The sequence below is a fragment of the Lactobacillus intestinalis genome (genome assembly GCF_024397795.1).
GTDB lineage: Bacteria > Bacillota > Bacilli > Lactobacillales > Lactobacillaceae > Lactobacillus > Lactobacillus intestinalis.
Genome location: NZ_CP072983.1, coordinates 692,058 through 807,400, shown reverse-complemented (window position 1 = coordinate 807,400; position 115,343 = coordinate 692,058). Strand labels below are relative to the sequence as shown.

General features: G+C 35.8%; 103 protein-coding genes, 1 tRNA gene, 3 pseudogenes and 2 other annotated features (2 of these 109 cut by a window edge). Of the genes and pseudogenes, 10 read left to right on the top strand and 97 right to left on the bottom strand.

The annotated features are described in order from the left end of the window. From KBW87_RS03685 to KBW87_RS03645, 9 genes are all read right to left on the bottom strand, one after another. On the bottom strand, positions 1-88 hold the 5' end (the start) of the coding sequence (locus tag KBW87_RS03685) for a MetQ/NlpA family ABC transporter substrate-binding protein (protein WP_057810980.1). Its footprint begins 767 nt before the window's first position; 88 of the gene's 855 nt are visible here — the first part of the coding sequence; its start codon is at positions 86-88; its stop codon lies beyond the left edge, outside the window. Between the two features lie 43 nt (positions 89-131). After that, positions 132-371 (bottom strand) — a binding site (T-box leader). A gap of 65 nt (positions 372-436) precedes the next feature. Continuing rightward, positions 437-2,839: a cation-translocating P-type ATPase gene (locus tag KBW87_RS03680; RefSeq protein ID WP_057810978.1), complete on the bottom strand. Its 2,403-nt coding sequence runs from the start codon at positions 2,837-2,839 to the stop codon at positions 437-439. An 83-nt stretch (positions 2,840-2,922) separates the two neighbouring features. Further along, the gene (locus KBW87_RS03675) at positions 2,923-3,429 is read right to left on the bottom strand and encodes a dihydrofolate reductase (protein ID WP_057810976.1); all 507 of its coding nucleotides are present in this window, start codon (positions 3,427-3,429) and stop codon (positions 2,923-2,925) included. 8 nt (positions 3,430-3,437) lie between these two features. Continuing rightward, the gene (locus KBW87_RS03670; protein ID WP_057810974.1) at positions 3,438-4,394 is read right to left on the bottom strand and encodes a thymidylate synthase; all 957 of its coding nucleotides are present in this window, start codon (positions 4,392-4,394) and stop codon (positions 3,438-3,440) included. Between the two features lie 69 nt (positions 4,395-4,463). Beyond that, positions 4,464-5,852 carry an amino acid permease gene (locus KBW87_RS03665; RefSeq protein ID WP_057810972.1) on the bottom strand — a complete coding sequence of 463 codons (1,389 nt, stop codon included), beginning with the start codon at positions 5,850-5,852 and terminating at the stop codon, positions 4,464-4,466. Between the two features lie 130 nt (positions 5,853-5,982). Next, on the bottom strand, positions 5,983-6,984 hold the full coding sequence (locus KBW87_RS03660) for a LacI family DNA-binding transcriptional regulator (RefSeq protein WP_057810970.1): 1,002 nt from the start codon (positions 6,982-6,984) through the stop codon (positions 5,983-5,985). 59 nt (positions 6,985-7,043) lie between these two features. Further along, positions 7,044-10,067: a beta-galactosidase, LacZ type gene (gene lacZ, locus KBW87_RS03655; protein ID WP_057810968.1), complete on the bottom strand. Its 3,024-nt coding sequence runs from the start codon at positions 10,065-10,067 to the stop codon at positions 7,044-7,046. Next, the gene (locus tag KBW87_RS03650) at positions 10,057-11,970 is read right to left on the bottom strand and encodes a glycoside-pentoside-hexuronide (GPH):cation symporter (RefSeq protein ID WP_420896558.1); all 1,914 of its coding nucleotides are present in this window, start codon (positions 11,968-11,970) and stop codon (positions 10,057-10,059) included. Before KBW87_RS03650 ends, lacZ begins: the two co-directional genes overlap by 11 nt. Before the next feature lie 173 nt (positions 11,971-12,143). Then, positions 12,144-12,232: transfer RNA gene (locus tag KBW87_RS03645), tRNA-Ser, on the bottom strand. A 128-nt stretch (positions 12,233-12,360) separates the two neighbouring features. Here KBW87_RS03645 and bsh point away from each other — a divergent pair. Further along, positions 12,361-13,341: a choloylglycine hydrolase gene (bsh, locus tag KBW87_RS03640; RefSeq protein WP_057810964.1), complete on the top strand. Its 981-nt coding sequence runs from the start codon at positions 12,361-12,363 to the stop codon at positions 13,339-13,341. Between the two features lie 144 nt (positions 13,342-13,485). After that, complete coding sequence (locus KBW87_RS03635; RefSeq protein ID WP_369907188.1) at positions 13,486-14,016, top strand: phosphatase PAP2 family protein; 531 nt, start codon at positions 13,486-13,488, stop codon at positions 14,014-14,016. Between the two features lie 31 nt (positions 14,017-14,047). Here the strand turns inward: KBW87_RS03635 and KBW87_RS03630 are convergent, their stop codons facing one another. Continuing rightward, on the bottom strand, positions 14,048-14,881 hold the full coding sequence (locus KBW87_RS03630) for a DegV family protein (protein WP_057810962.1): 834 nt from the start codon (positions 14,879-14,881) through the stop codon (positions 14,048-14,050). Positions 14,882-15,111: 230 nt separating this feature from the next. On the opposite strand from KBW87_RS03630, the gene eno reads away from it, so the two are divergent. Further along, positions 15,112-16,398, top strand: coding sequence for a phosphopyruvate hydratase (eno, locus tag KBW87_RS03625; protein ID WP_004045025.1), 1,287 nt, complete (start codon positions 15,112-15,114; stop codon positions 16,396-16,398). A gap of 65 nt (positions 16,399-16,463) precedes the next feature. Here the strand turns inward: eno and KBW87_RS03620 are convergent, their stop codons facing one another. Continuing rightward, positions 16,464-17,312, bottom strand: coding sequence for a LysR family transcriptional regulator (locus KBW87_RS03620; RefSeq protein WP_057810960.1), 849 nt, complete (start codon positions 17,310-17,312; stop codon positions 16,464-16,466). Between the two features lie 123 nt (positions 17,313-17,435). Between KBW87_RS03620 and KBW87_RS03615 the strand changes: the two genes are divergently transcribed. Next, positions 17,436-19,709 (top strand): HAD-IC family P-type ATPase, encoded by a 2,274-nt coding sequence (locus KBW87_RS03615; protein ID WP_057810958.1) that lies wholly within the window; start codon positions 17,436-17,438, stop codon positions 19,707-19,709. 87 nt (positions 19,710-19,796) lie between these two features. Beyond that, the gene (gene cls, locus KBW87_RS03610; protein WP_057810956.1) at positions 19,797-21,281 is read left to right on the top strand and encodes a cardiolipin synthase; all 1,485 of its coding nucleotides are present in this window, start codon (positions 19,797-19,799) and stop codon (positions 21,279-21,281) included. A gap of 40 nt (positions 21,282-21,321) precedes the next feature. On the opposite strand, the gene KBW87_RS03605 is transcribed toward cls, so the two are convergent. The 30 genes and pseudogenes from KBW87_RS03605 to KBW87_RS03460 all read right to left on the bottom strand — a co-directional run bounded on the left by KBW87_RS03605 (position 21,322) and on the right by KBW87_RS03460 (position 56,263). Continuing rightward, complete coding sequence (locus KBW87_RS03605) at positions 21,322-21,843, bottom strand: GNAT family N-acetyltransferase (RefSeq protein WP_004042894.1); 522 nt, start codon at positions 21,841-21,843, stop codon at positions 21,322-21,324. 84 nt (positions 21,844-21,927) lie between these two features. Continuing rightward, a complete protein-coding gene (locus tag KBW87_RS03600; RefSeq protein WP_057811294.1) occupies positions 21,928-22,752 on the bottom strand; it encodes a triphosphoribosyl-dephospho-CoA synthase in 825 nt (274 codons plus the stop codon). Positions 22,753-22,824: 72 nt separating this feature from the next. After that, a complete protein-coding gene (locus KBW87_RS03595) occupies positions 22,825-23,352 on the bottom strand; it encodes an adenine phosphoribosyltransferase (RefSeq protein WP_004045033.1) in 528 nt (175 codons plus the stop codon). A gap of 103 nt (positions 23,353-23,455) precedes the next feature. Further along, complete coding sequence (gene recJ, locus KBW87_RS03590) at positions 23,456-25,717, bottom strand: single-stranded-DNA-specific exonuclease RecJ (protein WP_057810954.1); 2,262 nt, start codon at positions 25,715-25,717, stop codon at positions 23,456-23,458. Further along, complete coding sequence (locus KBW87_RS03585; protein WP_057810952.1) at positions 25,717-26,406, bottom strand: class A sortase; 690 nt, start codon at positions 26,404-26,406, stop codon at positions 25,717-25,719. Before KBW87_RS03585 ends, recJ begins: the two co-directional genes overlap by 1 nt. Before the next feature lie 3 nt (positions 26,407-26,409). Then, the gene (gene lepA / locus KBW87_RS03580) at positions 26,410-28,248 is read right to left on the bottom strand and encodes a translation elongation factor 4 (RefSeq protein ID WP_004042905.1); all 1,839 of its coding nucleotides are present in this window, start codon (positions 28,246-28,248) and stop codon (positions 26,410-26,412) included. Between the two features lie 116 nt (positions 28,249-28,364). Then, entirely contained in the window at positions 28,365-29,516 is a 1,152-nt protein-coding gene (gene dnaJ / locus KBW87_RS03575) for a molecular chaperone DnaJ (RefSeq protein ID WP_057810950.1), read from the bottom strand. Between the two features lie 79 nt (positions 29,517-29,595). Continuing rightward, positions 29,596-31,446 (bottom strand): molecular chaperone DnaK, encoded by a 1,851-nt coding sequence (dnaK, locus tag KBW87_RS03570; RefSeq protein ID WP_057810948.1) that lies wholly within the window; start codon positions 31,444-31,446, stop codon positions 29,596-29,598. A gap of 16 nt (positions 31,447-31,462) precedes the next feature. Continuing rightward, the gene (gene grpE / locus KBW87_RS03565; protein WP_057810947.1) at positions 31,463-32,038 is read right to left on the bottom strand and encodes a nucleotide exchange factor GrpE; all 576 of its coding nucleotides are present in this window, start codon (positions 32,036-32,038) and stop codon (positions 31,463-31,465) included. Between the two features lie 12 nt (positions 32,039-32,050). Beyond that, positions 32,051-33,100 carry a heat-inducible transcriptional repressor HrcA gene (gene hrcA / locus KBW87_RS03560; protein ID WP_057810945.1) on the bottom strand — a complete coding sequence of 350 codons (1,050 nt, stop codon included), beginning with the start codon at positions 33,098-33,100 and terminating at the stop codon, positions 32,051-32,053. Between the two features lie 221 nt (positions 33,101-33,321). Further along, on the bottom strand, positions 33,322-34,677 hold the full coding sequence (locus tag KBW87_RS03555; protein WP_255807232.1) for an RNA-guided endonuclease TnpB family protein: 1,356 nt from the start codon (positions 34,675-34,677) through the stop codon (positions 33,322-33,324). Positions 34,678-34,826: 149 nt separating this feature from the next. Continuing rightward, positions 34,827-35,402 (bottom strand): annotated as a pseudogene (locus KBW87_RS03550) (ATP-binding cassette domain-containing protein); the annotation flags it as partial. 243 nt (positions 35,403-35,645) lie between these two features. Beyond that, complete coding sequence (ribF, locus tag KBW87_RS03545) at positions 35,646-36,590, bottom strand: riboflavin biosynthesis protein RibF (RefSeq protein ID WP_057810583.1); 945 nt, start codon at positions 36,588-36,590, stop codon at positions 35,646-35,648. A gap of 19 nt (positions 36,591-36,609) precedes the next feature. Next, complete coding sequence (gene truB, locus KBW87_RS03540) at positions 36,610-37,503, bottom strand: tRNA pseudouridine(55) synthase TruB (protein ID WP_057810582.1); 894 nt, start codon at positions 37,501-37,503, stop codon at positions 36,610-36,612. Between the two features lie 59 nt (positions 37,504-37,562). Further along, positions 37,563-37,928, bottom strand: a complete 366-nt coding sequence (locus KBW87_RS03535) for a ribosome-binding factor A (RefSeq protein WP_004042924.1) — start codon at positions 37,926-37,928, stop codon at positions 37,563-37,565. A 23-nt stretch (positions 37,929-37,951) separates the two neighbouring features. After that, on the bottom strand, positions 37,952-40,561 hold the full coding sequence (infB, locus tag KBW87_RS03530; RefSeq protein WP_057810574.1) for a translation initiation factor IF-2: 2,610 nt from the start codon (positions 40,559-40,561) through the stop codon (positions 37,952-37,954). Between the two features lie 4 nt (positions 40,562-40,565). Next, positions 40,566-40,877: a ribosomal L7Ae/L30e/S12e/Gadd45 family protein gene (locus KBW87_RS03525; protein ID WP_057810571.1), complete on the bottom strand. Its 312-nt coding sequence runs from the start codon at positions 40,875-40,877 to the stop codon at positions 40,566-40,568. A 2-nt stretch (positions 40,878-40,879) separates the two neighbouring features. Further along, entirely contained in the window at positions 40,880-41,176 is a 297-nt protein-coding gene (gene rnpM, locus KBW87_RS03520) for an RNase P modulator RnpM (protein WP_201779841.1), read from the bottom strand. 18 nt (positions 41,177-41,194) lie between these two features. Next, the gene (nusA, locus tag KBW87_RS03515) at positions 41,195-42,355 is read right to left on the bottom strand and encodes a transcription termination factor NusA (protein ID WP_057810568.1); all 1,161 of its coding nucleotides are present in this window, start codon (positions 42,353-42,355) and stop codon (positions 41,195-41,197) included. An 18-nt stretch (positions 42,356-42,373) separates the two neighbouring features. Next, positions 42,374-42,850 (bottom strand): ribosome maturation factor RimP, encoded by a 477-nt coding sequence (rimP, locus tag KBW87_RS03510; protein WP_057810566.1) that lies wholly within the window; start codon positions 42,848-42,850, stop codon positions 42,374-42,376. A 104-nt stretch (positions 42,851-42,954) separates the two neighbouring features. Beyond that, positions 42,955-47,271: a PolC-type DNA polymerase III gene (locus KBW87_RS03505; RefSeq protein WP_057810564.1), complete on the bottom strand. Its 4,317-nt coding sequence runs from the start codon at positions 47,269-47,271 to the stop codon at positions 42,955-42,957. 6 nt (positions 47,272-47,277) lie between these two features. After that, positions 47,278-48,975: a proline--tRNA ligase gene (locus KBW87_RS03500; RefSeq protein WP_057810562.1), complete on the bottom strand. Its 1,698-nt coding sequence runs from the start codon at positions 48,973-48,975 to the stop codon at positions 47,278-47,280. A gap of 30 nt (positions 48,976-49,005) precedes the next feature. After that, positions 49,006-50,262, bottom strand: coding sequence for an RIP metalloprotease RseP (gene rseP / locus KBW87_RS03495; RefSeq protein ID WP_057810561.1), 1,257 nt, complete (start codon positions 50,260-50,262; stop codon positions 49,006-49,008). 10 nt (positions 50,263-50,272) lie between these two features. Beyond that, positions 50,273-51,070 (bottom strand): phosphatidate cytidylyltransferase, encoded by a 798-nt coding sequence (locus tag KBW87_RS03490; protein ID WP_057810559.1) that lies wholly within the window; start codon positions 51,068-51,070, stop codon positions 50,273-50,275. Positions 51,071-51,081: 11 nt separating this feature from the next. Continuing rightward, positions 51,082-51,813 carry an undecaprenyl pyrophosphate synthase gene (gene uppS, locus KBW87_RS03485; RefSeq protein ID WP_057810557.1) on the bottom strand — a complete coding sequence of 244 codons (732 nt, stop codon included), beginning with the start codon at positions 51,811-51,813 and terminating at the stop codon, positions 51,082-51,084. Beyond that, on the bottom strand, positions 51,813-52,370 hold the full coding sequence (gene frr / locus KBW87_RS03480) for a ribosome recycling factor (protein ID WP_057810555.1): 558 nt from the start codon (positions 52,368-52,370) through the stop codon (positions 51,813-51,815). The genes uppS and frr overlap by 1 nt, the downstream gene beginning before the upstream one ends. Then, positions 52,363-53,094: a UMP kinase gene (gene pyrH / locus KBW87_RS03475; protein ID WP_057810553.1), complete on the bottom strand. Its 732-nt coding sequence runs from the start codon at positions 53,092-53,094 to the stop codon at positions 52,363-52,365. Before pyrH ends, frr begins: the two co-directional genes overlap by 8 nt. A 144-nt stretch (positions 53,095-53,238) precedes the next feature. Further along, a complete protein-coding gene (gene tsf, locus KBW87_RS03470) occupies positions 53,239-54,264 on the bottom strand; it encodes a translation elongation factor Ts (RefSeq protein WP_057810551.1) in 1,026 nt (341 codons plus the stop codon). 34 nt (positions 54,265-54,298) lie between these two features. Further along, a complete protein-coding gene (gene rpsB, locus KBW87_RS03465) occupies positions 54,299-55,072 on the bottom strand; it encodes a 30S ribosomal protein S2 (RefSeq protein WP_057810549.1) in 774 nt (257 codons plus the stop codon). 159 nt (positions 55,073-55,231) lie between these two features. Beyond that, positions 55,232-56,263, bottom strand: coding sequence for a GIY-YIG nuclease family protein (locus KBW87_RS03460; RefSeq protein ID WP_057810547.1), 1,032 nt, complete (start codon positions 56,261-56,263; stop codon positions 55,232-55,234). Positions 56,264-56,322: 59 nt separating this feature from the next. Here KBW87_RS03460 and KBW87_RS03455 point away from each other — a divergent pair, with 59 nt between their 5' ends. Further along, entirely contained in the window at positions 56,323-56,937 is a 615-nt protein-coding gene (locus KBW87_RS03455; RefSeq protein ID WP_057810546.1) for a lysophospholipid acyltransferase family protein, read from the top strand. A 26-nt stretch (positions 56,938-56,963) separates the two neighbouring features. On the opposite strand, the gene KBW87_RS03450 is transcribed toward KBW87_RS03455, so the two are convergent. Then, positions 56,964-57,791: a transporter substrate-binding domain-containing protein gene (locus KBW87_RS03450; RefSeq protein WP_004042957.1), complete on the bottom strand. Its 828-nt coding sequence runs from the start codon at positions 57,789-57,791 to the stop codon at positions 56,964-56,966. A 155-nt stretch (positions 57,792-57,946) separates the two neighbouring features. Here KBW87_RS03450 and KBW87_RS03445 point away from each other — a divergent pair, with 155 nt between their 5' ends. Next, positions 57,947-59,125: an SAM-dependent methyltransferase gene (locus tag KBW87_RS03445; RefSeq protein WP_057810544.1), complete on the top strand. Its 1,179-nt coding sequence runs from the start codon at positions 57,947-57,949 to the stop codon at positions 59,123-59,125. A gap of 56 nt (positions 59,126-59,181) precedes the next feature. On the opposite strand, the gene KBW87_RS03440 is transcribed toward KBW87_RS03445, so the two are convergent. The 5 genes from KBW87_RS03440 to KBW87_RS03420 form a co-directional block, all read right to left on the bottom strand. Beyond that, entirely contained in the window at positions 59,182-59,412 is a 231-nt protein-coding gene (locus tag KBW87_RS03440) for a hypothetical protein (protein ID WP_057810542.1), read from the bottom strand. Further along, a complete protein-coding gene (locus tag KBW87_RS03435) occupies positions 59,412-61,205 on the bottom strand; it encodes an ABC transporter ATP-binding protein (RefSeq protein ID WP_057810540.1) in 1,794 nt (597 codons plus the stop codon). Before KBW87_RS03435 ends, KBW87_RS03440 begins: the two co-directional genes overlap by 1 nt. Next, a complete protein-coding gene (locus KBW87_RS03430) occupies positions 61,198-62,961 on the bottom strand; it encodes an ABC transporter ATP-binding protein (protein ID WP_057810538.1) in 1,764 nt (587 codons plus the stop codon). Before KBW87_RS03430 ends, KBW87_RS03435 begins: the two co-directional genes overlap by 8 nt. Before the next feature lie 76 nt (positions 62,962-63,037). Then, the gene (locus KBW87_RS03425; protein ID WP_004042965.1) at positions 63,038-63,256 is read right to left on the bottom strand and encodes a YneF family protein; all 219 of its coding nucleotides are present in this window, start codon (positions 63,254-63,256) and stop codon (positions 63,038-63,040) included. Between the two features lie 68 nt (positions 63,257-63,324). Further along, complete coding sequence (locus KBW87_RS03420) at positions 63,325-63,573, bottom strand: DUF896 domain-containing protein (protein ID WP_004042967.1); 249 nt, start codon at positions 63,571-63,573, stop codon at positions 63,325-63,327. A gap of 149 nt (positions 63,574-63,722) precedes the next feature. Here KBW87_RS03420 and lexA point away from each other — a divergent pair, with 149 nt between their 5' ends. Further along, entirely contained in the window at positions 63,723-64,349 is a 627-nt protein-coding gene (gene lexA / locus KBW87_RS03415) for a transcriptional repressor LexA (RefSeq protein WP_057810536.1), read from the top strand. Positions 64,350-64,377: 28 nt separating this feature from the next. Here lexA and KBW87_RS03410 read toward each other — a convergent pair whose 3' ends face one another. The 9 genes from KBW87_RS03410 to ylxM form a co-directional block, all read right to left on the bottom strand. Continuing rightward, a complete protein-coding gene (locus tag KBW87_RS03410) occupies positions 64,378-65,148 on the bottom strand; it encodes an SGNH/GDSL hydrolase family protein (RefSeq protein ID WP_057810534.1) in 771 nt (256 codons plus the stop codon). Continuing rightward, positions 65,141-65,794 carry a uracil-DNA glycosylase gene (locus tag KBW87_RS03405; RefSeq protein ID WP_057810532.1) on the bottom strand — a complete coding sequence of 218 codons (654 nt, stop codon included), beginning with the start codon at positions 65,792-65,794 and terminating at the stop codon, positions 65,141-65,143. The genes KBW87_RS03410 and KBW87_RS03405 overlap by 8 nt, the downstream gene beginning before the upstream one ends. 45 nt (positions 65,795-65,839) lie before the next feature. After that, the gene (locus KBW87_RS03400) at positions 65,840-66,262 is read right to left on the bottom strand and encodes a bis(5'-nucleosyl)-tetraphosphatase (RefSeq protein WP_057810530.1); all 423 of its coding nucleotides are present in this window, start codon (positions 66,260-66,262) and stop codon (positions 65,840-65,842) included. Between the two features lie 326 nt (positions 66,263-66,588). Then, a complete protein-coding gene (gene rplS / locus KBW87_RS03395) occupies positions 66,589-66,936 on the bottom strand; it encodes a 50S ribosomal protein L19 (protein WP_004042979.1) in 348 nt (115 codons plus the stop codon). Positions 66,937-67,063: 127 nt separating this feature from the next. Continuing rightward, a complete protein-coding gene (gene trmD / locus KBW87_RS03390; protein WP_057810528.1) occupies positions 67,064-67,783 on the bottom strand; it encodes a tRNA (guanosine(37)-N1)-methyltransferase TrmD in 720 nt (239 codons plus the stop codon). Continuing rightward, positions 67,773-68,288: a ribosome maturation factor RimM gene (rimM, locus tag KBW87_RS03385; RefSeq protein ID WP_057810526.1), complete on the bottom strand. Its 516-nt coding sequence runs from the start codon at positions 68,286-68,288 to the stop codon at positions 67,773-67,775. Before rimM ends, trmD begins: the two co-directional genes overlap by 11 nt. Positions 68,289-68,356: 68 nt before the next feature. Continuing rightward, positions 68,357-68,629: a 30S ribosomal protein S16 gene (rpsP, locus tag KBW87_RS03380; protein ID WP_004042984.1), complete on the bottom strand. Its 273-nt coding sequence runs from the start codon at positions 68,627-68,629 to the stop codon at positions 68,357-68,359. 89 nt (positions 68,630-68,718) lie between these two features. Beyond that, a complete protein-coding gene (ffh, locus tag KBW87_RS03375; protein ID WP_057810524.1) occupies positions 68,719-70,149 on the bottom strand; it encodes a signal recognition particle protein in 1,431 nt (476 codons plus the stop codon). Between the two features lie 5 nt (positions 70,150-70,154). Then, positions 70,155-70,496 (bottom strand): YlxM family DNA-binding protein, encoded by a 342-nt coding sequence (gene ylxM, locus KBW87_RS03370; protein WP_057810521.1) that lies wholly within the window; start codon positions 70,494-70,496, stop codon positions 70,155-70,157. A gap of 157 nt (positions 70,497-70,653) precedes the next feature. Here ylxM and KBW87_RS03365 point away from each other — a divergent pair, with 157 nt between their 5' ends. Continuing rightward, positions 70,654-72,075, top strand: a complete 1,422-nt coding sequence (locus KBW87_RS03365; RefSeq protein ID WP_057810519.1) for an APC family permease — start codon at positions 70,654-70,656, stop codon at positions 72,073-72,075. 30 nt (positions 72,076-72,105) lie between these two features. Here the strand turns inward: KBW87_RS03365 and KBW87_RS03360 are convergent, their stop codons facing one another. The 17 genes and pseudogenes from KBW87_RS03360 to KBW87_RS03280 form a co-directional block, all read right to left on the bottom strand. Next, a complete protein-coding gene (locus KBW87_RS03360) occupies positions 72,106-72,768 on the bottom strand; it encodes a putative quinol monooxygenase (RefSeq protein ID WP_057810516.1) in 663 nt (220 codons plus the stop codon). A gap of 15 nt (positions 72,769-72,783) precedes the next feature. Continuing rightward, positions 72,784-73,689: an amidohydrolase family protein gene (locus KBW87_RS03355; RefSeq protein ID WP_057810514.1), complete on the bottom strand. Its 906-nt coding sequence runs from the start codon at positions 73,687-73,689 to the stop codon at positions 72,784-72,786. A gap of 86 nt (positions 73,690-73,775) precedes the next feature. Next, positions 73,776-75,197 carry a C69 family dipeptidase gene (locus KBW87_RS03350; RefSeq protein WP_057810512.1) on the bottom strand — a complete coding sequence of 474 codons (1,422 nt, stop codon included), beginning with the start codon at positions 75,195-75,197 and terminating at the stop codon, positions 73,776-73,778. Between the two features lie 36 nt (positions 75,198-75,233). After that, a complete protein-coding gene (gene ftsY / locus KBW87_RS03345) occupies positions 75,234-76,547 on the bottom strand; it encodes a signal recognition particle-docking protein FtsY (RefSeq protein WP_083478876.1) in 1,314 nt (437 codons plus the stop codon). After that, a complete protein-coding gene (gene smc, locus KBW87_RS03340) occupies positions 76,548-80,111 on the bottom strand; it encodes a chromosome segregation protein SMC (RefSeq protein WP_057810510.1) in 3,564 nt (1,187 codons plus the stop codon). Positions 80,112-80,122: 11 nt separating this feature from the next. Next, on the bottom strand, positions 80,123-80,809 hold the full coding sequence (gene rnc, locus KBW87_RS03335) for a ribonuclease III (protein WP_057810506.1): 687 nt from the start codon (positions 80,807-80,809) through the stop codon (positions 80,123-80,125). A 279-nt stretch (positions 80,810-81,088) separates the two neighbouring features. Further along, positions 81,089-82,330: pseudogene (locus tag KBW87_RS03330) on the bottom strand (RNA-guided endonuclease TnpB family protein). A gap of 233 nt (positions 82,331-82,563) precedes the next feature. Then, positions 82,564-84,330 carry an oligopeptide ABC transporter substrate-binding protein gene (locus tag KBW87_RS03325; RefSeq protein WP_057810076.1) on the bottom strand — a complete coding sequence of 589 codons (1,767 nt, stop codon included), beginning with the start codon at positions 84,328-84,330 and terminating at the stop codon, positions 82,564-82,566. 190 nt (positions 84,331-84,520) lie between these two features. Continuing rightward, entirely contained in the window at positions 84,521-85,444 is a 924-nt protein-coding gene (locus KBW87_RS03320; RefSeq protein WP_057810074.1) for an ABC transporter permease, read from the bottom strand. Positions 85,445-85,457: 13 nt separating this feature from the next. Further along, complete coding sequence (opp4B, locus tag KBW87_RS03315; RefSeq protein ID WP_004046472.1) at positions 85,458-86,417, bottom strand: oligopeptide ABC transporter permease; 960 nt, start codon at positions 86,415-86,417, stop codon at positions 85,458-85,460. 2 nt (positions 86,418-86,419) lie between these two features. Continuing rightward, a pseudogene (locus KBW87_RS03310) lies at positions 86,420-87,406 on the bottom strand (ATP-binding cassette domain-containing protein). 3 nt (positions 87,407-87,409) lie between these two features. Continuing rightward, positions 87,410-88,444: an ABC transporter ATP-binding protein gene (locus tag KBW87_RS03305; protein WP_004046476.1), complete on the bottom strand. Its 1,035-nt coding sequence runs from the start codon at positions 88,442-88,444 to the stop codon at positions 87,410-87,412. A gap of 119 nt (positions 88,445-88,563) precedes the next feature. Continuing rightward, positions 88,564-88,806, bottom strand: coding sequence for an acyl carrier protein (acpP, locus tag KBW87_RS03300; RefSeq protein ID WP_057810072.1), 243 nt, complete (start codon positions 88,804-88,806; stop codon positions 88,564-88,566). Positions 88,807-88,808: 2 nt separating this feature from the next. Further along, positions 88,809-89,819 (bottom strand): phosphate acyltransferase PlsX, encoded by a 1,011-nt coding sequence (plsX, locus tag KBW87_RS03295; protein ID WP_057810070.1) that lies wholly within the window; start codon positions 89,817-89,819, stop codon positions 88,809-88,811. A gap of 20 nt (positions 89,820-89,839) precedes the next feature. Further along, positions 89,840-91,876 carry an ATP-dependent DNA helicase RecG gene (gene recG, locus KBW87_RS03290; RefSeq protein WP_057810068.1) on the bottom strand — a complete coding sequence of 679 codons (2,037 nt, stop codon included), beginning with the start codon at positions 91,874-91,876 and terminating at the stop codon, positions 89,840-89,842. A gap of 2 nt (positions 91,877-91,878) precedes the next feature. Next, positions 91,879-93,537, bottom strand: a complete 1,659-nt coding sequence (locus KBW87_RS03285; protein WP_057810065.1) for a DAK2 domain-containing protein — start codon at positions 93,535-93,537, stop codon at positions 91,879-91,881. 21 nt (positions 93,538-93,558) lie between these two features. Continuing rightward, complete coding sequence (locus tag KBW87_RS03280) at positions 93,559-93,921, bottom strand: Asp23/Gls24 family envelope stress response protein (RefSeq protein ID WP_004046485.1); 363 nt, start codon at positions 93,919-93,921, stop codon at positions 93,559-93,561. Between the two features lie 168 nt (positions 93,922-94,089). Between KBW87_RS03280 and rpmB the strand changes: the two genes are divergently transcribed. Continuing rightward, positions 94,090-94,275 carry a 50S ribosomal protein L28 gene (gene rpmB / locus KBW87_RS03275; protein ID WP_004046488.1) on the top strand — a complete coding sequence of 62 codons (186 nt, stop codon included), beginning with the start codon at positions 94,090-94,092 and terminating at the stop codon, positions 94,273-94,275. A gap of 77 nt (positions 94,276-94,352) precedes the next feature. Here rpmB and KBW87_RS03270 read toward each other — a convergent pair whose 3' ends face one another. The 24 genes from KBW87_RS03270 to KBW87_RS03155 form a co-directional block, all read right to left on the bottom strand. After that, positions 94,353-94,646: a hypothetical protein gene (locus tag KBW87_RS03270; protein WP_004046490.1), complete on the bottom strand. Its 294-nt coding sequence runs from the start codon at positions 94,644-94,646 to the stop codon at positions 94,353-94,355. A 102-nt stretch (positions 94,647-94,748) separates the two neighbouring features. Continuing rightward, positions 94,749-95,444 carry a thiamine diphosphokinase gene (locus tag KBW87_RS03265; protein ID WP_057810063.1) on the bottom strand — a complete coding sequence of 232 codons (696 nt, stop codon included), beginning with the start codon at positions 95,442-95,444 and terminating at the stop codon, positions 94,749-94,751. Beyond that, positions 95,441-96,097: a ribulose-phosphate 3-epimerase gene (gene rpe / locus KBW87_RS03260; protein WP_057810061.1), complete on the bottom strand. Its 657-nt coding sequence runs from the start codon at positions 96,095-96,097 to the stop codon at positions 95,441-95,443. The genes KBW87_RS03265 and rpe overlap by 4 nt, the downstream gene beginning before the upstream one ends. Before the next feature lie 15 nt (positions 96,098-96,112). Continuing rightward, complete coding sequence (rsgA, locus tag KBW87_RS03255) at positions 96,113-97,006, bottom strand: ribosome small subunit-dependent GTPase A (RefSeq protein ID WP_057810058.1); 894 nt, start codon at positions 97,004-97,006, stop codon at positions 96,113-96,115. Beyond that, positions 97,003-99,036 (bottom strand): Stk1 family PASTA domain-containing Ser/Thr kinase, encoded by a 2,034-nt coding sequence (gene pknB, locus KBW87_RS03250; protein ID WP_057810057.1) that lies wholly within the window; start codon positions 99,034-99,036, stop codon positions 97,003-97,005. The genes rsgA and pknB overlap by 4 nt, the downstream gene beginning before the upstream one ends. Further along, positions 99,033-99,782, bottom strand: a complete 750-nt coding sequence (locus KBW87_RS03245) for a Stp1/IreP family PP2C-type Ser/Thr phosphatase (protein WP_004046503.1) — start codon at positions 99,780-99,782, stop codon at positions 99,033-99,035. The genes pknB and KBW87_RS03245 overlap by 4 nt, the downstream gene beginning before the upstream one ends. 3 nt (positions 99,783-99,785) lie before the next feature. Next, positions 99,786-101,099: a 16S rRNA (cytosine(967)-C(5))-methyltransferase RsmB gene (rsmB, locus tag KBW87_RS03240; RefSeq protein ID WP_057810055.1), complete on the bottom strand. Its 1,314-nt coding sequence runs from the start codon at positions 101,097-101,099 to the stop codon at positions 99,786-99,788. Continuing rightward, positions 101,092-102,036 carry a methionyl-tRNA formyltransferase gene (gene fmt / locus KBW87_RS03235; RefSeq protein WP_057810052.1) on the bottom strand — a complete coding sequence of 315 codons (945 nt, stop codon included), beginning with the start codon at positions 102,034-102,036 and terminating at the stop codon, positions 101,092-101,094. The genes rsmB and fmt overlap by 8 nt, the downstream gene beginning before the upstream one ends. A 12-nt stretch (positions 102,037-102,048) precedes the next feature. Continuing rightward, on the bottom strand, positions 102,049-104,445 hold the full coding sequence (priA, locus tag KBW87_RS03230) for a primosomal protein N' (RefSeq protein WP_057810050.1): 2,397 nt from the start codon (positions 104,443-104,445) through the stop codon (positions 102,049-102,051). A gap of 56 nt (positions 104,446-104,501) precedes the next feature. Beyond that, on the bottom strand, positions 104,502-104,726 hold the full coding sequence (rpoZ, locus tag KBW87_RS03225) for a DNA-directed RNA polymerase subunit omega (RefSeq protein WP_004045985.1): 225 nt from the start codon (positions 104,724-104,726) through the stop codon (positions 104,502-104,504). Positions 104,727-104,728: 2 nt separating this feature from the next. After that, positions 104,729-105,343, bottom strand: a complete 615-nt coding sequence (gmk, locus tag KBW87_RS03220) for a guanylate kinase (RefSeq protein ID WP_057810048.1) — start codon at positions 105,341-105,343, stop codon at positions 104,729-104,731. A gap of 57 nt (positions 105,344-105,400) precedes the next feature. Further along, positions 105,401-107,086, bottom strand: a complete 1,686-nt coding sequence (recN, locus tag KBW87_RS03215) for a DNA repair protein RecN (protein ID WP_057810046.1) — start codon at positions 107,084-107,086, stop codon at positions 105,401-105,403. A gap of 9 nt (positions 107,087-107,095) precedes the next feature. Beyond that, positions 107,096-107,908, bottom strand: a complete 813-nt coding sequence (locus tag KBW87_RS03210) for a TlyA family RNA methyltransferase (RefSeq protein WP_057810044.1) — start codon at positions 107,906-107,908, stop codon at positions 107,096-107,098. Continuing rightward, complete coding sequence (locus KBW87_RS03205) at positions 107,909-108,778, bottom strand: polyprenyl synthetase family protein (protein WP_057810042.1); 870 nt, start codon at positions 108,776-108,778, stop codon at positions 107,909-107,911. Positions 108,779-108,780: 2 nt separating this feature from the next. Further along, a complete protein-coding gene (locus KBW87_RS03200) occupies positions 108,781-109,023 on the bottom strand; it encodes an exodeoxyribonuclease VII small subunit (RefSeq protein WP_057810039.1) in 243 nt (80 codons plus the stop codon). Position 109,024: 1 nt separating this feature from the next. Continuing rightward, positions 109,025-110,374 (bottom strand): exodeoxyribonuclease VII large subunit, encoded by a 1,350-nt coding sequence (gene xseA / locus KBW87_RS03195; protein ID WP_057810038.1) that lies wholly within the window; start codon positions 110,372-110,374, stop codon positions 109,025-109,027. Beyond that, positions 110,361-111,212 (bottom strand): tetrahydrofolate dehydrogenase/cyclohydrolase catalytic domain-containing protein, encoded by an 852-nt coding sequence (locus KBW87_RS03190; protein WP_057810036.1) that lies wholly within the window; start codon positions 111,210-111,212, stop codon positions 110,361-110,363. Before KBW87_RS03190 ends, xseA begins: the two co-directional genes overlap by 14 nt. Positions 111,213-111,270: 58 nt before the next feature. Continuing rightward, the gene (nusB, locus tag KBW87_RS03185) at positions 111,271-111,666 is read right to left on the bottom strand and encodes a transcription antitermination factor NusB (protein ID WP_004045991.1); all 396 of its coding nucleotides are present in this window, start codon (positions 111,664-111,666) and stop codon (positions 111,271-111,273) included. A 2-nt stretch (positions 111,667-111,668) separates the two neighbouring features. Beyond that, a complete protein-coding gene (locus tag KBW87_RS03180; protein WP_004045992.1) occupies positions 111,669-112,091 on the bottom strand; it encodes an Asp23/Gls24 family envelope stress response protein in 423 nt (140 codons plus the stop codon). 19 nt (positions 112,092-112,110) lie between these two features. Continuing rightward, the gene (efp, locus tag KBW87_RS03175) at positions 112,111-112,680 is read right to left on the bottom strand and encodes an elongation factor P (RefSeq protein WP_004045993.1); all 570 of its coding nucleotides are present in this window, start codon (positions 112,678-112,680) and stop codon (positions 112,111-112,113) included. 71 nt (positions 112,681-112,751) lie between these two features. Then, a complete protein-coding gene (locus KBW87_RS03170; protein ID WP_057810034.1) occupies positions 112,752-113,861 on the bottom strand; it encodes a M24 family metallopeptidase in 1,110 nt (369 codons plus the stop codon). An 87-nt stretch (positions 113,862-113,948) separates the two neighbouring features. After that, positions 113,949-114,239, bottom strand: coding sequence for a 50S ribosomal protein L27 (gene rpmA, locus KBW87_RS03165; protein WP_004045995.1), 291 nt, complete (start codon positions 114,237-114,239; stop codon positions 113,949-113,951). Between the two features lie 16 nt (positions 114,240-114,255). Then, positions 114,256-114,567 (bottom strand): 50S ribosomal protein L21, encoded by a 312-nt coding sequence (gene rplU, locus KBW87_RS03160; RefSeq protein WP_004045996.1) that lies wholly within the window; start codon positions 114,565-114,567, stop codon positions 114,256-114,258. A gap of 13 nt (positions 114,568-114,580) precedes the next feature. Continuing rightward, positions 114,581-114,660: a sequence feature (ribosomal protein L21 leader region), on the bottom strand. A gap of 57 nt (positions 114,661-114,717) precedes the next feature. Beyond that, positions 114,718-115,343, bottom strand: partial view of a YitT family protein gene (locus KBW87_RS03155; protein WP_057810032.1) — the 3' portion only. It continues 214 nt past the right edge of the window; 626 of the gene's 840 nt are visible here — the last part of the coding sequence; its start codon lies beyond the right edge, outside the window; it ends in the stop codon at positions 114,718-114,720.

The window sequence follows — 115,343 nt, the reverse complement described above, 5'->3', positions numbered from 1 at the left end:
CCGGTCCAAAACTGAACCATCCTGCAACTACAATTACCAATGCGATAATTGTCCAAATAATCGTATTGCGGCGTCTTCTTTTTCTCATTATCCTATCCCCTTTTTCTATAAAAAAAGCACTCATCCCTAATAAAAAGGACGAGTGCTTCGCGTTACCACCTTAATTTATCTACTTATTCGCATAAATAGACCTCACTAGCTACTTACATAGCCTGCATTGATATCGGATGCAAGTCCGCCAGTAGCTAAATATCACTACTAGTCATCATTCCAAGCCCATCTTCATTAGTTCTTACTTGTTGACTTTCACCAAAATGTCAACTCTCTTTAAAAGCAAGTGGACTAATTACTCTGCTTTTCAAGATGTCTTTCTTATTTGTTGTAAATAATTTATCATTTGATTTTAACCTTGTCAACGATAAATTTAATTTTTTGTTTAATTTTTTTGCTTCCCTCGCTCATAAGCGGTTTTCATATCACCTAATGTCATCTTGAGGCGCTTCTGATCAAAGACAACTAAGACCTCTGCTACACCATCTAAAATTCGGGATAACCATCTAAAAATTGTGATTGCTGCAAAGAATAAAACCACCAAAATAAAGAGCGAATGATTATTAAGCGCAGTTAAAGAGAATAGCCTATGGAAGAAAATGATCGCTCCAATCACCCCGATAAAGGAAATTGCCATTACTCCGGTTCTAAATTTATTAAGAGGTGCCGAAATATGATACATTACCATCATCCCAACGGCGATTAATAGCATCGTTGCCGTAGTTCCTACTTGGCCATGATCAAGTTGGATATAACTACCGGCAATCACCAAAATTCCGACAGCTAACCAATCAGTTAATCCACCTGGGATTGCACGAGCTAAAACATTTGGCATAAATTTCCCACGAATTCGGTTATGATTGCTCTCAAGTGCTAAAAGAAATGATGGCAAACCAATTGTAAAAGCTGAGATTAGCGTAATTTGCGAGGGTTGTAAGGGATAATTAATCGTTAAGAGCAAAGCAAAAATCGCCATAAGAAGCGAGAAGATATTTTTCACTAAAAATAAACTCGCCGAACGCTGAATATTGTTAACTACGCGCCGTCCTTCATTCACGACATCGGGCATTTTAGCAAAGTTGGAATCAAGCAGAACAACTTGCGACGCTTGAACAGCTGCACTATTTCCTGAAGCCATTGCAATGGAACAATCGGCCTTTTTCATAGCCAAAATATCATTAACACCGTCACCAGTCATTGCAACAGTATTTCCTAAATTTTGCAAAGCAGTAATAAATTTTCGCTTTTGCTCAGGCTTAACGCGACCAAAGACATTATAGTTTTTAACCGCTTCTTCGTATTCATCGTCTTTAATAGTTTGAGCATCAATATATTTTTCAGAACCACTGATTCCCGCTTGTTTAGCCACACGAGAAACTGTAAGCGGATTATCTCCCGAAATAACCTTAATGATAACCCCTTGCTTAGCAAAATATTCAAAGGTTGATTTAGCTTCTTTTCGAATTGGATTTGAAAGTAGAATATAGCCTAAAACTTCAACCTTATCTTTTAAAGCTGAATCCTCTTCAGTTAAAGGGTGATTGTATTTAACGACGATTACTACCCGATAGCCTTTTTCTGCATAAGCTTCAAACTCTTCTTGATATTCTTCAAATTGATCTCGCAAAACCATTTCAGGAGCACCGATAATAATTGTTTTATTTTCATACACTACAGCTGAATATTTATTAACCGAAGTAAAAGGGATAACAGTAGTAGCCCTTTTACTACCACTATTAAATTTGGCATGAATGGCCTTCATGGTTTCATTATCTGGCGGCATATTAAAAGCAAAATTAGCAATCACTTGCTCAAGATCATCATTTGGATAAGCTTTTGACTTAATAGCTTTTTCCGCTGCCATTTTTGGTTCAGTGATCGTACCAGTTTTATCAACGCACAATACATTTACCCGAGCTAAAGTTTCAACACTTTTCATATCATGAAGCATTACTTCTTTACGAGCAAGCCGTGTTGCAGATAATGCCAATGCAATTGTCGTCAATAAATAAAGACCTTCTGGAATCATTCCAATCAAGGCAGCTTCCATCGAGACGACGCTTCGCTCAAGACCAGCATGGTTGAAGAAATAGCTTTGCGTAAAAAGTGCAATTCCTAAAGGGATAATGATAATCCCCACCCATTTAACTAAACGGTTGATTGAGCGCACCATTTCCGATTGCTCTACGCTCCCCATCTTCTTAGCTTCTAGAGTCAATTTAGAGATATAGGATTCTTTACCTACCTTTTCTAAGTGCGCATAGGCTTTTCCAGCTACCACAAAAGCCCCTGACATTAGTTCTGCGCCAATCTTTTTGATGATCTCATCAGATTCACCAGTTAAAAGCGCTTCGTTAACGCGAACTTCCCCAGCAATCACTTTTCCATCAGCCGGAATTTGATCCCCAGCTTTTAAAACTACGACATCCCCTTTAACCAGTTCTTCAATCCCAATTTGCACTTCCTGTCCTTCACGAACTGCAGTGACATGAACCATGTTCATCACATTGAGCTTACTTAAGATACGTTTAGCGCGAATTTCCTGAACAATTCCAATAATTGTATTTAAGATGATGACTGGTAAGAAGGTCAAATCTTTATATGCACCAACTAGCACCAAAAGAATTGACAACACCAAAAATATTAAGTTGAAGTAAGTAAAAGTATTTTCAGCAATGATTTGTTTATTAGTTTTAAACTGATCATTTACTGCTTTATTGACTAAACCTTCCTTGGTTCGCTTTTCAACTTCTTCTTGAGTTAAACCTAAAATCTTTTCCTTTGCCATATGATCAATCCTAAAAGTTTTTTGATTAATTATACCTAATTTATCAAAAAATCTCGCCTAACAGCGACATTTTTAATGCTTCCTTATTGTTTCCGTTTGTAAGTAAAATAGGTATATGGATAATGATTTTGATCATCGATTTGATGATCTTCCTTATTAATTAATTCAAACTTTGAATAATCAATTTCTGGCATAAAAGTATCAGCTTTAAACTTCTCATAAATGAGCGTTTTCTCTAAAATGTCGACTTTATCTGCTAGAAGTTCAAAAATTGAAACCCCACCAATTGCACAAAAACAGGTTTCTGGATTTTGATCAACGAAAGACTTCAAATCATCAATTGAGGTAAAGAAAGTCACACGTTCATCATCTCGGTATTGCTCAATTAATTGTTGATCATGCGTTAACACAAGATGCTGACGTCCGGGAAGAACTTTCGGCAAACTAGTAAAAGTCTTGCGCCCCATAATCATAGGATGGCCCATCGTTAAGTTTTTAAAATGCTTTAAATCAGCTGGTAAATGCCATGGCAAATGATTTTTATAGCCAATTGCATGCTTATTATCTTCTGCCCAAACAAATTCAATCATTTTTTCACCTATACCGCCACTGGCGCCTTGATAGTTTGATGATGGTGATAACCAATTAATTTAATATCTTCCATTTCAAAGTCCATGATATTTTTCTTATCTGGATTTAACCATAATTGAGGAGAATCGTATGGTTTATTAGCTAGAAGCTCTTTTACTTGATCAAAGTGATTATCATAAATGTGTGCATCCCCCAAAGTATGAACAAATTCGCCCACTTCGAGACCAGTTTCGCGCGCAATCAAATGTAAAAGCAATGAGTAGCTTGCAATATTAAATGGAACTCCTAAAAACATATCACCCGAACGTTGGTAAAGTTGAACACTCAACTTATTATCAACCACATAAAATTGAAACATTACATGACATGGAGGAAGAGCACTATTTGGCACATCTTCAGGATTCCATGCAGTCACAATCATTCTTCTTGAGTCGGGAGTAGTTTTAATTTGATCAACCACATTTTGAATTTGGTCGATAAAACTACCATCGCGCTTTTCCCAGTGCCGCCATTGTGCTCCATAAACATTACCCAAGTTGCCGTATTTTTGCGCAAAATCATCATCGTTTAAAATTCGCTCATCAAACTTTTTCATTTCTGCCTGATAAATCTTTTTAAATTCAGGCTCACTTTGAACACGTAACCCAAAGTCTGTCATATCCGGACCCTCATAAGCAGGACTTTGGATCCAATTTTTAAAAGCCCACTCGTCCCAAATGTGGTTGTTATGTTCAAGTAAAAATTTAATATTTGTATCTCCTCGTAAGAACCAGAGCAATTCACTCTTAATTAAACCAAAAGGTACCCGCTTAGTAGTTAAAATTGGAAAGCCTTCTGCAAGATTAAACCTCATCTGCGCACCAAATAAACTGCGAGTACCTGTTTTAGTTCGGTCACTTTTATCATGACCGGTAGTCATTATTTTATTTAAAAGATCTAAATATGGTTGTTCTAGAATTGCCATCAATATGTTTCCTTTCTAAGATGATAAACCTTAGACTACCACATATTGATGATTAAGATAATACCAAACTCAAGATTTTGTGTTTTCCTTGCGATGACGAACTAAGTACACAATAGTTGCCACTACCAATACTAATAATCCCACAGTAACGGAAATTCGGGTATCAGGATTGATAAACATGAATAAAACAATTACTAATAGCATTACAAAAGCAAAGTAGTTAGAAAATGGATAAAGTGGCAATTTAAATGGATGATTTTCCATTGTTTCTGCGTTGTTGCTTCTAAATTTCAACTCAGCTAATAAAATTACAAACCAAGGAATCATTCCTGGGAGAACAGATGAACTGAAGACAACTACAAATAAATCAGAAGCTGAATGATTAAACTGTGAAGCTATTACATTCAAAATAAACCCAATAAAGATTCCTCCTGAAATCCCCATAATTGCTCGATCAGGAACAATTCTCTTAGAAATATGCTTAAAAGTCTTCGGTGCATCCCCATCATGAGATAGTTTAAAGAGCATTCTACTTGAAGAATAAATTCCGGAATTGGCTCCTGAAAGTGCCGCTGTTAAAACAACAAAGTTAATAATTGAAGCCGCTGCTGTAATTCCTACTTTAGCAAAAGTAGTTACAAATGGAGAACCTAAACTATCAAGCTTATCCCATGGATAAATAGTAACAATTACAAAAATTGCTCCTACATAAAAGATCAAAATTCGAAGTAAAACTGATTTTACACTCTTTACAATGGCTTTTTGAGGATTGGCAACTTCCCCAGCAGAAATTCCTAAAAGTTCAATCCCTTCATAAGAACCTACAATAATTGACATGGAGAAGAAGAATCCTTTAACTCCTCCGGTAAAAAATCCTCCATGGGACCACAAATTACTAAATCCAGTTGGTTTTCCGCCATTTCCTATCCCAAAAAAGATCACGATAAATCCAAGGATAATCATCAAGATAATAGTAACAACTTTAATCATCGCAAACCAAAATTCTAGTGAAGCGTATGCTTTAGCACTGGCTAAGTTAGCTAAGAGCAGAAAGGCAATAATTATAATTCCACTCCATAAAACACTGATATTCGGCCACCAATACTTCAAATACTCCGTAGCTGCTACCACTTCGGACATTCCAACAACAATATATTCAAAGACGTTAGCCCATTCGGCCAAATATCCCGCCAATGGATGAACATACTCTGTTGCATAATCAGCAAACGAACCTGTTCCCGGATTAATGTATAGCATTTCTCCCAAAGCTCGCATGACAATATACAAAATCAATCCTACAAACATGTAAGCTAATAATACTGAGGGACCTGTCCATTTAATCGTTGAGGTAGACCCCATAAAAAGTCCAACACCAATGGCCCCTCCAAGCGAAATCATTTCCATCTGGCCCGCAGTCATCGTTCTTTTCAATTGCGGTGCTGTGTTCTTCTGTTTCATTATTCTCTTCCCTTTTTTGCTATGTTTTTTCCTTTCTATTCAACATCTTCTAACATTTTATATATGTCGAGATTTTTTGGCAAGAGTAAGAAAAAGACCAATTTTGAAAAAATCAAAACTGGTCTTAATATTAATTGATACTACTTTCTCTAAAAATCAACTGGGTTTTTAATACTACCTTATAACATACCTTCAATCCGTCGTTTAAAAGGTCGGCTAAGACCTTCATACCGGCTCTACCCATCTCGTGCGTGTCCACATGTACACTACTTAAAGATGGATTTGCAAACTCTGCTGCTGTTGTATCATTAAAAGAAATCACACTCACATCTTCTGGCACTCTAATTTTATTTTCGCGTAAGGCTTTTAAAGCTCCTATCGCCATTGCATCATTGGCAACAACTAATCCCTTAGGGATTTTCTTACGCTGGCTAATCGCATTTTTTATAGCTTCATAACCTGAGTCGGGGGTAAATTTTCCTACATAAACATTATCAAGATCAAACAGGTTAAGCTTTGTCATATACCTTTTATAATCTTTAAAACGGAAATCAATGAGATTATTTTTATCATAAATATCTGCTAAGTCGCCAGCGAGCATTCCAATATCTTTTTGGCCATGATTTAAAAAGTGATTGATCACTTCCTGAACGGACGAATGAAAATCTGATACAACACAGCACTGCCCCTCAGCTAAGGTGTCGGCATCGATAAATACGGTAGGTTTTTGAATTCTTTCGATTTCATTTAATCTTTCCTTGGAGTACTGGGCTTTACCGATTACGATTACGCCAACATTTTTATCCAGATCATCAAGAGAGTCTTGCTCATAATAAATATGAGTTTGATAACCTAGTCGCTTAGCTTGATCCTCGATCCCACTTCGAATTGAATAATAATAAAGGTCTTTAATTTCTTGATATTGATTACACCATAGAGTTATAGCAATCGTCTTAAGTTTAGCTTTTCGAGTTTTAGAATTTTTCTTATTGTAGTGGAGTTCCTCCGCAATCTCAAAAATCCTTTTTCTAGTAGTATCGTTGACTGACAAACTCTTATCATAATTAAGCACCCGTGATACGGTTGCTGGTGATACTTTTGCCTTGGTCGCTATTTCCTTAATTGTTGCCATATAATCCCTCTCTGCCATTTCAAGTAAAAATAAGTAAGTTTACTAAAAGTATTTTAACATTATAACTTATAAACTGGCATTAGTGTAAAGCGAAGATCATATTGCATATTAGCAGGGAAGCAATACTCTGAATGCACTGGTGCACCCCAAGAGTCATCGCCACCCACGCCCATTTGATTTGCAAGTAATTTTAAATATGTAAAGTTCGATTTTGGTAATTCATAAAAATGGTCTGCCATTTCAATTTGTTCCGTTGAATATGGTAATGCTGAAAAATTAAAACTATTATGATCACTTTGAACCCTAATTCCTACCCCATTTTCATCCAACAATTCACAATAACGAACCTGGCTGCGATTACCACATTCTTGCGGTCTAAGATATGGGGTAAAATTATTTTTTACAGTTTGCTTATATTTACCAAAATAGGCTCCCGCCTTCCGATCCAAGTAATTCTCTTGAGGACCTAAACCATAATAAGTAAAATGATCCAACTTTTTACTTAAAACTAAACTTAAGCCAAATTCAGGTAATCTTTCAGCTTGCTGAGTTCCTGGAAAATGAGCATGCACATTGATAAATCCTTTTTTATCAATCTGATAAGTAATCGTTAACTCATCACACAAGGCAAACGGCAATTCATAGGCTAATTTAATCCAGACACTGCTGGTTAAATACTTAAGCTTTATATCCGTGAGCTTCGCATACTTAGCCGCATTTTCCCATTTAGCCATTTCAAAGCCCATTTTTGCACCACGATCATTGTCAGTTAAAGGACGCCAAAAAGCAAATTGTGGCTGCTTTTTAAGATATTCTTGACCGGCATATTTTAAAGAAACTAGATGTCCTTGATCTTTAGAAATAAGGACCTTGAAATCATCGCCTTCAACACCAATATTATAGTCACCATTAATCAATTTAGGTCTGCCTTGAGGATGATACTTTTCAATAAATTTATCCTTAACATATTGGGCGCGGCCCAATTCATAACCACTCTTTGCCCAGAGTTCATCATGTTTTAAATATTGAACTACTTGATAAATAACCTCTTTCTTATTTTTATCAAGATGGCGTGGTAAAGATAATTTGAATTTTTTACACTCTTGAGCTTTAACCATTAAATCAAATGATTGACTTTCCCAAACTTTTTCACCATTTATTAAAATGCTGACTTTAAAGTAATATTGACTAGTATCAATGAATAAGTTCTCATTTTTAACTGTTAAGCTTCGATTTTCAAGTTTCATTTTGACATTATTATATAGCGCCTTAACCGCAGCCATTTTAGGAGAATTTTTTCGATCAGCAAAAACTAACCCATCTCCACAAAATTCATAATCAGTTGGTCGATCATCGAAGTCTCCTCCATAAACGAGCTGTTTATGTCCATTAATTTTCTTTTCAAGACCTTGATCAATATAGTCCCAAATAAAGCCACCTTGATATTGAGGATATTTTTCAAGTTCTGTATATAATTTCAATCCTCCAACCGAATTACCCATAGCATGCATGTACTCACAAGAGATGTAAGGCTTCTGGGGATTTTCAGTTAAGTATTCTTCAATCTCTTCCGGCCTTGCGTACATTCGACTTTCTACATCTGAAATTTCATCATAAGCTCGATTGTGAAATACTCCTTCATAGTGAACAATACGACTAGGATCATTTTTCTTAAAGAAACTGGCCATCTTTCCAATTACGCTACCAGCATAAGATTCATTACCACAAGACCACATTAAAATACTTGGATGGTTAAAATCACGCCGAAGCATATTTTCAGCTCTAAACAAACAGTTTTTTAGCCATCGATTATTGTTCCCTGGGACGTTCTCTTTAGGATCTTCTTTACCCACCTTTTGCCAAGTCCCATGGCTTTCCAAATTTGTTTCATCAATAACATAGATCCCATACTTATCACATAACTCATAAAAATAAGTTTGATTAGGATAGTGTGATGTTCTGACAGCATTAATATGATTTCGCTTTAGATTTTTAATATCCCACACCATATCTTCTTTAGTCACGCTACGACCAAATCTAGAATTAAATTCATGGCGATTGACACCTTTAAAGATGATTCTTTTTCCGTTTAAGTACATCACTTTGTCTTTAATTTCAAAATGACGAAAACCGACATCAATTTTTGAAACTTCAATTAAGCGACCTTCACTAATTACGCTGACATATAATTGGTATAAATGCGGAGCTTCGGCACTCCATTTTTTAATATTAAGCTGCGGAAAACTGAAAGTATTGATGGCATGCGTCACTTTACGTTTATTAGAACAGATAACTTTATTTTCTTGATTAAGTAAGGATACCTGAATATAACTTTTTAAAGAAATATTTCCCGAAAGAGACGCTTTAATGCGTAAATTACCTTTATCATCAATTACATCTCCATTCACTCGAAGATCCTCCAAATGTAACTCCTTTTTCCCTTTCAACTTCACGCTTCTAAAAATTCCTGATAAGCGCCAAAAGTCTTGGTCTTCAAGCCAACTGGCAGATGAAAACTTAAAAACTGCAACTGCTAAATGATTATCTTTTTCCCGAATAAAATCAGTTACATCAAATTCGCTTGGAGTAAAGGAATCCTCACTGTAACCAATAAAGTGACCATTTAACCAAACATAGATAGCCGTAGCTGCCCCATCAAAAGTAAGACTTACCCTTTTTGAAATAAGGGATGGATCTAAATCAAATTTTTTAATATATGAAGCAACTGGGTTATTTTTTGGCACCATTGGGGGATGTAAATCTTCTGATCCATCCCATGGATACTGAATGTTGACATATTGAGGATTTCCGAACCCCTGAGTTTCTAAATTTCCTGGCACCTCCACATAGTCAAAATCTGAGTAGTCGAAATTCTCTTTATAAAAATCAGAAGGACTTTCTTGATAGTTTTTTGCATATTCTACCCGCCATGCGCCATCTAAGCTTTGAACCAAACTAGATTTTTCATTTTTAGCCTCATCGTAACTTGCATATACAGGATGAAAAGAATGTGCAGGAAGCGTATTCACTGCAAAAACTTCAGGATCACTTAACCATTCTAAATTTGCTTTATCACTTTTCATTGATTTCACGTCCTAAAACTGCTACTAATTGTAATTTACTTACATTTTTACCATAATTTACTAAATAATCTATTCTATTAAAACGTTTGGCATTCACTACTGTAACCATTACAGTATCATCGATGCCATTTTTAGTAAGAACTGGATCCCAGAACTCTAAAATTTGTTCTCCCTTTTTTACTTGCGCTCCATCTTCAACATAACTAATAAAACCTGTCCCTTTTAATTGTACTGTTCCTATTCCAATATGGATCAAAACAATTACACCGTCTTCGTTTTCAATTGCAATCGAATGTCGAGTAGGAGCAATCGTTCTTACCACCCCAGAAATTGGAGCATAAATCTTCCCACTGTACGGCTTCACAGCAAAGCCCTTCCCCATAGCTAAACTTCCAAAAGTTTGATCAGAGACATCCTTTAAATCAATTAACTCTCCATTTAAAGGGCTGTATAGGTCAAATTGAATATTTTCTTTAATATTTGCATCTGCATGTTCTTTAGAAAAAATTTGCTCTAATTTATCGACAATTTCCGCATGCTTTTCTTCTGTTAAAAGCACCTTTTTAGCAAAAATTATTCCTGCAATTACAAGCATTAAAGCCGGAAAGCCAAACATACAAAGCTTAAAAATCATCCTTCCATGACTCGTAATTGATTGAGCAGTCGCACCAGTCGTCATTCCTGCCATTACCGCTACTAAAGATACGAACCAATTACTCATTGCACCACCTAACTTATCTACTAAAGGTCTAACGGATAAAGTTAAAGCTTCATCACGATGCCCCGTCTTTAATTGACCATATTCTACGGCATCGGAAATGATCATTAATACTACTAAAAATGCTAACGGCTGGGGAATAAAGAATAATTCGGCTCCAATTAAACTCACCACTAAGGATCCACTGGCTAAACTAAAAACAATAATTCCAGTAAGCATGACAGTTAAACATAAGTAAAATAAACGCTTGCGATTGAATTTTTTAGTTAAACTTGGAAAAAGTCCAACTGAAATCAAACCGACTACTGTATTAATCCCATACAAGATGGTATAACCTTTTGGATTACCCAAAATATACGAAAAATAGTAAAGCTGCAATGCGTTTAAAGTATTGACCGCTAAACCATAAAACCAGTAAGCAACCGAGAGCCACATTAACTGATCATTCTTAGTTAAAATCTTAAATACCTGCGTTAACGTGGTCTTTTCTTTAGTTTCGCGTAATTTGGAATTTACCTCATGAGTTCCAAATCCAACGGCTAAAGCAGATAAAATTCCGATTACTGCAACGATAAATGCAAACCAAAACCAACCTCTTTTATCACCATTAGGATTAATTTTACTTGTTGAAAAGAATAACACAATCGGCATAATTACTACCCCAACGATATTGGCACCAATTGTTGATCCAATTCTAGCAAAGGTAGCTATTTTTTCACGCTCACTAGAATTTAAAGATAAGGCTGGAATCATTGACCAAAATCCCGTGTCTTTAAACGAGTAAAAAATATCCATTATTAAGTAAATTATTCCAAATAAAATGAAATACATAAGTGGATTAGTTTTGTTTAAACCACCTAAATCAGTAAAAAGCAATAGTAAAGCAATTGAGCTAATTACTCCTCCTAAGACTACCCAAGGCTTAAACTTCCCCCAACGTGTCACAGTTCGATCAATTGCATTTCCAATAAATGGATCTATTAAGACTTCACTAATTCTAATAATCGCAATTAAATTAGTAATCATAAAAATCATTTTACTATTACCAGATTTAAATAAGTGCGTTGTCACAAACACAATAAAATATGTTGATAGAGTCGCATAAAACACATCATTCCCAAAAGCCCCAAAGGAATATGAGATGCGAGAGATAATTTTCTTCATGGCATTTCCTCTTTTCTTGATTCCGATTTCATCTTACTATGTTTTACTAAATATGTCTATGATTTTAGTAAAACTAATAAAAACATATTTATTGAAAAGAGGATAAAGCAGCTATAAATAAGCATTTTTATTTTAGTAAACAAAAATAGGGATGCATGTTGTGCATCCCTATTTCCAGATAACTATATAACCTAAGGAGAGTACAGGATTTGAACCTGCGCGCCAAGGAAAACTTGGTTCGCCGGATTTCGAGTCCGGTGCATTACCACTCTGCCAACTCTCCAGAACTTATTTAATTATAGCAATTAATTTTAAAAAGGTAAACAAAACTAGCACACTTTTCTTGCAACCAATTTACATAAAGTCTATTCTAAAAGAAAAACAGTATATGAGAAAAAGAGGTCTTTTATTATGTGTACTTCAATTATTTTCAGTCCCAATGACCATTATTTCGGCCGTAATTTTGACTACGAAATGTCATTTGGCCAACAAGTAGTAGTTACCCCAAGAAATTATGAATTTAAGTTTCGTAAAATGCCAACTATTACTACACACTATGCTATGGTAGGAATTTCGGCAGTCAGAGATGATTATCCTCTTTACTTTGATGCCGCTAATGAAAAAGGCCTAGGAATGGCCGGTCTTAACTATGCTGGCAATGCTTACTATCCTGAAAAAGAAGAAGAGGGCAAAGACAATATTTCACCATTTGAATTTATTCCTTGGATTTTAGGTCAATGCGCTAATTTAGATGAAGCTAAAAAGCTAATTGATCGTATTCATCTTGTACATATTAACTTTAGTGAAAAATTACCTCTTTCTCCTCTTCACTGGCTCATAGCCGACAAGAGTGGTAAATCAATCGTTATTGAATCTGATAAAGACGGTCTGCATGTTTATGACAACCCAGTTGGAACTTTAACTAATAATCCACCTTTCCCTAAGCAATTATTCAACTTAAACAATTATGCTGATGTTTCACCTAAGATGCCAACTAACAGATTCTCAGATAAAGTTAACTTTGATTTATACAGTCGTGGACTCGGTTCTCACAATTTACCAGGTGGGATGGATTCTGAATCTCGTTTTGTCAGAGCTCTTTTCACTAAATCTAATGCTCCCGCAGCCGATAACGAAGCCGACAACGTCAATAATTACTTCCACATCCTTCATGCTGTTGAACAACCTAAAGGCTTAGATGAAGTTGGCCCTAACAGTTTTGAATATACTATTTATTCTGACTGCACTAACCTTGAAAAAGGACTCTTCTACTACACCACCTATAATCAAAGACAAATTACAGAAGTCAATATGAACAAAGAAGACCTTGAAAAAGATGATTTAATTATTTATCCAATCGAAGACAAAGTTGAATTTAATCGTGAAAACTAATTGTTAAGTTTTGCTCAAGACAAGTGTCAAACCCCATTTTTACTGCTACAATACTTGTGATAAATATCAAAATCTATAGATGAGGAACGAACTGAATTGAACATAAATAGTTGGATTGTATTATTTTCTGCAATCGTTTTATTAATGCTTATCTATGCTGTTAAAAATTCTCGCCGTTTTAATCTTTACGATCATTGGCTTCATCACAAGCTAGTTCACAAACGAGATGGCTTTAAATGGCAAGTAATTGCATTTTTAAACGATCCAAAATTAATGGTAGTATGGGCAGTTTTATTAGCTAGTTTATTAATTAATGAAGAACGCAATATCACAGCTTTATGGGTACTAGCTACCTTAGGATTCACTGATCTTGTAGGTATTATTTTAAAAAAATCTGTTCATCGACAACGTCCCTACAAACACTCTGCCTTAGAAGATGGATATAGTTTCCCAAGCGGTCACGTTTTAGGGGCAACAACCATGGCTCTTATCTTGCTACAATTGTTTGGGAAAGAACTGGGAAGCGGCTTTACTATTGGATTACTAATTATTTGGTTAATGGTAGTTATTTCTCGACTCAGTCTAAAAGCCCACTATCCTTCTGATATTCTAGGAGCAACTAGCTTAGCAATTTTCTGCTTTAGTATTTCACAACAAATATTTTTAGCAATATGAAAAGACGTCTTTTAACAGACGTCTTTTTTGTTTATTCGTGAAAACCAACCATTAAGCCGCCCTCTTCTGCATAAAAACTACATAAGCCTCTCATTGGTCGAACAGTAACTTTTGCATCTGGAAAGAGCTCTAAGATTTTAGCTTTCAATGTATCAGCATCTTTTTGATTTTCGCAATGGTCAATAATTACCTCGCCACCCTGGTAATTCATTTCCTTCATCTTTTTCACGAGATCTTTAATTGCTCGTTTCATCCCTCGAACTTTACCAAGAGGTTCTAGTTTTCCATCTTTACTAGCAGTACCGACGATTTTAATATTTAACATGCCGGCCACTTTAGCAACTGCATTAGAAACGCGACCATTAAGAGCTAAATTATGAAGCGATTGTAATACAAATAAAAGATGGGTTTGGGTACGATATTGGGCAATTTTTTCTTCTAAATCGACAAATCGAACTTTACCTTTGATCATATCTTCAATCCCATGTAAAATAACCGTTAACTCTGGGCCAGCTGATCTTGTATCGACCACGATTACTTTACTAGTAGGATTCTTTTCCTCATACATTGCCTTAGCTTGTAAAGCTGATGAGTAGCTTCCACTCATTCCACTAGTTAATGTAAGAATAATAGCTCTTTTAGTCCCCTTTAAAGCATCTAGCCATTCTTGAATGCTTGGGCACGAACTTTTCCCGGCCACATTATTATTGGACATATCCTCTAAAAAGTCCTTGATATTTAAGTTTTGATCATCTCGGTACTCTTTACCATTAAATGAAATAGTGAGTGGCACAATTTGTATATTTTTAGCAGGATTAGTTTCTTGATTAGAGCTTGAATCTAAAATTAATTTTATTTCTTCCATAAGCTAAATTCCTTAATTAATCATGTACTATTTGTTCATATGTATATTATATAGCTAATTAAAGGTGAGAGAAAAGCCACTTAATTAATTTTTAAAATGTAAAGCGCTTTCATATGTTTACACAATCACAAAGTTAAGCTAAAATTTGAAGTGTAAAAGAGCAAATAGCTCTGAGATGATGTTATACTTTAAACCGGTATGATGTCATACATATTTTAGGAGGTTTTTTGATGTTAAAATCAGTCATTGAAAATGTTCATGCACTTGAAATTTTTGACTCACGTGGTAACCCAACTGTTGAAGTTCACGTTACCCTTTCAAACGGTGTTGTAGGTAAGGCTGAAGTTCCTTCAGGTGCTTCAACTGGTGAAAACGAAGCCGTTGAATTACGTGACGGTGGTTCACGTCTTGGTGGTAAGGGCGTTATGAAGGCTGTTAACAACGTTAACACTGAAATTAACGATGCTTTGAAGGGCTTAGACCCACATGACCAAGCAAACATTGACGCTGTTATGATCGCTTTAGATGGTACTCCAAACAAGGGTCGTCTTGGTGCTAACGCTATTTTAGGTGTATCTATGGCTACTGCAGTTGCAGCTGCTAAGGATACTAACCAACCTTTATACCGTTACCTTGGCGGTACTGACCTTGAAATGCCACAAACTTTCCACAACGTTATCAACGGTGGTGAACACGCAGACAACGGTATCGACATTCAAGAATTCATGATCACTCCAGTTGCTAAGACTTCATTCCGTGATGGTTTTGAAAAGATCGTTAACGTATACCACACTTTGAAGAAAGTTCTTGAAGACATGGGTTACGAAACTGGTTTAGGTGACGAAGGTGGTTTCGCTCCTAACATGAAGAACTCAGAAGAAGCTTTGAAGGCTTTACACGAATCAATCATCAAGGCTGGTTACAAGCCAGGTGAAGATATCGCTATTGCTTGTGACTGTGCTGCTTCATACTTCTACAACAAGGAAGACGGTAAGTACCACCTTGAAGGTAAGGTATTAACTGATGAAGAATTAGCAGACTACTACGACAAGTTGCTTGACGAATTCCCAGAATTAATTTCTATGGAAGACCCATACGACGAAAACGACGTTGAAGGTATGGTTAAGTTCACTGCTAGCCACAAGGACCGTATCCAAATCGTTCTTGACGACTTCATTTGTACTAACCCTAAGCTTTTGAAGAAGGCTATTCACGAAGGTGCTGGTAACGCTTCATTGATCAAGTTGAACCAAATCGGTACTGTTACTGAAACTCTTGAAACCATCCGTATTTCACGTAAGAATGGTTACAACACTATGATTTCTCACCGTTCAGGTGAAACTGGTGACACTTTCATCGCTGACTTAGCTGTTGCTATCAACGGTGGTCAATTGAAGACTGGTGCTCCAGCTCGTTCAGAACGTGTTGAAAAGTACAACCGTTTGCTTGAAATCGAAGAAGAACTTGGTAAGGGCGAACGTCTTGCATTCTTCCCAGACAACGTTGACTTAGACTAATTTAATTAGTTTAATAAAAAAGAAGCTCGTAATGAGCTTCTTTTTTTCTACCTTTGTTTTGATTATTAATTAAATAAGTCAATTATTCGTTGAATCAATGAAGACCTCTTCCCTTTGCGCCATACTAGTTGCAAATGAGTTTTCCAGCTATTATGTTTTATTACAACGAATTGATCTCTAGCATAAAGTTGGGCAATTGTTTCTGGCACTAAAGCATACCCCATCCCCTGTTGAGCCCACAAAATAGCTGTACGTGAATCATCACATTTTACAGCATAAAAAGGCTTAATCCCAGCATGGGCAAAACTTTGATTAAAGATTTCTTCAAAGCGGCGATAAATAATTAAAGGCTTTTTTTGAAGTTTCTTAATGATAATTGGGCCTTGAGTTAAAAATTTTTGATCTTTAGTAACAACTACCATATTCTCACTAGTTAATGTTTTACTCTCAATGCCATGATGATTAAATGGTGTTCTTACAATTCCCAGATCAATTGTGCCATTATCTAGTTTTTCCAATACACCAAAAGTATTTTCTTCATAAACATCAAAATTTATATTAGGATAATATTCAGCAAGTTTTTTAAAATCAGATGAAGGTAAAACATTAGCCGAAGAAGAAGCTGATCCAATTTTTATTGTTCCTAATTCTCCCTGGGCCGTTTTATGAACCTGATCTTTTGCAGTTTCTGCTAAATCTAAAATTTTTTCTGCATAGCTCTCAAGTTCTCTTCCTGCATCAGTCAACTCAATTCCATGAGCAGTTCGAATAAAAAGCTTAACTTCTAATTCTTTTTCTAACTGCTTTAACTGGTAACTAAGCGGTGGCTGAGCAATATATAATCTTTTGGCGGCTGCAGTAATTTGCTTTTCTTGAGCTACAGTTAAAAAGTAACGTAATTGTTTTAAATTCATAAAATTATTTTCAGGACCTTCAGTTATTAAATATTTTTATATAAGTTATTGTAAGTAAATATTTTCATCTAAGCAATATCTATGCTAATTTATACATTGGAATAAAAATGAAGGGGTTGTAATATGACAGAAAAATTAACCGGTTTAACTCAGGCCGAAGCCGAAAAAAGGCTTAAAAAAGATGGTCTTAATGAAGTGCCTGAACCAAAGTATAATTTCTGGAAAGAATTCGCAGGAAAATTATGGAATTTATCTGCTTGGATTCTTGAGGGTGCATTAATTCTTGAATTTATTTTAGGCAAACGAATTCAAGCCTTGTTTGTTTTAGCGATGCTGTTATTCGCAGCTTGGAATGGTGCTTCTAAAAAGAAACAATCACGAAGAGTACTCGACAATATTTCTCACAAATTAACGCCAACCGTTGCTGTTAAACGAGATGGCAAATGGATCAAGTTAAACTCTAAAGAACTTGTGGTGGGAGATTTAGTCAGTTTACAAGCGGGAGATGTTTTAGCAGCCGATGTTAAAATTATGAGCGGTGATTTGGCTTTTGATGAAAGTTCAATTACCGGCGAATCAGACGCCGTTAAAAAGCATATCGGTGCAGAAGCTTATGCGGGAACCACAGTTGTACGTGGCGACGGATTAGCTACTGTGACTGCTACTGGTAAAAATTCTCGCTCAGGTAAAACTATCAACCTAATCAATAATTCTGCCGCTCCAGGTCACTTACAGCAATTATTGACTAAAATTATTTATTACCTTTGTTTACTCGACGGAATTTTAACTTTAGTAATTATCATTGCTTCCTTTATCAAAGGTGGGGACTTTAAGACTTTTATTGATATGTTGCCATTCTTAGCGATGATGTTTATCGCTTCAATTCCTGTGGCAATGCCTTCTACTTTTGCCCTCTCCAACTCATTTGAGGCTACTCGTTTAAGCAAAGAAGGAGTTTTAACTTCTGATTTGACTGGTATTCAAGATGCCGCCAACCTAAACCTACTTTTACTTGATAAGACAGGCACGATTACCGAAAATAAGACCGCCGTTGCAAATTGGAATAATTTTAGTGATTTAGACAATAAGGAAGTTTTAGAACTTGCTGGTGCTGCCACTGACCAAAGAAATCCAAGCATTATTGATACTGCTATTGATGACTATATTGTAGATAAAGGTTTAGTTATTAAGGATAAATCTAAATTTGTTCCTTTTACTTCTGATACAGGTTATTCAATAGCTGAAGTTGACGGTCATAATGTAAAATTAGGATCATTTAAGCAATTATCTTTAATTGATAAAAACGCGAACGAAAAAATTAGCCATGTTAACTTTAAAGCTGGTCGTTCAGTAGCTGTTTTAATTGATGACAAGCTTGCCGGGGTCTTTATTTTACAAGATAAAGTTAGACCAGATTCTAAGAAAGCTTTAAATGAGATCAAAAAGCGCGGAATTCGTCCAATTATGTTAACTGGTGATAACCAAAAAACTGCCGAAGCCGTTGCTCAAGAAGTTGATCTTGAAGGTAAAGTAATCTCTATTCATGATTTTAATGATAATACTGATGTTTCTACCCTAGCTGGAATTGCTGATGTTTTACCAGAAGATAAGCTTAATATGGTTAAACTCTTCCAAGAAAAAGGCTATATTGTTGGAATGACCGGTGACGGGGTTAATGATGCTCCTGCTTTAAAGCAAGCTGAAGTCGGAATTGCCATGTCTAATGCCGCAGACGTTGCTAAAAGATCAGGAAAGATGGTTTTACTTAACGATGGTCTTACTTCTATTATTAAGATTTTAGATGCTGGTCACCGTGTTTACCAAAGAATGACCACTTGGTCTTTAACCAAACTTTCTAGAACTGCTGAATTAACAATGCTTTTGACTTTTGGCTATCTCTTCTTTGATTATTTACCAATGGCTTTAAATGCAATGGTTATCTACACCATCATGAATAACATGGTAACCATGATGATCGGAACTGACCGGACACACATTACTTATAAACCAGAAAGTTGGAACATGGCAAAACTTGCTAAGATAGCCTTCTCTCTTGCTGCTGGTTGGACTGTAATTGGAATGCTGTTTGTTTGGTATTTGAACACTCATGGTTTCAGTCATGGAACGGTTTCAACAATAGTGTATGTTTACTTGGTATTAAGTGCGATGTTAATTGTGCTCATTACCAGAACTCGCAAATACTTCTGGCAAGATTATCCATCTAAATTAGTTGGAAGTGTTCAAATTGCCGATGTCCTAATCACTTTCATCTTAGCATTGTTTGGTATTGCAATGACTCAAATTAGTTGGACTAATTTACTACTTACTTTTGTAATTGCTTTAATTGCTGCAATTGTCATCGATTTGTTCTATCAACCTATTATGAAAAATCGTTAAGCTCAAAAGAAGTCAATATTGGCTTCTTTTTTTTGCCCTGATTCTGCTAAAATAACTAATAGCGTTTCAAGAAAAGAGTGAGAGAAAATGATTTGGACATGGGATGTGATTAGACGCATCATCGAGGTACTGTGGGTAATCAATATTGGATTAGCTATCTGGACCGTATTTAGAAGTCGGCGCGATATTGCTTCAACCTGGGCGTGGTTATTAGTTCTATCAGTTTTTCCAGTAATTGGATTTATCATTTATTTATTTTTGGGGAGGCAACTATCTCATGACGAGATTTTTGCAATGAAAAAAGCGCAACAAGAAGTCCAAGAGCGCTATTTGGAAAAACAGCGTAAGCGTTTAGAAGAACATGATCTACTTCCAAAAGCGGATCAAGAAAAACGAGCGCGCATGCTGACAGATTTAAATTTAAACAATGATAAAGCAATTTTAACCTTAGATAATCAAGTTGAACTTTTTACAGATGGTAATGACCTATTCGATAATATAATTGCTAATATCAATCAGGCAAAAGAGTTTGTTGATGTAGAATTTTATACTTTTTATTCCGATGAATTAGGTCATCGCGTTTTATCCGCGCTAGAAGCTGCCGCAAAACGTGGCGTTAAAGTACGTGTACTTTATGATGCTAACGGGTCGCACGGTACTAAGGCACGATTTTTTAGCAATTTACGAAAATTAGGCGGTGAGGCACAGCCATTCATTTCAAGTTCAAGTAAATATAAAATTCGTACACCTCGTTTAAACTATCATTTGCATCGTAAATTAGTGATTATCGACCATACAATTGGTTATATAGGTGGATTTAACATTGGTGATCAATACGTTGACAAATCACCAAAATTCGGCCATTGGCGTGATACTCACATGCGGGTTGTCGGGCAAGCTCCCATCATGATGGAATTTAGATTCGCCATGGATTGGAATACTTCCTGTCGGAAATCTCATCTACCTAAATATCCTCTTGATAATTTGGAGCATATTAAGTTAAAGCGTCCTTCATCTAAAAATGATGTAGCAATGCAGATTGTTTCTTCGGGGCCTGATAGTCAAGATTTTGCTATTCGCCGTGGATATGAAGGCATTATTGCCACCGCCAAAGAATATATCTACATTCAAACTCCGTATTTGATCCCAGAACCATCCATTTTGGAAGCTTTAATCATTGCTGCCAAAAGCGGCGTTGATGTGCGCATCATGGTTCCATGTATGCCAGATCATCCCTTTGTTTATCGAGCAACTGAATATTATGCTAAATATTTAACTGAAAACGGGGTAAAAGTTTATAAGTACAATAATGGTTTTATTCATGCAAAAACTGTCGTCAGTGGTTCTAACATCTCTTCTGTAGGATCTGCAAATCAAGACTATCGAAGCTACAGTTTAAATTTTGAAGTAAATGCTTTTAACTATAGTCCTGAATTGACTAAAAAGTTGAAGAAGATCTTTGAAGAAGATTTAAAAGTTTCAACTTTGATGACTAATGAATACTTCGACAAACAAAGTAGATGGCGCAAATTTAAACAATATTTCTCCAGACTACTATCTCCGATTTTATAATAAAAAAGATGATCTTCTAATTCAAAGATCATCTTTTTCATTATTTAGTTTTTAGTTCATAAACATATGAAGTTTCATCAGGTCGATAAACACCATGCAAAGTTCCGACACGGGTAAAGCCCATCTTATCAATTAAATGTTGCATTGCCTTATTATCTTCATGAGTATCAATTCTAATTGAATCGATATCTGATCGATGCTCTTTAATATAATTGATAACCTCAGTTAAAAGCTTAGTAGCATAACCTTTCCCTGCATGATTTGAGTGAATAGCTACTCTATGAATTACCAAGTAGTTTTCCGTATCAAGTAACCACTTACCATCAAGCTTATCATAAGAATGATCTGGCGAAGGAACAATAGCAATTGCACCAACAGTTTCACCATCTTGAGAAACAGCCAAGTAAGCCCAGCCATTTTCAATATCTTCTTTGATTTGATCTGGTGAAGGATAATCCCCTTGCCATTGCTCTACGCCTCTTTCAGCCAATTGGTTGGCGCCATCCTTAAGAATAGTCATAATTTGATCAAAATCAGCCATCGTAGCTTGTCTTAGTTGCATATTCTTCACACTTCCCTTTATTTTTTATAACGGTAAATATTATATATGAAAATACTTAACTTGTAAAAAGATAGTGCTTATTTTTTACAAACTATTTTCCTCTAAAGCCATAAAGATGGTCACGATTAATAAATCAGCACACCCTCCAATTGTATAGTCGTGTTCTTTAAAAATCGCATTTTCCTCTTTCAAAAATTGCATCCCCGCTTGGGTTTTACTCCCACCTAATTTCAAAAATTTTTCACTTATTTCATGAAGCCAAGCTAGTGTCTGTCTTCCTTGAGCCCTTTTAACAAAGGTTGTATCATCGGCCTGACTTGCAATTTTCATTAGAGTATCTAATAAGCGCTGATTAATTGTCCCCTGACTCATTTTTAAATATGGTAGACTGCTATCCCTCACAATTGGATATCCCCTTTCAGCAAGTTCACGGACGCCTCCAATTTGATATTTTACATATTGCTCTTCACCTGCAGTTAAGTGCTTTTTATTTAAGGTACTTAAATCATGATGAATTAATCCTCGACACATTTTTTTAATAACTTCAAAAATATCTTGCTCATGTTTTTTCGCATAACTTTGCGCACATACAAATATCCCTAAAGAAAAAATTGCACCTTTATGCGTATTAATAGCTTGAGTTGCCCTCAACATCTCTGTTTCGGCTAAAAAACCCTCTTGTCGCAACTTTTGAAACATTTGAGTTAAGTTGTGCCCCTTAAACTCTTCACCAATCTGCGCGGCTTTATTTAAGTATGGGGCCAATGCTACACTGCTATCAATAAAAGTATAAATATCCATATCTGGATGTGAACCCTGATCGACTGGATCAACCAAACCAGGTTTTGGCAAAGTTACAGCTTCATAAAGAAGCGCCTTTAAAGCATTATCTACAATTTCTTTTATCATATTTTTACCTAAAAAATAAAACTCCAAGAAATTTTTCCTTGAAGTTTTATCTTTACTATTTCTGTTGATTAATTAAGCACCATGATATTGTACAAGAGAGTAAATATCTAAATCTGGTAACTTTTCACGGCCCTTAAGGTCTGGCAATTCAATGTAAAAAGCAGCTCCAACGAGTTTACCACCAAGATTTTCAATTAATTCTTTTGAAGCTCTTAAGGTACCAGCAGTTGCTAATAAATCATCACAAAGAACTACTCTTTGACCTGGCTTGATTGCATCTTTATGCATTTCTAAGCTGTTAGAACCGTATTCTAGATCATATGAAGCACGTTCTACTTCTCGTGGCAACTTGTGTGGCTTTCTAGCTGGAACAAAACCAACACCCAACTCAGTTGCAACTGGACAACCTACAATAAATCCTCTTGCTTCAGGACCCACGATAACATCAGCATTTCTGCTCTTTGCATATTCTGCTAATTCATGAGTTGCTGCGCGATAAAGTTCACCATCTTGCAAAATTGGCGTAATATCACGGAAAACAATTCCTTTATTTGGAAAATCCTGAACGCTTGCGATATGTTCTTTAAAATCAATTGCCATAAGAAGAAAAAACCTCCATAAATCTTTGTGTTCATTAAAAACACTTTTGACTGTTATATTTTAACAGATTTTTCGCATAAAAACACTTAAAACAGCCAAATTATTAATTTCTAAGCTGATCAATGTAGTTTAATAAAGTAGTCGTTGACATATGCCGCAATTCATTAACAAATTTAATTTGAGAATTAGTTGCAAGCAAGTATTTAGATTGAGATAGGGGCTTCTTCTGGGGATGTTTAACTCCTACTAACTTATCATCATCTAACTTAACAAAGCCCAATTCAAAAAAGACACGTAAAATGAACAATACACTATCATAGTCTAAGCCCAAATAAGGAGCTACTGCTTGATAATCTTGCGGTTTTAAAGTGGGATGGGCATAAATATACTTTAACACTTTTCCGAAATAAGATTTAGCAGGAAGCTTTTCTACGGGAAGCTGATCGAGTAAAAAGCGCAAATATAGTTGCTGATAATTATTTTGTAAAGCTTGGTCCAATTCAATCTTGTTTTTTGGTGTATCCAGCAAAACAACTACTTCATCTGCTTGATCGTAATCTTTAACTAAAGTGATTTTTTCTGGATCAATTCCTAAATTTTCAACAGCTGGAATATTTTTCTCATTGAAAAGCAAATAACGATCCGCAAAGCCCATAACATAACTTTCATTACGCAAATCGATTATTGGTGCTGGCACAGCTAATTTCGGAGCTGCAAAATCAACGCCTTTCATAATGGCTTGTAAACTAACTTTATTCTTATAAGTATTGCGATTTAATTCTACAAATACCTTTGAAATAAAAGGTAAAAGATCATTATCTAAATAATCTTTGTTAAAACCTACCACAGTAAGAGAACCATCATCTTTTACCGCATTAAAGCGAATATGATTCTTCTCCTGACCCATTCGAATAAAGTTTTTAATTTGAAAATCAGAAACACTAAAAACTGGTTTAGGATTATCAGTACCAAAAGGTCCCGCCTGATTTATTTGCTCCAGAGTGTCTAAAGACAAATCTTTTAGAGGGAGTTCAAAATCATACTCTTCTGCGCTTTCTTGCTCAACATGAAAACCACTCTCTAGCTTTTCACGCAACTCAGGAATCTTATCTTCAGTCATTGATAGGCCACAGGCAAAATCATGACCACCAAATTTAGTAAATAATTTCTTTAATGGATTCAAAGCGTTAAACAAATTAAAGTTTTTACCTGAGCGGCCAGAACCCTTAACCTCACCTTGATCATTTTTAGTTAAAACAAGAGTTGGCTTATGCAGAGTAGTAGCAATTTTATTAGCAACTAAACCTAAAACCCCCTCATGAAAATCAGGATCATATAAAACTAGGGTATTACTTCTTTGCCAATTGTTCATCTTAACCTGATTTAAACAGCTTTTATAAACTTCTTGGGTGAGTTCACGCCGTTTATTGTTTAACTCTTCAATTTTATCGGCCAATTGTTTAGCTTCAAACTCATCATCTGCTAAAAGCAATTCTACAGCTAAACTTGCATTATCTAGGCGTCCAGTTGCATTTAGACGCGGAGAAATATTAAAACCAATATCGGTTTCATCTAAATTTCCTAGTTTAAGGCCAGCATTTTTAACCAAAGCACGCAATCCTGGTCGATCGGTACGATTGAAGATTTCCAAACCACGCTTAACAATAATATGACCTTCTCCACTCACCTTAACCATATCCCCAATGGTCCCAATCATCACTAAATCGAGTAATTCTGGTAAAGGATCTTCCATTAACTTCCGGCAAAGTGTATAAGCTACACCAGCCCCACAATAATCATCAAAAGGATAAGTTTGACCTGGATAATTGCAATGAACTAAAGCATAAGAATCTGGCACTTTTTCTTGGAAAGTATGATGATCGGTAATAATCGTATCGACACCTTCTGTTTTAGCATAAGCTACTTCATCGACGCCGGTTACCCCATTATCTACCGTAATAATGAGTTTAGTTCCATCTGCAACAATCTTTTTATAGTTATCAAGATTTGGACCATATCCCTCTTTAAAGCGGTTAGGAATAAAATAGTGCACATCAGCACCTAGAATACCTAGAGTTTCCACCATAATTGCAGTTGAAGTAATTCCATCAGCATCATAATCCCCATAAATAGTAATTTTTTCTCCTCTGTCAATCGCTTGATTAATTCGCTCAACCGCCTTATCAAGATCATGCATTAATGAGGGATCTGCCAAATCCTCTTCACTACTATTAAACCAAAAATCCAATTTTTCAGCCGTATTAATTCCCCGCAAAGAAAACAACTTAGCCGCAATTGGACTAAGTTGATATTCTTGAATTAAGTTAGGATCTAACGGCTCCGCATTTCTTTGTTTCCACTTCATTATTTAAGTTTAAACACCTGTAAATTCTTATTCGTTGCCTGTTCAGTCTTAATCAAATTTCCTCGTACAGCCCAGCGATTAACTCCACCATCAGCACACGTAATTAAAGTTACAATTGGCTTTTTAGTGTTGTTAACTAGCCAGACAGCGTATGGATTAACTTTCTTTTTCATATAGATTTTATAAACAAAAATCTTCTTTAAATTAGTCAAATAAATTAATTGACCTTTTTTTGAATCTTCTAGCGGTGAAAAAAGCACTCCTTTAGAAGTCATATAGTGACCTGCTAAAGCAAAGTTACCTTGACCCATCACTTCTCCATCACGCATGGTTCCTCCGCCAGTTGACATTGCATCATCTGACAATCCAAGCATGACTGGTAAATACATGTTTATATCAGGAATAGCCATTGCTCCAATGGCATCAGAATTATTTTTAACTTGAGAACGTGTAACTTGGGCGAAGTCAATTTCTTTAACTTTGCTAAAGTCATACATCCCTTTCTTTTTTTGGTTTTTTTCAATCTTTTCAGCAGTTAATGAACCTAGTGCTTTAGATTGATTTTGTCGCACCATTTGATTCCGAATTTGTCGATTAAAGATGAGAATTAAACCAACAATTAACAGAATGATGGCTGCAATTCTTAAAAGAATTTGACCAACATTTCGCTTCTTCTTATTTTCAGCCATGGTCTACTTCCCCTTAATGTCATCATCATTCATCTTAAGAACAGCCATAAAGGCATCTTGTGGCACTTCTACTCGGCCCACAGCCTTCATCCGCTTCTTTCCACGCTTCTGCTTTTCAAGAAGCTTAGCACGTCTATCTGGGTCACCAGTGTGAATCTTCCAAGTAACGTCTTTACGATATGGCTTAATAGTGGCACGAGAAATAATCTTAGCTCCAATAGCACCTTGAATATCCACTTCAAAGTTTTGTCTTGGGATAAGCTTTTTAAGCATTGATGTCATTTGACGAGCACGATCCTGGGCTTCACTTCTATGAGCAATAAAACTCAAGGCATCAATCGGTTCCTTGTTAAGTAAGATATCAATCTTAACTAAATCAGTTGCCCGATAACCGGTAATTTCATAATCAAGTGAGGCATAACCCTTAGTTGAAGATTTTAAATCATCAAAAAAGTCAAAAATAATTTCAGCTAACGGCATATTATAAATGACATTTACACGATACTTATCAAGATAATCCATCGTGACAAATTCACCACGCTTACGTTGACAAAGCTCCATTACAGGACCGACAAAATCATTTGGGACCATAATTTCAGCTTTAACATAAGGTTCTTGTACTTCTTTATATTCACCAGCATCTGGCAAATCGGATGGATTATCAATCACCTTAGTTGTCCCATCATTCATAATTGCATGGTAGTCAACACTCGGTGCCGTCATAATCAAATCCAGACCAAATTCTTGCTCTAGGCGTTCCTGCACAACATCCATGTGAAGCAATCCTAAGAAGCCACAACGGAATCCAAAACCTAAAGCAGTAGAAGTTTCAGGCTCAAATTCCAAAGCCGCATCATTTAATTGCAATTTTTGAAGAGCTTCCTTTAAATCATCATAGTCGCGATTATCAACCGGATACATACCTGAGTAAACCATTGGTGGAATTTGACGATAGCCTGGAAGTGGTTCTGCTGTTGGATTATTGGCATCAGTAATCGTATCACCTACTCGAGTTTCACGAACTGATTTTATATTAGCCGTTAAATAACCTACATCCCCCGCTACTAAAATATCTTTTTTAACGGGATGGGGACTGGAAACACCGACTTCAGTTACTTCATATGTTTTACCAGTATTCATAATTTGAATCTGATCACCAGGCTTAACCGTTCCATCCTCAATTCTAACTGATAAAACTACCCCTCGATAATCATCATATTTTGAGTCAAAAATCAAAGCTTTAAGCGGAGCTTGCAAATCGCCTGTAGGAGCTGGAATATCAGTAACAATTTTTTCAAGCATTTCAGCAATTCCTTGGCCAGTTTTCCCTGAAACTTCAACTGCATCAGAAGCATCTAAGCCCAGCATTTCTTCAATTTCCTCTTTAGCATTATCCGGATCCGCAGATGGTAAATCGATCTTATTAATAACCGGTAAAATTTCCAAATCGTCATCAATAGCCAAATAAGTATTAGCCAAAGTCTGAGCTTGCACACCTTGTGAAGCATCAACAACTAAAAGTGCCCCTTCACAAGCAGCCAAAGATCGAGAAACTTCATAGGAAAAGTCCACGTGTCCTGGTGTATCAATTAAGTGGAAAATATAATCTTCTCCATCTTTTGCATGATATTTAACTTCAACTGAGTTCATCTTGATTGTAATTCCACGTTGACGTTCCAGTGGCATATCATCAAGCATTTGATTTTTTAATTGTCTTTCCGAAACCGTATCGGTTAATTCCAAAATTCTATCGGCAATTGTTGACTTACCATGATCAATATGGGCAACAATTGAAAAGTTACGAATATGTTTTTGATAGTCTTTTAATTTTTCTAAATCCATAAATTACATGCACCCTTTAATTCTTCTTTTATTAATTATATCAAAGCATTGAAAAGAGATGAAATCAAAAACGAAAAATGTCTCAATACTAACTACAGAGTATTGAGACATTTTGACTAATCACCATTCAGCTTATCTTTAAGTCTTTCAAAGAAGCCTTTTCCTTGAGGAGTAATAGATTCCCCACTAGCCTTTACAAAGTCAACTAAAGCTTCTTTTTGCTTTTCATTGACATGTTTTGGAATCTTAACTTCAACAGTGGTAATTTGATCACCATTGCCATTTCCTCTAAGATAAGGAACTCCTTCACCCTTAATGGTAAATTTCTTATTAGGTTGAGTACCTGCTGGAATCTTTAAATCTACATCCCCATGCACAGTCTTAACCTTAATTTCATCACCCAAAGTTGCTTGCGCAAATGAAATTGGAATAGTGGTATAGATTGTATTACCACGTCTTTCAAATTCTTTAGATGGCTTAATACGATAACTAATGTACAAGTCTCCGTAAGGTCCACCATTTTTACCAGCTTCACCTTGACCTTCATAACGAAGTTGTTGACCATTATCAATACCAGCTGGAATATCAACTTCAATCGTATTAGTCTTATCAACAGTTCCCTTACCATGGCAAGTGTTACATGGATGTTCAATAATTACGCCGCGACCTTGGCACTTGTCACAAACTGTTTGACGACGAATCATGCCAAGCAGTGATTGTTGAGTAACAGTCATATAACCCGTACCATGACACTTATCACAAGTAATTGGATGAGTACCCTTTTCACAGCCGTTTCCACCACAAGTTTCACAAGTTTCGCTACGGGTATAACTAACTTGAGTCTTTTTACCTTTAATCGCATCCATGAAATCAATAGTTAAAGTATAATCCAGGTCTTGACCACGTTGAGGAGCAGTTGGATCTACTTGTCTTTGTTGGCTAGCTCCACCAAAGAAATCGTTAAAGATATCACCAAAATCACTAAACCCACCAAAGCCTTGGCCGCCATATGCACCTTGACCAGCACCGCCAAAGCCGCCTTGACCGTTTACACCAGCAGATCCAAATTGATCATACTGGGCACGCTTTTGCTTATCATGAAGTACTTCATAAGCTTCATTAACTTCTTTATACTTTTCTTCGGCTCCTGGCTCATGATTCAAATCTGGGTGATACTTTTTAGCTAATTTACGATATGCTTTACTAATCTCTTGGTCGCTCGCATTACGATCCACACCAAGAGTTTTGTAATAATCTTGTGCCAAAATTAAAACTCCTTACATTCAAAAGAAAAGAACTACCATTAAGCAGTTCTTTTCTTAATAGGTTATTCAAATTATAAACCCATTACTTGTCTGGGTCTACTTTATGGAAAGTACCATCTTGAGTGCCACCATTGTTATCATTTGGGTTGCCACCTTGTGGACCTTGAGGGCCAGCTTGACCAGCAGCACCTTGAGCACCACCATTTTGTTGGTAAAGCTTAACAGCTAAGTCTTGAGCAGCCTTAGATAAAGCATCCTTCTTTTCTTTCATTTCGTCCAAGTTGTTGTCTTTTTGAGCTTTCTTCAAGTCATCAAGTGCATCTTGAACCTTCTTAGTATCTTCATCAGATACCTTACCCTTAGTTTCTTTCAAGGTCTTTTCAGTAGTAAAGATTAATTGGTCAACTTCATTACGTAAGTCAACTTCTTCTTTACGCTTCTTATCTTCTTCAGCGTGTTCTTCAGCGTCTTTTTGCATGCGCTTGATTTCTTCATCTGACAAACCAGATGAACTCTTAATGGTAATCTTTTGTTCCTTACCAGTTCCCATATCCTTAGCAGATACATTTACAATACCGTTTTTATCGATATCAAAGGTAACTTGAATTTGAGGAACACCACGTGGTGCAGGTGGAATATCAGTTAATTCAAAGCGTCCAAGTGTCTTATCATCAGCTGCCATTGGACGTTCACCTTGTAAAACGTGAACATCTACGGCTGGTTGGTTATCAGCTGCAGTTGAGAAGATTTGACTCTTTGAGGTTGGAATAGTAGTGTTTCTATCAATTAACTTAGTGAAGACACCACCCATGGTTTCAATACCAAGTGATAGTGGAGTAACATCCAACAAAACAATATCCTTAACGTCCCCTGAGATAACCCCACCTTGAATTGCGGCACCAAGGGCTACAGCTTCATCTGGGTTAATTGAGTGGTCAGGTTCTTTTCCAGCCCATTCCTTAACAGCCTTTTGAACTGCAGGAATACGAGTTGAACCACCATTTAAAATAACTTTATCAATGTCGTTAACAGTAAGACCGGCATCCTTTAATGCATTGTCAAATGGAATCTTAGTCTTTTCAACTAAATCATTAGTCAATTCATCAAACTTAGCACGAGTTAAGTCAGCTTCAAGGTGAAGTGGACCAGATTCGCCAGCAGAAATGAATGGAAGTGAAATGTGAGTGCTTGATACACCTGACAAATCCTTCTTAGCCTTTTCAGCGGCATCCTTTAAACGTTGAAGTGCCATCTTATCCTTAGACAAGTCAACACCATTTTCATCCTTAAAGTTCTTGATAAGCCAATCCATGATACGGTTATCAAAGTCATCCCCACCAAGGTGAGTATCACCATTAGTTGAAAGTACTTGGAAGACACCGTCCCCTAATTGAAGAACAGAAACATCAAAAGTACCACCACCAAGGTCATATACTAAAACTTTTTCATCGTCTTCATCTTTATCAAGACCATATGCTAAAGCTGAAGCAGTTGGTTCGTTAATAATTCTTTGAACATTTAAGCCAGCAATCTTACCAGCATCTTTAGTAGCTTGACGTTGAGCATCATTAAAGTAAGCAGGTACAGTAATAACTGCATCTGTAACTTCTTCACCTAAGTAATCTTCAGAAAATTTCTTGATGTATTGCAAAATCATTGCGGAAATTTCTTGTGGTGTGTAACTTTTGTCTCCTACTTTAACCTTATAGTCAGCTTCACCCATGTGACGCTTGATTGAAACAATCGTATTAGGGTTAGTAATAGCTTGACGCTTAGCAACCTCACCGACTTGAATTTCACCATCTTTAAATGCAACTACAGATGGAGTAGTACGATTACCCTCTGGGTTAGTAATAATTTTAGGTTCTTTACCTTCAAGAACTGCTACTGCAGAGTTAGTAGTTCCAAGGTCAATACCGATAACTTTTGACATTAATAAATCTCCCTTTCTATTGAGCAACAACAACCATAGTTGGTCTCAATGTACGGTCCTTGTATTGATATCCTTTTTGTAAAACCTGAACAACGTGATCTTTTTGATCATCATTTTCAGCTGCTACAGTTTGAACAGCTTGATGTAATGTCGGATCAAACTCTACGCCATCAGCCTCAATTTCAACAATACCATGATCTTTCATGGCCTTGATAAGTGAATCAAGGGTCATTTGGACACCCTTTTTCAATTGCTTAGATGCTTCATCGTCAACCTTAACGCCTAAAGCACGTTCTAGGTTATCCATTGCAGGCAAAACATCTTTAGCCAAACTTTGAGATTCATATTTAATAAGTTGAGCTCGTTCCTTTGAGTAACGGTTTTGCATGTTTTGGATTTCAGCTTCACTGCGTAGATACTTATCTTCAAGTTCCTTGTTTTTAGCTTCTAATTCAGCAATTTGCTTAGCTAATTTTTGATCTTCTTTATTATCTGTCTCCTTGTTAGCCTTTGGAGTTTCCTCCACTTTCTTTTTAGGAGCAGTATCTTTTTCATCTAAATTCTTTTCGCTTGGAAATTCTTCTTTACTCACAGCTAACCCCCTCTATTGAAACCTTCCGTAGTAATCGAGCAATTTCTTGGCTAGCTCGTTTCTAAAATATTCAAGTAACCCAATCATTTGCGAATATGGCATATTCGTTGGACCAAGTAGTGCAATTGTACCTTCACCATGTTCTCCCACATTATATCTGGCAGTTACCAAACTATAATTTTTCAATAAATCATTAGGAAGTTCTGATCCTAACGTTACTTGAACTGGAAGATCCGGCGAAGCAACCTTTTCACAATCACCCATCAAGTTTGAAATCAGATCATTATGATCAACTAATTCATAAAGCGAGCGAATGTCATTCACATTCTTCTCAGAGCTATTATTCAACAAATTGATCTGACCATCCACATACATCTGCTCACTGGCCGCATCTTTAATAACATCTTCAACTAAACTAAGGAGTTCAGCTGAATGAGTACCGGCAATTTGCTGATTAGCTAGACCTTTTAATAAAGTTGGGGTAATTTCTTTCAAACTCTTCCCCACTAGCTCATCATTAATCATCCGAACGGCTTTTTCAATTTCATCCCCATGAATGTGATGTGGTAAAGCATAAACTTGATTTTGAACATTACCATCACTGGTTACCAAAATTGCCATAATTTGTCTGTTCGACAATGGTACAATTCTAAATCCTGTAACAGTCACACCGTGATTTTCGGGACCTTCTGCAAAAGCAGTATAATTCGTCAAATCCGATAAAATCTTAGCAGCTTCTTGCACAATTTCATTCACTTGATGAAATGGTCGATCTAATTGATAAACAATTTTATCATAAACGTTTTCAGGTAAACGTAATGGCTCGACTAAATTGTCAAGATAATAACGATACCCTTCACTTGATGGAATCCGACCACTTGAAGAGTGAGTTTTTTCGATCAACCTTTTCTCTTCTAGCGTTGCCATTTCATTCCGAATTGTTGCACTTGATACCTTAATTGGTAATTGTTTCATCACTGTCTTTGAACCAACAGGTTCATGATCTTGTGTGAAATCTTGAATAATTGTTTTTAAAATTAATTCTTGACGTTCGGTCAACATAAATATCGCCCTCACTTTTAGCACTCTCATCTATTAGGTGCTAACAAATACCATTATACTAAAAACTAGCACGATATCAAGCTGACTGCTAATTTTTTTGAAATATTTTTCACAACTCAATTACTTGATCAGCTACTTCCTTAATAAAATAAGGATCGTGTTCAATCAAAAGCATTGCTGGTTTGAATTCTTTAAGAAGATCAACTACCCTAGAATAAATTCTAGGGTTTGCAGCTCTCATCTATTTTTACTAGATAGCGGTTATAGCGTCTTGCGACTTCCGCCTCCGAGGCTGCATCGTCGGACAGTTGACGATACCCGTTTACCTGCCAAGTTTGCTCGGCAGATCTTAATTTAGTAAATTTAGGTATTTTAACACCTTTATGGTACTGTTCGCCCAAGAACTGGATATTCATGGCCGCTAAGCGATCGTCATTAGATTTGTAGCCGCACTCATCACAAATGTAGAGGTGCAACTCATGGTTGCGGTTCTCCTTACGGATTCTTCCGCACTTAGGACAGCGCTGGCTGGTAAATCTGGGAGAAACTTTAACAACAGTTGAAGAATTCAAATTAGCTTTGTAAGCTAAAAACTGCTCAAACTGGTAAAAAGTCCAAGAAACCATTTCATAGCGACGCTTTTTGGCAGCTTTCTCAGTCGCAAAGCGGACATTGGTTAAGTCTTCTAAAGCAAAGATAGTATTGGGACCGTAATGATCAACGAGTGTCTTGGTAAGGCGATGATTAACATCGCTTATAAAACGGTTCTCTCGCTGACCGATCTTTTTAAGTCTTCGCTTGGCAGACTTAGTGTCTTTGGCTTGAAGCTGAGCACGGAGTTTCTTATATTTGCGCCTGGTGCGCAATACTTTTTGTCCGCTGCAAAGCAGAGTCTGGCCCTGTTCGTCATAGCAGGCAGCCAAAAAGCGCAGACCGCGATCAATCCCAACGATATGCTGGGTCTGCTTTAATTCATATTCAGGAAGGGACATCGTCGCACTAAGGTGGATATACCAATTATTTTTGAACTGAAGCAGCTTAATTGAGCCAAACTTCCAACGGCTAGCATCAAGATACTGGTCGAAATTTTTGCAGACAAAATCAACTTTCTTTCTCCCCATTAAGGTATTCAAAGAAAGCTGGCTGCTTGTATTTAAATAAGACCAGTCGCGATTGCGCTGAAGATCAAGCTGAAGACGCTTAAACTTAACTGGACGCCAAAGCCAAGTGAGATCACGCGGAATCCGCGACCAGATAGCATGGCCCTGCGCATCTTTTTCCCCAGTATTATAGCGAAACGGTGTTTGCTTCAATTGGGTTTTGATTGTTTTATAGCGGGCAACAACATTTCTGATAACCGATTGAGCCATTTGACTTTTGAGCCCAAACAGGTCTCTCAAATCATGATAAAGGGCTTGATTTAGCTGAGAAAATCGAAACTCAAAATCATGGTCAAAAACATACTGTGAGACGAAGTTGCAGGCATCTCTGTATGCAGTCATGGTTTTTATAAAAGCGTGGGTAGTTTGATCATCAATATTAAGGAGCTTGGCTTTAATCGTTACTGCCTGATCCAAATTATCTACCTCCAAACAAGCGTTTGAAAATGATTATATCATAGAAATTAGAGGAGAAAAAGACAAAATATAAAAAGGCTGAAAGTGCAATTCCTCCCCGGATTAAAATCCAGGGTATCCTCGCTTAATCAACCTAGAAGGAGAAATCAATGAATTTCACCACTTTCAATTGCCAATATATGATCTGTGATGTGATTTAAAAAATTCCGATCATGACTCACCACAATATATCCCTCGTCATGACCAAAAAGATATTCTGCTATTTGACGTCGACCTTCTTCATCTAAATGATTCGTTGGTTCATCAATTAAAGGAAAAGAATCTGAATCTACAAATGAAGCGGCTAATAAAATCTTTGTCTGTTCTCCACCACTCAAAGTATCAAAAGGTTGCCAAATCAAATTGGGATCAACTTTCATTAAATTAAGTTCACGTTCTAATTCCCATTCTTCAAAATTTAATTTATCTTGAAGTTCATAGAAAGTAATCCCTTTAGGATTTACGATTTCCATCGGAAAATACGAGAACCGAAGTCTAGTTTGAATTTTGCCAATCCCTTTTAATTTTTGGCGAAGCAAATTAAGAAAGGTGGTTTTCCCTCTTCCGTTTCTTCCTACTAAGCCAAGTTTCCAGGAACTATCTAAATTCAAATTTAAATTTTCAAAAATATTTTCATTGTTAGTATCATATCTAAAAGAAAGATTGCTAATTTTTATATTGCTCATCAAATCATCTCCATACAAAAAGAGAGTCTGCACCTTTTAACAAGTGTGACTCTCTTTTATTTTAGAGAAAAAGATAATCGTGCATTCAATCTTGTTAAAAGTACATAGTCTCTCCGTCTAAAAATACGGACTTTTATCTAACTATGTCTAATTACAAGATTAAAAACGCACCGGCTACCCTTCTTTCTTAAATGAACTTTAACTGATAAGTTTAATATATCATAAGCTTAAAGTTTTGCCAAGCTATTTTTTAGAGTCAATTTCTGCAAAATAAGCCTTGATTTGGTTCTCATCTCGCTTCAATTGCTCCTTTAGCTCATCTAAACTAGCAAATTTTACTTCACCACGAGTATACAAATACCATTTAATGGTCATTTTCTCGCCATAAGCTTCTTTATCAAAATTAAACAAATGTGATTCAATATAAATTCTCCGCTCTTGGCCAGTCGTTAAATTATAGCCTACACTCGTCATTGAATCATACCATTTACCATCAATTTTAGTTTTAGTGGCATATACACCAATTTTAGGCACAACTTTTTTCTTATCCCAGACTAAATTAGCAGTCGGAAAACCAATCTTATGACCATTTCTTTCTCCATGACCAATCGTACCGCTCATCTGGTAATGATGTCCTAGTAAGTCATAAGCTTCTTCCATTTCACCATTTTTAATAGCTTTGCGAATTACAGTCGACCCAATTTTTTGACCACTAAAAGTTTGTTTTGCAACTTTAACAATTTGAAAACGCTCTTTAGCAAATTTAGGTAAATTATCCATATTGGCTATCTTCTTAGGACCATAAGTATAATCAAATCCAGCTACGACAGTATCTGCATTTAATTTAACAATTACATTATCAACAAATTCTTGACCTGAAATCTTGCTGAATCCTTCAGTAAAGGGTGCAATTAATAAATAATCCACCCCCAAATTAGCCATTTTTTCAGCCTTTTCATCAATGGTATCTATGTACTTAAAATTAAATTTATTTGCATAAACTTCTCGAGGATGACGGTCAAAAGTCATAACAGCCAAAGGGAGCTTTTTTTCTTGAGCAATATCTTTAGCCACAGTAATTAAATGTTGATGACCTAAATGGACACCATCAAAAAAGCCTAGTACTAAAATTATTTTACTTGGTATAATATTTGACTTAACTGGATAAGGTAAATGGATAACTTGCACAATATTTCCTTCGTTCTACTTATTCATTCTTGAGCAGCATTAACTCTGGGCGATAATAATGGCCTGCATTACGATAAATTGCTTTAACTCTATTATTGTAGCGTAATGCCACTTTTTTTGCATGCGTTTTCAAAGAAATGGTAGCTCCATTTTGAACTTTTAGCCATTGTCCTTGATTTAAATCAATAGTTTCATAATCCTTAAAAAAGGCATCAATGGGTTGAATGAGTTTTTCTACTTCTCCAGGATTATTTTCTACTTCACTTAGTTTTACAGCTTGGCTCAAATCAAAGCCAGAACTTGCAGTTCTGCGTAAGTAGGTCATAACTGCTGGTTGATTTAATTTTTCCCCTAAATCATTTACCAAAGATCTTACATAGGTCCCCTTACTACATTCAATATCAAAATCAAATTTTTGATAGCCTGTTTGCGGATTAAACTTTGGTTCATTAATTAATTCGTATTTTCTTACCTCTACTTCCCGCTTAGGCCGTTCTACTTCAATTCCTTCACGAGCATATTCATACAAGCGTTTTCCATTAACTTTTACCGCAGAATAGATCGGTGGCACTTGAACAATTTTCCCTTCAAAAGTATGCATCGCAGATCGAATTTCATCTTTAGTAAAAGGATGATCTAATTTATTTTCTTTTAAAGTTTTTCCATCCGTATCATAACTATCAGTGGCATATCCAAATAGACCGCTCCCTGTATAGGCCTTGGGACGTGTGTGCATTAATTCAATTAATTTAGTTGCTTGACCAATTGCAATCGGTAAAACTCCCGTTACTTCAGGATCTAAAGTTCCTGCATGTCCAATTTTTTTAATATGCAATGCTTTTCTTAAATGATAAACCACGTCAGCACTAGTCATGCCTTTATCTTTATCAATAACTATAATTCCATTTAACATAAATTTCCCTGTTTCTTGTTTATTAAATAAAAAAGGCGCCTTGATGGCGCCCTTTTCTTTTACTTACTATTCCGTTCTTGATCTTGCTTTCTTACTTCAGCAATTAAACGGTCAATTTTACTACCATACTTAACCGAGTTATCACGCTTAAAAATTAGTTCAGGAACTTTATATACTGTTAATACTTGACCAAGCAAGTGTCGCATCATTCCTTTAGCCTTATCTAAAGCTTCACTAACTTCTTTTTCTTTTTCTGGATCTTCTGTAAGTAAACTGTAGTATACAGTAGCATAAGAAAGATCATTAGTGCATTCTACAGCAGTAATAGTAACATCACTCAAACGAGGATCGCGAATATCCTTTTGCAAAATTTTAGTCAATTCGCGAAGGATTTCTCCTTCAACACGACCTACTCTATGTTTCATGTTTTTTCCTCCTAAATTATGATCTATTGAGGCTTAACTTCTTGCATTTCGTAAGCTTCAAGTTGATCATCAATCTTGATATCATTGTAGTTTTCAATAGTTAAACCACAATCAAATCCTTGTTTAACTTGCTTCACATCATCTTGGAATCTCTTAAGAGATGCAACCTTGCCATCGTAAACTACAACGCCATCACGAATTACACGAATACCAGAATCGCGAGTTACGTAACCACTATCAACAAAGGCACCTGCAATAGTACCAACCTTTGAAACTTTCCAAGTTTCACGAACCGTTAAGTTGCCAGTAACTTTTTCTTCGTAAGTTGGTTCAAGCATACCCTTCATGGCAGCCGTTACATCATCAATTGCCTTGTAAATAATGCTGTATAGACGAATATCTACACCATCAGTTTCTGCTTGAGACTTAGCAGTTGCAGTTGGACGAACATTGAAACCAATGATAAATGCATTTGAAGCTCCAGCTAAAGTAACATCTGATTCATTGATAGCACCAACACCAGAGTGAATGATATTAACTCTTACGCCTTCAACATTAATCTTTTCAAGAGATTGTTGTAAAGCTTCAACTGAACCTTGAACATCAGCTTTAAGAACAATGTCAACTTCCTTCATGTTCTCTTTCTTCATTGTATCAAATAAGTTATCAAGAGTAACGTGTTGAACATTTTCACGAGACTTTTGCAAAGCTTGTTGAGCACGAGATTCACCAACACTACGTGCAGTCTTTTCATCTTCGAATTCAACTAACTTATCAGCTGATTCCGGAACACTGTTTAAACCAGTGATTTCAACAGGCATTGATGGAGTCGCCTTCTTAACTTGACGACCACGGTCGTTAGTCATAGTACGTACACGGCCAAAAGTATTACCTACAACAATTGGATCCCCAACATTAAGTGTACCTTGTTGGATCAAAAGGTCAGCTACTGGTCCACGCCCACGTGACAAACGAGCTTCAATAACTGTACCAATAGCCATTTGCTTAGGATCAGCTTGAAGTTCCATCACATCTGATTGAAGTAAGATCATTTGAAGCAAATCATCTACATTTTCACCAGTCTTAGCTGAAATATTAACGTAAATGGTGTCACCACCGTAATCTTCTGGGATCAAGTTATACTTCATCAATTGTTCAGTAACGTGTTGTGGATTAGCACCTGGCACATCCATCTTATTGATAGCAACAATAATTGGAACTCCAGCACTCTTAGCATGGTCAATGGCTTCAATAGTCTGAGGCATTACACCGTCGTCTGCAGCCACAACCAAAACAACAATATCGGTAATTTCTGCACCACGAGCACGCATGTTAGAAAAGGCAGCGTGTCCAGGAGTATCTAAGAATGTAATTAAACGATCATCTAAACGTACTTGGTATGCACCGATCTTTTGAGTAATACCACCTGCTTCATGGGCAGAAACATGAGTATGACGAAGACGATCAAGCAAAGTAGTCTTACCATGGTCAACGTGTCCCATAATGGTAACTACAGGCGGACGCTTAACTTGGTGATCTGACTTCTTTGAAGCTTCCATTCTCTTATCATAAAGTTTATCAATATCTGAGATATCTTCATGAACCTTTTGTTTAGCTTCAATTCCATATTCTGCAGCCAAAAGTTCAATGGTATCCTTATCCAAAGATTGGTTTTGGTTAGTCATTACACCTAGCATGAATAACTTCTTAACAAGTTCAGCTGGTTCACGGTGTAAAAGCTTACCTAAATCTTGAGCGTTCATACCTTCTTCGTAAACTAAAACATCTGGTAATGGACGTTCTTTTCTTTGAGTTGGTTGCTTCTTTGGAACTTGTTCATGCTGACGCTTTTTATTCTTACGTCTTCTTCTCTCTTGACGGTCAGAATGTTCATTATGATTATTAAAGAATTGGTTCTTACCTTTACGGCCTGGTTTTCCAGTGTTACGACCATGACCATTTCCACGATTGTTATTTTCCTTTGGGGCTTCATTACTTAAAGCAACCTTAGGAATTTCTTTTTTAATTGAAGATTGATTCTTCTTCAAACGAGCTGGTGATGGCTTAAGAATCTTAGGTCCAATGACTTTAGTTTCTGTTTTTTCAGCCTTAGGAGATTCTTTAATATTCTTCTTTGGATTATTGGTTGGTTTATTATCTTTTCTTGGATGTTTCAATTGTTCGTGATATTCTTTTTTAGCTTTTTGTGCTTGCTTATTTAATGTACTTTCTTCTGCGCGTTGTTTTTGCTTAAATTGCTTTAACAAATCGCGAGCTGCCGGCTTTTGTTCATGATTACGCTCGTTTCTTTGAGCATGATCATGATTACGATTATTACGTCTTCTATTATTATTCTTTTTATGTTTTTGATTATCATTTTCAGATTTTTTCTCATTTTTTCTAATGGAAGAAACCGAAATCTTAATCTTATTATTTTTCTTAGAAGACTTCTCTTGCTTTTTATTAGCGGGAGCGGAGTTCTGGAAACTGCTCTTTAATTGATTCACTTGGGAATCCTCTAATGATGACATATGATTTGTAACATCAAAGCCAAGGTCTTTCGCTTTATCAACCACAACCTTGTTATCGATGCCTAATTCTTTTGCGACTTCATAAATTCTTTCCTTAGCCATCCAATCACACTCCTTCATTAATCTTCTTAACTAGTGCCTTACAAAAGCCACTATCTGTAAGTCCAAGAACCTTACGTTTCTTACCTACTGCGTTTTCAAGTTCCACTGCAGTAAATTCACTGATCATGGAAACATTATTTTTATTAGCTGCACGACTTACTTTTTCAATAGTATTTTTCTGAAGATCACTAGCTAAAACTACTAATTTAACTTTTTTCTTTTTAAGATCTGCAATTACTGTTTCAGTTCCAGTGACTACCTTCCCTGCACGCATTGCTAATCCTAATAAATTAACTGCTTTTTGTCTATTTTGCAATCTTATTTATCACCAAATAATTCTTTTCTAGCCTTTTGATGATCTACATACGAATAAAGTTCCTCATAGAATTCTTCAGGGACACTAGTTCCTAAACTTTTTTCTAATACTTTACTATTCTTTGCAGCCTCAATTTTACTTGGATCTAATGAAACATATGCTCCACGTCCAGGTTTCTTACCAGTTGGATCAACGGAAATATTCTTTTCTTTATTAATCACAACTCTTACTAATTCTTTCTTAGGTTGCATAGTATTGGTAAGCAGATCTTTCCTCATTGGGATTTTTCTTTTTTTCAAAAGATCACCAACTTTCTACTATTCTTCAGTATTATCACTAGTAGAAGCATCATGGTTAACAGTTGCTTCTACTTCGTTATTAGCTGTTTCAGCATCTGATTCTTTATTTTCAGTGCTATTCTTCTTATCTTCGTCTACAAATTCAACTTCTGATTCTGGACGGATATCAATCTTATATCCAGTAAGACGAGCAGCTAAACGAACATTTTGTCCTTTTTTACCAATTGCAAGTGATAATTGATAATCAGGAACGATCACTAATGCGCTCTTTTCATCATCTTCATCACTAAATTGAACCGCAATAACTTCAGCAGGATTCAAGGCATTAGCAATGTAATCAGATGGGTCATCTTCATATTGAACAATATCAATATTTTCTCCGCCTAATTCATTAACCACATTTTGGACACGAGTTCCGCCTTGACCAACACATGTACCAACAGGATCAATGTTAGGATCATTTGATTTAACCGCAATCTTAGTTCTGTCTCCTGCTTCACGAGCAATGGATACAATTTCAACTGTACCATTGTAAATTTCAGGTACTTCTTGTTCAAATAAACGTTTAACTACATCAGGAGCTGTTCTTGAAACAGTAATTTGAGCACCTTTTGAGTCAGATCCCACATGAGTTACAAGCACACGTACTTTGTCTTGAGGATTGTATGTCTCATTTGGCATTTGATCATGAGTTGACATAACCGCTTCAACATTACCAATTTTAACATAGACAAAACGATTGTCTCGACGCTCTACAGTTCCTGTAATGAGTTCATCTTCATATTGAGAATACTCATCAATAATATTGTTTCTTTCAGCTTCGCGAAGACGCTGCATAATAACTTGCTTTGCAGTTTGAGCAGAAATTCTACCAAAGTTCTTTGGAGTAACTTCGAAACGAATTTCATCTCCTACTTCATAAGCACCATTGATTGCTAAAGCATCTTTTAAACTTACTTCAAGGCGATCATCTTGAACCTCATCAACAACAGTTTTAACTGCCATTACTTTAAAATTGCCAGTGCGTTCGTCAAAATCAACTTCCACATTTTGTGCTTGATTATAATTTTTCTTATATGCAGCTACTAAGGCAGCCTTAATTGCATCAACAATAACTTCTTTTTTAATGCCTTTAGTTTTTTCCAAGGTATCAAACGCTTCAAGCATTTCTTTAGACATAAGTTTTAATCAACCTTTCTAAAACTCAATTGCAAAACGAATATTCGCAATTAATTTGCGAGGAACAACAACAGTCTTTCGTCTAGTCTTAATCTTAACTTCGAGTTCAACCTCATCATCATTATATGACTTAAGTGTGCCTTCATACATTTTTTTGCCATCTATTTTTTGATAAAGTCCTAAATGAACATATTCTCCTTGAGCTTTTTGCCAATCTTTTTCTGTTTTGATTGGACGTTCTGCTCCGGGTGAAGACAATTCCAAAATATATGGGTCAGGCAATGGATCTGGATCCAAAGTATCAAGTTTTTCTGATACTAATTCACTCAAATCTGCAATTTCGTCTATGTCGATACCATTTGGTTCCTTATCAACATAGATACGAAGATAATTTTGGCCTTTTTCTTTTACATATTCAATATCAACGAATTCATCATTACGTTTAGCAATAATCGGTTCTACAGCTGAACGAACAATATCTGTAACTTTAGACAAAAACTTTCCTCCGTAATAAAAAGAGTGAGCACAACTGCTCACTCGAATTTACTTATTCGAACTTCACGACTAAGTTTACCATATTTAATTGTAATTTACAAAATTTAGAATAGAGATAATTGATTTTGATCGGGCATCCCTTCCAAAACGCCATTATTTTCAAAGTAATCCATAATAGTTTGAGATACTTTACCACGTTTTGCCAAATCTTCTTTTGATAAGAATTTTTGTTCTGCACGAGCTGCTACAATTTGCTTAGCCGCATTATCACCAAGACCGGGAACCGCATTAAATGGAGCTAAGATGGTATTTTTATCAATAATCTTAAAGTTAAGCGCATCTGATTCATTAACATCAACCATCTTGATTTTAATTCCACGCTCTAAACATTCATTAGCAATCTCAAGCACAGTTAATAAGCTCTTATCCTTAGCAGAAGCATCATTTCCCTTATCTTGAATTTTCTTCATTGCGGCTTTCACAGTGTTTTTACCATGACTCATTGCTACTAAATCAAATAGATCAGCACGAACTGAGAAATAAGCCGTGTAGTAAATTTCTGGGTAATAAACTTTAAACCATGCAATTCGAAGTGCCATTAAAATATATGCTGTTGCGTGTGCTTTAGGGAACATATATTTAATCTTTAAACAAGATGGAATGTACCAATCTGGGATATTTTTATTTTTCTTCAAAACTGCCATATCTTCATCACTGATACCGCGCCCATGACGAACTGATTCCATCGTCGAAAAGGCTACTTCTGGTTTAACGCCCCAGTGGATAAGGTCCATCATGATGTTATCACGACAACCAATTACATTCTTCAATTTACAAGTTCCATTGTTAATTAGTTCTTCCGCATTCCCTAGCCATACATCAGTCCCATGAGATAAACCGGAAATTTGTAAAAGTTCAGAAAAAGTATTTGGTTTAGTTTCTTCAAGCATCCCTCGAACAAATTTCGTTCCAAATTCTGGCACACCTAAGGTACCAGTTTTAGATTGAATTTGTTCTGGTGTCACTCCTAAAATTTCAGGACTTGAAAATAATGACATAACTCCTGGGTCATCTGGTGGAATAGACAAAGGATCAATTCCTGACAAATCTTGCAACATTCTGATCATTGTTGGATCATCATGCCCTAAAATATCAAATTTTAAAATATTATCGTGAATAGAATGGAAATCAAAGTGAGTCGTTAACCATGCTGCATTAACATCATCCGCTGGGTACTGAACCGGAGTAAAGTCATAAATATCCATGTCGTTAGGAACCACCACAATTCCTGCAGGGTGTTGTCCTGTTGTCCTTTTTACTCCAGAAACCCCAGATGCTAACCGATCTAATTCTGCATTCCGCAGCTTTAAATCACGTTCTTCATCATAATGCTTAGCATAACCATAAGCAGTTTTATCTGCAACTGTCGCAATGGTACCCGCACGATATGAATTATTGGGTCCAAACATAACTCGAATAAAGTTATGTGCAACTGGTTGGTAGTCTCCTGAGAAATTTAAATCAATATCAGGAACCTTATCACCGTGGAATCCCAAGAAAGTAGCAAATGGAATATCCTGACCATCTTTTACAAGCGGAGTACCACATTTTGGACAATCTTTATCAGGCAAGTCATATCCTGAACCATATTCTCCATTTTCAAAAAACTTAGAATATTTACAATTAGGACACCGATAATGCGGCGCGAGTGGATTAACCTCAGTAATTCCAGACATAGTAGCAACCAAACTCGAACCTACGGATCCACGCGAACCAACCAAATATCCATCTTTATTTGATTTAGCTACTAGACGCTGAGAAATTAAGTAAATAACCGCATAGCCATTTGAAATGATTGAGTTTAATTCCATTTCAATTCTATCTTTAACAATTTTAGGAAGAGGTTTTCCATAAAGTTCATAAGCCTTATTGTAAGTCAAATCTTTCATTTCTTGATCGGCATTATCAATATGTGGAGGATAAAGACCATCTTTAATTGGGGCAATTTCTTCTAGAGAATCAGCAATCTTATTTGTGTTAGTAATAACAATTTCCTTAGCCGCTTCTTCCCCTAAAAAGCTAAATGCATCAAGCATTTCTTGAGTTGTATAAAAATGTAAATCTGGTTGCGGTTTGTTCCGATTTGGATTACTTCTTTGAGCTGAAATCAAAATTGTTCTATAGATTGCATCATGAGGATCCACATAATGAGCATCGCCAGTAGCAACAACTGGCTTATTTAATTCTTTTCCTAATTTATAAATATTAGTCAGAATTTCTTCTAATTCAGCTTCATCTTTAATTAAACCGTCTTCAATTAATTGTTGATAATTTGCTGGAGGCTGCACCTCTAAGAAATCATAAAACTTGGCTTTCTTACGTGCTTCATCATACCCTTTTTGCATCATAGCAATAAATACATCGCCCTGCCAACAACCAGAACCATATAAAAGATTATCATGAAGTCTTCTAAGATCTGACTTAGGAGTTCTAGGAATTCGATAAAAATTAGTAGTACTTGCAATAGAAACAAGTTTATACATATTTTTCAATCCAGCTTGATTTTTAGCCAAAATAGTCATGTGAGATGGACGTGCTCGTTTATAAACCTGCCCATGCTCAGCATAATCATTCATTTTACCTAAATCATCTTCATGAAAACGCGCATTAAAAGCATCCAGAAGTTTAAACATTAAATATCCAGTCGCTTCAGCGTCTTGATTTGCTCGGTGGTGATGTTCCAAAACAACATTATATTTCTTAGCTAATGAATCCAGAGTATGTCTAGTTTGTTCTGGGTGAAGTAAACGTGAAACTTCAAGTGTATCAACCACAGGTTGAGTTATTTCTTCATAACCACTTTTTCTTAAAGCAGCATTGACAAAACCAACATCAAATTGAACATTGTGTCCGCAAAGAGGATCATCACCATAAAAATCTTTGAACTGTTTGATCACAACATCTTCATCATCAGCAGCACTTACCATCTCATCTGTAATAGAAGTTAAATTAATAGTTTGTTCACTCAAAGGATGGTGAGGATTAATAAACTTGTCAAATCGATCGATAACCTCTCCATTCTTCATTTTTACGGCACCAATTTCAATAATAGTATCGTAAACAGAAGATAAGCCCGTAGTTTCAACGTCAAAAATTACAAATTCTTTATCTTCATATTTCATTTCAGCTGGATTCAAAACTAATAAAGCATGATCATCAATCATATTAGCTTCAACACCATACAAAATCTTTAGTCCTGTTTTCTTACCAGCACTATAAGCATCAGGGAAAGATTGAACATCCCCATGATCAGTAACCGCAATAGCTTTTTGACCAAACTTTTTAGCAGCATTTACAAAATCGGTAGCAGTATTAGTTGCATCTAATTGGCTCATGTTGGTATGAAGGTGAAGTTCAACCCGCTTTTGATCACCTTCATATTTTTCTTGTCGCCCTTCATGTTCCACAGTTTCAAAAGCATTAATATTAAACACTACATCATTTTGCCATTGATCTGTAGCTGCTGATCCTTGCATTTTAGCCCATGTTCCTGGCTTAATAGCAGATAAACTTGCAATTTGCTCTTTATTTGAAACAAATTTTTTAAATCCAATTGAGTCCGTATAATCCGTAATTTCCCCAGTAAAAATCACTGAACCTGACTTCAATTCTCGACTTTCAATATTAAAAATATTTCCTTCAATTACGACATTTCGAGTTCCATCTTCCAGATCATGGATTTGGGTAATTTCTGCATTTTCATCAACTTTTGTATTTCCATAATGTGTTTTCTTAGTTGAATATTTAGATGGAGCGGGTTTGCTTTTTTTCGGCTTTTCAGGAATAGATTGATAAACTTCTTGCATGTTTTTATCATGCTCTTCTTGTAATTGTTGCAAACTCTCTAGATTGTTTTGAGAACTTTGTTCATCAAATTCAGTAAGAAACTTCAAGTTAAAAAAGCCATACTTACGCATTTCTTCTGATAAATCATCTAAAGCTTTTTGCTCAATTAAATTGTCAATCACTGAATTGTCGACTGGGATTATCCATCGACCATCTTCTTTACGAGGAACCTGACCAGCTAAAAATTCTCGCGTAGCTGACGCCAAAACATTTGAATTTTTGACAGCATATTGCCAATAATCGGGCAAATATTGATCTGATCCATCCTTTGTTCCTACAAAGAAACGGGTATTAACAAAAGAAGCAAAACTTTCGTTTATTGCTGTATTTAACGCATTATATGTATCAAACTTTAAAGGAGAATCAAAAAGAACGTGGATATCCCACCTATGTTCTTTAGCGTATACATCCACGTTCTCAATTTTTCCTTTTTGAAGTAAATCATTATCTTCAAATTGATCAGGAAAATGAACTTGCTTTAAAAGTTTTAAGAATAGCTCGTTTTTATTAGTCACGAAAAATTATCCTAACTCTTTATTTACAAAATTATCTAATTCATCAACAGAAACTTCTGTTGCCTTTTCATCAGTTGGTCGCTTAACTTCAACAATACCATCTTTAGCTTTACGTCCAATAGTAATTCTAATTGGAGCCCCAACTAAATCTGCATCATTAAACTTAACACCTGGACGTTCATTACGATCGTCATATAAAACATCATACTTAGCTGAAAGTTCTTTTTCAAGTTTTTCAGCTAATTCAGTTTGAGTCTCATCCTTCATCTTCATTTGAATCAAGTGAACAGTAAATGGTGCAATTTCTTTAGGCCAAGCAACACCATTTTCAGTTAAGTGTTGTTCTACTGCAGCTGATAACATTCTAGTTACACCAATTCCGTAAGAACCCATGATAACTGGCTTTGCCTTACCATTTTGATCTAGGAAATCAGCACCCATTGTATCAGTGTAGTAAGTACCCAACTTGAAAATATGACCAACTTCAATTGAGGTGGTAAATTTAAGTGGTAAGTGATCAACTGGATCAGGTTCACCTTCATTTGCAGTTCTAAGATCAGCAAATTCATCAACTTTGAAGTCACGGTCTAAGTTAGCGTTTTGGTATTGATAATCAGTTTCATTAGCGCCGACAACTACATTGTAAAGATCTTTTACAGTTTCATCGGCAATAATCTTATCAGCCCAATCAGCATTAATTGGACCTACGCCACCCTTTTCGCTACCAGTAATTTCTTTTAATTCACTACTTTCCGCTACATGAACATCATCAGCATCAAGAATATGACCTAATTTAACTTCGTTAATTTGTTTATCACCACGGATAAGAACCAAAACCTTTTGATCATCAGCAATGTATAAAATACTTTTGACAATTCTAGTTGCAGGCACATTTAAAAATTCTGCCAATTTTTCAATAGTATCACAATCTGGAGTAGCAACCTTAGTTAACTCCTTAACTTCTTCTGGTTCTTGTTTAAAGGTATCAACACTTTTAGCCATTTCAAGGTTGGCAGCATAAGTACCTTTTTCATTAGTAGCGATGGTATCCTCACCAATAGCAGCTGGTGCTTGGAATTCAGTAGAATTCTTACCTCCCATGGTACCAGAATCCGCAATTACAGGATGGACAGTTACACCAGCACGCTTGAAAATCTTCTTATAAGCGCTCTTTTGGTCGTCAAACTGCTCATCTAATTGTTCACGAGTTGCCGCAAAACTATACCCATCCAGCATTACAAATTCACGACCACGAAGAAGACCAAATCTTGGACGATTTTCATCTCTAAACTTAGTTTGAATTTGATATAAAGCAAGTGGCATTTGCTTATAACTCTTTAAATTTTTAGCAACAATTTCCGTAAATGTTTCTTCATGAGTTGGTCCAAGTAAACTTTCACGACCATGGCGGTCCTGTAATTTAAACATTTCGGCGCCATACTTTTTATAACGACCTGATTCTTGCCAAAGAGTAGCTGGTAAGAGATGAGGCATAATCATTTCAGGAACATTAATATTTTCCATTTCCTCTTCAATGATTGCTTCAGCCTTGCGAAGTACACGGTATCCAAGTGGCAAGTAAGCGTAAACACCAGCAGTAACTTGGCGAATATAGCCCCCACGAATCATAATTTTGTGACTTTCAGCTACAGCATCTGCTGGAGCTTCTTTTAAAGTTGGCATAAAGAATTTTGATTGACGCATTCTTCTATCCTTTTCTTCTTCCTAAGTAAATTACTTAATAAAGTAACGATATATATCATTACCTGTTACGGCAATAATTAAAACCAATAATAAACCAAAACCTATTAATTCTACAATAGCTTCATGTTCTTCTGAAATTGGTTTACCACGGAATAATTCAATTAAGTTTAAAAGCAACTTTCCGCCATCTAGACCAGGAATTGGAATTAAGTTCACAATTCCCAAATTAATAGAAATCATTGCCAAAAACGCAAGTACATAAGTGAAGCCCATGTTAGAAACTTGCGAGGTTTGAGAATAAATTCCTACTGGTCCCGATAATTTATTCAAACTAAAGTGTCTAAATAAATTACCCACGGCATTAAAAATTAAGCCAGTTGTAGAAACTGCAGTATCCCAACCACGCTTTAATTTTGCTCCAAAATTTTCATCACTTTTAGCTACAATTCCTATTTGATAAACTTTTTGCTTTTGAATTGTTTTACTAGTAGGTTTTACTATTGCTGTATGATAAGTATCACGTTGCTTAAGTCTGATCTTTAAGTCTTTTCCCTTACTGCGAGAAATTTGATTTGAAATATCTTCAAAATCTGACATTTTTTTGCCATTAATTGAAATAATCTCATCATTAGCCTTAATTTTAGCAACTTGAGCAGGTGAATTGTTTTCAACTTTTGCAATTGTAGTAGTTGCGGGACCCGGAACAGTGAAAGTCCAAATCATAAACACAACAAAACCTAAAACAATATTCATAAATGGTCCAGCAAAATTAGTAGCTAATTTTTGCCAAACATTAGCTTGTTGAAATTGCGTATCTCGAGGCGCAATTACCAATTCTGTCTTGTTTTTATCAATAATAGTCGCATCATGGTTTACATGATAAGTAACTGGTTTATTTTCGTCACCATTTTCATATCCACTGATGGTTAACGCATCAACTAAATCAGCCTTTGTAACTTGAATTGGAATTCCTTCGATCGGCAAATCAGACTCAGAGGCATCTATTCGAATTACCTCATTGTTATCATTTAACTGAACGACAACCGTCATTCCGGGATCAAGCTTAGTTTCGTCATCAGAGCCCGCTAAACGAACATACCCACCAAGTGGTAACCAACGAATGGTATAAGTGGTGGGATTTCGTCTGATTTGGAATAATTTTGGGCCCATACCAATTGAGAACTCTCGAACAAGAATCCCTGACTTTTTAGCTACAATGAAATGTCCAAATTCATGGACAAAAACAAGTAAACCAAAGACAACTAAAAAGATTAGTATACCTTTCAACAATAATCTCCTAGTGTACAATTCCTAATAAGGCTGCCACAACTGGTAAGACAAAGAGCATACTATCAAAACGATCTAAAATACCACCGTGTCCTGGTAAAATTTTACCTGAATCTTTCACACCATAGAAACGTTTATAGGCAGATTCAACCAAGTCACCCATTTGTCCAACAATTGATAAGAAGAAAGCAATAATAATCATTTGAATTTGAGGGTAACCCACATTTACCAAAGCAACATAGATCGCACTACAAATGATGGCACAAATAACTGCTCCAATTGATCCTTCCCAAGTCTTATTAGGACTAATTACTGGCCATAATTTATGCTTACCAATTTTTCTACCAATCATGTAAGCACCAATATCAGTTGACCATACAACAACAAATACGTAGCAAAGAAGTGCTAACCCATTGGCATCACTTCTAATTGCGGCCATGTAATGAAAACCTGTCCCAATGTACAATGCTGCTAAAGTATAAACACCTACATCATCAAAAGTAGTTTTATTCTTAGAAAGTACAGTCCAAGTTAACATTAACATTACAATGGCGTAGAAAATACCAAATTTAGTCCAATGCCATGGCATTCCCTTAAAGAAAGCATCTGGCACCGTCCAAGTTAAGGTAGCCAGTAATGCTAACAAGAAATCTATAGAAACTAAAATTTGTTTCTTCATTAAAAAGATTTCACTAATTCCGACTGCAGCAAAAGCTACTGTCAACCAATCCATCCAAAGTCCACCAACGTAGACAATTGGAATAAATAAAATCAAAGCAATAACTGCTGTAATTACACGTTGTTTCATAAATACTCTATCTAACTATCTGATTCATCTAATTTTCCAAAGCGACGATTTCTACTCTGAAAATCTCTTACAAACTTTTCTAAATCCTCTGCGGTAAAGTCTGGCCAATTTTTTGAACTAAATGCTAATTCAGAATAAGCTAATTGCCATAGTAAAAAATTAGAAATTCTCTGTTCCCCTGAAGTTCTAATTAATAAGTCAGGGTCGCGATACTCCTCAAATTTACCAGTCATCAAATTCTTTGAAATTAATTCTTCATCAATTTCAGAACTATTAAGCTCGCCAGCTTCAATAGCTTGACCTAGTTTTTGAACTGCTGAAACAATTTCTTTTCTTGAACCATAATTAAACGCAAAGTTCAAAATTAAACCAGTATTGTTGGCAGTTTCATACATAGCACGCTGAACTATATCATAAGTTTTCTTTGGTAATTCATCCAAATAACCCATAATATTAACTTTAACGTTATTCTTCATTAAAGTAGGCATAAATTTATCGAAAAAACGCACCGGTAAATTCATTAAATATGCCACCTCTTCTTTTGGCCGAGCCCAATTTTCGGTAGAAAAAGCATATAAAGTTAGGACCTTTATGCCTAACTTATCGGCTGCTAAAGTTATTCTTTCAACGTTATTCATTCCCTCTTTATGGCCAACATACCGAGGTTTATGACGTTTTTTAGCCCAACGGCCATTACCATCCATAATAATAGCAAGATGATTTAGTTGATTTTTCTTACCCATTATCCCTGAGTAATTTCCTTACGCTTTTCGTCAGCAAGCTTATCAATTTTCTTAGTTGAATCATCAGTTATTTTTTGAACTTGCTTTTCTAAATTACGTTGTTCATCTTCAGTAATTTCATCATCTTTTTCTTGCTTCTTAAGACTATTCATTGCATCACGACGAACATTACGAACGGCAATTTTAGCTTCTTCAGCTAGTTTACCAACTTCTTTGGCAATTTCTTCTCTTCTTTCTCCAGTAAGAGCAGGAATAACCAAACGAATAACTTTACCATCATTAGCAGGAGTTAATCCAAGATTTGATGCAAGTAAAGCATGTTCAATATTATCTAAACTACTTTGATCATAGGGAGTAACTAAAAGAACACGAGGTTCAGGAATGGTTACACTTGACATTTGAGTAAGTGGAGTTGGCGCACCATAATAATCTACTTTAACCCCTTCAAGTATAGAAGCGTTAGCTACACCCGCACGAATAGAAGCCAAGTTTTTTTCAAAAACAGAAATTGACTTATCCATATTTTCTTGAGCTTTTGAAATTGTTTCGTTATTCATTCTTTCCACCTTCAATTACAGTACCGATATTTTCACCCATAACCACTTTCTTGATGTTGCCTTCAGTATTTACATTAAATACAATCAATGGGATATGAGTATCCATAGATAGAGAACTAGCAGTTCTATCCATAACTTTTAAGTTTTTGGCAATAAGATCAAGTTGAGTTAATTCATCATACTTAGTTGCAGATGGATCAACCTTAGGATCAGCAGAGTAAACACCGTCTACACCGTTCTTAGCCATTAAGATTACATCTGCATTAATTTCAGCAGCACGTAAAGCAGCCGTAGTATCAGTGGAGAAGTATGGGTTACCTGTTCCACCACCAAAGATCACTACGCGACCCTTTTCCAAATGACGAATAGCTTTTCTTCTAATATATGGTTCTGCAACTTGGCGCATTTCAATAGAAGTTTGTACTCTAGTTGGAACCCCTACATGTTCAAGACCATCTTGAAGTGCTAAACCGTTCATAATTGTTGCAAGCATTCCCATATAGTCAGCTTGAGCACGTTCCATACCTAACTTAGCGCCAGTTTCGCCACGCCACATGTTACCGCCACCACAGACGATACCAATTTCTACACCTAAATCATGAACAGCTTTAATTTCCTTAGCCAAATCACTAATAACTGTAGGATTAATACCTGTTCCCTTATCTCCAGCTAATGCTTCACCTGAAATTTTTAAAATGATGCGTTTATATTTAACTTGACTCATATTGACCTCCTCTAATAGCTTTAATTATTCTACCATGTTAGAAAATATTAGGTCAATGTAGTGCCTTATTTTCTAATCAGTAGACAAAATCTATAAAAAAAGAGGAAGGGATTTCTCTTCCCCTCCTCTCCAAATACAAATAAATTACTTCATTTGTTCACGTACTTCAGTAGCAAAGTCTTCTTGCTTCTTTTCGATACCTTCACCGACTTCGAAGCGCTTGAAAGCAACTAACTTAGCTCCCTTTTCCTTCAAAAATTCTCCAACAGTCTTGCTGTCGTCCATGATGTAATTTTGTGATAAAACTGCAAATTGCTTATCAACTTGAGTATTATCATCAATAAAGCGTTGCATCTTACCAGGAATAATTCTATCCCAAATCTTTTCTGGCTTACCTTCTTCTTTAAGTTCAGCCTTGATGTCTTCCTTAGCCTTAGCTAAAACATCATCAGTTAATTGCTTTGCTGAACCGTAGACAAGGTGTGGCAATGGCTTCTTATGTACTAATTCACGACTTTCATTGTCTTGATCAATCTTATGATTCATCAAAGCCAATTGTTCAGTAATAAAGTCATCGTCTAATTCATCTGGTGAAATAACAGTAGGCTTCATAGCAGCAATGTGCATTGCTAAGTGCTTAGCAGTTGCAGCATCAGCACCTTCTACTACAGTGATAACACCAATTTGACCACCATTATGTTGGTAAGCACCAAATTCTTGGTCATCAGTCTTTTCTTCTAAAGCGTAACGACGTAAAACAATCTTTTCACCAATTGTAGCAGTTGCGTCTACAAAAGCTTGTGATAAAGTTTTACCATCATCCATCTTCAATTCTTCAGCTGCTTCATTGTTAGCTGGCTTGCCTTCAGCAATAGTCTTAGTAACATCATTTACTAAGTTAACAAATTTTTCGTTTTGAGAAACGAAGTCAGTTTCTGAGTTAATTTCAGTAATAGCTGCTTCGTTACCAGCAACATAAACACCAGTCAAACCTTCAGCTGCAACACGGTCTGCCTTCTTAGCAGCCTTAGCCATACCCTTTTCGTGAAGGTATTCAACGGCTTTTTCCATGTCACCGTCAACTTCTACTAATGCTTTCTTAGCGTCCATAACGCCGGCACCAGTACGTTCACGTAAATCTTTAACTTGCTTTGCAGTAATTTTTGCCATTATTGTGTCCTCCTAACAGAACTAATAGTAAAAACTAGTCTTTGTCTGATTCTTCTTCAACACCAACAATTTCTTCTGAACCGTCAGCATTTTCTTCAAAGTCAACTTCGATTTCTTCGTCGTCTTGACCTTGCTTACCTTCAATAATAGCATCAGCCATAGCACCTGCGATCAAACGAATAGCACGAATAGCGTCATCGTTTGATGGGATAACTACGTCGATTGGATCTGGATCAGTGTTAGTATCAACCATAGCAACAACTGGGATACCCAAAATGTTTGCTTCGTGAACAGCGATCTTTTCCTTCTTAGGATCAACAACGAACATAACATCTGGAATTCTTGGCATATCTTCGATACCGCCTAAGAATCTTTCAAGCTTGTCCATTTCCTTAGTTAAAAGAGCAACTTCTTTCTTTGGCAATACGTCAAAGGTACCGTCTTGTGACATTTCCTTTAATTGCTTCAAACGCTTAACACGGCTTTGAATAGTGCTCCAGTTAGTCAAAGTACCACCTAACCAACGTTGGTTAACGTAGTATTGACCTGCACGGGTTGCTTCTTCAGCAATTGAATCTTGAGCTTGCTTCTTAGTACCTACGAATAAGAATACGCCACCATCTTGTGCTACAGCCTTCATGAAGTTGTAAGCATCATCTAACATCTTGATAGTCTTTTGTAAATCAATGATGTAGATACCGTTTCTTTGAGTAAAAATGTAAGGAGCCATCTTAGGGTTCCATCTTCTAGTTTGGTGACCAAAGTGTACACCAGCTTCAAGCAATTGCTTCATAGTAACAACTGACATAAATAAATTCCTCCTATGGTTTTAATCCTCTCAAGCGTTCATTTTGATATTTGACCTATGTAAGGCACCAATCTATCAATCGCTCTTGATGTGTTATCAGTGTGTTTAACACACCAGAACATATTACTAAATATATTGAAGAAAAGCAAGAGATTTTCCTTAAAAATGAACATTATGTTCTTTTAAGAATTTTTCCTTCCATTTTCGATCATGATGCTTAAACCAATACTCTCTTTTTAAAGCCGCGCTTTTGTCTGTAAACTCCTCATGATAAATCATCTTTACTGGTCGTCGTGCCTTAGTATACTTAGCACCCTTTCCGGTATTATGCATCTTTAAACGATGCTGTAAGTCATTGGTAAACCCGCCATAAAAACTACCATCTTTGCAAAGCAACACATAGAAGTAATACTTGCCTTGTTCATCATGTTTTTTTCTATCTTCATCACTTTCTCTAATAATGCGCTGAATATGAGGTAAAAATTCACCATCTTTGTCATGAACCTCAATAGCATCACGTAAAACTGTCCCATCAAAAGCTGTATGCTTGACCGCTTCAACAATTACTAAATTTGCATCCATCCCCCGATGAGAGACAAAGGGTTGAATAAACTTGACGCTCATATCATGCTTCATACAATAATAAGCAATTTCTCCTAAGCGCTCAGGGCGATGTACCATAAACATTTTCCCCTTCATTTTTAACAAGCCGCTAGCAACTTCAATAATTTCTTCTAAGTTAACCAAAATTTCATGTCGAGCAATTGCCTTTTTAGGATCCGGGTTAACTTCATGACCTTGAGGAGTTTTAAAATACGGAGGATTAACTACTACCACATCATAGCTATCTTTTCGTAAAAATTTAGGTGCATTTTTGACATTATCTTGATGAACATGGATCTGATTTTCCATTTTATTGAGTTCTACTGAGCGCTGAGCTTGAGAAAAAATTTCATTCTGAATTTCAATCGCATCATATTTTGCATTGTTAAAATATGCCATATAAATTGTTGCAGCACAGTTGCCAGCACATAAATCTGCTACTTTATCACGATTATGGATAGCTTGTTTTGCCCAATAAGCTAACAATAAAGTATCAAGAGAGAAACTAAAAGCTGTTTTATCCTGAATAATTTTCAAATTATCACTATACATATAATCGATACGTTCATTTTTGCCGAGTTCTACCATTATTTTTATCCTTTCAATTTCTTTGCTATAATAATTTACAATAAAAACGGAGGAAAAATATGTTTTATCGAATCATTCGTCCAATTGCCCGTTTTATTGTATGGGTATTAAATGGGCACTTGCATGTTCACCATAAAGATCGTCTTCCTGATGGAAACTATATTTTAGTTGCTCCTCACCGTACTTGGTGGGAACCGATTTTATTTGCTTTAGCAGCTAGTCCAATGGAATTCATGTTTATGGCTAAAATCGAATTATTTAAAAATCCAGTTTTACACTTCATTTTAAAGCATTCTCATGCCTTTCCGGTTGATCGCGCACATCCCGGCCCTTCTGTTTTAAAGGTTCCTGTTAAAGGTTTAAAAAAAGGAAAGCTGTCTTTAATCATTTTTCCTTCAGGAACTCGGCATTCTTCTGAACTTAAAGGCGGAGCATTATTAATCGCTAAACTCTCTCAAAAGCCGATGGTCCCTGTGGTTTATCAAGGACCCCTAACTTTTAAAGGTTTTTTAAAGAGAAAACCACTTGAAGTATGTTTTGGTGATCCAATCTACATTGACCGCAAGACCAAATTAACCCACGAAAACGAAGAAAAGATTTACCAAGAATTGGAAAATGCCTGGGACAAGTTAGATAAAGAACAAAATCCTAATTTTCATTACGTTGCAAAATAAAAAGTCGAGACATCATCTCGGCTTTTTTATTTACCATATTTTTCAATCTCATGTAGGTTAAAGCCTGGAATACCTTTAAACCACTTGCGCACAATTCGATCATAAGTGCCGTCTTTTTCTAGTTCAGTTAAGGCTTGATTAATTTTATTGGCCATCTCGCCTTGTCCCTTATTAACAGCGATTCCGTAAGGTTGATTAGTAAAAGTACCACCAACTAATTTATAACCAGGATTATCTCGGGCAATTCCCGCTAAAATCCCATTGTCGGTAGTAAAAGCTTCACCTTGACCTGCTTTCAACGCAGCAAAAGCTTGACCATAGTCATCATATTGAATTACTGAAGCTTTAGGAGCAAATTTATGCACGGCATCAACTGCAGTCGTTCCTTTAACAGCCAAAACCTTTTTACCATTAAGTTGACGAACATTTTTAATTTTACTATCGTTGGCAACTAATAAACTCTGGCCTGCTGGAAAATAAGGCTTACTAAAATCTACTTCCTTCTTACGTTCAGGGGTAATTGTCATTGCAGCGATCGCAGCATCAATATTTCTATTTTTTAAAAGTTGAATTTTAGTATTAGCAGTTGTAGTAACAAAATTGGCTTTAGCATTCTTGCCAAGCATTTTATGAGTTAATGCTTCAGCTAAATCCACTTCAAAGCCTTGAATTTTACCAGTTCTAATGCTCATTGCACCAAATAAAGGAGTGTCGGCTTTTACGCCCCAGTTAATTGTCTTACTACTTTTTACTTCTTTATAGACATTCTGATTCTGCTTGTTTTGACATCCCGTTACAACAAAAATTAAGCTAATTATCAAAGATAAAAATACAATTATCTTTTTCTTAAGCATGAACCACCATTCCTTCTCTTTTTCTATTATTATAAAATTCTAACAGAAATTACCTAAATAAAACAAATTCAGAAAACTTTTCTATTAATTCAACTTGAGAATTTTCAATTAGTGTTAAAATTATTATCAGCATTAATATTTTTGGAGGGACCTAAATGTTAGAAAAAACTTTTTACAAGATGATGCTTAGCAAATCCTTCCCATTTCCTGTTAAGGTAACTTACTGGGATGGTAAAAGCGAAGTTTACGGCAATGGTACTCCTGATATTGAAATTATTTTTAACGAGAAAATTCCAATGTCAGACATTACTCGCAACGCCTCGCTTGCATTAGGTGAAGGCTACATGGACAAGAAGATTGAAATCAAAGGTGATATTCAAAAGTTAATCTGTGGTGCTTATGACAGTGCCAACAGTTTTATGCGTTCTTCTAAGTTCCGCAAATTTCTACCTAAGCAAAAGCATACTGAAGAACAAAGTGAAGAAGATGTTCAAAGTCACTACGATATTGGAAATGATTTTTACAAGCTTTGGCTTGACCCTACTTTAACCTACTCATGTGCTTACTTTGAAGATGACAATAAGGATGATCTTGAAAAAGCTCAAATTGCTAAAGTACACCATATCCTAAATAAGCTGCATCCCCACGAAGGAAAAACTTTGCTTGACATTGGATGCGGCTGGGGAACTTTAATGCTTACTGCTGCCAAAGAATATGGTTTAAAGGTAACAGGGGTAACTTTAAGCGAAGAGCAATTCAAATTTGTTCAAAAACGTATCTACGATGAAAACTTGCAAGATGTTGCTGAAGTTAAACTTGAAGACTATCGAGAACTTGGCGATCAACAATGGGATTACATCACTTCAGTGGGGATGTTTGAACATGTAGGTAGCGAAAACTTAAGTGAATATTTCCACGACATTTACCGCTACTTGAAGCAAGATGGAGTTGCTTTAATCCACGGAATCACTCGTCAACAAGGCGGTGCAACTAATGCCTGGATTAACAAGTATATTTTCCCAGGTGGCTACATTCCTGGTTTACAAGAGATCATCGGCGATATTGTTGAAAACGATTTGCAAATCACTGACGTTGAAATGCTTCGTCGTCACTACCAAAGAACTCTTGAAATTTGGGACGAGAACTTCAATAATGCTCGTGATGAAGTAGAAAAGATGATGGGTGAAAGATTCACCAGAATGTGGGACATGTATTTACAAGCATGTGCGGCATCATTTGAATCAGGAAACATTGATATAGTTCAATATCTAATGACTAAGGGCCCATCTGGTAAAGATTTACCAATGACTAGAAAGTACATGTTACATAAGTAAAATAAAAAGGCTGAGTTTGTCTAGATTGACAAGTTCAGTCTTTTTTTGCGCTTTATTTATGATCTTTTCTTGAAAGCCTTAAAAATGTAATAGATACCCAATCCAATAAATAAAATCGGCAAAGCATATAAATAACTTGGGGCACGTGACGTCAAGCAAAGACTATCTATTGCAAACAAGATCCCTACTACTAAAATCGAGCTCCCTATCATTACTGTTTTCTTCAAAATAATCATTATAATGGCAAAGATAATTGCAATTAAGGTGAATGGTAACAATGAATTCATTATTCTTTTCCCTCGCTATTTTGTAAAGTATACAGCTTATAATAATACCCTTTTTTCGCAAGCAATTCATCATGAGTACCCTTTTCAACGATGCGCCCTTTATCCAAAACAATGATTTGATCAGCATCGGCAATCGTTGATAAACGGTGAGCAATTGCTAAAGTTGTTCTTCCCTTACGTAAAGTCTTAAGTCCCTTTTGAATCATAGTTTCGGTTTCTGTATCGACATTAGCAGTTGCTTCATCCAATACCAAGATTTTGGGATCAGTTACTAAAGTCCGTGCAAAAGAAATTAGTTGCCTTTCACCTTGACTAAGTTCGACTCCATTTTCCATTACTTTGGCATGATATTTACCTGGCATTTCTTCAATGAAGCGATCAGCTTGAACAGTTTCGGCTGCTTTTTTAATTTGTTCATCAGTAATATTTTTATTATACAAACGAATATTTGAGACAATATCTCCATAAAACATGAACGGTTCTTGCAAAACCAAACCCAACTTTTTACGCAATTCTTCTTTAGGATATTTCTTGATGTCAACACCATCAATTAAGATTTGTCCTTTATGAAAATCATAAAATCTCATCATCACATTGATAATTGAGCTTTTACCAGAACCGGTATGACCAACAATACCCAAAGTTTCTCCAGGATTAACAGTAAAGTTAATATCATGTAAGATTTCATTTTTCCCATCATAAGAAAAACTGACATGCTTAAATTCGATCTTTCCCTTATTGATTGTTAAACCTTTCTCTGCATTTTGTTGAGGTTCATATTGGGTATCATCTAAGATATTAAAGATTCGCTTGCCAGCCACAATCCCATCTTGAAAAAGTGTCATTTGATCCATCATAGTAGAAATTGGATTGAAGAACTGTGAGATATATTGAGAAAAGGCATAGACGATTCCCGCTGGCACAAAAGTCTTTTGCAATGGAAAACCAAAGTACATTAAGGAAACTGATAACGCAATCGAATAAAGAAGACTTGTTAATGGCGATAGCAAGAGTGAGTTAACTTTAATCATATTAAAACGTGTTCTCATTAAAGCACCGTTTTCATTTTCAAACTCATTTTCCATTCTTTCTTCTTGCTTGAACTGCTGAATTAAAGATACTCCTTCAATCGATTCATTTAAATTAGTATTAATTCTACTTAAACGTTCACGATAATTGCGATAGAGCTTGGAACTTTTTTGTGAATAAAGCCAAATAATAAACAACATAATTGGCAAAAATAATAACATTAAAAATCCAGCAGTAGTGTTGGTCATAAACATGGCTACCAAGGCTGAAATAATTGAGAAGAAACTAATCACTACACTTGCTAAAACTGCTAAGAAATTACTTAAAGTCATCGTATCATTTGTAACTCTAGAAACAATCGATCCAGCGGGATTTTGATCAAAATAGCGCATCCCTAATCGGTGCAATTTTTGATAAAGTTCCACTCTCACCCTTTCAAGCGATTTTTCTGATCCTAAAGCAAAGAAATACTCATAAGTAAACTGAATTGCGGCTTTCAAAATTGATCCCAAAGCATACATAAATCCCGCAAACACAATAATTTGAACTGTAGCACTTTGTTTAATTAAGAAATTATCCAAAAAATACTGCAAACCAAATGGCAAAGCCATATTGATAACACTAACCAAAAACGCTCCTATTAAAGCGATAAGCATTTCAAATTTAAATTTTTTAACAAATCCCATCAATCTTTTAAAAATTTGAACCTGCTCTTTAAAAGGAATAGCTTTAGCCCAAATTGACTCATTTTCTTCATTATTCATTCTCGTCACCTACCTTTTCTTCTAGTTCTTGACGCCGCCACATATCCGCATACCAGCCATTTTCTTGAAGAAGATCATCATGACTTCCACGTTCAATAATCCGACCATTTTTCAAAACTAGAATCAGATCCGCATTTTTCACAGCTGTTAAACGGTGCGTCGCAATTAAAGTGGTTTTTCCTTTACGTTCTTTCTTCAAAGAATTCAAAATTTCATTTTCAGTTTTGGCGTCAACTGCTGAAAGTGCATCATCCAAAATCAAAATCTGACTATGTTTAAGAAGAGCACGAGCAATCGACATTCTTTGCTTTTGTCCCCCTGAAAGAGAAATTCCATTCTCACCTACTAAAGTCTGATATGCACGGGGCATTTGCAAGATGTCATTATGCAAATCACTCTTCTTAGCCGCTTCAACAACTTGATTATTATCCGCATCAATTTGAGAAAAGGAAATATTGTTTTGAATACTGGTTGAGAATAAATAGTTATTTTGTGGTACATATGAAATTTCTCGCAATAGCACATTTAACGGTATTTCTCGAATGTCATGCCCATTTAAAGTAATCTTTCCCTCATAATTATCAAATTCACGTAATAATAACTGAATGATGGTTGTTTTTCCGGAACCCACTCGGCCCACAAGTCCCAAAGTTTGACCAGGCTTCAATGTGAAATCAATATTATTTAAAACAGAAATATCTTTTTCATCGGGATAAGCAAATGACTTAATATTATAGTTTAGATCTCCCTCAATATCTTTTGCAGTAAGGGTTTCATCTGCATTTTCATCAGTAATTAATGATTTTTCATTTAATAATTTTTCTACTCGATCGTAACTAGCACTCCCACGTTCCAAAATATTGAAAAGATAACCAATCGCAAACATTGGCCAAACCATGTTCCCAATATAAGCAATAAAAGATACCAACTGTCCAACTGATAAAATATTTTGCTTTACTAAAAATCCACCATAAATAATAGTAATTGCATAGGTTAAGCCAATGATCAATGTTCCTAAAGGATCAAACAAGGAATCCCAAACAAAAACGTGCTTATTAATCTTGATCGTCTCATCAACCATTTTTTCAAATGCAGCCGTATCCTCTTTTCCTTGACCAAAAGTTTTCAATACTTTAATTCCGGAAACAGATTCTTGTGTTTTATTGTTTAAACGAGAAAATGCAGCTTGTGATTTATCAAAAGCAACATGGAGATGGTCTCCCAGCTTCCATGCACCCCAAGCCAAAAATGGAAGCGGCAAGAGAGCAATAATGGTTAATCTAAAGTCAACAAATACAATCATTGCAATCATGGTTGATAATCCCATGATTAATGAATCTACTAAAGTAAGGACACCATCTCCAGCCACATTTTGAATAGAGGTTACATCATTAGTAGCATGCGCCATCAAATCTCCAGTCCGGTGTCTTTGATAAAAAGTTTTATCCATAATCATAAAATGATTAAACAAACGAGTGCGCATTTTGCGCTCAAGCTCTGCTGCGCCACCCCAAATTTGTTTACGCCAAAAATAACGCAAAACATATAGAACAATTGCAGCAGCTACAATAGCCAAAATTAAAGCCCCATATTGCCCCCACGTGATATGACCTTTATCTAGCTCATCCGCCATCAATCCCAATACTCGTGGTGGAACTAAATTAGCTAATGAGGTTAAAGCTAAAAATAGAATTCCTATAATATATCTTTTCTTCTCCTCTTTAAAAAACCATCCTAATTTTTTAAAAATACCCATTCAACCACCTCTTTCAAATACAAAAAAGACGAAGGAGATCCTTCGTCTTTATCAATAATGATCTAGTACAAAAATACTATTTGTTTTGATGTTTCATACGGTTCATGACTTGATTTACCTTTTTAGCAGAAGGCTTTTGTCCCATTTGAGACATCATGCTAACAATCATATCTTCGTTAATTGGAGGATTTTCTTGGAAATACTTCTTCATATATGCTCGTGCACCGTAGAATCCACCAATTAGGCCGACTGCCAGTGCAACAATAATTAAAACAATTGCTAATCCTAAATTCATAATCTAAAAATCCTCCATTAATTAATAATGCTATTTTACCTAAAAAATACAAAATTTTAAAGGCAAAATTAATCTTTTCTAAGACCCTTTTCTCTTTGTGCCTTCTTAGCCTTTTCAGAAGTTACTTCTTTACCATTTTTATCGATAATTACAGTATCTTCCAATTGTTGTCTAAATCCAGCTCTGAAGTTTTCAAGAAACTTCTTATGAAGTTCTTTTCTTTCGGCTTCTTCTTCTGGAGTTAAACCTTCCTTTTGCTTCTTGTGATAAAGTTCGTTGATACGATCTGTGACCTTTTTTTCTTCATTTTTATCCATTTTAAACACCTCTTATCAAAAATAGTTTACTCTATTTATCTACAGAAAAAAAGAAAATCATTCTTTATTTTCAAGAACGCTAGTTTGTAAACAGTTTTAATATTTGCTAAAATAGGGATGTTAAATATAAAAATAATGGAGAATATACGATGCCTAAAAAAAATAATAAGCAATTAGCTATTTTACGCTATATTTATGAAACAGTAGATGAACATGGATTTCCACCTACTGTTAGAGAAATCTGTGCTGCAGTTGGTTTATCCTCTACTTCTACAGTTCATGGTCACTTAGCACAACTTGAACGTAAAGGATACATCATTAAAGATGCAACTAAACCACGAGCTCTTGAAATTACTCAAAAAGGGAAGGAAGAGTTGGGAATTAAGCCTACTACTATCCCAATTTTAGGAGTAGTCACTGCGGGAACGCCAATTTTAGCAGTTGAAGATAAAACTACTGACGACTATTTCCCACTTCCACCGGATTTAACTACTTACGCTGGTGAATTATTTATGCTTAAAATTCATGGCGAAAGTATGATCAAGGCTGGTATTTTAAACGGCGATAACGTCATTGTAAGAAAGCAGTCTTCTGCTAACAATGGTGAAATTGTTGTGGCAATGAATGACAGTAATGAAGCTACAGTTAAACGTTTCTTTAAAGAAACTGATCATTATCGTTTGCAACCTGAAAATGATACTATGGACCCTATCATTTTAGATAATGTAAAAATCCTTGGTAAAGTTGTAGGTCTCTATAGAAACAATATTATCTAATAAAAAAGCACTAATAATTAGTGCTTTTTTACATTTCAATTAATTTCTTTTCAAAGATCGGTAACCATTTTAATTCATAGCCTGCACGAGTAGGATGAATTTCATCTACCATATATAATTTATCTTGATCTTTAAAGTTAGGATCATTGAATAAATCTAAAACTTCTACACCCCACTTTTTAGCCAATTCATGAGCTGCTTGAACCATTTGCGCATAAAGAAGATTATCAAAATTAGGGTTAGTATAAATTAAAATTGGACAATCCCAGTTTTGCTTAGCTTTAGAAATAATATATTCTAGAGCGCCAATAATTGTTTGAGTATCATAATTATCATTGCTAATCTTTCCTAACTTATTTCCTAAAGTAGCATCGTTTGTGGAAAGTTGTAAAACAAAGATATCTGGATGGTCTTTTTGTTTTAATTCTTCATTAAATCTTTTAACATATGACTCACCTTTTATATCTTGGTCCACTAAAGTTGTACCATTTTCTGCATTTTTAATAGCAAGTACTCCATCCTTTTTCCAAAGATAATCAACAAATGATTCACCTAAACTACCAAAGCCAAAAGTAACCGACGAACCCAAAAATAAAATTTTCTTTTTAAAAAGCGGACCCATTGTAAATTCAACTTGATTTAGGCTATATTTCCTAGAATTTCCTGGTAAATACGCAATATCTTCATAAAGCCGCTGATTAAGAGGATGTGCATCCAAATCTTGTCTAAGTTCTGCTAAAGCAATATCTGATAAATCATTATTTTGAACTATCGGAATTAAAAATGTTTCGTTACTCATAATTTTTCTCCTTCAAATAGGGCCCAATAACCTGCCAATCTCGAGCAATATCTTCTGCCAATTTCCGATTATAAAAAACAGCTGCAGGATGATATTGCGGAAAGATGGTATATTTTTCATTTGACCATTCATAACCATCTTTATTTTGATTCAGTTGCAAAATAGGCGTATTGCTAATAACTTTACCATGTTCCTTAGAAATTTTGTAGCCAGGTCCCAAAAGTCTCTCTAATGCCGTATTTCCGACTGCTACAATTAATTTAGGCTGTACCTTCTTTATTTCATAATCAAAAAACGGAGCATGAGCTAAAATTTCTTTCTTAGTTGGTTTTCGATTAGGATATTTTATTACTTCTTTATTCTCTTTTTTACTAAAAACTTTCTTAATGCTGTACGGCCTACTGCGCACAGCGGAGGTAATATACACATCTTCTCGACGTAAACCGATTGAAGCCAAAGATTTCATTAGTTCTTTTCCGGAATCTCCATTGAAAGGAACCTGAGTTTGAATTTCATTTCGTCCAGGAGCTTCTCCAACAATCATAAGCGCTGGATGAATAGGGCCCGCTCCTTTATTTAACCCTTCTAGTTTCATCCCTTCCGAGCGTTTTTCCACTTCATCAATTAATTCTTTAGGATATTTCATCTTTTCCCTCCAAAAATAAAAAAGAAGTGATCTTTCTCACTTCTTCTATTTATCATTCTGCTTGATAAACTTTTCAGCTTTCACAAGCATTTTATACAAACCACGTTCTTTAGGTAAATACGATTCTGCTTCTTGTAAATCAATCCATTTAGAATTGAGAATTTCTTCTTTTTGATCAACCACATGCTGAGTAGGATTATTTTCGCTTAAGAAAAAGCCCACTTTTTTAACTGTCCCCTCTTCAGTTGGATAAGTGGTTTCACATCTAAAGTTAAAATCAAAGTCTGGATGAAGCCCTACTTCTTCCGCAACTTCACGTTTAGCTGCTTCTTCTTCAGTCTCACCGGGTTCAAGATGTCCCTTAGGAAATCCCCACGTATGGTGCATACAACTTTCTACGATTAAAAACTCTATCTTGCCATCATTAATGCGATAAATAATACTACCTGCAGAATGTTCATGGATCATTTAATTTCTCCCCTTCCTCATGATACCTATTATATAACTTTTCTTCCCATCTCTATCTTTTTTGGCTCATAGTACATCAAAATTATTATACAATTCTTTTTGCTTCTTATTAAATCAAACAAAAAAGCACTATCCATGTAAAACATGAATAGCGCCGTTGCCAAGATAGACTACCTAACTATCTTAGGCAAAAATAAATTCAACTAAAAATATATAGTTGAATTACTTCTGAAGAAGTAGTTTTAATATACCAATACTTCTAAAAACTGTCAATGCAAAAAGCTAGCCTTTTACAGACTAGCTTTTTTATTATCGTAATTTTACAATTAACGACGTGCTTCAGCGATTCTAGCTGACTTACCGTGACGATCACGTAAGTAGTAAAGCTTAGCACGACGTACACGACCGTGACGTAATACTTCAACCTTAGCAACACGTGGGTCGTTAACTGGGAAGGTACGTTCAACACCAACACCTGAAGCAATCTTACGTACAGTGTAAGTTGCACCAATGCCCGTACCCTTCTTCTTAATTACAACACCTTCGAACATTTGGATACGTTCGTGTGAACCTTCAACAACACGTACGTGTACACGAACAGTGTCACCTGCACGGAAAGCAGGAATATCATCACGAAGTTGTTCCTTAGTTAATTCAGCAATTAATGGATCCATAATATTTTTCTCCTTCTTCGGCATTCATTATCACGTTTCACGCCCAGCGGAACACCCATAATCTTAATAGTGGTCTTACAAGCCACTCGTATGATTCTAGCAGAAATCCAGCTAAAGTTCAAGCTCACTAGTTAATCTCATTTTTAATTTCTTTAAGCATGTGCTGTTCTTCATCAGTTAATTCACGATTCTCTAGCATATCTGGTCTATGAAGATAGGTAGCCCTAAGAGCTTCCTTATGACGCCATTCAGCAATTTTTTGATGATTACCACTAGTTAAAACTTCGGGGACTTTTTGTCCTTCAAAATCTGCAGGGCGTGTATACTGAGGATATTCTAACAAGCCATGAGAAAAACTTTCTTCAACAGGAGAAGCAGCATTTCCTAAAATTCCCGGTAAAAGTCTTACAGTGGCATCAATCATACTCATTGTAGGCAATTCACCACCTGTTAAGACATAGTCCCCAATTGAAACCGTCTCATCTGCCAAATCATAAACCCTTTGATCAAAGCCTTCGTAATGGCCACAAATAAATGTTAATTCATCTTCTTCAGCCCACTTTTGTGCCATTTCTTCATTGAAAGTCTTCCCTTGAGGAGCGGTAATAATAACTTTACCTTTGGAAGGAAGAGAATCTAAAGCCTTTTTAATCGGCATAACTTGAAGCACCATGCCAGCACCCCCTCCATAGGGTGTGTCATCAACATGATGATGAACATCGGTAGTAAAATCACGGAAGTTTACTAAATTAAGGTCCCACTTGCCATCTTCTAGCCCACGTCCAAGCATTGAAGTTTGCAATGGGGTAAACATGTCAGGAAAAAGCGTTAAAACATTAATCTTCATCGCGTAGTCCCTCCATAAGTTCTACATAAACCTTCTTATTAGGAACATCTACTTTCTTAACTACATCTTCAATAAAGGGGATCAAAAATTCTTTTCCAGAATCCTCTGTTACTTCCCATACATCATTTGCACCTGGTGATTGAATATCAGTAATCTTTCCAATTCGTTCACCAGTTTCATTATCAATCACATCACAGTCTAAAATATCGCGATAATAATATAGCCCGTCTGGCAGCTCTTGTTGGTTTTCTTCATTAACTACTAAAATTTTTCCACGTAATTTTTCAGCTTGTTCAATATCAGTTATTTCTTCAAATTGAACGAGCCAAAATTGTTTAAAAGGACGGCCACTTTTTACGGTTAAAGTTTTTTCATGATCATTTTTAAGTGCTAATTTACTACCTGTTGCAAATCTTTCTTCGGGAAAGTCTGTAATTAAGGCAACCTTAACCTCTCCATTTAAACCATGAGTAGTTAGAACTTTAGCTACATCATAAAATTGCATTTTTCCTCCTTAAAAATAAGAAAAAAGAGCTTGAAGCATGAAAACCCCAAACTCTTCAAAGTAATTAATTACTTGTTGTATTTTGCATCGTGCAACTTCTTCATGATACCTTCACTTGAAAGAAGTGATCTAACAGTATCTGAAGGTTGTGCACCCTTTTGAAGCCAATCAAAAATCTTGTCTTCATCAAGCTTCAATTCCTTTGGAGTTGAAACTGGGTTGTAGTAACCTACTTCTTCGATGAAACGACCATCACGTGGCATACGTGAGTCTGCAACAACGATTCTGTAGAAAGGCTTTCTCTTGGCACCCATGCGGTGCATACGAATTTTAACTGACATAAATTAATATCCTCCTAAAACTTAACGATTAATAATATACCATTAACTTCCAAAGGTGTAAAGGATTTTTACTTAACAGACTAATTTTTTTAGGAATGATATCTCTTCATATTCTTCAAGCGTTTTTTCTTATTCTTCTTGAAGTTTTTCCCCATTCTTCTCATTGCCATTTTAGCCATTGGCGAATCCATTCCTGGTAAATTGCTCAAGCCTTTGAAGTTACCTTTAGTAACTTTTTGCATCATATCTCGTGCCATCTTGAATTGCTTGATCATACGGTTTACTTCAACTACTGGACGTGCTGATCCGGCTGCAATTCTACGTCTACGACTTGGATTTAAAACATCTGGATTTTCACGTTCTTCTTTAGTCATTGAATAAACAATTGCTTTAGTATGAGCAATTTGCTTTTCATCAATACTCATATTTTGAAGTTGAGGATTATTCGCCATCCCTGGGATCATCTTCATAATTTGATCCAAAGGTCCCATTTTTTGAACTTGTTCCAATTGATCGATAAAGTCGTTGAAATCAAAAGTATTTTCCTTCATTTTTTCAGCAACTTTTTGAGCTTCTTTTTCATCATAATCTTGTTGGGCACGCTCAATTAAAGTTAGCATGTCCCCCATTCCTAAGATTCTAGAAGCCATTCTATCAGGGTGGAAATCTTCTAAATCAGTAAGCTTTTCACCTTGTCCGGTATAAATAATTGGCTTGCCAGTAACAGCACGTATTGATAAAGCTGCCCCACCACGAGTATCACCATCAAGCTTAGTAAGGATAACGCCGGTAACACCAAGGCGCTCATCAAAACCTTTAGCAACATCAGTCGCTGCTTGACCAGTCATAGCATCAACAACAAGCAAAATGTTATCAGGATCAGAAACTTTTTTAACTCGTTCAAGCTCTTCCATTAAGGGTTCATCAATTTCAAGTCGACCAGCAGTATCGATAATTACATAGTCGTTTTTGTTCTTATCGGCTTCTTTTAAACCATTTTCAACGATTTTGGCAACATCTTTTTCATTAGTTTCACTATAAACCGGAACCTTTAATTGTTCCCCAATTTGCTTTAATTGATCAACGGCTGCAGGACGATAAATGTCCCCAGCAATCAAAAGAGGACGAGCGTTTTGTGTCTTTTGTAAATGATATGCCAGCTTCCCAACGGTAGTAGTTTTACCAGTACCTTGCAAACCTACCATCATAATAACTGTAGGAATATGCTTTGATTTATTAAGAGTTGCAGCATCTTCCCCCATCATCTTAGTTAGTTCTTCATTAACTATTTTTATTACTTGTTGACCAGGATTTAAACTTTCTTGAACCTCCTTACCTAAAGCTTCCTTCTTAATAGTTTTAATAAAGTCCTTAACTACCTTAAAGTTTACATCGGCTTCAAGTAATGCTAAACGAATTTCCCGACTAGCACGATTGATATCTTCTTCAGAAATCTTCCCTTTTCCAGTTAAATTTTTTAACGCTTTTTGAATACGTTCACTTAAATTTTCAAAAGCCATTTGGGTTATTCCCCTCTCATATTATTTAGTAATTCAATAATCTCTATTTTAGCTTGACTAACATTAGAATGATCAATTAATTGAGAAATTTTTTCTAGATGATCTTCTATTTTATTATAATCTTCCTGCATATGTAATTTATTTTCATACTTTTTAAGTGCAGCTGCCGATCGACGTAAATTGTCATAAACTGCTTGTCTTGAAACATTATGATTATCAGCAATTTCTCCTAAAGAAAGATCATTATAATAATAATCCTCAAAGTAATTCTGCTGACCTTTAGTTAATAAAGAACCATAGTATGCATAAAGATCTCCAAGTTGTTCGGTCTTTGTCAATTCATCCATTTAACTTCACCGTCATTAAGTATAACAAAAAAGCCCGTAATTGACGATTGACCATCATGGCTTTTGTTGTTAAAATTAAATGTCTTTTCTAGTTGATTTTAAGTTAGATTTAATTATAATTATTATAAATCTCTCAAATAATAAGGAGGAATTATGGATGAGTCTTTGGAAGATCATGAATCGAAAAGAAGATCCACGTGTTTATGAGAATAAAGATGGACATCTGGTTCGCTCGTTAAAAGTAAGAGATATTTTAGCTTTGGGCGTTGGTACAATCGTCTCAGCTTCAATTTTCACATTACCTGGTGAAGTAGCTGCTATGCACACAGGACCAGCAGTTGCAATTTCTTTCATTTTAGCTGCGATTGCTGCAGGTTTAGTAGCCTTTGCTTATGCAGAAATGGCAGCAGCGATGCCTTTTGCTGGATCGGCTTATTCTTGGATTAATGTTGTTTTTGGAGAATTTTGGGGATGGGTGGCTGGATGGGCCCTTTTAGCAGAGTATTTTATTGCTCTTGCCTTTGTAGGATCGGGTCTTTCCGCAAACCTGCGAGCCTTAATTGCACCTTTAGGAATAAAGTTACCAGCTGCTCTTTCCAATGCTTTTGGAACTGATGGTGGAATTGTCGACATTATTTCATTAGTTTCGATTGCATTGGTAGCTATTTTAATTTCTAATGGTGTGAATCGCGTTTCTAGAGTTGAAAACGGCTTAGTTGTTTTAAAAGTTATTGCTATTTTATTGTTTGTTGTAGTAGGAGCAACTGCTATCAAATACAGCAATTATATTCCTTTTATTCCAAAGTATCGTCCAACTGCTAACGGTGCATTTGGAGGATGGCAAGGTATTTATGCCGGAGTAGCGATGATTTTCTTATCTTACATCGGATTTGATTCCGTGGCTGCTAACTCAGCAGAAGCAATTGATCCCGAAAAGACAATGCCTCGTGGAATTATTGGTTCTTTAGTAATTGCAGTAATTTTATTTGTCTGCGTAAGTTTAGTATTAGTAGGTGTTATGCCATATGGTAAGTATGCTGGTAGTGCTGAACCAGTTGGTTTAGCATTACGGTATGCTAACCATGGTATTGTCGCTGTTGTAGTTCAAACTATCGCTGTATTTGGGATGTTTACTGCTTTAATCGGAATGAGCATGGCGGGTTCACGTTTGGTTTACTCTTTTGGTCGTGATGGTATGCTTCCAAAATGGCTCGGTAAACTTGATAAAAATCACCGTCCAAATAATGCCGTTCTTGCAATTACCGTGGCTGCGATCTTAATTGGAACAATTTTCCCATTTGCAGCCTTGTCACAATTGATTTCAGCTGGTACTTTGATTGCCTTCATGTTTGTTTCTTTGGGAATTTATCCTTTAAGAAGACGTGAAGGAAAGGACATTACTGATCCAGCCTTTAAAATGCCACTTTACCCTATCTTACCTGCCTTAGCATTCTTAGCTTCCTTGGTTGTGTTCCTTGGATTAGACGTTCAAGCTAAAATTTATGCAATTGCATGGTTTATTCTAGGTGTAATAATTTATTTGGTATACGGTATAAGACATTCGAGTTTAAACAAATAAAGATTAGCTAGCAGAAGCTAGCTAATCTTTTTATTTTTCGTAATTAATATTTGCTTTATCTACAATGATATCTCCATGAAGTTGCAATACTTCTTTTTGATAAAACATTTCTTGTGTTTTTTGAACATAGTCTTTAAAATTATCGGTTTGTACATGCTTTTGGTATGCAGATTCATCTTTATATACTTCAAAGAAACGCCATTCATTTTCTACATCAAACAAGTAGCCTGCAAACATCGCAATTACACCAGGCTCTTCTTGCATAGAAACCGTCATCTCATGCTTTACAATCTTAGCAAAAGCTTCGCGATCAAAATCCACTAAAGTAATCTTAGCTATATTAACTAGATAATTATTATCACTCTTTATACGTAAATTTTGATAATTAGTTCCTGCAAATATCGGAGTTAATGGAAAAGAATCATTTTCAATTACTAGATCCTGTGTTGCCTTTTTAAAATCTTTAAATTGAGAGGAAACTAGATGATCTTCGTAAGCTTTCTCATCTTTATAACATTCAAAGACATAATTATCATTAGACTGCTTACTTTTAGCAGAAAACATAAATAAAGTTCCATCGTCTTCAATAGATTTGAACATGTTAGTGTTGCCAGCTTTTACAAAAGCAGCTTGATTTTGTGGACTAACAGCTAAACGATGAAAATTCATAATTGGTGGATTTTTCAAATTCATCTGACTAAAACTCCTTTATTCAACAAAGTGTTCATAATTGGTTTTAAAAATCTTATTATCATACAAATCTGAAATATCCAGATCCTCAACAGCTGCAGTAACAATTTCATCAGCGCCAAAAGGAGCAACCCCAAATGGAGCATCGGTGGCATAAAGAACATGATTGATACCAAAGTAGTCCAAAGTAAGCTGAAGAGCAGGCGGATTACCTAAAATAGCAGTATCTACATAAAAGTTCTTAAAATCATCAGCATGCTGTTCATCCAAGATTTGGTTAATCCGACCACTAAAGAATGAGACCATTGCACCTGCATGGTGAACCAAAATTTTTAAATTAGGATATTCCTCAAAAATATCGGATTGAACTAATTGAAGCATAGCTTGGGACAATTCATATTCCCAAGAGAAAATCAAATTGTTATCCGGTTTACGCTTATCAAATACTGGATGAAGCCACAATGGAACATTCAATTTAGCTGCAGCTGCTAAGACAGGACGATATTCAAGTGCTGCAATACTTTTACCTAAATGGCGAGTAAAAATTTGAGCACCAACTAAGTATTTAGAATCTGAAATTTCTTGAAGAATTGCTCGTGCAGCTGGAATATTATTCATCGGAAGCATCCCTACCCCGGCTTCAAACTTATCCAAGTGCTTCTTAACTATTTCCTCCATTTCTTCATTAGCCTGACGACAAATATCGGCTGACTGATCCGGGATTACGAAATCCTCTACATTAAGATTTGCAAAAGAAATAACTTGTTTTAAATGTGGGTCTGGCCAATTAGCTAAGCGGTAATCAATATCCGTTAAAGCTTTAATCTTTAAAAATGGATATTTATCAGGAATATCAGGATCAATATCTAACATCTTTTGATAATAGTTTGGCGTTAAAATATGTGCGAATGCATCGATTTTCATTTTCAAACCTCCTGTTTTTTATCTCTTAATATCATTTTACTGCAAAAAAAGAATTCGATCGTTTAATTTGATCGAATTCTTTTTTATTATAGATTTTCATCCATATTAAAAGTTAATTTAGACATATTAATAGAATCAATAAACATTTGACCCCAAAGCTTTTCAGTTTCTTTCTTAGTATGAGCAACTGTCTTTTGGTTTTCAGTAGTCAAATATTCAGTCAATTCGTCACCCGTCTTACCTTCAGCACCCTTAATAATTTCTTCAACACGTGCACGGTAGTAACGGTTTAATTCAGTTAAATAAGTAGTATCTAATTGAACAAATTGTGGGTAATGACTTTCAACAAGAGCAGCAAATGACTTGTAGTACCACCAAGCATCATTCATGTTGTAATCCATAGAAGTATTGTTATATGAAGGGTCAGTGTCATTCATATTAGCAAAGAATGGTACAAATGGAGTGAATGTAGGGCCGCCAATACATAACCACATAATAGCAGCACGATCTGCAGGAACATTACTTCTAATTTGTAAAATATGAGCATTTTGAGTTCTATTCAAACCAATAGGACGGAAACGGTGCTTTTCTTCTTCAGTACCCTTACCAAACGGATCATATGGGGTATCTTGATAGTGAGAACCTAAAGCAAATTGAATATCTTCTTTGGTAATCTTCTTAGCTGCCTTCCGGATAAATGGAAGATCTCCATCTTCAGGATCTTGTTCAATTTCTGGGTTGAAAAGTTTTTGAATATACCATTGACGGTTAGTATTGTAGTGACGATCTTGTTCAGTGTAAGTTCCAAAAATGTGACGGAAATTCCAACCTTCATGATCTGGGTTCAAATCGTGTTCATCAACAAATTCACGAATCCCCTCACTCCACATAAAATGATCAGGATCATTAAAATCAACTTGTTCAATGGCAACACGGTTACCCGTAGCAGCATAGCAATCATCTGGAATACGTTGGGCAACCCAGTGGTGGCCGGTAACGATTTCCATGTACCAGATTTCATCCTTATCACTGAAAAGAACAGAATTACCAGCTGGACTACCATATTTAGCAATCAGCTTACCTAAATATTCCACACCATTTCTAGCAGAATGAATATATGGCAAGGTTACAGTTTGCATACAGTCTTCATCAAGACCATCTTTAACTAATGGATCGAAAGCAAGCGTTCTTTCATTACCATAAGTTGATTCAGTACATGACATAGCAACATTTTCTTGGTTAATACCACTTTCGTCGTAGTAACCTTGGTGCTTGTAATCTACATTAGGAACTGCTGGCACACGTTGGGCATCCTCAGGCAAATCCATTTCAAACTTATTAAGCCAAGATTTAATATGCTTCTTTTCTCCATGACGAGCAGGTTCAATGATGAACTTTTGGGGAGTGATTGGCTTAAAAGTATCATCATTACGTGCAATCATAGTTGTACCATCGATAGAAGCTTTTTTACCGACTAAAATTGTCGTACATGCACTATATTCTTTCATAAATTTTCTCCTTAAAATTATTAGTTATCTATAATTTTAAACTAATCCATGGAAAAGTCCAATCGCGTAATTAGCTGCATCAAAATCAGCTAAATCTTCTGGTTTTTCCCCTAATCCCACTAATTTAACTGGTAAGTTCATTTCATTTCTAATTGCTAAAACAACTCCACCTTTAGATGAGCCATCTAATTTAGTTAGAACCAATCCTGTCAACTTAGTAGTTTTATCAAAGTCCTTAGCTTGAAGCAAAGCATTTTGTCCAGTTGAACCGTCTAGAACCAATAAGGTTTCTGTAGGTTGATCTGGCAACAATTTCTTAATAGTCCGTTGAATCTTTTCCAGCTCGCTCATTAAGTTCTTCTTGTTTTGAAGACGTCCAGCCGTATCAACTAATAAGTAATCGGCCTTTTCTTTAATCGCTTTTTCAGTAGCGTCATAAACCACAGAAGCCGGATCTGCCTTTTCTTTACCAACTACTACAGGCACCTCTACACGCTTACCCCATTCAACCAATTGTTCAACCGCACCCGCTCTAAAAGTATCGGCAGCGGCCAAGATGACTGATTTCCCTTCATCCTTAAATCTTTTAGCTAATTTTCCAATAGTAGTAGTTTTTCCAGCACCATTTACTCCTACAAAAAGATAAACATTTGGCTTATTATCAGGATTGTAAATTAATTTTTCATCTTCAGAATTACCATTTTGGTCATAAAGATCAACCAATTTTTCAACAATTACTCGCTTTAAATCTTCATGAGACTTGGCCTTTTGTAACTTAGCCTCATCGCGTAATTGCTCTGTTAATTCTTCAGCAGTTTCATAACCAACATCAGATTCGATGAGTAGTTCTTCCAAATCATCGAAAAAGTCCTCATCAACAGTTCTAAATTGAGCAAAGAAAGCATTTAAACGTGCACCAAATCCTTTATTAGTTTTTTCTAGACCCTTTTCATAAAGTTGAGCATCATCATTTTCTTCCTCAGAATCATCAGCTGCAATACTTTCATCTTCAGGCTCATCTGAATTTTCGGTACTTTCTTCTACCTCGTTATCAATAGAAGTTTGGGATTCTTCATCTTCTTGAATTGGAGTTTCAACGGAAACCTCATCATTTAATTGAGACTCTTCTTCCTCTTTTTTCTTAGCAGCCGGTGCTGATTCTTCTGTTTCTCCGTCAGACCCACTCTCGGTAGCTTCTTGAGTCTCTTCAGAAGTTTGATCCTCTACTTTTTCCGAATCTTCTTGATTTTCTGAAGCAGTTTCTTGTTCTTCAGTAGTTTCCTCAGACTTAACTTCTTCTTTTTCTTTATCACCAAAAAGTGACTTCTTAATTCGATCAAATAAACCCAATTAATTCACCTCATCTTTAATTTCTTTTAACGATACTGACAATACTTGTGATACTCCTGATTCTTGCATTACCACTCCATACAATTGGTCCGCTTGCTGCATAGTGCCACGACGGTGAGTAATTACAATGAACTGAGTATGCATATCGTACTTTTGTAAAAATTGAGCAAAACGCGTTACATTTGCGTCATCTAAAGCTGCTTCTACTTCATCCAATACACAAAATGGAACTGGATTAATCTGAAGCATGGCAAACAATAATGTAATAGCTGTTAAAGCCCGTTCTCCCCCCGACAAAAGACTTAAGCGTTGAAGTTTTTTACCAGGTGGCTGCGCAATAATTTCGACCCCAGTTTTTAACATGTCATCTGGATCTGTTAAAACTAATTTGGCATTTCCCCCACCAAATACTACAGGGAAAATCTTAGTAAATCCATCTGCTACCTTAGTAAAGGTTTCACTAAAGCGCGTCTTTACTTCATCATCAAGTTCGGTCATTGAGTTCTTTAAGTCTTCTCGCGCCTTTAATAGGTCATCTTGCTGACCACTTAAGAAATCATAACGCTCTTTGACCTCATTATATTCTTCAATTGAATCTAAGTTAACAGGTCCAATATCCGCAATCGACATCCTATGTAATTTAACGCTCTTTTTTAGTTCGTTGCGAATTTTTTCCGTGTTTTCAACATCAGCTTGATTAATCGCAGCTTCATAAGTCATTGAATAATCGGTACTTAAAGTTTCTAAACGTTGATCAATTTCTGTATTTAGCTTAGCGAGTTTAACTGAAAATTCTTCTTGTTCTACAGCCGCATTTTTACGTAAATCATAATTTCGACTTGCAACTTGATCTAATTGATTAATTTGAGCATTAATCTGCCCAAGTTTTGATGAAATGTCTTGTAAAGTTTTTTGTAAATCTTCCTTTTGTTCGGACAAGCTTTCTAACTGACCTTGTAAGTCTTTTCGCTTTTTCAAAGAAAGTTCTCGATCTTGTCCTAAAGCTGCTAATTTCTTAGTTAAATTCTGCAGCTGATCTTTACTATTTTGCAATTGCAAAGACTTATCTTCTTGTTGAGCAAGCAAGTTTTCTAGCTTATTAGAAAATACCGCAATTTCAGGATCAAACTCAGAAATCTTAGCTTGAACTTCTTTATTCAAAACAGAGAAATTTTTAATTCTTGTTCTTAATTCTGCAATTGCATTTTCTTGTTTTTTACCATCGAGTGTAAGACTTTCACGCTTATTTTCAGCTAATTCAATATCTTGCTCTAGCTTTTTAATTGATTGTGCACGTTCTTTACTTTTTATATCAAATAAAGCATTTGCATCTGCAAGACGTTTAACTTCTTTTTCCTCATTTTGATAAGAAATAGCCGCTTCATTTAATTTTTGACTTAAATTTTGAAGCCGTTTATTATGTTTATCAATTTCTTTTTGTAAAGCAAGTTCATCTTCCAGCAAGTCTTGCAAACTATGATTATCACTTGCAAATTGCTTTTTAATCTTCGCAATTTGTTCTTCAAGTTTATTAATTTCAGTTATTGTTTGAAGCGGAGAATTATTTTGTTGGTTGCGCATCCCTCCCGTCATTGATCCTCCTGGAGAAATCACATCCCCATCCAAGGTGACAATGCGGTAACGATTAACTCGCTTAGAAATTGCCAATGCCGTATCAATATTATCTACCACAATCACACTACCCAGCAAATAGTTAATTGCAGCTGTAATATCTACATCTGTTTTACTTTCTACCAACTCACTAGCTATTCCTTTAAAACCATCAAATGATTTTAAAATTGTAACTGTTGATGAAGGTATTGAATGCTGACGCAAACCATCTAAAGGTAAAAACGTTGCTCGACCAGCATGAGCATGCTTGAGCTGGTTAATAGCATTTCGCGCACTAATTCGCGTATCGGTAACTAGATTCTGAACTCCACTTCCTAAAGCTGTAGTAATCGCCGCCTCAAGATTTGAAGAAAAAGTTAATAATTCGCCAATTACACCAATTACACCCGGGTAGTTATCTACGTGGTTTAAAACACTTCTAACTCCAAGATAGTAGCCCTCATGACGCTTTTGAATGCTAGAAAGTGCCTCATAACGTGCATTAATTTTCTGAAGATCATTACGTTCATTATTAACCAATTGACGCAAGGTAGTAATTTGTTCTTCTAGATCTGCATGTCTCTTCTTTAGTGAAGTTAATTGACTTTCAGTTTCATTCTTTTGAGTGTTTAATTTTTGACCAGTCTCTTTTAATTTAGCTAATTGTTTATTAGCTTCTTCATATTGTTTAGTGACTGCGCTATCTTGAGAAGACTGATCATTAGTAGCTTTTTTGAGTTCAGCTTTTAAATACACTAATTGGTTATTATTAGTTGTTTGATCTTGTAAAAGCTGAATATAGCTATTGCGCATTTCTTCTAACTTTTGATCAAGCTCATTAGGATCATCATGTAGCTGAGCAACTAAATCATTTCTTTTTTCTTTTAATTTTGATTGAGAAGCAGTTAAATTATCTTTTTCCTCATCAAGCCTTGCTAATTCAGCTGTAAGTGTCTTAATCTGAACTTCTAAATCTTTAAGTTGAGTTTGGTATTCATTTTTAGTAGCTTCATCATATTGCTTAGATTGCTCAGAAATCTGTAAATCAGCATTTAATTTTGAAACTTGATTAGTAATTTTCAGCAACTCGTTTTGCGTCTGTTCCCGCTTTTCATTAAGAAGCTGATATTCTTCTTTTTTAGAAGCAACAGCTTCTTGAGAATCTGCAAATTCACTATCTAAACGTTCAAGTAAAACTTGATTTTTATCAGCTTTTGATTGAATCTGTTTTCTCTTTTTATTTAAAGTTTCAATTTCAAAAGCTAATAAGGTCTTCAATTTTTGATCGAGTTGTTTTTTCTGAAATTTATATTCTTTGGCTAGAGAACTTTGCTCATGAAGAGGTTCAATTCGCTTTTCAAGTTCTTTAACAATGTCATTGATTCGAATCAAGTTATCATTAGTCTTAACTAATTCATTTTGAGCAATCTCTTTTTGTTCTTTAAAATGCAAAACTCCCGCAGCTTCTTCAAAAATGATCCTACGTTCTTCAGGACGTGAATTCAAAATTTGATCTACTCTTCCTTGCGAGATAATAGCTAAACTATTTTGTGAGATTCCAGAATCTAAAAAGAGTGTTCTAATATCTTTTAATCGCACAGATTGATTATTAATCAAATAGTCACTATCACCAGAATGTAAAATTCTTCTAGTAACTGCAACTTTTTCATTATCAAATTTCAACTCATGATTATGATTATCAAAAACTAAAGTTACTTCTGCCCGATTAAGTGGCTTACGTAACTCACTTCCTGCAAAAATAACATCTTTCATGCTACTTCCACGTAGACTTTTAGCTCTTGATTCCCCCATTGCCCATCTGATAGCCTCCGTGATATTACTTTTACCGCTACCATTTGGCCCAACAATTCCAGTTATTCCTTGATCAAAATGAATAGTTGTTTTATCAGCGAATGATTTAAAACCATCAATAATTAATTCTGTTAATGGCACACGTCGTCCCCCTATTCAAGCTTTTGTAGTGCCGCTTTTGCTGCTTGTTGTTCTGCCGCTTTTTTATTGTGACCTTCACCAGTTGATTGAACTTTATCGTTAATTTTTAATTCAACTACAAAATGAGATGGCATTTGAGACTCACTAATTACTTGATACTCAATCTTTACAGGACCATTTTGTTGTAAAAATTCCTGCAAATCCGTCTTATAATCTCGTGAATCAGTAAACTCCCCTTTATCGATCAAAGGATAGACGGTTTTCTTTAAAAATTTTTGAACTCCGTCCATTCCTTGATCTAAAAAAAGAGCTCCATTAAATGCTTCAAAAACGTCTTCTAGTAAAGTTTTACGATTTCGAGCACCGGCTTTTTCTTCTCCGCGACCTAGGTTAATCTCATTTTGAAAACCACATTCAATTGCAAATTCCGAAAAGCCTTCAGTTCTTACAACATTCGATCTTAAACGGGTCAATTCCCCTTCATTTAATTTAGGAAAATGGCGGTATAAATAATCAGATACTGCAAGTTCTAAGACAGCATCCCCAAGAAATTCCAACTTTTCATAATCACGAATACCATCGTTGGGATGCTCATTTGCATAAGAAGAATGCGTAAAAGCTTCTTCTAATAATTTTTCATTATGAAACCTAATTCCATATTTTTGATTTAATTGATTTATAAATTTAGTACTTACCATAATCTCTTTGCCCTTTCATCACTTAAAATTATACCAGTTTTCCCCCTATAAAAGGCCAGCAAAAAGGGCTACTTCCTAAATAATTGAAGTATGCCCTTTAAAATTGTTATTTTACATACATGTACTTTTGCAATTATCCTAGCATCAACTACCCTAGAATAAATTCTAGGGTTTGCAGCTCTCATCTATTTTTACTAGATAGCGGTTATAGCGTCTTGCGACTTCCGCCTCCGAGGCTGCATCGTCGGGTAGTTGACGATACCCGTTTACCTGCCAAGTTTACTCGGCAGATCTTAATTTAGTAAATTTAGGTATTTTAACACCTTTATGGTACTGTTCGCCCAAGAACTGGATATTCATGGCGGCTAAGCGATCGTCATTGGATTTGTAGCCACACTTATCACAAATGTAGAGATGCAGCTCATGATTCCGGTTCTCCTTGCGGATCCTTCCGCACTTAGGACAGCGCTGGCTGGTAAATCTTGGAGAAACTTTAACAACAGTTGAAGAATTCAAATTAGCCTTGTAAGCTAAAAACTGCTCAAACTGGTAAAAAGTCCAAGAAACCATTTCATAGCGACGCTTTTTGGCAGCTTTCTCAGTCACAAAGCGGACGTTGACTAAATCTTCTAAAGCAAAGATAGTATTAGGACCGTAATGGTTAACGAGTGTCTTGGTGAGACGATGATTAACATCGCTCATAAAACGGTTCTCTCGCTGACCGATCTTTTTAAGTCTTCGCTTGGCAGACTTAGTGCCTTTGGCTTGAAGCTGAGCACGGAGTTTCTTATATTTGCGCCTGGTGCACAATACTTTTTGTCCGCTGCAAAGCAGAGTCTGGCCCTGTTCGTCATAGCAGGCAGCCAAAAAGCGCAGGCCGCGATCAATCCCAACGATGTGCTGGGTTTGCTTTAATTCATATTCAGAAAAGGACGTGGTCGCACTAAGGTGGATATACCAATTATTTTTGAACTGAAGCAGCTTAATTGAGCCAAACTTCCAACGGCTAGCATCAAGATACTGATCGAAATTTTTGCAGACAAAATCAACTTTCTTTCTCCCCATTAAGGTATTCAAAGAAAGCTGGCTGCTTGTATTTAAATAAGACCAGTCGCGATTGCGCTGAAGATCAAGCTGAAGACGCTTAAACTTAACTGGACGCCAAAGCTAAGTGAGATCACGCGGAATCTGCGACCAGATAGCATGGCCCTGCGCATCTTTTTCCCCAGTATTATAGCGAAACGGTGTTTGCTTCAATTGGGTTTTGATTGTTTTATAGCGGGCAACAACATTTCTGATAACCGATTGAGCCATTTGACTTTTGAGCCCAAACAAGTCTCTCAAATCATGATAAAGGGCTTGATTTAGCTGAGAAAATCGAAACTCAAAATCATGGTCAAAAACATACTGTGAGACGAAGTTGCAGGCATCTCTGTATGCAGTCATGGTTTTTATAAAAGCGTGTGTAGTTTGATCATCAATATTAAGGAGCTTGGCTTTAATCGTTACTGCCTGATCCAAATTATTCACCTCCAAACAAGCGTTTGAAAATGATTATATCATAGAAATTAGAAGAGAAAAAGACAAAATATAAAAAGGCTGAAAGTGCACTTCCTCCCCGGATTAAAATCCGGGGTATCCTTGCTTAATCAGCCTAGAAGGAGAAATCAATGAAATTTATTTTTGCCTAACAAAAAATAGATATTCACTTAGAATATCTATCTTTATTATTAAGAAAGTTTTATATATAAGAATTACTTAGCATAACCAACTTGGTACCATAATTGGTGACCGTTGTTGTTTTGTGATGGCTTAGTTGAGAAGCCGGTAATCTTATTGTTCACTGCAGTAACAGTGTACGCATTACTTGTTGGAACAACATAAGCTTCATCATTCATGTATTGTTGCCATTCATGGAACTTGTCAACACGATACTTGTGGTTAAATGACTTTTGTGAATCCATTTCATCAAGTAACTTGTTATTCTTGCTGGTTACGAAACGGCTGTAGTTCATTGGAGAAGTTTCACCGTACATGCTTGCTTGTGATGGTTCAGAAGCCAAGTTCCAACCAGCTAAGAACATATCTACTGATGGATCATCATTTTGAACCTTGTCGTAGAATGAGTTAGCTTCAGTCAAACGACCACCAGTTAAGGAGACATTTAAGCCTAACTTATGCCATTGTTGGATGTAATTTTGAATAATTGGTTCTTGAGTTGAGTTACCACTCATAGCAAGAAGCTTAATCTTAAGAGGCTTACCGTTAGGTTGGACACGCCACTTACCTTTCTTCTTGTAGCTAGCCTTATCCAAAATTTGGTTAGCTTTCTTTAAGTTGTAGCTATAACCTTTCACGCTACTGTCGTGATAGTCACCAAATTGAGCTGGAATTAAAGTCTTAACTGGGAAACTTAAACCTTGAGTATAACGCTTATCAACAGCTGCAACATTCATACCATAAGCAATAGCTTGACGTAAGGACTTATTGTTCATCTTAGAACTCTTGTCCATTACGTTTACACCTTTCTTGGCATCCCATTTACCAACCTTAAAGGCCAAGTAATTATATGATAACGGAATTTGAGCTACGAAGTTAACACTCTTAGTATCTTTTACTTGATTCCATTGTGAATTTATAACTTGTGCAATATCAAATTTATGGCTCTTAATCGCTTGTGAAGCTGAATTCGGTGAAACAACTTGAACTGTAACCTTGTTTAGCTTTGGTTTACCACGCCAGTAATATTTATTTGGTACATAGGTTACTGATTGACCACGAACGATCTTAGAAACTTTAAATGGACCAAAAGTTAATGGGCGTTTTCTGATTTGATCAGATGATTGAAGTTTGTTAAATGGAATATCCTTCAAGTAGTGGTATGGAGCAGCAGCTTCCCGGAAGTAGCCGTTACCACTATAGTACATACCTGGCTTCATTTCTTTGAAGTGAATGACAATAGTTCTACCATTTTCACCATCTGGCATTTCAATACCCGAAATCTTGTTAGCTTTGCCTTCGTGGTATTCTTTCATACCTTCAATTTCTTCAAGTTGGCTACTGTATCTTTGAGCTTGTGTCTTCTTGTTGGCTAAAATTTCATATGGATATTCCAAGTCTTTAGCATTTACTTGTTTACCATCAGCCCACTTAACACCTTTTTTAACCGTGATAGTAACGGTCTTATTAGCACGGTCGAGCTTCATAGTAGCGGCACCTTTATTATTAATCTTGTAATGATCATCAGTATCAAAAAGTGATTCGTTACCAGGTGCAGCTGCTGCTGAGTCACTAGAAACAGTTTGAAGTTCATCTGAGAAAATACCAGTAAATGGTGTATCAGATTCAAGGGCAACGTTTACAGTTCCACCTTGCTTGGCAGCCTTCTTAGGAGTTGCTGCTGGAAACTTCTTAGCGTCATTAGCACCAGAATTATCGTTGCCACTCTTACCACAAGCAACTAAAGCTAAAGCTGCAGCAGTTACTACACCAACTGAGCCTAATAATTTAGATTTTTTCATGTTTTTATTCCCCCAATATTTTTTTGGAACAAACTATGTTTTTTATGTTCTGAAATCAAGTTAATGATTAAATCTTAACACTAATTATTAAAAATGCAACTGCTTTATGAGAGCATTTTTAATATTTATGTTATTTTCATACAAGTAAAAAGCCATTATTCCAAAGAATAACAGCTCTTTCTCAAAATATTTAATTTTCACGTTGTCTTGCATCCCCAGCGCGTTGCAAAGCACGTCCGACATAGTTAATACTTAATGAAATTACTAACAAAAGTACTGTAGCTGGAAGCCATAACCATGGACGGTTAACAACGTTTACAGGGTCATTAGCAAATCCAATCAATGTACCAAGGGATGGGGTAGTAGTCGGTAACCCATATCCTAAGAAGGATAATGAAGTTTCAATCCCAATATTACCTGCAACAGTTAAAACAACATCAATAATAATCATTGAAGTAATGTTTGGTAAAACTTCACGGAACATGATTTGTAAATCACTTGATCCTGAAGTCTTTGAAGCCAAAACATAATCACGATCACGTTGTGATAAAACAAAGGATCTGTAGTAACGAGCAGTTGTCGTCCAGTAGAACATTGACATCAGCCAAACTAAAGTTACAGCATTATAGTTAGGAATAACCGTAGTTAAAACAATAATGATTGGGAATTGTGGCAAAATCTGAACGAAGTCCACAATTCTCATGATAATTGAATCAATCCCACCACCGTAGTAACCAGATACAAGTCCTACTACTAAACCAATGACTTCAGTGATAACAGTAACAGAAACACCAATCAAGATAGAGTTACGTCCACCCATGATTAATAATTTCAGAATATCACGTCCACCATCGTCAGTTCCTAAGAGGTGACCTGCTTCACCCCAACCATAGTAAGCATCTGCAATATTAATTTCTGTAATTTGTGACTTATTTAAAAATAGCGATCCACCAAAAGTAAAGATCAAAATTAATACAATAATGATAAAGGCAGTAAAAGCAACTTTATCATGGAATACTTCTCGCATTACTACCTTGAATCCAGAAGGTGGAAGAGAAGCCTTTGGCTTTTCATTTTTTACTGTTTCATTTTTCTTGTTTTCTTTCTCAGCCATTGTCTCTACCTCCTTACTGAATTCTAATACGTGGGTCGATAATACTCATAATGATATCGGATAACAAGTTACCAATTAAGGTTAAAATACCAAAAATCAAAATAAGTGCAGTCAACGTCGTGTAATCACGTTGACCAATAGAATCTAGGAAAAGTTTCCCCATTCCTGGGTAACTAAATACTGTTTCAATAATCATTGAACCACTAAGAAGCCCAGTAATTGTATTACCAAAGAAGGCAGCGATTGGTAAAAGTGAGTTTCTTAAAATATGTTTATGGAAGACCACATTTTCTGGAACCCCTTTACTACGAGCAGTTCTTACGTAATCTTCAACCTTGTTATCAACAATTCCAGTTCTCAAGTATTGAACTGTGGCAGTCGTCGTAATCAAAGCATACAAGATAGCTGGTAAAATCATATGATCTAACCTACTCCACAGTACTCCCCAAAAGCCAGTCGCACTAGCTGAAACGGAACCTGAAATTGGGAACCAACCTAAAGTAAAACCAAACAACCACAAACCTAAAATGTAGAATACAAATCCAGGAGTAGCAAAAGTAATGTAGTTAAAAATTTGAACTGCTTGATCTTGCCATTGATCTTGGTGACGACCTGCTGTAATTCCTAAAGGAATCGCAATTGCATAAGTTAAGATGGTGGTCAAAAGTGATAGCCAGAAAGTATTAACTGCACGGTCAGCAATCAATGAAGTTACTGGTACGTGCTGAATATAACTTTGCCCCAAATCGCCATGGAACAAATTTCCAATCCATCGACAATACTGAACCCATACAGGGTCATTTAAACCTGCGGCTTGTCTTAAAGCGGCAATTTGCTTAGGGTCCGTATTAGGGTTAATTGATCCACTAAATGGATCCCCTGGCATCATTTTAGCTAGTAAGAAAACCAAGATACTCAAAATAATCAATTGAGGGATCATGATCAACAAACGCCGTAAAATCGTTTTCCACATGTTTAATCACTCTCCTTTTCTTCTCGTTCTTCTAACTTCGCTTCTTGTACTTCACTCTCAGGGATAGCTACCCAGTGTTTTGGTGCAATTTGCTTTAATGGAAATACACGGCCATCTTTGTCATACCATTTACTTTGATTTTCTTCAAACTCTTTTTCAACTGCTTCACGGTGAGCTTTATGCTCAGCGCGATGATCAACATTAACTTCCGGAATAGCTGAAAGAAGCCGTTTAGTATAAATATGAATTGGGTGCTTATAAATTTCTTCTCTACTTCCAAGTTCGACTAAACGTCCCCGGTGCATAATAGCTAAGTTTTCAGACATATGCTTAACTACACCCAAATCATGAGAAATAAACAAATATGCAATATTATATTCTTGCTGAATATGCTTCATAAAGTTTAATACTTGAGCTTGAACAGATAAATCTAATGCACTAGTTGGTTCATCAGCCACAATTAATTTTGGATTAGTAGCAACTGCACGCGCTACCCCAATTCTTTGACGTTGCCCACCAGAAAATTCATGTGGATATTTATAAATTGCATCACTCGGCATCCCTACAATATCAAGCAAATCTTGAACACGGTCACGTTCTTGATCAGTAGTTAAATTTTCAAAATTCCGAATTGGTTCAGCAATAATGTCTTCAATTCTCTTTCGAGGATTCAAACTAGACATTGAATCCTGGAAAATCATCTGAACATCTTTATTATAGTTAAGGTGTCTTCTGTTAGCTGGTTTAGTGATATCCATATCTTTATAGATAATTTAACCGCCAGATACTTTTTCAACCCCAACAATTGCCTTACCGGTAGTAGATTTACCTGATCCAGATTCACCAATTAAGCCATAGGTTTCACCTTCGCCAATTGAGAAATTAATTCCATCAACTGCTCGAACATAATCAGTTACCCTATTCCAAAATCCCGACCGAATTGGATAATAGACCTTTAAATCTTTAATTTGTATTATTTCTTTAGCCATAAACTACTCCCCACTTGCTGCATTGACTGTTTTCTTGTCTTTGTCATCTTCAAAGTGGAACGTTTTCCAACAAGTACATCTTACCCAGTGACCCGGAGCTACTTCGTGAATTTTTGGATCTTTCTCATGCGCACTCGCTGGAATCCACGGAATTCTAGCAGCAAATCGATCCCCTTCACGAGGCATATTCTTTAAAGATGGAACTGTACCGTGAATTACGTGCAAATCTTCAGAATCATCATCACTTTGAGGCATAGAATTCAGCAATGATCTGGTATAAGGATGCAATGGATTTTTAAAAATTGTTTTTACATCGGCCTTTTCAACGATTTGACCAGCATACATAACGGCAACTTCATCAGCTGTTTCTGCTACAACCCCCAAATCGTGAGTAATCAAAATAATACCTGAATGGGATTGCTTTTGGATTTGTTGCAACAAATCCAAAATTTGAGCTTGAATAGTTACATCTAATGCAGTTGTTGGCTCATCTGCAATAATTACTTCTGGCTTACATGCAATTGCCATAGCGATTACTACACGCTGGCGCAACCCTCCAGATAATTCATGTGGATACATCTCGTACATTTCTTCAGGACGAGGCATCCCTACCTGATTAAACAATTCAATTACTCGGGCCTTACGTTGTTTTTCATTCATATCCGTGTGATAATACAAAGTTTCTGCAACCTGGTCTCCTACACGCATTAATGGATTTAAACTAGCTAACGGATCCTGGAAGATCATTCCAATCTTATCTCCACGAATCTTATTAAACAAAGATTCATTTAAACCCACTAAATTCAATTCATTATATAAAATATCGCCAGTGACTTTAGTATTCTTATGGTCATATAAACCAATAATACTTGAAGCAATCGTACTCTTACCACAGCCAGATTCACCTACAATGGCTAAAATCTCGTCGCGCTTTAGAGTCAGATTGACATCATCTGCAGCATCATAAAATTTCCCTTGCAAACGATATGCAGTATGCAAGTGCTGTATATCTAATAAGAGATCGCTCTGCTTCTCCAAAAGCCATTCCTCCATTTTTCAAAATATTAAAGTGTTTTAAACTTTCTTAATTTAATTTCTAATTATAAACACAAAACCGGCCCCATGCAAATGGAGGACCGGTCTTTTTTTATTAAAAACTAGCCTTGATGAGTCTTAACATAAGCAACTGCATCACCTACAGTTTTTATTTTTTCGGCTTCTTCATCAGGAATTTCTGCGCCAAATTCATCTTCAAGTTGTAAAATAAATTCAACTAAATCGATAGAATCCGCATCTAAATCATTAGTAAAATCAGTGTCTTTAGTAATCTTGTCTTGATCAATATCAAAGTTATCAGCAATCATTGCACTAATTTTGTTAAAAATTTCTTCTTCTGTCATATTTAATTCTCCTTTTTATTAGAAAAGTTTTGCTTAAATTCATCAATTAACTTTTCATCTAATATTTTATCAATTTGCTTAAGAGTGTAATAAATTGGTCTTTCGTTAGAACGACCATGGGTTTTGACTACAGGAGCATTGACTCCCATTAAAACTGCTCCCCCATGCTTAGCTGTATCATATTTAGACCGTAAATCTGAAACAGCATTTTTAATTAACAAAGCGCCAACCTTTGTCATTAGACCGTTGTTAAGTAAACTATCTTTTAAAGAGTGAAGCAAAACACTCGACATTCCTTCGATACTCTTTAAAGCAATGTTACCAGAAAAACCGTCAGTAGCTACCACATCCGCCTTTCCTGTCATTAATTCGTTACCTTCAATATTACCGATGAAATTTAAATCACTCTCTTTGAGTAATTTATAAGCTTCCTGATGAAGTTCATCACCTTTATCATCTTCAGCACCATTATTTAAAAGTGCAACTTTTGGATTTTCAACACCACGAATCTTTTTAGCATAATAGCTTGCCATTTGAGCCCATTCTAAAATATATTCGGGTTTAGATTTAGCATTTGCTCCAACATCAATAATATTATATCCACGATCAGAATTTTGAGCAGGTAAAGTTGGCATTAATCCTGGACGTGCAATTCCTTTAATTCTACCAATAATGAAAATTCCACACGCAAGAAGTGCTCCTGTATTACCTAAAGAAAACAAAGCATCGGCTTTTCCTTCTTTAACATAATTAGCTGCAACAACCATTGAAGAATCTTTTTTGCGACGAATTGCTCTTACTGGCTCATCTTCATCATTGATTACTTCTGTAGTAGGTACTACTTCCAATTGATCATTAATCTGATCTTTAGGGAGGAGCTTGCGAATTTCTTCTTTATCGCCAAATAAAATAAACCTAGTATCAGGTAATTCTGATTTTACTTTTAAAACACCATCAATTATTGCTTTAGGTGCATTTTCTCCACCCATTGCATCAATCGCAATTTTTTTCATAATAAATCATCACAATCTTTTTAGTCTCGATTTTGTTGTACTTCTTTATATTTTAACACCTGTTTTAAAAATTTATGACTAGAATTTGTTAAATTAGGATCTTCTTTAACCAAAATGCGAGCAACTTTTTGAGCAACAACTAGAGTATTGTAGTTATTTACTACATTGCCTACCCTAAATTCAGGCACACCTGATTGAGCTTTACCAAATAAATCCCCTTGGCCTCTCATTTTCAAATCTTCTTCGGCCAATTTAAAGCCATCGGAAATTTGCGCAATAATTTTCATTCTAGCCTTTCCAGATTCAGTTTTTGGATCAGCAACAAAATAACAGTAACTTTGTGTTTTTCCACGGCCAATTCTCCCTCTTAACTGATGGAGCTGGCTTAAGCCAAAACGATCAGCATTGTAAATTACCATCATGTTAGCATTAGGAACATCTACGCCCACTTCAATTACACTCGTCGTGACCAAAATATCGATTTTTTTATTGACAAAATCCGTCATAATTTCATCTTTTTGAGCACCAGACATTTGGCCATGCAACAAGACAACATTCTGATCTGGAAAATCATGCTTAAGTTTAGCATGAAGAGTCTCCGCATTTTTCAAATCAAGTACTTCTGATTCGGTAATCAAAGGCGTCACCGCATAGATTTGAAAACCAGCTTTTAATTGTTCATGCATTCTTTGATAAACTTCATCCATTTGACTGCTAGTTTTCCAATTGGAAATAATCGGCTTGCGCCCGGATGGAAGTTCATGGATTTCTGAAACTTGCATATCGCTATAAACCGTTAAAGCCAAAGTACGAGGAATTGGCGTTGCCGTCATAGCTAAAACATCAGGATTTTCTCCTTTATTAATCAGAGAACGCCTTTGCCCTACCCCAAAACGGTGCTGTTCATCAATAATAACCAACCCGAGCTTTTTAAAAATCACATTATTCTGAATCAAAGCGTGGGTGCCGATCACCACATTGATTGTACCGTCAGTTAATTCCCGATATATTTCACGTCTTTCTAAGGTTTTAGTATTTCCAGTCAAAAGCGCAACTCTTACTCCTAGAGGACGCAAAAGTTCGTCAATTTTTTTGAAATGTTGGGTCGCCAAAATTTCGGTTGGTACCATCAATGCTGCTTGATACCCCGCCGTAATTGCCGCATAAATCGCATAAACAGCTACAATGGTTTTCCCTGATCCTACATCCCCTTGAAGTAGGCGTCCCATTTGACGTGGTGAATGTATATCAGCAAAAATCTCGTTAATCACATGCTTTTGGTCATGAGAGAGCTCAAAAGGCAAGGATTTTGTTAATTTGGCTACTTCTTGCAAGTCATATTTTTTAGCAAATCCCTGTGACTGCTTAGAATTTTCATTCATTAAGAGCGCAAGCTGAATTTGAAAGAGATAGAATTCTCTAAAAATTGCACTCCTCTTTGCAATTTCAGCTTGAGAAATATTATTTGGTTTATGCATCCACTTCACTAAATCTTTATCAGAAAGCAAGCGATACTTTTGACGAATTTGCAGGGGAACAATGTCTTCAACATTTTCCAAATATTCATCTAAAGCTAATTTAATTAAACTAACCAGTTTTTTCTGATGAATATGTTTATTCACCGGATAAACTGGTGCTAAACCACTATCATTTTCTTTAGCAGCAACAAACTTAAAAGCTGATAAAGATTGTCTAGCTAAATTGTATTTTCCATAGATAGCCACATCTTTACCAATTTCAATTTTACTTTTTAACCAAGGCTGATTAAAAAAATTGACCATGACAACTTCATGGTCAATTCTTAATTTGAAACTTAGGCGCGTTTTTTTATAACCAAATCGACTAACAAAAGGTTCCGTTGCAACAATCCCTTTCAGCATTACCTTTTGACCATCCATGACTTGATCAAGTGGCATTGACTCTAATTCATCATAGCGAAAAGGAAAATAATATAGCAAATCATAAATACTGTATATTCCTAAGCTTCCAAGATCAGCTGCAGTCTTTGTCCCGACACCCTTTAAATCTGTCACCGGAGTAAATAACGCATTATTCATTTTTATTCAACTGAAACTAAGAAATTATAAACTGGTTGGCCACCATCATGAATTTCAAATTCAAGGTCATCATGACTGGCTTCCAACCTTTCAACTACTTGCTCTGCTTGAGACTTATTAGAATCACGACCATACATCAAAGTAACGATTTCTGAATCTTCATCTAACATCTTTTCGATCATTTCAACAGTCGCATTAATCAAATTTGGATTATCTATGCGAATACTGCCATCTACAATTCCCAAGTAATCATTCTTGTGAATCTCAATTTCATCAATCACAGTATCACGATTAGCTTGAGTTACCTCCCCAGAAACAACAGTATCAAGATCTTCAGTCATTGCTTCAACGTTTTCATCTACGGAAGCGTTTGGATCAAACGAAAGCATCGCAGTCAAACCTTGAGAAATTGTCTTAGTTGGCACAATCCCGACTGGAATATCACTTACTTCAGCTGCTTGCTTAGCTGCCATTACAATATTGCCGTTATTTGGCAAAATAATAGCTTGCTTAGCACCAGATTTTTTAATTGCATCTACAATATCTGCAGTAGATGGATTCATAGTTTGGCCACCAGAAATAATTCTATTGACGCCTTCGCTTTCAAACAACTTGCGAATTCCATTTCCTGAAGCCACTGCAATTACAGCAAAATCAACTGCTTCTTGCTTTTGTTCATCATTATCAACAATCGTTTCATGTTGGATACGCATGTTGTCAATCTTAATTTTACCTAGTTGACCAAATTGACTACCATATTGGAACACATCTCCAGGGTGTTCAGTATGAACGTGAACTTTAGCTACTTCACCATCAGAAACCGCAAGTAAAGAATCTCCCAAGTTAGATAAGTGTTCTCTAAACTTTTCTAATTCAAAAGGCTTTTTATTTGGTACGTCAGCAGTCAAATCAACCATGATTTCCGTACAGTAACCATTAGTAATATCTTGAGTAGCTAATTGACTTTGGACGGATTGGTGGTGCATGGCATTAATCATTTCGTCCATTTCAGTTTCATCGGGTTGATATTGATCTGCAAAGTTTTCTCCAAGAAGACCTTCTAAAAATCCTTCATAGATAAATAGTAATCCTTGACCACCAGAATCAACTACACCTACTTGCTTCAGAACTGGAAGTAAATCTGGCGTAGTCTTTAAGGCCTTTTTAGCTCCTTCAACGATTGCTTTCATAACTTCTTCAACGTCTCCAGTTTCGCTTGCCTTACTTGCACCTTCGGTTGCGGCAACACGAGCAACCGTCAGAATTGTACCTTCAACAGGCTTCATAACTGCCTTATAAGCAGTTGCAACTCCGTTTGAAAAAGCATTAGCTAATTCTTGGGCATTTAAAGTTTTCATGCCTTGAGTAGCCTTGTAGACTCCTCTAAACAATTGTGAAGTAATAACCCCACTGTTTCCACGCGCCCCCATTAACATCCCTTTAGCTAAGCTTTCAGTCAAATCTCCAACACTTGTGCTTGGATTTTCAGCAACTGCTTTAGCTCCGCTTTCGATGGTTAAATTCATGTTAGTACCAGTATCACCATCTGGAACGGGGAAAACATTCAAGGAATTAACAAATTCCGCATTTTTTCCCATTCGGTGAGTGGCTACACGAACCATATCTCTAAATTGTTTACTATCTATTTCTTTTAAAACCAATATTCTTAACCTCCGCTTGCGTTATTCGTCAAGTACCTTTACACCTTGTACAATAACATTAACCGATTTAGCATCAATCCCTAACTGATTCTTCAAATTGAATTTAACGCTATCTTGAACATTACGGCTAACTTCTGAAAGTTTCAAACCATATCCAACGATAATATAAACATCAACCGTAATCTTATTATCCTTTGACTTAACAACAACACCGCGCTTGTAATTAGCTCGATTAAGAATACCATCAAAGCCATCGCGAATGGCATTTTTTGAAGCCATTCCAACAACGCCGTAATTAGACGTAGCTGCACCACCAACAACAGTTGCAATTACTCCGTTTGAAATATCTATCAAACCATCTTTTGTTTTGATTTTAACAGCCATTTTTGTCCTCCGTCTCATTGTCTTAATATACGCATTTATTTTATCATAGTAATTCACTAAACGCTCATCAAAACTGATTTCAATAAAAAATACTTTTCTTATTGAAAAGAGTTCAAACATATGCTATCGTAATTAAGTATGAAAACACAAATAAAGGAGGTTTAGCAAATGGCAAAAGATTTTGTGACAGGTAAGAAGACTACTTTTGGTAACAAACGTTCACACGCATTGAATTCAGCTCGTCGTGCTTGGAAGCCAAACCTTCAAAAAGTTCGCATTCTTGTTGACGGTAAGCCAAAGCGCGTTTGGGTTTCAACCAAGACTTTGAAGTCTGGTAAAGTAACTCGTGTCTAGTAATTGACCAAACCCTCCTAGATGAATTTCTGAAGGGTTTTTATTATGCAAAAAGCATCCCAATTAGGGATGCTTTTTTATCTTTCGGTATTATTGTGAATATCGTCGGCAGGAATTTCATCAGCCATTCTTTCGTCCAAAGGTGTGTAAGCATAATCGGTAATCATCTCACCTAATTTAGTTGGCATACCTAAATCTTGTTGCAAAATATTGGTATCATCACCTGCAATACTAGCAATAGTCCTCTTCTTCTTTTTATCATAAACATCTACTTGATGATGCTTTTCCTTTTCCGCATCTCTGTGAAGACGAGCTTCATAACGGCCATTATCAAAGTCTGCGATATCTTTTTCAAAATCTGTATATTTCATAGTCTTGACCTCTTTTGTATAATCATACCTTACTTCTATTTTACTCATTTTTTCCAAAAATAAAAAAGAATTTGAGCCCAATCTCAAATTCTTTTTACATTCTCAAATTCTTTTTACATTATGGAAGCGATCAATATCCTTAGAGAAAATTACCCCAATTGTCCCCTTTTCAAAATCTAATTCAAAAAAAGATTGATCTCTTCTAAATTCATTGGAAGAAAAAACCTGCTGATAATCACTGGAAAAGTTTTTTAATTCATATCTCGCCTTCAAAATATTTAAATTTTTCACCGGTGTTAAATTCCAAATTCCAAAATAAAAATATTCTGGAGCCTTTTTAATTAGATGCTTTCCTGGATTATAAAATCTAATTTCATTTTGCTTATCGATTAAAGTAACTTTTTCAATAAATTTTCTAACCCTAGGTCTGAGCATCATTAACAAATTAACTAAATAATGGTCTATGCGACCACCAGTTGCGCCTAAAATAGTAAGATTATCAACGTGATAATCCTCAAAAGCAACTTTAATCATTAGCTCGGAATCAGTCAGATCCTTGATAGGATTAGAATATCGAATATCAGGAACAGAACTTTCAAGCTCAGCTAATTCAAATCTTTTAAGCGAATCAAAATCTCCAATCGCCAAATCAGGAGTGATTCCCAATTCATTTAATAGCAGGCTTCCCCGATCTACCCCAATAATTAAATTTCCAGCTTTTCTTGCTTCTAAAAATCTCTCTCTAATATCATTGGGCCAATTTCCTTCTGGAGCACCTAAAAGTGCGTAAGCTTTCATTTTACAATCTCACTTAGTTTATTAACTTGAGCGCCAATATCGCCGCTACCAAAAATATAAGAGCCTGCCACAAAGATTTCTGCGCCTGCATTCTTAGCAATTAGGGCAGTTTCCGCATTTATTCCGCCATCCACTTCAATCTTAATTTTAGGATTTAATTGATCTAAAAGTTCTCGAGCCCGACTAATTTTTTCATCAGAACCTTCAAGAAATTTTTGTCCACCAAATCCTGGATAAACGGTCATTAAAAGCACTTGATCAAGTTTAGAATAAAAACGTTTAAGCACTTCAACGGGAGTATCTGGATTAAGAACCAGGCCGGTTTTTACACCATTAGACTTCAAATAATCAAGCCAGTAATTTACTTCTTCTTCACTCATTGCCTCATAATGAATTTCGATGAGATCGGCACCAGCCTTTACAAACTCCGGAACTAAAACCTTAGGTGCATCACTCATTAGATGAATTTCGGCATCTGTCATTGGAAATTCACGTTTAAAATCACTAACTAATTCTGGTCCAAAAGAAAGGTTAGGTACAAAATGACCATCCATAATATCAATATGGAAACGACCTATTCCAGCTTCCACAGCTTTTTTTATACCATTTTTTAGATTTAAATTATCTGCATTCAAAATTGACGGTGCAATCATCTGGAACCCTCCAACTTATTTTAAATACTCTGGAATCCGACCTTCGCTGATTTCAGTTCTCATAGCTAAATAGTCATCATATCGACTTTGTTTAATTTTACCTTCTTTAAGAAGCAATTTAACTTCACAACCAGGTTCTTTTAAATGTTGACACCCTCTAAACTTACACTTTACACTGGCTTTTTTAAATTCAACAAAATAATTACACAATTCGTTCAATTTAATTGGGGTAAGATCAATTGAAGAGAATCCAGGCGTATCAGCTAAAAAGCCCTCTCCAAGTGAAAACAATTGTACTTGACGAGTAGTATGCTTTCCTCGATTTAAACTCATTGAAATTGCGCCTGTTAATTGATTAGCGTCTTTTTTAAGCTTATTAAGTAAAGTTGACTTTCCAGCCCCCGATTGACCAGCTAAAGTCCAAATTTCACCCTTTTTAATTGTTTGAATAATCTTTTCTACATCTTGAGCTTCATAAAAAACTGGATACCCTATTTTTTGATAATAAGCCAAGTCTGTCTTGATTTTTTCTAATTGCTCTTTGGAAATTAAATCACTTTTTGACAGATAGATACTAACATTAACACCTTGCCAAGAAAAGAAAGTTAAGAAACGGTCAAGTAATTGTAATGAAAAATCTGGTTGGACCGCAGAAATTACTAACAAAACATGGCTCACATTAGCTACGGCTGGACGTCCAATCCGATTAATTCGCGGAAGAATTTTAACTAAATAACTAGTCCCCTTTTCATCAACTTGAACTTCAACATGATCTCCAACAGCAGGTTTTTGCTTTTTTTGTCGAAAAACTCCACGTGCTCTTGTTCTAACTCGTTGCCCCGATGTTAATTCCACATCATAAAAGCCAGCTATTAAGCCAACAACAGTTCCTTCCTCAGTTTTTGTCATTTAGTTACCTTCTCATTTAATATTGTCTGTCCATCACGAACAACTCTCAATTCTCCGCTTCCATTTTTCAAACTAAATGGAATAGAGAAACTCATATCTCGTTTAATATATAAATCTCGATAAATATTACTTAAAGAATGATCATCATCTTTAATATAAATTTGAACGTGATTTCCTTTGTCCAATTCTTTTTCATTATGATTATCTGTATCCTCTTTAAGAGTTTTAGGAGGTGCATAATCTACTGTAAAGTTTTTAGTAATATTAGTTTCTGTATTCTTTTCTTTTTCACCTTTAGAAACACTAATTGTAATGGTTGAACCCTTTTCAACTTTAGTACCAGGATTCGGGCTCATAGCCATAATCATCCCTTTTTCTACATTTTGAGAATATTTTTCAGAAATTTGAAGGGTCAAACCATTTTCTTTAGCATAATCTTGAGCACCCTTTAAAGAATAGTTCTTCAAATTTTTCAACTTAATCATGTTTGGCTTGGGTTTGGGGGGCTGGCCTTTTGAGACAATCAAAGTAATTGTCGTCTGTTTAGGCTTCACTTCTACATCCGCTGCGATACTTTGATCAATCACATGATCTGGAGAAACAGTATTAGAAATTTGATTTTCTCGTACTACATCAAATCCCATATCCTGCAATTTATCTACGGCAGCTTCATAAGTTTGCCCCGTTACATCAGGAACCTTAGCCATTCCGGCGCCATTTGAGATAATTAAATCTACGCTTTTGCCTCTAGTAATCGAATTGCCAGAATTTGGTTTAGTATTTATTACGCGTCCCGCATCAATACTATCTGAATTTCGATGGTGAATTTTGCCTAATTCTAATCCCGATTTTTCAAGTCGATTTTCAGCAGATTCTTCTGTCAAATTAGTAACATCTGGAATCCTCACAGTGCCTTGAGCTGCTTTATTGGCACTATTCTTTGCATCCAGAGCAAATACCATCATACACACAATTAAAATTGCGACAATTCCTACAAAAATCCACCACCATTTATGTTTTTTTAAAGTAGCTAAAAATGATCCTTTCTTTGGATTTTCTTGAGGATCCGGATCAGCAGGCGGCTTAGGATTTTCAGGTGGGTCATCATTCCCATCATCTTTTTTCACTGAGTTAAAGGCCGGTAAAATAATCGTCTTATCATTATTAACACCATGATCAGGTATAAATACTGGCTCATCTCCGCGATTTTTATCTAAACTAGTATCAAGATCATTTTTCATTTCCTGAGCTGACTCATAGCGGTCGCGTGGATCCTTTGCTGTTGCTTTTAAAACCACATTTTCCAAAGCTTGGGGTACTTCAGGATCTTTTTCTCTAATTGATGGAATCTCTTCTTGAACATGTTTTAAAGCAATTGAGACGGGGGTATCCCCATTAAAAGGCACTTTTCCCGTAATCAGTTCATATAAGATAATCCCAACGGAATATATATCCGATTGTTTAGTAACTAATCCTCCCCGCGTTTGTTCGGGAGACATGTAATGTACAGATCCCATGACAGAGTTAGTTTGAGTAATCGAACTTTGATTTAGAGCTACGGCTATCCCAAAGTCCGCGATTTTGATATTTCCTCGTTTATCCATCAAAATATTCTGGGGCTTTAAATCTCTATGAATAACATTATGTTTATGAGCTAATGCTACCGCACTCAAAATCTGATCCATAATCCGGATAACTTCATGCAAATCTAACGGTGAATTTTCCCGAATATAATCTTTTAAATCAGGCCCATCCACATATTCCATTACCATATAAGGCAAGCCATGATCAGTTCCGACATCAAGGACCGATACGATGTTTGGATGACTCAATTCACTCGTCGCTAAGGCTTCTCGTTGAAATCTAGCTAAGATTTGTGATTCTTTTTGAAGATCCAATCTTAACACTTTAACGGCTACTTTTCGCTGCAAGATAATATCCTCAGCTAAATATACATTAGCCATCCCACCTTCACCAAGGGTATCCAGTATTCGATAGCGTTCACCAAGCAAATAACCTTTATCGATCACTTACTTCCTTCCCCCTTGTTCCAAACCAAGCATACCGTGATGTTATCACCACCACCTAAACGATTTGCTTCATTAATTAACTTATTGCATCGATCTTTTAAGCTTAGTTCTTTGGTTGCCAAAATTTGCTGAATCTGTGGATCACTTAAGGAATTAGTTAATCCATCTGTACACAGTAAAATGATGTCATTTTCGTTTAAAGCAACATTTCGAAATTCAGGATCAATTGTGCTAGAAACGCCTAAAGCCTGGGTAATAATATTTTTTTGAGGATGATGTTTTGCTTGTTCTTTGGTAATTTGACCCATTTTAACTAGTTCATTAACTAAGGAATGATCTTCAGTTAGTTGAGTAAAATGACCATCGGCATAAATATATGCTCGTGAATCACCTAAATGTGCAATTAAAGCTGTATCTTTAAAGGCAAAAGCTAAAACAATTGTCGTTCCCATCCCATTCAAATCTGGAAAACGATCCGCAGTCTTTAAAATTGTTTCATTTTCGGACTTCAACTGAACTTCAATCCATTTATGAGCACTATTTGTATCTGTAAAATCTGTTGATTCAAAATTATGCCCTAAATGACTTACCGCCATCGTTGATGCTACATCCCCTCCTTGATGGCCCCCCATACCATCACACACAATTGCCAATGTAGTATCGCTTTTATTTTTAAATACTTTTACAAAGTCTTGGTTGCTTTTACGTATTCTACCAATACTTGAAGCAAATGCTGTTTCAATCAAAATTTAACCTCGTAATTTAAACTTAGCAATAAAAAAGCCATCGCTGCCATAACTATCTGGTAAAATTTTTAGCATTCCATTACTAGTTAAGTTGCCTGCCTTAAACTTTGAAAGTTCAAAGTTAGGATGACTCTTCAAAAATTTTTCAACTACTTCTTCATTTTCTTGAATAGAGATACTGCAAGTAGAATAAACCAATTCTCCATTTTGAGCTAATAATCCACTTACATGCTCTAAAATATCAAGCTGAATTTTTTGCAGATTAACTAAATCTTGCTTGGTTTTACTATAGCGTATTTCAGGTTTTCTTCTTAATAATCCTAACCCTGAACAAGGAGCATCTACCAGTATTTTAGCAAACTCTCCTTTTGAAAAACACTCATCAGCTTTCCGGGCATCAATAGCTTTAGTAGAAACCTTATCTGCAACATCCATTCTCTCCGCATTTTGGTGAACAAGATTGAGCTTTTTCTTATGAATATCCAATGCAGTAACATGTCCTGTAGGAAGATGTTCTGCAATCTGGACTGTTTTTCCTCCGGGAGCACTGCAAGCATCTAAAACTTCCTCGTCTCCCTTAAAATCAAAGGCCTCTACTACTAAACTAGCAGCTTCATCCTGAACCGTTAATTTTCCTTCTTTAAATAATGAAGTATCTACAATTCCTCCATGACTTAAGATTACACTATCAGAAGCCAAGGCAGAAGGTTCCGGATTAAATCCTAATTTCTTTAATTGGAAAAATGTTTGCTTTTGATCTTTCAAAGCTAATCTCACACTATTTTTTGCTGGTTGATTTAGACTAATCAACATTTTTTCAGTCTTTTTAAGTCCCCAGTTTTTAATAAAATATTCAACTAGCCATTTTGGAAAACTTTCTTTTACACTTAAATATTCAACTTCATCCTTTTTATTTGGTAAAACTTCTCCACGACGTACAAAGGCTCTTAAAATTCCGTTAACAATTCTATACCCCGCAGAATGGTGTTTACCAAACTTCTTAGCTAGTTTGTTAGCCTCGTCAAGAACTGCACGAGTAGGAATTTTATCCAAAAATTGGATTTGATAAATCGACATTAAAAGAAGAGGTTCCAAATAGTTTTCAGTAAGCTTAGTCTTCACCAAGCCTTTTAATTGATATTTCAAATAAATCTTATATTGAATCGTTCCATAAACCAAATTAGTAGCTAAATTTTGATCAGCAACTGAAAGCTTGGCTTGACGTAAATTATTATTCAAACTTAAGTTTGAATATGATTTATTTTGCAAGACGCTCATTAAAGTTTCTAGAGCAATTGAACGTGCTGTTTTAGTCATCGATAATCTTTTCTCCTACCGTAAATTTACTTGCTTGACCATTTAAGAAACTTTGAATTGGCATTTTCTTTTTACCAGCAGGTTGTACTTCAAGGAGATTAAGAACCGTATTATTAGCAAAACTAATCGAGAAACGGCCCTTATTTTCAACTAAACTTCCAGCCTCTAAATCCGTACTTTCATCAGCCACTTCTGCCTTCCAAACCTTAAATCTCTTGCCATTTACCATCATATAAGCACCCGGATCTGGATTAAGACCACGTAATAAATTGTTAGCTTCTTTGGCAGTCATTTTAGAAGTAATGCGTTCTTGATCTTTAGTAATATTGGGAGAGAAGACCACCTTTTCTTCATCCTGAGCCACTTTTTGAACACTTCCATCACTAATTTTAGGGAGTGTTTCAAGTAATAAGTCACGACCTAAGTAAGATAGTTTTTCAAATAAGCTCCCAGCAGTATCTTCAGGTTCAATTTCAATTGCCTGTTGAGCATAAATATCACCTGCGTCCATCTTTTTAACCATTTCCATAATAGTAATGCCTGTTTCCTTATCTCCATTAATCAAAGAGTATTGAATTGGAGCGCCTCCACGATATTTTGGAAGCAAGGAACCATGAACATTTACTGCAGCAATTTTAGCGGAATTCAAAAACTTAGTTGGTAAGAATTGCCCGTAAGCAGCCGTCACTATAAAATCTGCATTCATAGCAATTAATTCGTCTAACTCACTAGAACCAGATAATTTAACTGGTTGATAAACTGGGATATCCAGTTCTTCTGCCGCAATTTTAGCAGGTGTCTCAGTGATTTTTTGTTTCCGTCCTACTTTTTTATCTGGTTGAGTTACTACTGCTTTTACCTCATAACCTTTTTCAACTAATCCCTTTAAAACTGGTACTGAAAAGTCTGGGGTTCCCATAAAAATTATTGATGTCATTCCATTTTCTCCTTAAACAATTCTTTCTGGTTCATTATCAATGTATACATTTAATCCATATTTTTTAATTTCTTGTGCAGAATTCTGAATTTGATGAAGCAAATCATTTAAATTATCTTCTTTTTTATATTTTACCAGGATTTGATAATAATATTGATTTTTTAATCTTGAAATCGCACTGGGAGTAGGTCCTAAAATAATTGTATTTGAATGCAAGCTACTTGCAAGCTTTCTTTTAATTTTAAAAGCTTCCCGAGCCGCATTTTGTTCCTTTTTTGAAGCAATTGAAATCAAGACTGTGTAATAATATGGCGGATAATTGCCTGCATGACGCATTTGCATTTCATAAGCATAAAAACGTTCATAATCCTGAGTTTGAGCCAATTCAATTGCGTAATGTTCCGGATTGTACGTTTGAATAATGACTTCACCAGCTTTTTCAGCTCGTCCGGCTCGTCCGGCAACTTGAGTTAACAGTTCAAAAGTTCGCTCGGCTGCATTATAATCAGGCACCCACAATCCAGTATCGGCATTCACCACTCCTACTAGGGTAACATTCGGAAAATCCAAGCCTTTAGCAATCATTTGAGTACCCAAAAGAATATCTGCTTCATGATCACCAAATTTATCCAAAATTTTCTTATAGCTTCCCTTTCTTCGAGTAGTATCTACATCCATACGAAGAATTTTAGCGTCTGGCATTAATTGCTCCAATTCTTCCTGAACTTTTTGCGTACCCGTCCCTAAAAAACGAATCTTATCACTTTGACAATTAGGGCATTTTTCTGGGATAGGAGCCGTATAGCCGCAATAGTGACACTGCATTTCATGCGTGTCCTTATGCATGGTCAATGATAAATCACAATTGGGACACTTCATTACATATCCGCATTCGCGACACAACATAAAATTAGCAAAGCCTCTGCGATTAAGCATCAAAATAACCTGCTCATTTTTTGACAATCGATCCTTAATTGCATTTACCAAATCAGTTGACAAATCAAACTGATCCCCTGCAAATTCTGCATGTTTTAAATCAATCAAGTTTACCTGAGGTAAATTTTTATTATTAGCTCTTTTAGTAAGCTTTAATAAATGATAAATCCCTTTTTGGGCACGAGCTCGACTATATAAAGATGGAGTGGCACTTCCTAAAACTAAAGGACAGTTATTAAAATCACTGCGCCAAAGAGCGACGTTACGCGCATGGTAACGTGGATTATCTTCTTGCTTATATGAAGATTCATGCTCTTCATCAATTACAATCAGTCCTAAATTCTTTATCGGAGCAAAGACGGCGCTTCGCGTTCCCACTACTACTCGAATCTCACCACGACGAATTCGGCGCCATTCATCATATAATTCTCCAGTAGACAAACTACTGTGTAAGACTGCCACTTTATTTCCGAATCTACTTTTAACTTGACTCACCATTTGAGGTGTCAAGGAAATCTCTGGAACCAGCATTAAAGCATTGCGCCCATGATCTAAAGTTTTACTAATCGTATGTAAATATACTTCCGTCTTACCACTACCGGTAATTCCCTCTAGTAGATAAGTCTTAGATTCTTGCTTTTGAACTGAATTACTTATTTGATCAACGGCTACTTCTTGTTCTTCATTCAAAGTAACGGTTACCGCTTTTTTCTTATTATCAAACCCAGCAAGAGGGTTACGATAGACTTCTACGGCTGCTTTTTTTAGCCAGTTCTTCTTCACTGCTTGAGTTAAATCAGTAGTTGTAATTTTTGCAGTTTTTTCCAGCTCATCTTGCATTCGCGGATAACTATCATAGTTTTCAATGATATCCGTTAAAATTCTTCGTTGCTTAAGCGCATTGCGTCTAACCGAATTCAAAATTTTCTGATATTCTTCTCGAGATTCACTTAAAAGATATTGATTTTCTGTTTTCTTTTTTGCCTTATTTTCAACCAAATACTCGACTTTTGCTTCATTATTGCGTAAAAGCTTTCTCGCTAAGGCAATTTTATTATTATCAGTTAAATTGTTTAAATCAACTGGATCTCCTTTAAAAAGCGCCAATTTTTGCGCACTTTTAGAAATTGGGGTTAAAATTTTTCGATAATTTGCTCGCATTACTCGTGGCAGCATTGTCTTAAGGATTGAAATTCTATAAGAATATACATTTTTAGCCATATATTTTGACAATTTTACCAATTCAGGAGTAAGAGGAGGCATTTCATCAACGACAACAAGAAGATCTTTTAATTTACCGGGATAATTACTAGTTTTTGAAATTCCCACTACAAATCCCTGTAATTTTCTAGGACCAAAAGGAACAACTACCCGCGAACCAATTTCTACATCAGAAATATTTTCAGGAATATGATATTCAAAAATTCGATCTGTCTGCTTTGCTGCAATATCAACAATAACTTGAGCAATCATTCAATCACCTTACAAAAAATGACCACCATCATTGCCGATGGCGGTCATAAACTAAATTAATCTTCGAGGTTAACTTCTTGATGCGCAGGATCAACTGTAACCTTACCAGCTGCAATTTCCTCAAGTGCCTTTCCTACTGCCTTATCACACTTGAAAACTTCAAGAGTTGGTGGAAAACCTGCTTCAAGTTCATGTGCACGCTTTGCAGCAAGTACTGACAATGAGTAACGTGAATCAACGCGACTTAATAATTTATCAATTGATGGATATGTAATTCTCATAGTTAATCCTCCCTGACCATTTTACGATAGTCATCGATAACTCGTTTAACACTAACATGTTCTGCATCAACAATTGCTTTAATATGATCAACCGCATTTGCAATAGTATCATTAACCACGGCATAATCATAATCTTGCATTACTAAAATTTCTTTACGAGCTTGTTTAATTCGGCCCATAATAACGTCTTCAGACTCTGTCCCTCGATGTTCAAGACGAAGGTGTAAAGTATGTAAATCCGGTGGCGTCAAAAAGATAAATACACCATCCGGCATTTTTTCTCTTACCTTTTTTGCACCATTTACATCAATTTCGAGTAAAACGTCTTTCCCTTCTTTAAGCATCTTTTTAACTGGGGCGAGCGGAGTACCATAATAATGACCAACGTACTTATTATATTCTAAAAGTTCTCCGCGGTTAATAGCTTCTTGAAAACGTTCTTCACTTACAAAATAATAGTCTTTCCCATCAACTTCACCCGGTCGTGGTTTACGGGTAGTCATAGAAACAGAATATTCAAAAGGAAATACTTTATTTTCAACAATTGCACTCTTAACGGTTCCTTTACCAACACCCGAAGGACCCGAAAGGACGAGTAACAAACCTTTATCTGCCATGCCAAACACTCCTAGAAAGATCTAATATATCTAGTTTGCACTAAAAACATTTTATTTTCAAGTTCTTTTATTAAAACTGTTTATTAAATCAATTGCATTTTGTTTAGCTGCAGTTGTGATATTACTACCAGCCATCATTTGAGCAATTGCGGTAACCGTTTCATTCTGGGCAAGTGGTTTCACTTGAGTAAATGTAGCTCTATCTTTAACCTCTTTCGCTACTAAATATCTCTGATCACCAGCTGCAGCAACTTGCGGTGAGTGAGTAATTGTAATTACTTGCTTGTCTTGACCAATACTATGCATTTTTTGTCCAATAGCTGCGGAAACTCGGCCAGAAACTCCCGTATCAATTTCGTCAAAAATCATCGTTCCAACTGGTTCCACTCGACTAAAAATTGCCTTTAAAGCTAAAATTAATCGCGACTGTTCACCACCCGAAACAATCTTAACTAACGGCATTAAGTCTTCTCCAGGGTTAGGTGCAATCAAAAATGCAATCTCGTCAGTACCTTTAGGAGTAAAAGTCTTAGTCTGGTCAAAATTAATCGCAAATCTAGCCTTCTCCATATACAGATCAGCTAATTCTTGCTTAATTTGAACCTCTAATTTATGAGCTACCTGTTCACGAATCAAATGTAATTTTTCAGTTTGCTTAGTCATTTTAGATTCTAAAAGAGAAATTTTTTGCTGAATTTCTTCTTCATCTAACCCCCCCGATTCAAACTGAGCTAATTCTTTTTGAACGTTTTGATAAAAGTCGAGTACTTCTTCTAAGCTAGGACCATATTTTTTCTTTAAGGAATTAAGTAAGTCTAAACGATTAGTAACTTCTTGAAAGCGTTCCTCATCAAAATCCATTTGATCCATTAAACTTGAAAGTTCACTACGCGCATCACTTAAAGCATAGACACCATCATCAACAGTTTTTGCAAAATCATTGAATTTATTACTAAATTCTGTTAAATCACCAGCAGCACTTTGGGCATCTCCCAATAAAGTCTCGATCCCATGCTCATCATCATCATAAAGTTGCATAAAATAATGAACTGCGTCCGCAATTTTTTGATAATTATTCAATTCATTAAACTCATCTTCCAACTTTTCATCTTCTTTAGGGTCAGACAAGTTAGCTGCTTCTAATTCATTATTTTGAAATTGCAAAATATCTTGACGCTGAGCCAATTCTTGGGCATCTTGACGCAGATGATGCAATTGATCGGTTAGTTTTTTCCATTTGTAATAATTATCTTGGTAAGCGCTCAATTCCTCTTTTAAATTACTGGGAGCATAATTATCAACTAAATCGATCTGTCGATCCTGATTCATCAATATTTGTTGATCATTTTGCCCATGGATATCTACCAAATAATTACCCACTTCACGTAAAACATTGATTGTAGTTAATTGACCATTGATTCGAACAATATTTCTACCTTTTGTGGCTAATTCTCGACTAATTACTAATTGATTATCATCATGAGGAAGACCGTATTCATCACACAAGAGCGAAATTTGCTTAGCTTGCTCTCCTAAGTCAAATAAACCTGTAACTAGCGCTTTGTCTTCACCTGACCGAATCATTTCTTTTTGACCGCGGCCTCCCATTAAAAGAGAAACTGCATCAATTAAAATAGATTTTCCGGCACCAGTTTCCCCAATTAGCACCGTCATTTTTTCTTGAAAGCGAACCTTCAAAGCTTTAATTATCGCAAAGTTTTTAATATCTAGCTCTACTAGCATTTTTTCACCTTAAAGTCCTTCAACAGCACGTTCCACTACCTCACTCACTGTTCCAGACCAAAGATTCTGTCCACCTTTATCTTCATTTTTTTGTAAATGAATTAAAAATTCAATGTTTCCTTTTCCACCTTTGATTGGTGAGTAATCTATCCCCAAAACATTAAAACCGATCTTCATGGCTTCATTCATCGTATGTTCAATTACTTGACGATGAACTTCATGATCATGAACAATTCCATGCTTTCCTACATTTTCAGGACCAGCTTCAAATTGGGGCTTAATCAAGCATACTGCATCACATTTATCTTTTAAAATTGCATACATTGGCGGCATAATTAAATCTAATGAAATAAAGGAAACATCTGTCATCGCAAAGTCCGGTAAACCTTGATCAAAATCTTCTGGTTTACTATAACGGAAATTTTGTTTTTCCATAACCACTACTCTTGGATCATCGCGTAATTGCCAAGCCAACTGATTATAACCAACATCTAAGGCATAAACCATTTTGGCACCATTATGAAGTGCAACATCCGTGAAGCCTCCAGTTGAAGCACCAATATCTAAACAAATCTTATCCTTTAAATCAATATCAAAAACCTTCAAAGCTTTTTCTAATTTAAAGCCTCCACGTGAGACATATTTTTTGCCATCGTCTTTGATGTAGAACTTCTCATCTTTCGGAAATTTAGTTCCACTTTTGTCAATTCTTTGGTGATTGTGATCACTTACTAAACCAGCCATTATTGCTCGTTGAGCTTGAGAGCGAGAATTAAAAATTCCTTGTTCAGCTAATAGTACATCTGCTCGTTGTTTTGCCATTTATAATACCTTTTTATAAAGATCTAAAAATCCACCCAATACATCACTATCTAACCCATTAAGATCATCTTTAGCTTGTTTAATTAAAGCCTTTAATTCTTGCCTGCTTTGATCAATACCAAGAAGAGTTAAAGTATTATTCTTTCCCTCTTCTTTATCTTTATGGGTAGCTTTACCAGCTTCTTGACTAGTTTCCACCACATCAACTAGATCATCATATATTTGATAAGCGCGACCAAACACTTTAGCAAAGTCAGATAACTTCACTTTTTCAATATCGGTTGCATTTGCTCTAACAGCACCCATCTGAACACTAGCTAAAATCAAACAGCCTGTCTTTAGCCATTCCATTTTATCGATATACTTGCTGTCATTTGCTACAGAGGTATTATTAGTGGAATCAATATCTAAATATTGTCCTCCGACCATTCCATTAGGTCCAATTGCCTTAGTAATAATGGTGACCATCTCAGCTGAATTACTTGCCTTAGAAATCCACTCAATTCCCAAAGGTAAAAGTGCATCCCCTGCCAAAATAGCCTCAGCTTCGCCCCATTTCTTATGACTAGTTAAACGACCTCGTCTATAATCATCATTATCCATAGCTGGTAAATCATCATGAATGAGGGAATAGGTATGAATTAATTCAATTCCACAGGCAATTTGAATTTCAGCATCATCAATTTTACGTCCTAAAGTATTTAAAGTAGCCAAATACAATAAAGGACGAAGTCTCTTCCCACCAGCCATCACCGAATATGACATAATTTGACTGATCTTTTGATCATCAATATCATCAGCTAAATGCTTTTCTAAATACTTATTAATTACCGGCGTCCAATTTTCTTGAAAATATTTAAATGCTGTCATAATTATTCCTCCGGTGCAGATGCGTTTGTAGGATCTAAGCTATGTTCAGTACCATCACTATCAATAAGTTTAGCAACAGTTTCTTCTGCTTCAGTTAGTTTCTTATCCAAACTACGGCTAATTTTAACTCCTTCTTGGAATTGTTTTAAAGCATCTTCTAAAGGAACATTTCCATTTTCTAAACTAGTCACAATTTGTTCTAATTCATTTAATTGCTGTTCAAAATTATTCTTTTCACTTGCCATTTTACTTTCTCCTCACATCCATTACGCGTGCACTTATTTCTCCATCTTTAAAATGCACTTTCACTAAATCATTTTCTTTTAGATCATCAACGGAAGTAATAGTTTGATCTTTTTTATCACTCACATAAGCATAGCCTCTATTTAGCGTCTTTAAAGGACTATAATCATCAAGTTGTTGAGCCATCTGTTTAAATTGATTCTTCTTTTGAGCAATAACTTGATTCATCCCCGTTATTAATTGTCGGGCATTAAAGATATTAGCTTGCTTCATTTGTGTAATTTGCTTTTCAGGACTATTGCCGAGCAATCTTTGATTTAGTAAACGATAATTCTGACTATTTTGATTTAAAAGATGAGTAATACCATTTTGCAGTCGATTTTTTAGTAAATCAACGGTTTGAATTTGTTGATCGTAGAGTCGGGCAGGCTCTCGCATAATTACCGAATTATTAATACGATTCAATACTTCTCTTTTTTCATGAATAAGGGCATTAGTTTCTGAAATTAAGCGGCTGTTTAATTGACGAATATGAGCCAACTCATCTGATAAATTTGGAGTTGCATATTCGGCCGCTGCAGTTGGAGTAGCCGCTCGTTGATCAGCAACTAAGTCACACAGAGTAGTATCGGTTTCATGACCTACCGAAGAAATTACCGGCATTTGCATATTATAAACTTGCCGCACAACCTTTTCTTCATTAAAAGGCCACAAATCTTCTAGCGATCCCCCACCACGTCCAATAATCATTACATCGTATTTATCGCCATAAGACGCAATTTGCCGCATTGCATTTACTAAGGAATCAGCTGCCGTATCTCCTTGAACTTGAGCTGGAAACAGGTCAATCTCCGCATGAGGGAAACGACGATTGGCTGTTACCATAATATCATGAATGACAGCTCCAGAAGCACTCGTTACCACCGCAATTTTATCGGGAAATTTAGGCAATTTTTTCTTATGACTTTCGTCAAACAAGCCTTCTTTAGTAAGTTTTTCTTGCAATTGTCTTAACTGTTCATACAAGGCACCTAAGCCAGCAGGTTCCATTTTTTCTGCATAAAATTGGTAAGAACCTTGGGGGCCGTATACATTCACATAGCCAACAACATAAACTTTCATTCCCTCTTCGGGTTTAAATTTTACCTTATCAAAATATGAACGAAACATTACCACATTAATTTTTGATTTTTCATCTTTTAAAGAAAAATATTGATGTGAATTGCGTCGATATCTAAAATTTGACAGTTCTCCTTCCAAAAATACCTTATGTAAATAAGGATCATTCTTGAATTTTTGAGTAATATAATAATTTAAATCGCTAACACTTAAATATTTATCATTTGATGCCATGGGCTCTCCTCGTTAACTTCACTACTTGTTCCATTAAAAGTTCAACTGTGAGCGGTCCGACGCCACCTGGTACGGGAGTAATCCAGCGAGCTTTAGATAAAACTTGCTTAAAATCAACATCTCCCACCAAATGTCCTTCTACACGATTAATTCCTACATCAATTACTACTGCACCTTTTTTAACCATTTCAGAAGTCAGCAAATTTTCTTGACCTGCGGCCACAATAATAATATCTGCCATCCGAGTATAAGTAGACAAAGATTTAGTTTTAGAGTGCAAAACAGAAACACTAGCATCTTTTTCCAACATCAAAGCAGCAAGAGGCTTACCAACAATATTACTGCGTCCAATAATAGCAACATTTTTTCCAGCAACATTTATTTTGTAATGTTCAAGTAACTTCATAATACCGATAGCCGTAGCAGGTTCTACAAAATGATCTGATTGCCATAAATGACCAATATTGGTAGGTGTTAAGCCATCAACATCTTTTTCTGGATCGATTCTTTCAAGAAGATGATTTACATTAATTTGCTCAGGAGTAGGCATTTGAACCATTATTCCGTGTACGGATGGATCTTGATTTAACTTATCAATTAAATTCAGCACGCTCTCTTCTGATTCTGTACTGGGCAATTGATAGATTTTTTGTTCAATTCCCATTTCCTGAGCTCTTCTTTTTTTAGTTTTTACATACACCTTACTTGCTGGATCATCTCCAATATTAATTACGCAAAAAAGGGGGTTAATTCCGTCTTGTTTTAATATTTCGACTTCTTTTTTCAATTTTTGCGCACGTAAATTGGCTAAAGATTTTCCATCAAGAATCTTTCCCATTAGACATTTCCCCATTTCTTATAAAAAAAGCCGGCAACTCCCGTGCCGGCCATCGTTTTTATTTAATGAAGTTTGCTAGCATTCCATTAACAAATGGTTTTGACTTTGGATCAGCAAATTCATCGCATAAGTTTAAAGCTTCATTAACCGCTGCTTTAGGCTCAATTTCATCACTATACTTGATTTCATATAAAGCGACTTCCATAATTGCAACCGTAATTTGATTTACGCGATTTAAATGCCAGCCATTTTTCAAATGACTTTCTAAATCTTGTTCAAGTTCTTCACGCTTTGCAATAACGCCTTCAATCAGAGTCTTTGAATAGGCAGAAAGCTCTTTTAAATCAAGCGTTGCTACGGTTTTAGCTTCAACTTCCTCAGCAGTATACTCAGGATCTTGATTAGCTAAATATGCTGCTTGCATTGCAACTTTACGACTTTCGTGTTGATTCATTATTACTTTTCTTCATCCTCCGAAAACAGCTTCGAGGTAGTTTGTTCAGTATCTTCAGGGAATACTAAACCTACTACATGAACATTAATTGCTTTAAGTTCTAGATCAGTCATTTGCAATAGTTGCGTCTTTAACGCTTTTTGCAATTGCATCCCGACTTTTGGAACATTAACGCCACTATCAAAGTAGACATAAACATCAGCAATTAATCTATTATCATCATCAAGTTTGATATTAACGCCTTTTCCGCGATCTTCACGACCTAATACCCAACTTAAGCCAGATTTTATATTGCCTCGCATTCCTGCAACGCCGTCAATTTTTTCAGCAGCAATGCCCAAAATAACTTCGAGAACGCTAGGATCAATTTCAATCTGTTCACCGGTCTCTTCACCGTTTAAGAGAATTTTTGAACTGTCTGCCATATCTTTTTACCTCAAAAAACTACTTATTAGCACGTGATACGTAAGTACCATCAGCTGTGTTAATAGTTAATACGTCGCCTTCGTTGATAAAGAATGGAACGTTAACTACTAAACCTGTTTCCATAGTTGCAGGCTTACCACCACCAGATGAAGTATCACCTTTAATATTTGGCTCGGTCTTTTCAACTGTCAAATCAACAGTATTTGGTAATTGAACCCCTAAAGTTTCACCTTCGTGCATGATAACACTAACATCCATGTTTTCCTTCAAGTACTTAGATTCTTCTTCAATTTGTTCATTTGGAATAGCCAATTGATCATAAGTTGAAGTATCCATAAATACATAACTAGTACCATCATTGTATAGGTATTGCATAGATTTAGTTTGAATATCTGCAGTTTCAACCTTAGCAGTTGAACGGAAAGTATATTCTTGCACTGCACCTGTTCTCAAACTCTTTAACTTTGAACGAACAAAGGCACTACCCTTACCTGGTTTTACGTGTTGGAATTCAACGATTCGCCATAAATCATTATTGTATTGAATGGTTAATCCGTTTTTGAATTCGTTAACTGAAATCATTGTCATATTAATTCCCTCATTTCTACATACTATATGTTACCAATTTGAAAGCCATTTGGCTATAAAGAATATCTAGTTTAAAGTGAAAGTAATTCATCTTTTGGTAAATTGGATAAAGTAATTGGAGTATCATCATGAACCAAAATATCATCTTCAATTCTCACTCCACCCTTATTTGGTAAATAAATCCCCGGTTCTACTGTATGAACCATATTATTTTCTAATTTTTGTTTACTAAAGGGTAAAGCAGGCTGACATAATTCATGAATTTCTAGTCCAATCCCATGTCCTATTCCATGACCAAAATATTTTCCATAACCTTGCTCAGTAATATAATCTCGAGCTGCTCGATCAACATCACGACCAGTATTTCCACTTACTGCAGCTTCAATTCCTCGCCTTTGTGCTTCATGAACAATATTGTAAATTTTTTCCAGTTCTGGATCAACTTTTCCAACGGCCACAGTTCTCGTAATATCTGCAGCATATCCATGATAAAAGCTGCCAAAATCAATTACAACCATATCGCCTTCGGCAATCTTTTTATCACTGGCAACGCCATGAGCCCATGCAGAGCGAACACCTGAAGCAATAATTGTATCAAAATCAGGGCCATCGCCACCATTTAATTTAAATAAATAATCAAGTTTAGCAGCAATATCCCTCTCCTTAGCTCCGGGCTTAATCATCGGTAAGATACTCTTAAAACTTTCCATTGAAATTTCAATAGCCTTTTTGAGGGCTTCAATTTCTAGATTATCTTTTACATTTCTAACTCGTTCAACAAGCTCTTCCGACATTTCAAAATTCAAATTTGGGTTTAAAGCCTGCAACTTTTGAAATTCTATCGCCGAAACAAATTCGCCTTCCACCAAAACCTTTTTCACATCTAGTTTCTTTAAAGCTTTGGTTAATTCATTATAATCACTATCATGTTTCATCACGACAGTTAACTCACCGGGTGCTTCTGCTTTTATCTGTGAATCGAAGCGAGAATCAGAAAGTAAAATTCGATCTCCTTGTGCAGTTAAAATCAATTGAGCTTCTTCTCCAGTAAAGTTGGTTAAGTAACGATAATTAGCTTGATTAAAAATAATCATCGCATCAGCATTTTGCTCTTTAATCAAATCACAAACTTTATCAATTCGATTATTAATCAAAGTTAATAATTCCTGCTTGTTTTCCATATCGAGCCCTCTTTCTTTTTTACTATTTATTATTATACAAAAAAGACGAGAAGCATTTTACTTCTCGTCTTCATTTTAAGAAATGTTTTACTTAGCTTCGTCAGCTGGAATTACAGAAACTTGCTTTCTGTACTTACCAAGACGTTCAAACTTAACAACACCATTTACTAATGCAAATAAAGTGTCGTCTCCACCTCTACCTACGTTCTTACCTGGGTGAATCTTAGTACCACGTTGACGGTAAATGATAGAACCTGCGTGGATTTCTTGACCATCACCAGCTTTAGCGCCTAAACGACGACCAGCTGAGTTACGACCGTTAGCAGTAGAACCGCCACCCTTGTGGTGGGCGAATAACTTCATATCTAAAATGTTCATTTATTTCACCTCTGAATTAAGCTTCAATCTTTTCAACTGTAACCTTAGTGTAAGGTTGACGGTGACCGTACTTAGTGTGTGAGTGCTTCTTTGGCTTGTACTTGAAAGTTACAACTTTCTTTTCCTTACCTTGCTTTTCAACTTTAGCAGTAACTTTAGCACCTTCAACTACTGGGGTACCAACTTTAACATCTTTTCCATCAGCTACAAGGATAACTTCATCAAAGGTAACTTCGTTGCCTTCTTCTACATCAAGCTTTTCAACAAAAACAGTGTCGCCTTCTGCAACCTTGTATTGCTTACCACCGGTCTTAATAATTGCGTACATTTGTACACCTCCAAAAAATACTTAGACTCGCCAATTTGGGTGCTTTCAACTCTGAAAGTCTTCTAACCGCAAATCGTGCGGTTGCAGATGTGGAGGATTCCACAAATACAACTTCTACATTCTACTACCATTAATCAAGTTTTTCAATAGCTAAATGCCCCATCTTCCGCCATGAACTTTAGCTACACTAGAAGTTACAATGAAGGCTTCTTCGTCAATCTCGTGAATTTTTGTAATTAAAGCTCCATATTCATTAGTATCTACAATAATTAATAATTGCTTCTTTTTATCATCGCTATAACCACCAACTACGTCATAAATAGTTAATCCTACATAGTCTTCTTGTAATTTATTTCGTATTTCTTCAAGGTGATCATTACTCATAATTCTAACTTGATATTTCTTATCAAAACCAGTTTCTGTGTAATTCATGGTAATTGCCGTTACTAATTGTGAAAAGGCAGCTAAGAAGAAAGCGTTCCATCCATCTACAAAAATATTTAAAAAGATAATAATCATATCAATGCATAATAATGTGACGGCCGGATTTAAATAAAAGTATTTTTTTAAAATCATTGGCGGAATTGTTGTCCCACCACTTGAAGCATTTACACGATATAAAAGTGAAACCCCTAGCCCCATTAAAGCTCCACCATAAATTACAGCTAGAAGTTCATTATCGGTTGCCTTAAAGCTAGGAGTGATTTGCATCAAAATCGGCAAAACAAAACTTCCTAAGGCAATATTTTTAGTAGTTTTCTTCCCTAAGAAAATTG

Coding starts and splice junctions, on each gene's coding strand:
- KBW87_RS03680 (WP_057810978.1), bottom strand. CDS start 2,839: ATGGCAAAGGAAAAGATTTTAGGTTTAACTCAAGAAGAAGTTGAAAAG.
- KBW87_RS03675 (WP_057810976.1), bottom strand. CDS start 3,429: ATGATTGAATTTGTTTGGGCAGAAGATAATAAGCATGCAATTGGCTAT.
- KBW87_RS03670 (WP_057810974.1), bottom strand. CDS start 4,394: ATGGCAATTCTAGAACAACCATATTTAGATCTTTTAAATAAAATAATG.
- KBW87_RS03665 (WP_057810972.1), bottom strand. CDS start 5,852: ATGAAACAGAAGAACACAGCACCGCAATTGAAAAGAACGATGACTGCG.
- KBW87_RS03660 (WP_057810970.1), bottom strand. CDS start 6,984: ATGGCAACAATTAAGGAAATAGCGACCAAGGCAAAAGTATCACCAGCA.
- lacZ (WP_057810968.1), bottom strand. CDS start 10,067: ATGAAAAGTGATAAAGCAAATTTAGAATGGTTAAGTGATCCTGAAGTT.
- bsh (WP_057810964.1), top strand. CDS start 12,361: ATGTGTACTTCAATTATTTTCAGTCCCAATGACCATTATTTCGGCCGT.
- KBW87_RS03635 (WP_369907188.1), top strand. CDS start 13,486: ATGCTTATCTATGCTGTTAAAAATTCTCGCCGTTTTAATCTTTACGAT.
- KBW87_RS03630 (WP_057810962.1), bottom strand. CDS start 14,881: ATGGAAGAAATAAAATTAATTTTAGATTCAAGCTCTAATCAAGAAACT.
- eno (WP_004045025.1), top strand. CDS start 15,112: ATGTTAAAATCAGTCATTGAAAATGTTCATGCACTTGAAATTTTTGAC.
- KBW87_RS03620 (WP_057810960.1), bottom strand. CDS start 17,312: ATGAATTTAAAACAATTACGTTACTTTTTAACTGTAGCTCAAGAAAAG.
- KBW87_RS03615 (WP_057810958.1), top strand. CDS start 17,436: ATGACAGAAAAATTAACCGGTTTAACTCAGGCCGAAGCCGAAAAAAGG.
- cls (WP_057810956.1), top strand. CDS start 19,797: ATGATTTGGACATGGGATGTGATTAGACGCATCATCGAGGTACTGTGG.
- KBW87_RS03605 (WP_004042894.1), bottom strand. CDS start 21,843: ATGCAACTAAGACAAGCTACGATGGCTGATTTTGATCAAATTATGACT.
- KBW87_RS03600 (WP_057811294.1), bottom strand. CDS start 22,752: ATGATAAAAGAAATTGTAGATAATGCTTTAAAGGCGCTTCTTTATGAA.
- KBW87_RS03595 (WP_004045033.1), bottom strand. CDS start 23,352: ATGGCAATTGATTTTAAAGAACATATCGCAAGCGTTCAGGATTTTCCA.
- recJ (WP_057810954.1), bottom strand. CDS start 25,717: ATGAAGTGGAAACAAAGAAATGCGGAGCCGTTAGATCCTAACTTAATT.
- KBW87_RS03585 (WP_057810952.1), bottom strand. CDS start 26,406: ATGGCTGAAAATAAGAAGAAGCGAAATGTTGGTCAAATTCTTTTAAGA.
- lepA (WP_004042905.1), bottom strand. CDS start 28,248: ATGGATTTAGAAAAATTAAAAGACTATCAAAAACATATTCGTAACTTT.
- dnaK (WP_057810948.1), bottom strand. CDS start 31,446: ATGTCAAAAGTTATCGGTATTGACCTTGGAACTACTAACTCTGCAGTA.
- hrcA (WP_057810945.1), bottom strand. CDS start 33,100: ATGTTGACCGAACGTCAAGAATTAATTTTAAAAACAATTATTCAAGAT.
- truB (WP_057810582.1), bottom strand. CDS start 37,503: ATGTTAAATGGAATTATAGTTATTGATAAAGATAAAGGCATGACTAGT.
- KBW87_RS03535 (WP_004042924.1), bottom strand. CDS start 37,928: ATGAAACATAGAGTAGGTCGTGTTGAAGGAGAAATCCTTCGCGAATTG.
- infB (WP_057810574.1), bottom strand. CDS start 40,561: ATGGCTAAGGAAAGAATTTATGAAGTCGCAAAAGAATTAGGCATCGAT.
- nusA (WP_057810568.1), bottom strand. CDS start 42,355: ATGTCTAAAGAAATGCTTGAAGCGTTTGATACCTTGGAAAAAACTAAA.
- KBW87_RS03500 (WP_057810562.1), bottom strand. CDS start 48,975: ATGCGTCAATCAAAATTCTTTATGCCAACTTTAAAAGAAGCTCCAGCA.
- KBW87_RS03490 (WP_057810559.1), bottom strand. CDS start 51,070: ATGAAACAACGTGTAATTACAGCAGTTATTGCTTTGATTTTATTTATT.
- uppS (WP_057810557.1), bottom strand. CDS start 51,813: ATGGGTAAGAAAAATCAACTAAATCATCTTGCTATTATTATGGATGGT.
- frr (WP_057810555.1), bottom strand. CDS start 52,370: ATGAATAACGAAACAATTTCAAAAGCTCAAGAAAATATGGATAAGTCA.
- pyrH (WP_057810553.1), bottom strand. CDS start 53,094: ATGAGTCAAGTTAAATATAAACGCATCATTTTAAAAATTTCAGGTGAA.
- tsf (WP_057810551.1), bottom strand. CDS start 54,264: ATGGCAAAAATTACTGCAAAGCAAGTTAAAGATTTACGTGAACGTACT.
- rpsB (WP_057810549.1), bottom strand. CDS start 55,072: ATGTCAGTTGTTACTATGAAGCAATTGCTTGAAGCTGGTGTACACTTT.
- KBW87_RS03460 (WP_057810547.1), bottom strand. CDS start 56,263: ATGGTAGAACTCGGCAAAAATGAACGTATCGATTATATGTATAGTGAT.
- KBW87_RS03455 (WP_057810546.1), top strand. CDS start 56,323: ATGTTTTATCGAATCATTCGTCCAATTGCCCGTTTTATTGTATGGGTA.
- KBW87_RS03450 (WP_004042957.1), bottom strand. CDS start 57,791: ATGCTTAAGAAAAAGATAATTGTATTTTTATCTTTGATAATTAGCTTA.
- KBW87_RS03445 (WP_057810544.1), top strand. CDS start 57,947: ATGTTAGAAAAAACTTTTTACAAGATGATGCTTAGCAAATCCTTCCCA.
- KBW87_RS03440 (WP_057810542.1), bottom strand. CDS start 59,412: ATGAATTCATTGTTACCATTCACCTTAATTGCAATTATCTTTGCCATT.
- KBW87_RS03435 (WP_057810540.1), bottom strand. CDS start 61,205: ATGAATAATGAAGAAAATGAGTCAATTTGGGCTAAAGCTATTCCTTTT.
- KBW87_RS03430 (WP_057810538.1), bottom strand. CDS start 62,961: ATGGGTATTTTTAAAAAATTAGGATGGTTTTTTAAAGAGGAGAAGAAA.
- KBW87_RS03425 (WP_004042965.1), bottom strand. CDS start 63,256: ATGAATTTAGGATTAGCAATTGTTTTAATTATTGTTGCACTGGCAGTC.
- KBW87_RS03420 (WP_004042967.1), bottom strand. CDS start 63,573: ATGGATAAAAATGAAGAAAAAAAGGTCACAGATCGTATCAACGAACTT.
- lexA (WP_057810536.1), top strand. CDS start 63,723: ATGCCTAAAAAAAATAATAAGCAATTAGCTATTTTACGCTATATTTAT.
- KBW87_RS03410 (WP_057810534.1), bottom strand. CDS start 65,148: ATGAGTAACGAAACATTTTTAATTCCGATAGTTCAAAATAATGATTTA.
- KBW87_RS03405 (WP_057810532.1), bottom strand. CDS start 65,794: ATGAAATATCCTAAAGAATTAATTGATGAAGTGGAAAAACGCTCGGAA.
- KBW87_RS03400 (WP_057810530.1), bottom strand. CDS start 66,262: ATGATCCATGAACATTCTGCAGGTAGTATTATTTATCGCATTAATGAT.
- rplS (WP_004042979.1), bottom strand. CDS start 66,936: ATGGATCCATTAATTGCTGAATTAACTAAGGAACAACTTCGTGATGAT.
- trmD (WP_057810528.1), bottom strand. CDS start 67,783: ATGAAGATTAATGTTTTAACGCTTTTTCCTGACATGTTTACCCCATTG.
- rimM (WP_057810526.1), bottom strand. CDS start 68,288: ATGCAATTTTATGATGTAGCTAAAGTTCTAACTACTCATGGTTTAAAT.
- rpsP (WP_004042984.1), bottom strand. CDS start 68,629: ATGTCAGTTAAAATTCGTATGCACCGCATGGGTGCCAAGAGAAAGCCT.
- ffh (WP_057810524.1), bottom strand. CDS start 70,149: ATGGCTTTTGAAAATTTAAGTGAACGTATTCAAAAAGCGTTAAAAAAT.
- ylxM (WP_057810521.1), bottom strand. CDS start 70,496: ATGGATGAATTGACAAAGACCGAACAACTTGGAGATCTTTATGCATAC.
- KBW87_RS03365 (WP_057810519.1), top strand. CDS start 70,654: ATGAGTCTTTGGAAGATCATGAATCGAAAAGAAGATCCACGTGTTTAT.
- KBW87_RS03360 (WP_057810516.1), bottom strand. CDS start 72,768: ATGAATTTGAAAAATCCACCAATTATGAATTTTCATCGTTTAGCTGTT.
- KBW87_RS03355 (WP_057810514.1), bottom strand. CDS start 73,689: ATGAAAATCGATGCATTCGCACATATTTTAACGCCAAACTATTATCAA.
- KBW87_RS03350 (WP_057810512.1), bottom strand. CDS start 75,197: ATGAAAGAATATAGTGCATGTACGACAATTTTAGTCGGTAAAAAAGCT.
- rnc (WP_057810506.1), bottom strand. CDS start 80,809: ATGGTAAGTACTAAATTTATAAATCAATTAAATCAAAAATATGGAATT.
- KBW87_RS03325 (WP_057810076.1), bottom strand. CDS start 84,330: ATGAAAAAATCTAAATTATTAGGCTCAGTTGGTGTAGTAACTGCTGCA.
- KBW87_RS03320 (WP_057810074.1), bottom strand. CDS start 85,444: ATGGCTGAGAAAGAAAACAAGAAAAATGAAACAGTAAAAAATGAAAAG.
- opp4B (WP_004046472.1), bottom strand. CDS start 86,417: ATGTGGAAAACGATTTTACGGCGTTTGTTGATCATGATCCCTCAATTG.
- acpP (WP_057810072.1), bottom strand. CDS start 88,806: ATGACAGAAGAAGAAATTTTTAACAAAATTAGTGCAATGATTGCTGAT.
- plsX (WP_057810070.1), bottom strand. CDS start 89,819: ATGAAAAAAATTGCGATTGATGCAATGGGTGGAGAAAATGCACCTAAA.
- recG (WP_057810068.1), bottom strand. CDS start 91,876: ATGAATAATGCGTTATTTACTCCGGTGACAGATTTAAAGGGTGTCGGG.
- KBW87_RS03280 (WP_004046485.1), bottom strand. CDS start 93,921: ATGGCTGTTAAAATCAAAACAAAAGATGGTTTGATAGATATTTCAAAC.
- rpmB (WP_004046488.1), top strand. CDS start 94,090: ATGGCAAAAGATTTTGTGACAGGTAAGAAGACTACTTTTGGTAACAAA.
- KBW87_RS03270 (WP_004046490.1), bottom strand. CDS start 94,646: ATGAAATATACAGATTTTGAAAAAGATATCGCAGACTTTGATAATGGC.
- KBW87_RS03265 (WP_057810063.1), bottom strand. CDS start 95,444: ATGAAAGCTTACGCACTTTTAGGTGCTCCAGAAGGAAATTGGCCCAAT.
- rpe (WP_057810061.1), bottom strand. CDS start 96,097: ATGATTGCACCGTCAATTTTGAATGCAGATAATTTAAATCTAAAAAAT.
- rsgA (WP_057810058.1), bottom strand. CDS start 97,006: ATGACAAAAACTGAGGAAGGAACTGTTGTTGGCTTAATAGCTGGCTTT.
- rsmB (WP_057810055.1), bottom strand. CDS start 101,099: ATGACTAAAACAGCACGTTCAATTGCTCTAGAAACTTTAATGAGCGTC.
- fmt (WP_057810052.1), bottom strand. CDS start 102,036: ATGACATCAATAATTTTTATGGGAACCCCAGACTTTTCAGTACCAGTT.
- priA (WP_057810050.1), bottom strand. CDS start 104,445: ATGATTGCTCAAGTTATTGTTGATATTGCAGCAAAGCAGACAGATCGA.
- rpoZ (WP_004045985.1), bottom strand. CDS start 104,726: ATGAGAATTACATATCCATCAATTGATAAATTATTAAGTCGCGTTGAT.
- gmk (WP_057810048.1), bottom strand. CDS start 105,343: ATGGCAGATAAAGGTTTGTTACTCGTCCTTTCGGGTCCTTCGGGTGTT.
- recN (WP_057810046.1), bottom strand. CDS start 107,086: ATGCTAGTAGAGCTAGATATTAAAAACTTTGCGATAATTAAAGCTTTG.
- KBW87_RS03210 (WP_057810044.1), bottom strand. CDS start 107,908: ATGGCAAAACAACGAGCAGATGTACTATTAGCTGAACAAGGAATTTTT.
- KBW87_RS03205 (WP_057810042.1), bottom strand. CDS start 108,778: ATGACAGCATTTAAATATTTTCAAGAAAATTGGACGCCGGTAATTAAT.
- KBW87_RS03200 (WP_057810039.1), bottom strand. CDS start 109,023: ATGGCAAGTGAAAAGAATAATTTTGAACAGCAATTAAATGAATTAGAA.
- xseA (WP_057810038.1), bottom strand. CDS start 110,374: ATGGCATCAAATGATAAATATTTAAGTGTTAGCGATTTAAATTATTAT.
- KBW87_RS03190 (WP_057810036.1), bottom strand. CDS start 111,212: ATGGGAAAGATTCTTGATGGAAAATCTTTAGCCAATTTACGTGCGCAA.
- nusB (WP_004045991.1), bottom strand. CDS start 111,666: ATGAATCAACACGAAAGTCGTAAAGTTGCAATGCAAGCAGCATATTTA.
- KBW87_RS03180 (WP_004045992.1), bottom strand. CDS start 112,091: ATGGCAGACAGTTCAAAAATTCTCTTAAACGGTGAAGAGACCGGTGAA.
- efp (WP_004045993.1), bottom strand. CDS start 112,680: ATGACAATGATTTCAGTTAACGAATTCAAAAACGGATTAACCATTCAA.
- KBW87_RS03170 (WP_057810034.1), bottom strand. CDS start 113,861: ATGGAAAACAAGCAGGAATTATTAACTTTGATTAATAATCGAATTGAT.
- rpmA (WP_004045995.1), bottom strand. CDS start 114,239: ATGAACATTTTAGATATGAAGTTATTCGCCCACCACAAGGGTGGCGGT.
- rplU (WP_004045996.1), bottom strand. CDS start 114,567: ATGTACGCAATTATTAAGACCGGTGGTAAGCAATACAAGGTTGCAGAA.